Below are 114,110 nucleotides of genomic sequence, written 5' to 3' on the forward strand. Positions count from 1 at the left end.
GGCGTTGTACGGCTTCGCCGCCCTGCTGCTGCTGGCGTTTTTGCGCGTGCCGCTGGCGTTTGCCATGGGCATCGTCGGCTTCGCCGGCTTCTACTATCTGACCGGCAACTGGAACGCCGCCGAGTCGATGGCCGCGCGGCGGGTGATCGACACCGCCATGGACTACGGCCTGTCGGTGATCCCGCTGTTCATCCTGATGGGCAACCTGGTCTCCCATGCCGGCCTGTCGGACGCGCTGTTCCGCGCCTCCAACGGCTTCCTCGGCCACCGCAAGGGCGGCCAGGCCATGGCCACCATCGTCGCCTGCGGCGGCTTCAGCGCCATCTGCGGCTCGAGCCTCGCCACCTGCGCCACCATGGGCCGGGTAGCGATGCCGCAGATGCGCAAGTACGGCTACAAGGACACCCTCGCCTCGGCGTCGATCGCCGCCGGCGGCACGCTGGGGATCCTGATCCCGCCCAGCGTGATGCTGGTGATCTACGGCATCCTCACCGAGACCAGCATCCGCGAGCTGTTCGCCGCCGGCTTCATCCCCGGTATCCTCGGTATCGTGCTCTACCTTGGGTCGGTGAAGTGGGTGCTGTGGCGCGACCCCGACGCCGGCCCCGCCGGTGAGCGCGTGGCCTGGCCCGAACGCATGAGGGCACTCAAGAGCGTCGGCAGCACCCTGGCGCTGTTCGTGCTGGTGATCGGCGGCATCTACCTCGGCGTGTTCACCCCCACCGAAGCGGCCGGCATCGGCGCCATGGGCGCCTTCCTCATCGCCCTGTGGCGTCGCGCACTGACGCCCCAGGTGCTGATGAACGTACTGATGGACACCGTGCGCACCACCGCCATGCTGTTCGCCGTGGTACTCACCGCGCTGATCTTCGCCAACTTCATCAACCGCGCGGGGCTGCCGAGCGACCTGCTGGCGTTCGTCAACGGGCTCGACATGGCGCCGTTCCTGGTGATCCTGGTGATCCTGGCCATCTACGTGCTGCTCGGCTGCGTGTTCGAGAGCATGTCGATGCTGCTCTTGACGGTGCCGGTGTTCTTCCCGGTGGCGGCGGGGCTCGGCTTCGACCTGGTGTGGTTCGGCATCCTGGTGGTGATCGTGATCGAGATCAGCCTGATCACGCCGCCGGTGGGGATGAACGTGTTCGTGCTGCGGGCGGTGCTGCCGGACGTGAGTACGGGGACGATCTTCCGCGGGGTGACGCCGTTCTGGGTGGCGGGGATGGCACGCGCGTTGCTGGTGCTGGTGTTCCCGGGTATCGTGCTGTTCCTGCCGCAACTGCTCTATTGAACGCTGCCCAGCGTAGGGTGAGGAGTCTCGAGAGATGAACACGGAAGAGCGCCAGGCCGGCCTCGCCAGGGAGGGTGACGAGGGCCTGGCCGAACCTTCGACCAAGCCGGAGCTGGATCTCAACCAGTTCCTGCCCTACCGGCTCAACAGCCTCGCCGATCGCATCAGCCAGGCGTTGGCCGAGCTCTACGAGGAGCGCTACCAGCTCAACATCGCGCAGTGGCGAGTGCTGGCGTGGCTCAGCCACTGCGACGAGCTGACGGCGAAAAAAGTCTGCAGCTACACCAACATGGACAAGGCCCGCGTGTCACGGGCGATCCAGGCGCTGGAGGAGCGGGGGCTGATCCGCCGCACCCCCGCCCCCGAGGACCAGCGCCAGCAGGATCTCCATCTCACCGCCGCCGGCCAGGCTCTGCTGGTCAAGTTGATTCCCGAGGCCCAGGCCTGGGAGGCGGAGCTGGTGGCAACCCTCACTGCCGGGGAGTATCGCGACCTGCTCAACGTGATGCGCAAGCTCGAACGCCAACTGGAGCGGATCGGGGAGCGCGGCTAGCTGCCCGGGCCAGGGCTCAGGCAAACTGGCGCGGCGCTTTCGAGCGACATCACCGGTCGCACGTGAAACCGGCCGGCCATGTTGCAGCGCGTGCGGCCCCGGCCGGCGAAGTCGACGAAGCAGTCCTGCTGGGAGTGGCCGCCGGCGCTGACCTGGGTCCAGTACCAGCCTGCCGGCGTATCGGGGAAGGCTTCGCCCTCGATGGCCGTGTTCCCGTCGCCCGCCTGCACCAGGCCGCGCAGCTCGAAGAAGCGCGGCAGACGCCACGGGCACTCGGCCGTGGCCATGGCACCCAGGCGGGCCTCGGCCTCGGCCAGCGTGAGGCGCGCCGCCTCGCCGCGGCAGCGCCCCTCGTGGAATACCTGGCCCAGGCTGCAGCGCTCCCACACCAGCCCTCTGGCCGTGTCCTCGACGAGAGAGGCGATGGGAAAGCGGAAGCGGTCATCGGCGTGGCCGAGGGGGAGCGACGCCAGGAACAGCGCCAGCCCGACGGCGCCCGTGCGCGTCACGCCTCCGCGACCTGATCCTGGGCGGTGGGCACGCGCCCGCCGAGGCGGGCGGTGATCTCGGCGGCGGTCTCGCGCACCAGCGCACCCAGCTCCGGCAGCCGCGCTTCGGGAATCCGTGCCACCGGTCCCGAGACGGAGATCGCCGCCAGCGGGATGCCGTGCTCGTCGTGCAGGCAGGCAGCCACGCAGTGCAGGCCGATGGCATGCTCCTCGCGGTCGCACGCATAGCCCTGCCGGCGCACCTGCGCCAGGTTGGCGCGCAGCGACTCGGCCGTGTACAGGGTGTTGGTGGTGACCCGATCGAGCCCCCGCTCGGCCAGCACCCGTTCGAACTCATCGTCCGGCAGCCAGGCCATCAGCGCCTTGCCCACGCCCGAGGCGTGCAGCGGCGCGCGCGAGCCGAGCCGGGTGATCATGCGCATCATCTGCGGCGACTCGCTCTGGGCCAAAAACACGGCAGTGGCGCCGTCGCGGATACCCAGGTTGGCGGTTTCGCCGGTCTGGGCCGTCAGGCGGCGCAGGAAGGGCCGGCTGGTGGCGACGAAGTCGCGCGCCTCGAGGAAGCTGTTGCCGATGCGGAAGGTCTTGACGTCGATCCTCCACACCCCGAGTTCGGTGTCCTGGGCGATGAAGCCCTGGCCCTGCAGGGCCTGCAGCAGGCGGTGGGTGGTGGAGGGGGCCAGGTCGACCATCTCGGCCAGTTCCGACAGCGCCAGGCCGCCCGGCGTGGCCGCCAGCCGCTCGAGCAGATTGAGCCCGCGCACCAGCGACTGGCTGTGGCCGCTGGCGCTCTTGCCGGGGCCGGGCGGGCGCCCCGCCGTTCTGCGTTTGACTTCACTCACCTGCGTATCCTTCCCCAATGATCTGGCTGGCCTGCCCTGCAGGCCAGCTACAGGATACCCCCTCGGCGCTAGCTTGTCTCGATTGCGGAAATGCCTTCCATACTACTTGTGCAGACGGGATGGCTAGCGATGGCGCCACTGGGGCTCCCGCTTGGCGATGAAGGCATCGATACCCTCGGCGGTATCCTCGGCCAGCATGTTGCAGGCCATGGTCTCGCCGGCCAGGGCGTAGGCTTCGTTCAACGGCATTTGCAGCTGGCGCTGGAACAGCGCCTTGCCGGTGCGCAGGGCCACGCGGCTCTTGGCGCAGAGGCTGGCGGTAAGTTCGCCGAGCACCTCGTCCAGCGCCTCGTCGTCGGCGACGCGGTTGATCAGCCCCCAGTCGAGCGCCTGCTCGGCATCGATGAACTCGCCGGTGAAGAGCATCTCCATGGCGCGCTTGCGGCCGATGTTGCGCGACAGCGCCACCGCCGGCGTGGAGCAGAACAGCCCCACGCCGATGCCCGATACCGCGAAGCGGGCCGACCTGGCCGCCACCGCCAGGTCGCAGCTGGCCACCAGCTGGCAGCCGGCGGCGGTGGCCAGCCCCTGGACCCGGGCGATGACCGGTACCGGCAGATGGACGATGCGCTGCATGACCTCGCCGCAGCGGGCGAACAGCTCTTGATAATAGGCCTTGTCGGGGTTGGCGCGCATCTCCTTGAGATCGTGTCCGGCACAGAAGGCGCGCCCCTCGGCGGCGACGACCACGCAGTGCACCGAGTCGTCGTGGGCCAGGCGGGAGAGTTCGCCGCCCAGCGCCTTGAGAACTTCTTCCGACAGCGCATTGAACTGGCGCGGCCGGTTCAGGGTAAGGGTCGCGACGCCGCGCTGGTCGCGACGAATCACCGGTCGCTCGTCGACAGTCGTATTCATTGTCGTATCCTGTAGAAACGTGCCCGTCACCAGCCTAGCCTGTCGTGCACGCTTTTCGTCAGTCCTGCGACCAAAGAGGGTGTGGCTTACCGCCAGGTGGGCACCCGCGAGAGCGAAGCATGAACGATTCCAACCACAATCATGACGAGTTGCACAAGGGCACGCCGCAAACGGGCAACCGGCTGCTGGCCGACGTCAGCCTGCCCGCGGCCGTGATCCACGAGCCGGCGCTGGCCCACAACCTGGCCTGGATGCAGCGCTTCTGCGATGCCCACGGCGCGCGTCTGGCTCCCCACGGCAAGACCACCATGTGTCCCGAGCTGTTCCAGCGCCAGCTCGCCGCCGGCGCCTGGGGCATCACCCTGGCCACGGCTGTCCAGTGCCGGGCGGCCTTCCGCCACGGCGTCAATCGCCTGCTGATGGCCAACCAGCTCGTCGGCGAGGCCAACATGGCGATCGTCGCCGGGCTGCTGGAGGCCGGGGCCGACTTCTACTGTGTGGTCGACGGCATCGCCAATGTCGATCAGCTGGCCCGCTACTTCAACGCCCGAGGGCTGCGGCTCAAGGTATTGATCGAGCTGGGCGTGCCGGGCGGACGCTGCGGCTGCCGCGACACCGACGAGGTGATGGCCCTGGCCGAGCGCATCGACAGCGAGCAGTCGCTGGTGCTTTCGGGCCTCGAGGGCTACGAGGGGGTAGTGCATGGCAGCGACCCCGAGCGCGCCGTGCGCGCCTATGCCTGGCAGCTGGTCGAGGCGGCCCAGGGTCTGGTGCGCGATGCCCTGTTCGAAACCTCGCAGCCGCTGATCACCGCGTCCGGCTCGGCCTGGTACGACATGATCGCGGGGGTGTTCCACGAGGCGCACCTGGGCAAACAGTTCGTGCCGGTGCTGCGCCCCGGCTGCTATGTGGTGCACGACCACGGCATCTATCGCCAGGCCCAGCGCGAGGTCCTCGCGCGTCGTCCGGAGCTTGAGCGGGGGCTCAAACCGGCGCTCGAAGTCTATGCCCAGGTGGTCTCGCTGCCCGAGCCAGGACTCGCCGTCATCGGCATGGGCAAGCGCGACATCGGTCACGACCAGCTGCCCGAGCCGCTGCGGCGCTATCGGGAAGGTGACGAACGACAGCGCCCGCTGCCGGTGGAGGGCTGGCAATTGACCAAGCTGATGGACCAGCACGCCTTCATCACCCTCCCCCCGGACGAGGGCGAGGCCGGCGCTGCCAACGGACGGACACGGGTAGGCGACATCGTCGCCTTCGGCGTTTCCCACCCCTGCCTGACCTTCGACAAGTGGCGACGGATCTGTCGCGTCGATGAGCGGCTCGAGGTGATCGAGGTGATGCAGACCTGCTTCTAGCTGCCTCGGGGACGTTGCAGCTCCCGCTCCACTTTCAGACGCGCCAGCTGGTCGCCGAACAGGTAGGCGCCGAGCGCTACCAGGATCAGGACCGCCCCCGTCAGCATCGAGGACGATGGCTGTTCCTGATTGAAGATCATGCCCAGGCCCAGGGCCAGCACCGGCGTGATCAGCGTGACCAATGCCACGGTAGCCGCCGAGAGACGTGAAAGAATCAGGAAGTAACAAAGGAAGCCGAGCAGCGAACCGAATAGCGCCAGGTAGATGACCGACCACAGGCCACGTGAGCTCAGCGGTACCGTCAAGGGCTCGCCGCTGGCCAGCCACAGCACGAGGAAGCACGGCAGGCTCAGGGCCAGGGCGCCCAGGGTCTGCTCCAGCGGGCCGAGACCGGCGGCCACGCGCTGCACGGCGATGCCGCTGGCGCTGAACAGGGTCACGGCGAGCAGCATCATCAGCAGGGCCGGCAGCTGGTCGCTACCCAGTACCAGGCTGTCGGCGAATACCACGGCCAGCCCCAGCACGCCGAGCGTGCAACCGAACCAGTGCCAGCGGCGCAGCTTCACGGCGCCGGGCAGCAGTTGCAGGATCAGCCCCGAGACCAGCGGTGCCATGCCGAACATCACCGACATCATGCCGGAGGGTAGCGTCATCGAGGCGTGATAGCTCAATGCCATGGCGCCAAACACCCCGGGAACCGCCGCTGCGTAGCTCTTCATGGCTTGCTTGTCCCTACGCAGGCCACGGCGCATTGCCATCAGCACCACGAGCCCCGCCAGGAAGGCGAATGCCATGCGCAACAGCACGCTGCCCACGGGGGCTCCCGCTTCGGCGCTCCACTTGATGGCCAGTGGCGTGGTGGCCCATACCAGCACTACGATCACGTAGGCGGCGGCAGTTGGCATGCGGTCTTCCTTGGCATAGGGAATGCGCGAGTGCGCTTCGAAGCATAATCATTAGCACAGCAATGGCTTCTGCGTCGAACCGACAGGGGAGAAGCGAGGCTCTGCTGTGCCTGAACGAGCCATCATACGGGACGGTCGTGAACCGGGGCGTCATATCTGGCATCTTGCTTAGGGGGCGCGCGGCCGTGCGTCTCCCCTTTTCTGCACGCAAGTTCTGAACGCAAGCGTTCTGCCGGGCGCGGGGGAGAGCATCCCTGCCGCTCTGCCATATCAGGCATGATCGACCGCGAGGTATCGATGAAAGACGCACAGTGTCTGGGTATCCTGCTACCCGAGGATGGTCCGCCCGATTACGAATGGTACGGTTTGGACCAGCGGAGCAAACCTGACGCCGATGAGTTGCCAACCATCGCCGTTGGCAAGGTCCTCAGCGATGGCCACCATGAACACACCGCCCTGATGGCGCTCGGCGCTACCGATCGCCTCGCTGCGGTGGGTGAGTCGCTGGTCAGGGACGCCGGGGCCCGGGCGGTCGTCTGGGCCTGCACCAGCGGCAGCTTCATCGGCGGGCTGGAGTGGTCTATTGGCCAGTCCCGCGAGCTTTCGCACTGGCTCGGTGTGCCCGTCACCAGTACCGCCATGGCGTTTCGCGCTGCCCTGGCCGCGCTCGATCAGCGCCGGGTCGACCTGCTGAGCCCCTACCCACCGGAGGTCACGGAACAGCTGGTGCAGTTCCTGCACGACAGCGATGTGAAGGTGGACAACCTGCAGGCGCTGAACTGTCCCTACGCGGCCGACTCCCACCGGCTCGACATCGTCACGACGGTACGCGACTTCGCCAACGAACACGGGGCGTCGCGCAACCCCCTGCTGGTGCCCGATACGGCAATCAATACCCTCGAGCTGGTCGAGGCGATGCAGCGTGAGGCTGGCCGAATGGTGCTGACGGCGAACCAGGTGAGCCTGTGGGCGGGCCTGCGGTTGCTGGAACGTCGCGGTGGTCCGGCCCGCTATCTACAGGCGCTCACCGAGACCAACTTGCCGCACGCCTGACATCCCCATCGACGGCACCGAGGCGTGGCGCTGTCTGTAGGCCATAACCTGGGTTAGGAAGTCATGAGAAGCGGTTCTGATATGTTCCAAACAGGGCGCGAAGATCTGTCATTGGAGGATGAATGAGCGACGAACTGAGCGAGTTCGAGCGGAGCATCAAGCGCGAGATCGATGCCTTCATGAAGCCCGGCCACGAGCCGTCGCCGGCGCGCGACCTGCTGGGCGATAAGAAGGGCGAGCAACAAAGTCGCGGCAAGAAGAAGAGTGCCGGCACGGAAGCGGCCGGGAAGTCTGCCCAGTCCTACAAGACCGGACACCTGGTTCGGCTCGCGGTGAGAACGCGCAAACTGGAAGTCGACACCGTGTTCGAGCATCGCTCCACCAGCATTTCCAAGCTGGAAGCCCAGCTCGAGGCCGAGAAGGCCGCCCGCAAAGCCGGCTACCCGATCGTCGGCTATGTGATCGATATCCAGAGCCTCTAGCAACCCGGAGCGGGTGCCGGCACGCGCGAACGCGGCCGGGTGCGGCGAAGCAAGAAGCCGCCGCGCCGGGAGCGCGACGGCTTGAGGTGTAACCGGCCCTTACTCCTCGAAGTTGGTCTCGGAGTAGAGTACCCGCACGCGCAGGGTGTGCTCGACCTGGCGCAGCGCCTCGAGCGCCTGTGGCCCGTAGGCCTTGTCGACGTCGATGACCACGTAACCGACCTTCTCGTTGGTCTGCAGGTACTGGCCGGAGATGTTGATGTCGTTCTCGGAGAGCACCCGGTTGATTTCAGAGAGCACGCCCGGCACGTTGTCGTGGATGTGCAGCACGCGGTGCTTGTCCGGGTGAGCGGGCAGTGCCACCTCGGGGAAGTTGACCGAGGTGACGGTGGTGCCGTTGTCCGAGTAGGTGATCATCTTCTCGGAGACCTCGATGCCGATGTTCTCCTGGGCCTCGAGGGTGGAGCCGCCGATGTGCGGGGTGAGGATCACGTTGGGCAGGCCGCGCAGCGGGCTGACGAACTCCTCGTCGTTGCCCTTGGGCTCCACCGGGAAGACGTCGATGGCGGCGCCGTAGAGGCGGCCGGCCTGAAGCGCCTCGGCCAGGTCCTCGATCACCACCACGCTGCCGCGGGAGGCGTTGATCAGGATGCCGCTGGGCTTCATCAGCGCCAGCTGGTCCTTGGCGATCATCCACTTGGTGGAGGGCAGCTCGGGCACGTGCAGGCTGACCACGTCGGCACGCGCCAGGAGTTCCTCGAGGCTCGCCACCTGGCTGGCGTTGCCCATGCCGAGCTTGGTCACCACGTCATAGAAGATGACGTTGAAGCCGAGCGACTCGGCCAGCACCGAGAGCTGGGCGCCGATGTTGCCGTAACCGACGATGCCCAAGGTCTTGCCACGCGCCTCGTGGGAGGCCTTGGCGCTCTTCAGCCAGCCGCCCTGGTGGGCGCGGGCGTTCTTCTCGGGGATGCCGCGAAGCAGCATGATGGCCTCGGCCAGCACCAGTTCGGCCACCGAGCGGGTGTTGGAGTAGGGCGCGTTGAATACCGGGATGCCGCGCGAGAGCGCCGCCTTGAGATCGACCTGGTTGGTGCCGATGCAGAAGCAGCCCACGGCGTTGAGCTTCTCGGCGGCGGCGAACACGCGCTCGTTGAGCTGGGTGCGCGAGCGGATGCCGAGGAAGTGGACGTCGCGGATCTTGTCGATCAGCGTGGCTTCGTCGAGCGAGGTGGGCAGATGCTCGATGTTGGTGTAACCGGCATTCAGGAAATTGTCCACCGCGCTCTGGTGGACGCCCTCGAGCAGCAGGATCTTGATCTTGCTCTTGTCCAGGGACGTTTTGGCCATGGTCGAATCAACCCCTTCTTGGTGCGCCGCGTGCTGGAAACAGGGCGCTCATGGTAACACAACCGCTACGCGCGAAGATGAAAATGCTGCGTCGCGAAGATGAGCACGCTGCACGTTGCGGGGGGCGGTCAGGCCTTCCTGGGCAGTGCGTACAAGGCAGGGCGTGTATACTGTGCCTCCTGTGATCAGCGGCGACGAGCTAGAGGTGTCATGGCCGAGCGTGACAAGCAAGCGTCAAGCGAGATGGCGGCAGGCGAGGAGGCCGAGGCCGATTTCGCCACTACCGTGGAGCGACTGGAACAGCTGGTGGAGCGGCTGGAGTCCGGCGAGCTGTCGCTGGAGGGCTCGCTCGCCGCGTTCGAGCAGGGCGTGCGCCTGACCCGTGACGCCCAGCGCCGGCTGGACGAAGCCGAGCTGCGGGTGCGCACCCTGATCGAGCGCCCCGACGGCAGCATCGATTTTGCCCCCTTCGACGCCCCGGCGGGGGAGGACGAGAGTGAACGCTGACTCGTTCGCGGCCCACCTGGCCGCCGACCGGGCACGTGTCGACGCCTGCCTGGCGCAGCTGTTCGACGCCCGCCAGGCCGCGGCGCCGCGGCTGGAGGCGGCGATGCGCCACGGGCTGCTGGTGGGCGGCAAGCGCCTGCGGCCGCTGCTGGTCTACCTGGCCGGGCGCGCGCTGGGGGCGAGCGACGAGGCGCTCGATGCCCCGGCCGCCGCCATCGAGCTGGTCCATGCCTACTCGCTGGTTCACGACGACCTGCCGGCCATGGACGACGACGACCTGCGCCGCGGCCAGCCCACGGTGCACCGCGCCTTCGACGAGGCCACGGCGATACTCGCCGGCGATGCGCTGCAGACGCTGGCCTTCGAAGTGCTCGCTCGTGCCGCCCACCCGCGCCTGCCGGCCCTGATGCTGGCGCTGGCCAGCGCCGCCGGGCGCGACGGCATGGTCGGTGGCCAGGCGCTGGACCTGGCCGCCGTTGGCGGCCACCCTGACGTGGAGGCGCTGGCCACCATGCACGCCCACAAGACCGGTGCGCTGATTCGCGCCGCCGTGCGTATGGGGGCGCTGACCGCCGTGGCCGAACACGACCCCCGCGTCGGGGCGCTGGATCGCTACGCCACGGCACTCGGCTTGGCCTTCCAGATTCACGACGACGTTCTCGACGTCACCGGCGATACCCGGACCCTAGGCAAGACCTCGGGGGCCGACGCCGCGCGCGACAAGCCGACCTATCCGGCACTGCTGGGCCTCGAGGGGGCCCGGCGCAAGGCCAGCGAGCTCACCGACGAGGCCCTGCTGGCCCTGGCGCCACTGGGCGAAGCGGGTGAGCCGCTCGCGCAGCTGGCCCGCTACATGATCGAGCGCGACCACTAGCCACACGGCATGACAGCCAGGACGACCGAACCGTACATGAAGCTCTACGATGTAATTCCAGTCGAGCGCCCGCTGACCCCGCTGCTCGATTCGCTGGACACGCCGGCGGCACTGCGGGCCATGACGAATGCCCAACTGCTGCAGGTGGCCGACGAGCTGCGCGCCTACTTGCTCTACAGCGTGGGCCGCAGCGGCGGCCACTTCGGTGCCGGCCTGGGCGTGGTGGAACTCAGCGTGGCGCTGCACCACGCGCTGGAGACGCCTCACGACCGGCTGGTGTGGGATGTCGGTCATCAGGCCTATCCGCACAAGATCCTCACCGGGCGGCGCGAGGCGATGCCCAGCATTCGCCAATACGGCGGCCTGGCCGCCTTCCCGCGGCGCGCCGAGTCGCCCTACGACACCTTCGGCGTGGGCCACTCCAGCACCTCGATCTCGGCGGCGTTGGGCATGGCCCTGGCCAGCGCCACCCGGGGCGACCGGCGCCGGGTATGCGCGGTGATCGGCGACGGCGCGCTGACCGCCGGCATGGCCTTCGAGGCATTGGCCCATGCCGGCCACCTGGACGCCAACCTGCTGGTGGTGCTCAACGACAACGAGATGTCGATCTCCGAGAACGTCGGCGGTATCGCCAGCTACCTGGCGGGCATCCTGTCGAGCAAGCCCTATCTTACCTTCCGCGAAGAGGGCAAGCGGGTGCTCTCTCGCCTACCGGGCGCGCTGGAGCTGGCGCGGCGCACCGAGGAGCACATGAAGGGCATGGTCAGCCCGGCCACGCTGTTCGAGGAGATGGGCTTCAACTACATCGGCCCGCTCGACGGCCATGACCTGCCCACCCTGATCCAGACCCTGCGCAACATCCGCGACCTCGACGGCCCGCAGTTCCTCCACGTAAAGACCCGCAAGGGGCGTGGCTTCCTGCCCGCCGAGGCCGACCCCATCGGCTACCACGCCATCACCAAGCTGGAAAAGAGTGAGCCGGAGAAGAACGGCAATGCGCCGACGAGCCGGCCCGTCGCACCGGCCAAGAAGAAGTCCCCCAAGTACTGCAACGTTTTCGGCGAGTGGCTGTGCGACATGGCCGCCGTCGACGAGCGCCTGATCGGTATCACCCCGGCGATGCGCGAAGGCTCCGACCTGATCCGCTTCTCCAAGGAGTACCCGGAGCGCTACTACGACGTCGCCATCGCCGAGCAGCATGCGGTGACGCTGGCGGCCGGCATGGCCTGCGAGGCGATGAAGCCGGTGGTGGCGATCTACTCCACCTTCCTGCAGCGCGGCTACGATCAGCTGATCCACGACGTGGCGGTGCAGGGGCTCGATGTCACCTTCGCCATCGACCGCGCCGGCCTGGTGGGCGAGGATGGCCCCACCCACCACGGCAGCCTGGACCTCTCCTACCTGCGCTGCGTGCCGGGCATGGTGATCCTGGCGCCGGCCGACGAGGCGGAGTGCCGCGCCATGCTCAGCGCCGCCTACCACTATCCTGGCCCCGCCGCGGTGCGCTACCCCCGCGGCACGGGCCCGGGGGTGGCGATACCCGCGCACCTCGAGCCGCTGGAGATCGGCAAGGCCGAGCGGCGCCGCGAGAGCGGCGTCGAGACGGGCAAGCGTATTGCCCTGCTTGCGTTCGGCAGCCTCAACGGCCCGGCCGCAGAGGTGGCCGAGGCTCTCGACGCCACGCACCTCAACATGCGCTCGGTCAAGCCGCTGGACCGCGAGGCGATCCTGGCCGCCGCCGCCGATCATGAGCTGCTGGTCACCCTCGAGGAGAACGTAGTGGCCGGCGGCGCCGGCAGCGGCGTGAACGAGCTGCTCGCTGCCGAGGGCGTACCGGCCGCCCTGCTCAACCTGGGCCTGCCCGACGCCTTCGTCGAGCACGGCAAGCCCGCCGAGCTGCTGGCCGAGTGCGGCCTGGACGCCGCCGGTATCGAGGCGGCGATACGCGCTCGCCTCGGCTGACCCCCTCTCGCCGCCAAGTCGCCGCAATCGGCCGGGTATCGCCCGGCCGAGTTCTTTCCACTCTGCGGTGCAATTTCTTCATCTCGCCAACCCCATCGGCATGAGGTTGGCCGAGGTAATTGGCGCATCGGCTTGCCCTATATTTCTTATATTGTTGTAGCTAATTTCCTATAGGGTTTGTAAGACATTGCCGCTTCGGCATGTCGTCCTGTGCCTGCGCGGGTCTAGCGACCCGCACCGCTTCGCTGATGGCAGCGGAATCGTGTAAGCCAGTACGTCCTCGCGTTAAGGCTCTGTAACCCTCGGCGCCGCCAAAGCGCCATTTGGCAAGCGCCGGCTGCCTGATTACCCTCACGCCTCACGAGCAAGGGGATAACGCTTCTCACCTACCGTCGACCGCATCCGCCCGGGGCCACCGGGCCGATGCGAGTGGGTCGTGGGGCGTTGCCGACCAAGCGAAGCGATTCCAAACAGAGCGGCTCACCAGGGAGCTTCAACATGGCGAAGGAAGGAACCGTTGCGCCGAAAGAGCGCATCAACATCAAGTACGTGCCGGCCACCGGCGATCAGCAGGCGGAAACCGAACTGCCGCTCAAGCTGTTGGTGGTGGGTGACTTCAAGGGAGGCGCCGAGGCCACGCCGATCGAGGCGCGGGAAAAGGTCTCGGTGGACAAGAACAACTTCCAGTCGGTGATGCGCGAAGCCGGCCTGGGGCTGACGGCGAGCGTGCCCAATCGCCTCGAGGAGGGCGAGGACGCCGGCGACCTGGCGGTCAACCTCCAGTTCAAGTCGCTCGAGGACTTCACTCCCGACAGCGTGGCACGCCAGGTGCCGGAGCTGCGCAAGCTGGTCGAGCTGCGCGAGGCGCTGGTCGCCCTCAAGGGACCGCTGGGCAACGTACCCAACTTCCGCGACCGCCTGCAAAAGCTGATGGAGAGCGAGGAGGCGAGGGCGCAGCTGCTCGCCGAGCTCGAATTGCTGGATTCGCGGGACGACACCCGCGACTGACGCACCCATCACAACGCATCCATGGCGACGCCGAGCCATAGGGCGGCGCGCCGGGCAGGCAAAGGATTCGAGGCACCAACAATGAGCGACATGGCACAAGCGCAGGGGCAGGCCGCCGAGGCCCAGGCCGAAGGTTCCCTTCTCGATCAGGTGATGGCACAGACCCGCATGGCGCCGACCGAGGAAGGCTACGATATCGCCAAGCAGGGCGTGGCCGCCTTCATCGCCGAGCTGCTGCAGAGCAAGGACGATGCGCCGCAGGTCAACAAGGCGGTGGTCGACCGCATGATCGTCGAGCTCGACCGCAAGATCGGCAGCCAGGTCGACGCGATTCTCCACGACCGCGGCTTCCAGCAGATCGAATCGGCCTGGCGCGGCCTCAAGCTGCTGGTCGATCGCACCGACTTCCGTCAGAACATCAAGCTCGACCTGCTGCACGCCACGAAGGAGGAGCTGCTGGAGGATTTCGAGTTCGCCCCCGAGCTCAGCCAGAGCGGGCTCTACCAGCACGTCTACGCGGCCGAGTACGGCCAGTTCGGCGGCGAGCCGGTAGGCGCGATCATCGGCAACTACGACTTCACGCCCTCGACGCCCGACATCAAGCTGCTGCAGTTCACCGCCGCGGTGGGCGCCATGGCCCACGCGCCGTTCCTCTCCTCGGTGGCGCCGAGTTTCTTCGGCATCGACAGCTTCCAGGAGCTGCCCAACATCAAGGACTTCAAGGCGATCTTCGAGGGACCGAAGTACGCCCGCTGGCGCAGCCTGCGCGAGTCCGAGGACGCCCGCTACCTGGGCCTGACGGCGCCGCGCTTCCTGCTGCGCATGCCCTACGACCCGGTGGAGAACCCGGTCAAGACCTTCCACTACCGCGAAACGGTCAGCGAGGACCACGAGCACTACCTGTGGGGCAACACCGCCTACCTGCTTGCCGAGCGCCTCACCGACAGCTTCGCCAAGTACCGCTGGTGCCCCAACATCATCGGGCCGCAGAGCGGCGGCGCGGTGGAGAACCTGCCGGTGCATACCTACGAGGCGCTGGGCCAGCTGCAGGCCAAGATCCCCACCGAAGTGCTGGTCACCGACCGCCGCGAGTTCGAGATGTCCGAAGAGGGCTTCATCTCGCTGACCATGCGCAAGGGTAGCGACAACGCCGCCTTCTTCTCCGCCAACTCGGTGCAGAAGCCCAAGGTCTTCCCCAACACGCCCGAGGGCAAGGCCGCCGAGACCAACTACAAGCTCGGCACCCAGCTGCCCTACATGTTCATCGTCAACCGCCTGGCGCACTACATCAAGGTGCTGCAGCGCGAGCAGATCGGCTCCTGGAAGGAGCGCCAGGACCTCGAGCGCGAGCTCAACGTGTGGATCCGCCAGTACGTCGCCGACCAGGAGAACCCGCCGGCCGAGGTGCGCAGCCGCCGTCCGCTGCGGGCCGCCTCGATCCAGGTCTCCGACGTCGAGGGCGACCCGGGCTGGTACCAGGTGTCCTTGGCCGTGCGTCCGCACTTCAAGTACATGGGCGCCAACTTCGAGCTGTCGCTGGTGGGGCGCCTGGACAAGGAGTAAGGGGAGGACGCGGCCATGACGCTTCACCGTGGCGGCGTGCTCGGCGGCCGGCTGTTCGAGCGCCTGGCGGCGCCCGGGCGGCCGGAGGAGGTCGTCGCCGAGGCCAGCCTTGCCGAGATCGTCGAGTCCATCAAGCGCCACCTGGTCGACCTGCTCAACAGCCACCCGGGGCACAGCGAGTGCGCCCCGGAGCTGGGGCTACTCGACTTCAACGACGCGACCATCGGCGTGCTCGACCTGGAGCGCAACATCCAGCGCGCCATTCGCCAGTGCATCGAACGCTTCGAGCCGCGGGTGCGGCAGGTGGAAGTGGAGTCGCTGCCGCGTGGCAGCGACCCGCTGCAGCTGCGTTTCCAGGTACATGCCACGGTGGAGCTGGGCCGCGACCAGGGCCCGGCCACCATCGATCTGCTGCTCAACGACAAACGCTATCAATGCCTGAACTGAGCGCCTGAGCGCAGCGACGCAACCACACAAGAACACCAGCACCAGGGAATGAGGCGCGCATGCTCAATCGATACTACCGGGACGAGCTCGACTACCTGAAGCTGCAGGGGCGGGAATTCGCCGAGGCCAACCCCGGCCTCAGCCGCTTTCTCTCCGAGCGCAGCACCGACCCGGACGTCGAGCGCCTGCTGGAGGGCTTCGCCTTCCTCACCGGGCGCATGCGCGAGAAGGTCGAGGACGAGTTTCCCGAGCTGACCCACTCGTTGATCGCCATGCTGTGGCCCAACTACCTGCGTCCGGTGCCGAGCATGACGATCATGCAGTTCACGCCCAAGCAGGGGGCACTGAGCGGTCGCCAGGACGTGGCCACCGGCACCACGCTGGCGGCACGGCCGATCGACGGCACCGCCTGTCGATTCCGCACCTGCCACGACGTGACCCTCTACCCGTTGCTGCATGGTGGCGTCGAGGCGCGCCACTCCCGCGAGTCCTCGATCGTCGAGCTCACCCTCGACGTGGACGGCGACCAGCCGCTCGACGCGTTGGGCATCGACCACCTGCGCCTGCATCTCGGCGCCGGCTATACCGCGCGCACTCTCTACCTGTGGCTGGGTCACTACCTGTCGCGCCTGGAACTGGAGATCGACGGTACCGTGGTGCCGCTGCCGCGCGACATGCTGGTGCCGGTGGGCTTCGAATCCGGCCATGCGCTGCTGCCCTATCCGCGCAACGTGCACCAGGGCTATCGCATCCTGCAGGAGTACCTTTGCTTCCCCGAGGCCTTCCATTTCGTCGACCTGGTCGGGCTGGGCCGTCTGCTGCCCGCGCGGCAGGTGCCGCGGATCGTGCTGCGCTTCGCCTTCGCTCGCACGCTGCCGGCCGACGCCAAGGTGCGCGACGAGCACCTGGCGCTCTACTGCGCGCCGGCGATCAACCTATTCAGTCATGACGCCGACCCCATCGATCTCAACGGCGAGCGCAGCGAATACCGCATTCGCCCCAGCAGCCGGGCGCCGGAGCACTTCGAAGTGTTCAGCGTCGATGCGGTGCAGGGCTGGCTCGAGAGCGACAGCGGCAAGCTGCGCGGCGAGCCGCGCCAGTACGTCCCGTTCGAGAGCTTCCAGCACCAGATCGAGCGCGATCGCGGCCGCGAGGCGCGCTACTTCCGGGTACGGGTGCGCGACAGCCTGCGCGGTGACGGCTTCGACCACGACATCGCCTTCGTGCGTGGCGACGAGCAGGCCTGCCTGGGCATGCGCGAAACCATCTCGCTGCGCCTGACCTGCAGCAACCGCACCCTGCCCGAACGCCTGGCGGTAGGGGACATCTGCGCCTCCACCGACACTAGCCCGGTATTCGCCGACTATCGCAACATCACTCGGCCCACGCCGGCGCTGCGCCCGACCCTGGACGGCAGCCTGCTGTGGACGCTGATCTCCAACCTGTCGCTCAACTACCTGTCGTTGCTCGAGCGTGATGCGCTGTGCTCGGTGCTGCGCGCCTACGACTTCCGCGCGCTGGTCGATCGCCAGGCCGAGCGCATGTCGCAGAAGCGCCTGGCCGGGGTGGTCGACATCGAGACCCGCTCCATCGACCGGCTCAAGCGCGGGCTGCCGGTGCGCGGGCTGCGCTCGGTGATGACCCTGGAGCAGGAGGCCTTCGGTGACGAAGGCGGCCTGTACCTGTTCGGCAGCGTGCTGGCGCGCTTCTTTTCGCTCTACGCCAGCATCAACTCGTTCCACGAGCTGCATGTGGTCAATCGTCACAACCAGGAACGTTACGCATGGACCTTGCAGTCGGGCCAACAACCCCTGATCTAGCCCCGGCGGCCCTGATCGAGGGGGCCCGGCGCTACGACTTCTACCAGCTCGTCGAGCTGCTGCACCGGCATCACGACGACGATCTCGAGCGTGCCGCCAACGGGCACCCGGGCCGCGAGCGGGTGCGCTACAGCGCCTCGGCGTCGCTGGGCTTTCCGGGCAGCGATGTGGTGGCGCTCGAACCTCGGGCCAGCGGCGAGTACGCGCTGGAAGTCAGCTTCTTCGGCCTGCAGGGGGCCCAGTCGCCGTTGCCCGGCTACTACCTGGAGTCGCTGGCCCACGAGGCGGCCCATCACGAAGGTGTCGCCCGCGACTTCCTCGACTTCTTCAACCACCGCCTGCTGACCCTGGTACATCGCAGCTGGCGCAAATACCGCCACTACGTGCGCTATCAGGACGGTGCCAGCGACGGCTTCTCCGCCGCGGTATTCGCCCTGGTGGGACTGGCCGACGAGGAGCTGCGCGGCGAGACGCCGATCAACTGGGGCAAGATGCTCGCCTATGCCGGCCTGCTGGCGGGGCGCTCGCGCTCCCCGGAAGTGGTCGAGAGCGTGGTCGGCCACTGCTTCGATCTCGACGAGGTGGGCGTCGAACAGTGGGTGCACCGCTGGGTCGAGATCCCCGAGGACCAGCGCAGCCGCACCGGTCGCAGCGCCATGACCCTGGGCCAGGACATGGTGGCCGGCGAGCGGGTCGCCGACGTCGGCGGCAAGTTCGCCCTGTGCCTCAAGGGGCTCAGCCTTGCCCGCTTCCGCGACTTCCTGCCCGACGGCCGTGAGCACGCCCCGCTCAAGACGCTGGTCAGCTTCGTGCTGCGCGAGCCGCTGGCCTACGACCTGGAGCTGGAGCTGCTGGAGAGCGCGGTGCAGCCGATGCGGCTCGGCGACCACGGCTGCTGCCAGCTCGGCTGGACCACTTTCGTCAATCCCGAATCCGGTGCCGCCTCGCGGCGGCGCCGGGTACGCATCCAGATGACAGGGTAAACGCGATGTCCTACCTCACCCGGCCTCGAGTCACCGCCAGTGCCGTCACCCTGGTCGTGCTCAACAGCGAGCGGCTCGAGGGGCGCTCCACCAGCAGCCACGTCTTTCCGGCCAGCGGCGGCACCCTGGGCAGCGCCGGCAGCGACGACTGGCTGCTGCAGGATCATGCCGGGCGCATTCGCCCGGCGCATGCCGAGATCCGCCTGCTCGACGGGCAGTTCTGCCTGATCGATCGCAGCGGCCAGACCCTCATCAACCACGCCACGCTGCCGCTGGGCCGCGACCGCCGGGTCGCCCTGCGCGACGGCGACGAGCTGGGGGTCGGCGAGTATCGCGTGCGCGTGCACCTGGGTGACCGCCAGGCCGGGCTGCCCGGCGCCCAGCCGCTCAGCGCCCTGATCGATGAAGAGCAGGAAGCGCTGGCAGGGCAGGGGGTGGTGCCCTATCGCGTCACGCCGGCGGTGGCTCCGCCGCCGCGCCGCGACGACCCCCTCGAGGCGCTGGGCGAGGCCACGCCGGGCGCCAGCCAGCGCGATCCGCTCACGGCACTGGCTCACGAGAGTGAGGCGGAAAGCGACGATGGAACGCTGCTCGACACCCTGGAGGCGCCGGGCCGGGGCGGTGCCATGCCCCATGAAACGCAGGTACGGCGCGTGGCGCCGATGAATCGACGACACGAGGACGACACAGAGATGAACCGGGAAATGGATGAAGGGCTGTTGAACGATCTGGAACGCTCGGTCGGCGAGCAGCTCGAGGAGCGCTGGCAGGATGCCGTGCCGGCGAGCGCCGGCACGGCCGGCCCCGACCCGCTGCTGCGCGCCCTGGGCGCCGAGCTGCGCTTCGCCGACAGCGAGGAGCAGCTCAATTTTCTCGCCGAGGCCGGTCACACCCTGCGCGCTGCGATCGAGGGGCTGCAGGCGCTGCATCGGGCCCAGGACGACAGCCGCTACCCGCTGCGCGACCGCCGCCTGCAGCCGATCGAGGACAACCCGCTGCGCCTGGGTCAGCCCTACCGCAGCACGGTGGAGACGCTGTTCTCCGCGCGCCGCAGCCCGGTGCACCTGTCGGCGCCGGCCGCGGTGGCCGAATGCCTGAGCCACCAGGGCCAGCATCAGGCGGCGGTGGAGGAGGCCATCGGCGAGGCGCTGCAGGCAATTCTCGACGCCTTTGCCCCCGATGCGCTGCTCAAGCGCTTCCACGCCTACCGCGGTGCCGGCAACCGCCTCGATGACGAGGGCAACTGGGCCTGGGAGATGTACCGCCACTACTACGAGGAGCTCAACTCCGGCCGCCAGCAGGGCTTCGCCAAGCTGTTCTGGGAGGTGTTCGAGCAGGCCTACGACCAGTCGGTGCGTCGCCAGCAGCGCGAAGCCAAGTGAACGCAACAGTACGGGACGCAGGAAACATGAGCACAAGATATTCGAGCGCAAGTTATGTGACCAGCCAGGTCTTGCAATGGGCTGTAGTGGCGCTGCTGGCGCTGGTTCTCAGCGGCTGCGCCTCGACCCGCGAGGCCGCCGGCAAGACCTGGCAGGTGATGCGCGATCCCTCGATCCCGGTGGGCTATCCGGAGGATCGCCCGAGCCGGGTCGATCTCGCCATGCTCGCTGCGTACGACGTCAATCCCAACCTCGAGGGCGACGGCACGCCGCTGCGCTTCCAGGTGCTGCAGCTCAAGGACGACTCGATGCTGATGGCGGCCGACCATCACCAGCTGCGTGACGACCTCGAAGGCGCCCTGGGCACCAACTACCTGACCCACGATGACTTCACCCTGCTGCCGGGGCAGTGGAAGTTCTACGAGCCGTTCGAGGTCGACGAGCAGGCCCGCTACATCGGCGTGATCGCTTTCTACAGCGACCCCGAGCAGGCGCAGTGGAAGAAGGTGGTGAAGGTATCCGCACGCGGCGAGGACTACCACCTGCTGGTGCACCTGCGTGCCGACGAAGCCGAGCTGAGGAAGGAAGACTGATGGCCAGTCGCAATCGAGTGGTATGGAGCGAAGGGCTGTTCATCAAGCCGCAGCACTTCCAGCAGCAGCAGCGCAGCCTCGAGGGCCTGCTCGAGGCGCGGTTGCGCGGCGTCAGCCATGCGCTGTATGGCTTTCAGGTCCTGGAACTCAATGCCGAATACCTGAGCTTCGGACGCATCGCCGTCAGCCGCGCCAGCGGCGTGATGCCCGACGGCACGGCCTTCCAGTTGCCCGACGACGACATCGAGCCGCAGCCGCTGGAGATCGACGACGCCGGTATCGCCAACCAGCTCGTCTACCTGTGCCTGCCGCTGGCCACCGATGCGGTGGGCGAGGTGCGCTGGCCCGACGACGACCTGCCGACTCGCTATCGCCTGGCCCAGCGCAGCGTGCGCGACCTGCACTCCCGCGACGGCGATACCGCCATGCTCGACGTCGCCCGGGTCGCTCCCCGGCTGCTGCTCGAGCGCGACGACCGCAGCGCCTATACCTGCCTGGCGGTGGCGCGGATCCACGAGCGGCGTCCCGATGGCAGCCTGGTGCTCGACGAGCAGTTCATCCCCACCCTGCTCAACGTCCAGGCGGCGCCGGTATTGCAGCGCTTCGTCGGCGAGATGGCGGGGCTGATGCGCGAGCGTGCCCGTAACATCGCTCATCGCCTCGCCTCGCCCCACCAGGCCGGGGTGGCCGACGTCTCCGACTTCATGCTGCTGCAACTGCTCAACCGTGCCCAGCCGCGCTTTCAGCACCTGGCGCGCCTGGGCCACCTGCACCCGGAGCGGCTGTTCGCCACCATGCTCGAAACCGCCAGTGAGCTGGTGACCTTCACCGACGAGTCGCGGCTGCCGCCGGAATATCCGGCCTACTACCACGATCATCCCGAGCGCGCCTTCCGCCAGCTGATGCAGAGCCTGCGCCAGGCGCTCTCCACGGTGCTCGAGCCGCGCGCGCTGGCGATCCAGTTGCAGTCACGGCGCTACGGCCTGCTGGTGGCCCCGCTCGCCGACCCGGCCCTGCTCGACAGCGCCGACTTCATCCTGGCGGTGCGCGCCGACATGCCCCACGAGCGGCTGCGCAAGCTGTTCCTGCAGCAGACCAAGGTGGCCAGCGTCGAGCGAATCCGCGACCTCATCAGCCTGCAGCTGCCCGGCGTACCGCTCGAGCCGCTGCCGGTGGCCCCGCGCGAGTTGCCCTACCACGCCGGCTACAGCTACTTCCGGCTCGACCGGCAGAGCCAGGCCTGGAGCATGCTCGACGGCGCCAGCGGCTTCGCCTTCCACGTGGCGGGGGAGTTCCCCGGGCTTGAAATGCAGTTCTGGGCGATCAGGAGCTAAGCCATGCAAGAACTTGCCACGCACTACGAATCGAACCCCGGCGCGGTGGCGCGCTTCACTCCCAGCCGGCACGAAGACCGCATCGACGAACGCGGGCTGGAGCAGCTGATCCACAGCCACGCCGAGCATCTCGATGCCGACGAGGACTACTGGTTCCGCCTGCGCGGGTACAACCTCAATCCGCTGGTGGACGCTGCCAGCTCGCTGCTGGGCATGGTGGTGCGGGTGCGTCAGCTCGATGGCATGAGCGATCTCGATCGGCTCTATCGCCAGGTGGTCGACGAGATCTCGGCGATCGAGGTCGAGCTCACCGAGCAGGGTTACGACCGGCCCACGCTGCTGGCCTTCCGCTACGTACTCTGCTCGTTCATCGACGAGGCGGTGATGGGCACGCCCTGGGGGCAGCAGAGCAGTTGGGCCGAGCACTCGCTGCTCACGCGCTTCCACAACGAGACCTGGGGTGGCGAGAAGGTCTTCTCGATCCTCTCGCGCCTGCAACAGGAGCCCCAGCGTTACCGCGACATGCTGGCGTTCATCTATCTCTGCCTGTGTCTCGGCTTCGAGGGACGCTACCGGGTCATGGATGACGGGCGAGAGGAGTACGAGCACATCGTGCGCACCCTCGGCGACCAGTTGGCGGCACTCGGCGACACCCCCGAGGACAGCCTGACCCGACCGCTCGACAACGTCATGCCGGGTCGTCGCCACCGCGGCCGCGGCCTGCCGGTGTGGGGCGTGTTCGCGCTGTTCGCCGTCGCCATGGCCGCTACCTACCTCGGCTTCGCCTGGACGCTAGACGAGCAGGCGGCTCAGGTCGGCACCCTTCTCGATCAGATTTACCGTTAGGAGTCCCCATGCTCAGGGTAGAGCTTCCCGCGCTCATCGGCCGCCTCAACGCCGTCTCCCGTCAAGGCCTGGAACAGGCCGCCGTGCTGTGCGCCGAGCAGCAGGCACCCGAGGTCACCGCCGGTCACCTGCTGCTGGCGCTGATCGATCAGCCGCTGTGCGACCTGCGCTGCCTGCTCGACGGGCAGGGCATCGATGTCCATGAGCTGCGTGCGAGACTGGCCGAGGAGACACGGCCGCCGCGCGACCTGGCAGTGACCACGCCGAGCTTCTCGCCGCTGCTGGTCGAGCTGCTGCAGGACGCCTGGCTGCTGGCCACGACCGAATTCGCCTACGACAGCCTGCGCAGCGGCCTGATCTTCACTGCCCTGCTGCACAACGTCGGACGCTACCTGGGGCCGAGGAGCGCCGCGCTGCTGGCCGAGATCAACCGCGAGGGGCTGCGTCGCGGCTTCGAGCGGCTGGCCGCCGACTCCGCCGAGGCTCCCCGCGCCGAGCCGAACGAGGGCGGGCGCCGCCAGGACCAGGCCACCCAGGGCGACAGCGCCCTGGCGCGCTTCGCCACCTCGCTCACCGAGCAGGCCCGGCGCGGCGAGCTCGACCCGGTGCTGTGCCGCGACCCCGAGATCGATCAGATGCTCGACATCCTCGGGCGGCGGCGCAAGAACAACCCCATCGTCATCGGCGATGCCGGGGTGGGCAAGAGCGCCGTGGTGGAAGGGCTTGCCGCACGCATCGTCGAGGGCCGCGTGCCGGCGGCGCTGGCCGACGTCGAACTGATGAGCCTCGACCTCGGCGCACTGCAGGCCGGCGCCGCAGTGAAGGGCGAGTTCGAGAAGCGCCTCAAGGCGGTGATCGAGGAGGTCAAGGCCGCGCCCCGGCCGATCCTGCTGTTCATCGACGAGGCCCACACCCTGATCGGTGCCGGCAACCAGGAGGGCGGCGGCGATGCCGCCAACCTGCTCAAGCCGGCCCTGGCGCGCGGCGAGCTGCGCACCATCGCTGCCACCACCTGGCGCGAGTACAAGAAGTACTTCGAGAAGGACCCGGCGCTGTCGCGGCGCTTCCAGCCGGTGGCCCTGGCCGAGCCCAGCATCGATCAGGCGCTGGTGATCCTGCGCGGCCTGCGCGACACCTACGAGACCGCCCACGGCGTGCTGGTCGGCGACAGCGGCCTGCGCGCCGCCGCCGAACTCTCGGCGCGCTACCTGGCCGGCCGCAAGCTGCCCGACAAGGCGATCGACGTGCTCGACACCGCCTGCGCGCGGCTCTCCCAGGCGCTGGACACCCCGCCGCGCCGGCTCAGCCATCTCCAGAGCGAACACCTGGCCGCGCGCCGCGAGCGCGACCAGCTCGACCGCGAGCGCCTGCTGGGGCGCAGCCCCGATGCGACCCGCGAGGCCGAGCTCGACGTCCGTCTGGCGCGGCTGGAAGCAGAGGTCGAACGGCTCGAGGCGGCCTGGGCCGACCAGCGCGAGTGCGTCGATGCCATCATCGCCCTGCATCGCCAGCTGCTGGCCGCGGGCCAGGTTGAGGCCAACCCCGAGCAGCCGGTAGTCGAGACTGCAATCGACGATGAAACCGGCGGGGAGAACGACGCTGACAGCACAATCGACGGCGAAGCGGCGGCTGACGCGGTTGAGTCGGATGACTCTGCCGCTGATGTCGATCTGCATGCCCAACTGGCCGCCCACGAGGCGCGCCTGGCCGAGTTGCAGCAGGAGTACGCCCTGGTCAATGCCAGCGTCGAGGAGGCGCAGATCGCCCAGGTCATCGGCGACTGGACCGGCGTGCCGGTGGAGCGCATGACCAGCGACGAGCTGACCCGGCTCACCGAGCTGCCCGAGCATCTCGGCCGGCTGGTGCAGGGCCAGGACACGGCCATCGAGCGGGTGCACCGCCATCTGCTCACCGCCCGCGCCGACCTGCGGCGCCCCGGCCGCCCGCTGGGCGCCTTCCTGCTGGTCGGCCCCAGCGGCGTGGGCAAGACCGAGACCGTGGTGCAGATCGCGGAACGGCTCTACGGCGGGCGCCAGTTCCTCACCACCATCAACATGTCGGAGTACCAGGAGAAGCACACCGTGTCGCGGCTGATCGGTTCGCCGCCGGGCTACGTGGGCTTCGGCGAAGGGGGCCTGTTGACCGAGGCGATTCGCCAGCGCCCCTACTCGGTGGTGCTGCTCGACGAGGTCGAGAAGGCCCACCCGGACGTGCTCAACCTGTTCTACCAGGCCTTCGACAAGGGCGAGTTGGCCGACGGTGAGGGGCGCCTGATCGACTGCAAGAACGTGGTGTTCTTCCTCACCTCGAACCTGGGCTATGAGGCCATCGTGGCCCACGTCGACGACCCCGCGGCGCTGGACGACGCGCTCTACCCGGTGCTGGCCGGCTTCTTCAAGCCGGCGTTGCTGGCGCGCATGGAGGTAGTGCCCTACTTCCCGCTGGGCGCCGACACCCTGCGCGACATCGTGGTAGCCAAGCTCGACACCTTGGCCGAGCGCATCCGCACGCGCCACCGCCAGGCCGAGGTGGTGCTCGACGAGGCCCTGCGCGATGCCATCTGTGTGCGCGCCACGCGCAGCGAGAACGGCGCGCGCATGCTCGAGTCGGTGATCGACGGCGAGCTGCTGCCGCCGGTGTCGAGGGCGCTGCTCGACCGCCTGGCGCGGCGCGAGCCGGTCACCCGGGTGGCGCTGGGCGTCGATGCGGCGGGCGCCTTCACCGCGGAGGTGGTATAGGCGATGACGGCGAAGGCGATCGACATGCGCTGGTGCGAGGGCGTGCCGATGGGGCCTGGCCTCGACGGCATGGCGCGCGCGCTGGCGCTGGTCGAGAGCGCCACGCCCGCCGAGCTGCGCGCTTGCGCGGGCGGCATTCTCCTGGCCGGGCACGGCCTGGCCTGGGTCGGCTGCCTCTACCTCGACGGTAGCGGTCGCTGGCTGGGCAGCGACGGCGACGATGTTCGCTTCGACTGCGACGACTTCCGTCACCCCTACGCCCACGCCATTCGCCAGGGCAAGCCGCTGCGCCTCGGCCTCGCGGAGGCTCGCTCGCGGCTCGACCATCCGGGCTTCCAGCGCCAGGTGGCCGAGCTGTCCGGGAGCCTGCGGCTGGTGGTGCGGCCGTTGCGCGCCCTCGACGGCGGGCGCGAATGGCTCGGTGCGCTGGCCATGGCCGGCGAGGCGGAGGCCTTCTCCCGGCTCGAAGCCGACCCCGAGTTCACCGCCTTCGTGGCGCTGCTGTGCCGGCTGTGGGCGGGGTTGGCCCGGCACCAGGGCGAACGCCAGCGCGAGGCTGACCTGCGTCAGTCGCTGGCCCAGCTCAGCGATGGCGCCCGGCGTCAGACGCTGGCCGAGCGGCTGGCGGACGACCTGCTGGGGGGCTCCGTGGCGATGCAGGCGCTGCGCAGCCAGGTGGTGCGTGCGGCGGAGACCAGCCTGGCGGTACTGCTGCAGGGCGAGACCGGCACCGGCAAGGACCGCGTGGCACGCGCCATTCATCGCCTATCGGCGCGCAGCACGGGGCCCTTCATGGCGATCAACTGCGCGGCGATTCCCGAGTCGCTGCTCGAATCGGAGCTGTTCGGCCACGCCAGGGGCGCCTTCTCCGGCGCCGACCGGGCGCGCGAGGGCCTGATCAGCCAGGCCGACGGCGGCACCCTGTTCCTCGACGAGATCGGTGACATGCCGTTGCCACTGCAGGCCAAGCTGCTGCGCGTCCTGGAGAACGGCCGCTATCGGCCGCTGGGGTCGAACGAAGAGCGCCGCGCCGACCTGCGCCTGGTGGCGGCGACCCACCAGCCGCTGCGCGAGCGGATTCGCGACCAGCGCTTTCGCGCCGACCTCTACTACCGGCTGGGGCAGTTCCCGCTGACCCTGCCACCGCTGCGCGAGCGCAGCGGGGACATCGCCGAACTGGCCGAGGCCTTCGTCGCCGACTTCTGCCTCCGCGAGGGCCGCGACGAGATGGGCATCACCCCGGCCGCACTGCGCCTGCTGCGCGAGCGCGACTATCCAGGCAACGTGCGCGAGCTGAAGAACCTGATCGACTACGCCTGCGCCATGACGCGCCCGGGCGAGGACGTCGCCCCCGCCGCCTTGCCTGGCCTCGGCGTCGCCGAGCCGAGCGACTCCGTCGTCGCCACACCGGCATCGCGCGGCGGACGCGCCGACGACGTTCAGGACCTCAGGCGTGCCCTGCGCGACTACGAGGCGGAGCTGATTCGCCAGCGCCTGCTGCTGTTCGACGGCAACCGCGCCCTGGCGGCCGAGAGCCTCGGCCTGCCCAAGCGCACCCTGGCACACAAGTGCCGACAGTTGGAACTGGATGCCAAATGAGTTCGATCCCGACCTTTCGCCGGGCGCCGTGGTTGGCGCTGGCCGCAAGCCTGACCCTGGGCGACGCCTGGGGAGCGACCACCGAGGAGGCGTTGGTGGCACAGGCCCGTGAGTGCGCCGTCGAGCCCTCGCGTCTTGAGCGGCTGGGCTGCTATGACGCCCTGTTCATGTCCCGCGACGAGCCGACGGCGAGCGAGGACCCGCGCCCTGCGCTGTGGCACACCATCAATGCCCAGGAGGCCGAGCGTGACGGCGACGACATGGGCCTGCTGGTGCGCGAGCGCAGCGACAGCGTGCTGATCAGCGTGCCGGCGCTGGGCAGCGTGCCGCCGCGCCCGCAGTTGGTCATTGCCTGCGAAAAGACCATCACTCGCTTCCAGCTCCACCTGCCCCAGGCGCTGGACGCGCCGCGGGTTCAGGTGCGCCTGCGTGCAGGGGGACGCGAACTGGAGCAGGTCTGGCAGGCCCGCGACGGTGGCTACGTGGTCAGCGGCGGTCGCGGGCTTCCGGCCATCGCCACGCTGCAGCAGCTGCTGGATGCCGACGAGCTGACATTCGACAGCGACCAGGCCGCACTCGACGGCCTGCGCTTCGAGATCGCCGGGCTGCGCCAAGCGGTTCAGCCGCTTCGCGACGCCTGTCGCTGGTGAGGTGAGCATGCGCATCGTCAACCAGACACAACTGACGGAAGTGCTGGCCGCGCTCCCCCCGGAGGGGGTCGGCAGGCCCCTCGACGACAGCGCCGACTACGCCTGGCTCGACGAGCAGATGATGAAGATCGGCTCGCTGCAGCACGGTGGAGTCGACTGGGAGGGCGCCGAGACCCGGGCCGTGCGTCTGCTGAGCACCACTGGCAAGGACCTCAAGGTGCTCGGCCACCTGCTGCACTGCCTGCAGCGAGGCGGCGACGGCGTGCGTTTTGCCCTCTCGCTGCGCCTGCTGGCAGGGAGCCTCGAGCAGTGGTGGGACCAGGCCTATCCCTATGGCGGCGCCCAGGGCGAGCGGCTGCGCCCGCGGCTGTTCCGCCAGTTCACCCAGCGCGCCCTGGGCTTGGCCGAGACGCTCGATTTCGACAATGCCGCCGATGAGCACCAAGCCTGCGAGGTCGCCCTGGAGGCGCTGCTGGAGGCGGCCAGGACTCGCGAACTGCCGGACGAGGCGCTGATCGATCTGCAGCGCCAGCTGCGCCAGGCCCGCCCCAGCCGGGACGCGGCACACGCCTCGCCCGCGACGTGCAGTGCGCCAGCGCAAGAGTGCCAGACGGACAGCGCGACTTCGCCGCCAGCCAAGCTGCCCGAGATGCGCCTGGAGGCCGGCAACGAGCGCGGCAATCGCCAGGCGCTGCTGAAAATGGCCGACTTCCTCGGCGAGCAGAACCCTGGCGACCCGCTCGGCTATCGCCTCCGGCGCCATGCCATCTGGCACGTCATCCAGGTGCTGCCGGCCACCCGCGACGGCGTGCGCTCCGAACTGGCGCCGCCTTCCGCCGATCGGGTGGCGGAGTATCGCGAGGCGCTGTCCCGCGGCGGTGACGCCGCGCTGTGGCAGCGCATCGAGAACAGCCTGGCGGTGAGTCCCTACTGGCTCGAGGGGCATCGTATTAGCGCCGGCGTCGCCGAGCGGCTCGGGCACCCACGCTGCGCCGCCGCCATTCGCGACGAGGCGAGCCGCTTCGTGGAGCGTCTGCCCGGCATCGAGGCGCTGACCTTCAACGACGGCAGCCCCTTCGTCGACGACGAAACCCGTCATTGGCTGCAGGCCGTGCGGGCCGGTGCCACGGCAGGGGGGCAGGCGGGCGGCGGCGACCCCTGGCAGGAAGGCCTGGACGAAGCCCGTGAACGCCTGGCCGCGGAAGGACTGGAAGCGGCCCTGGCGGGCCTCGACCGCGGCCTGGCCGAGGCGCGTTCGCCGCGCGAGGTCGCCTACTGGCGGCTGGCCAGCGCCGACCTGCTGGGTGATGCCGGGCTGGCGGCGCTGGCCGCCCAGCACTATCGCGCGGTGCGGGCGTCGCTGGCGGGCCTGGGCCTCGAGCAGTGGGAGCCGGCGCTGCTCGAGCGCCTCGAGCGCACGGTGGAGAAGGGCAAATGAATACGAACCGAATGCGACATCACCGACACCGCAGTGTGTCCGACAACGTTATCAACAGGGACGAGGGCCAAGCCTCATGTGGAAAAGTGTGAAGTCCGGTCTGAGTCGCTGGGTACCCGGCGTCTCACGGGCACAAAGCAACGCCAACCTGGCCAAGGCGCACGGCAACAAGGCCCAGGGCCTCGGCAAGCAGGCGAGCAAGCTCACCGCGGTGCTCTGGTGGCTGCTGCTGGCGGCGCTGGTGGCCGCCATCTGGTGGCTGGGCCCGATGTGGCAGGTGCGCGACAGCTATCCGCTGGCGCCCTGGCTCAACCGGCTGCTCGCCACCCTGGCGCTGGCCACCTTGGCCGCCCTGGTCTGGGGTATCCGCCTGGCTCGCCGGCTGCGCGAAGTGAACGACGAACGACGCCAGAACGAGCGGCGGCAGCTCGACCCGACGCTGGTCCAGGTGGAGCAGCAGGAGGCGAGGCTGAACGCCACCCTTCACGAACTGCTCGACAACCTCGGTGCCGGCCCCGGCGCGCGCTACAAGCTGCCCTGGTACCTGGTGATGGGCGTGGAGAACGCCGGCAAGACCAGCCTGATCAACCGTTCCGGCCAGAATTTCTCGCTGACCCACGTGATGAAGGCGTCGGGCCAGGGCAAGAAGGGCAACCAGTTCGGCTTCGACTGGTGGATCGGCGACAAGGCGGTACTGATCGACCCCGACGGCGAGCTGCTGACCCAGGGGGCGCTGGAGGGCGGGGAGCCCCAGGAAGTGCAGAGCCGGTTGTGGGATCACTTCGTCGGCTGGCTGGAGCGCAACCGTGCCCAGTGTCCGCTCGACGGCGTGGTGCTGGTGCTCGACCTGGCGCGGCTCAGCGATGCCCGGGTGGCGGTGCGCAAGGCCTATGCCTCGCTGCTGCGCGCTCGCCTGCGTGAGCTGATGGAACGCCACGGCGCCCGCCTGCCGGTCTACGTCACCTTCAGCAAGATGGACCTGCTGCACGGGTTCGATGACTTCTTCCGCCACTACTCCCGGGCCGCCCGGCGTGCACCGCTCGGCTTCACCTTCAGCGCCGAGAGCCTGGAGCACGTCGATCAGTGGGTCGACGAGTTTGCAGACGCCTACGACGCCATGCTCGAGCGGCTCAACCGCAGCCTGCCCACGCTGCTGGCCGAGTGTCGCGACCGCGAGGAGCGCGAGTCGGTATTCCGCTTCGTGCGTCAGCTCGCCGGCCTGCGCGACGTGCTGCATGGTTTCCTGCACGAGGCGCTCTCCAGCGACCGCTACTCCACCGCCGCCATGGTGCGCGGCACCTACTTCACCTCGGTCTACCAGCAGGGCGTGCCGGAGGATCCCTTCGTCGACGCCGCCGCGCGCCGCTACGGCATGGCCGACACCACCCAGCCGGCCCACCGTGCCGCACGCAGCGCGCTCTACTTCACCGAGGAACTGTTCGACAAGGTGATATACCCCGAGGCGGGGTTGGCGGGTGACAACGCCCGCGCCGCCCGGCGTCGGCGCCGTGTGCGGCGTGCCAGCGCCTTCGCCTGCCTGCTGGCCGGGCTGGGGCTGGTGGGCGGCTGGAGCCACTTCTATCAGAAGAACACCCAGGCCTTGGCGGCGGTCGAGGAGAAGGCCCAGGACTTCCTGGCCGCCCAGCCCGACGAGCTGCGCAGCGACGACCCCACCGGCTATGCGCTGCTGGAGCCCCTCGACCGCCTGCGTGCCGCCACCCTGGAGTTCGGCGACTACCGCGAGCATCTGCCGTGGCTGGCCGACATGGGACTCTACCAGGGCCATGCAGTGGGACGTGAGGTGGAGGACGCCTATCTGGCGATGCTGAGCTACCATTTTCTGCCCTCGCTGATGATCGGCATCATGGACGACATGAATCGTGCCGAGGCGGGCAGCAACGACAAGCTCGCCCTGCTGCGCGTGCTGCGCATGATGTCCGATGCCAGCGGCCGCCAGCCGGAGCGGGTCCAGGATTTTATGGCGCGGCGCTGGCAGCGCGCCTTCCCCCAGCGCGGCAGCGTCCAGGAGCGCCTGCTCGAACATCTCGCCTATGCCATGGCGCATACCGATCTCGAAGGGCGCGTGGCGGCCGGCGATCGTCATGCCGAACAGGCCATGGCGGCGCTGCGCGGCAGCCTGCAGGCCGCCCAGGAGGAACTCTCGCGCCAGCCGATGGACGAGCGCGTCTATGCCACCCTCAAGGCCAACAGCGGCAGCCGCAGCGGTGCGGCGCTCGACCTGCACCAGGGCGTCGGCCCGTCGTTCAATGCCGTGTTCATGGCCCGCGACGACGAGCTGGAGCGCCTGCGGCTGCCGACCCTGCTGACTCGCGACGGCTTCGAGGGCTATTTCCTCAAGGAGATCGAGCAGGCCACCGAGCTGGCATTGATCGACCTCTGGGTGCTGGGCCAGCGCGACGACATCGTCTTCAGTGCCGCCGACGAGCGCCAGCTGCGCGATGCCCTGCACGAACGCTACGTCAGCGACTATCACGTGATCTGGCGCCAGGCACTCGACGACCTTTACCTGGTGCCGCTGCCCGACATCGACCAGGCCGTAGTGGTGGCCGACACCCTGCTCGGCGCCAGCCGGCCGTTGGACCGTCTGCTCGGTGAAGTGGCCCATCACACGCAGCTCTATCCCGAGCTGCCGGTGGACGACGAAGTCGCACGCCAGGCGCTGGAGCGCTCGCCGCGCTATCGCCTTGCCGGTGAGATCGAGCGTAACTTCCGCGACCTCAACGGCCTGCTCGAGGCCCGCGGCGACAACCCGGCCGACATCGCCGAGATCAAGGTCGCCATCGGCGAGCTGCGCGACTACCTGCGCGAGGTGCAGGGCGCCAGCGACCCGGGCCGTGCGGCCTTCGTCAGTGCCCGCGACCGCCTGGCGCTGCGCGGCGGCGACCCCATCCACAACCTCAAGCGCATTGCCGAGAACACCCCGGCCCCGGTGGACCGCATGCTCGAGAGCCTGGCCGACCAGAGCTGGCAGCTACTGATGGCCAGTGCCATTCGCCATCTCGAGCATCAGTGGCTCGACGAGGTGGTGGCGCCCTACCAGGAGCGCCTGGCAGGCCGCTACCCGCTGGTACCCAGCGCCTCGCGTGAGGTGGCCCTGAACGACTTCGAGGCCTTCTTCGCCGCCGGCGGCATTCTCGACCGCTTCTACCAGGACAACCTGCGCCCCTTCATCGAGGAAGCCCCCGAGTACCTGGTCGACGCCGAGGGCAGCCCGCTGCTGCGTGACAGCGTCTTTACCGCCATCCAGCGCGCCGAGCAGATCCGCCAGGCCTACTTCGGCCGCGACGGCGTGCTCGACGTGGAGTTCGCCCTGGAGCCGGTGAGCCTCAGCCCCGACAAGCGCCGCAGCGTGATCAATATCGATGGCCAGATCATCGATTACGCCCACAGTGCCAGCTCACGGGTCTCGATGATCTGGCCCAACGCCCTGCGCGGCGGCAACGAGAGCCGCATCACTCTGGTGCCGAGCCAGGTCAACCGCTCGCCGCGCAGCCTCAGCCGTGATGGCGCCTGGGCCTGGTTCCGCCTGCTCGACGAGGCCGAGATCACCAGTGCCAGCGAGCGCGACCTGGAGCTGCGCTTCCAGGTCGACGGCGGCTCGGCGCGCTATCGCCTGTACGCCACCGGCTCGCGCAACCCGTTCACCCGCCCGCTGGTGGCCGGCTTCCAACTGCCCACTGCGCTGTATGCCGAAGGAGGTTTCGATGTTGGCAGCCTTTAAGCGCCTGTTCGCTAGCGAACGCCAGAAGGCGGCACCTGCCAGCGCGGTAGAGGAGACGAAGGGGCTGGAAGCGGCCGCGATGGAGGACATCGAAGGCTTTCTCGAGGCCGCCCGGCGTGCCGATACCCAGGGGCACTCGCCCTGGGTACTGCGCGATGAGGCCCGCCTGACCACGCTGCGCCGGGCACTGGAGTTCACCGTGCAGCGCGGCCAGTGGCTGCAGCGTGACGGCGGCAACATCGCCCGCTGGCAGGGCCGGCTGCTCAAGCTGCGCCACGGCGAAGGCCCCTCCCTCGGCATGCTGCTGGCTTGCCGGCCGGATGACGAATCGGCCTGGCAGCTGCGTTTCTTCTTCGTCGAGAAGGAGTGGCAGGGCAGCGGCCACGGCGCCCGCCTGCTGCGGGCGGCGCGCCACAGCCTGAGCGGCGTGCCGCTGAACGTACGGCTGCCCCTGGCCTGCCAGGCCGCCGTACGCAGCCTGGAGGAAGCTGGCTTCCAGCGCATGCATGTAAACGCCTTCGAGGTGGCCAGCTTCGAGGCGCCCGCCGAGTGGGACTAGCCCGCAGCCAGCACGCATAGACAGGAGAACGATCGATGGGACGCAAATTCGTACTCGTGGGTGACATCGGCACCGACCATGACGGCTTTCCGCCGACGCCGGTCACCGCGGGCAGCCCGACCGTGCTGATCGACGGCAAGCCGGCGGCGCGCCTGGGCGACCCCCTGGCGCCGCACGACAAGCCCAAGCACCCCACCCACCCGCGTGCCATCGCCGAAGGCTCGGGCAGCATCCTGATAGACGGCAAGCCCGCCGCCCTCACCGGCCACGCCGTGGACTGTGGCGGCGTGGTGATCGGCTCCGCCAGCGGGGAGGGCAGCTGACGTGGCCAATCAAACCGGACTCCAATTCACCCTCGAGCTCGCCGGGGCTGACTCGGCCGACCTGGCGGTGGTCGACTTCTCCCTGGAAGAGGCGCTTTCCGCGCCCTTCACCCTCAAGCTGCGCTTCGCCAGCCGTAACGGCAGCCTGTCGGCCACGGCGATACTCGATCGCCCGGTGACCCTGACGATCTGGCAGGACGGCGAGACGCTGCGCCGGGTCAACGCCATCGTCAGCGAGTTTGGCCGCGGCGACCGCGGCCACCGCCGCACCATGTACTCGCTGGTCGCCCGCCCGGCGCTGTGGCGCCTCGGCCTGCGCCACAACTCGCGCATCTTCCAGCAGGCCTCGCCGCTCACGGTCATCAATACCCTGTGCGACGAGCGCAGCCTCACCGATATCGCCTTCGCCGCCACCCGGGAACCGCAGGAAAGGGAGTACCTCACCCAGTACCGGGAAACGGATCTCGCCTTCCTGCAACGCCTGGCCGCCGAGGAGGGGCTGTTCTACTTCCATGAGTGCTTCGAAACCGACGGCGACACCCCCAGCGCCGCCCACCGCCTGGTGTTCGCCGACGCCCCCCAGGCGCTGGCCCACCTGGGCGAGCGCAGCTACCACGGCCGTGCCGGCGGTACGCCGCCCCAGCGCCACGTACGCAAGCTCCAGCAGCTCGCCCGGGTCGCCCCGGCCTCAGTCACGCTCAAGGACTACTCATTCAAGAACCCCGCCTATGCGCAGCTGCACGAGCATGTGGGCGATGAGCTCGAGGCCCATGGTCAGCGAGACGACTACGAACACTACGACTACCCCGGCCGCTACAAGGCCGACGCCTCCGGCGCGGCCTTCACCCGCATTCGCCTCGAGCACTTGCGCAACGACGCCCTGACCTGCCGTGCCGAAAGCGACCTGCCCGAGCTCGCCCCGGGTACGCGCTTCACCCTCAAGGGCCACGACCTCAGTGAACTCAACCGCGACTGGCAGGTGGTGGAGGTCACCCACCATGGCAGCCAGCCCCAGGCGCTGGAGGAGGACGGCTTCACCCAGGGTGATGCGGCAGGGTTGGGGCAAATGACCAAGTTCGACAACACCCTGGTGCTGACCCCCGCCGACCGCGCCTGGCGCCCCAAGCCCAACCCCAAGCCCCGGGTCGACGGCCCGCAGATCGCCTTCGTCGTCGGCCCCGAGGGCGAGGAGATCTATTGCGACGAGCACGGCCGGGTCAAGGTGCAGTTCCCCTGGGATCGCTACGCCGAACCCAATGAAACCGCCAGCACTTGGGTGCGCGTCTCCCAGGGCTGGGCCGGCGGCGGCTATGGCAGTATCGCCATTCCGCGGATCGGCCACGAGGTGGTGATTTCGTTCCTGGAGGGCGACCCCGATCAGCCGCTGATCACCGGGCGCACCTACCACGCCGTCAACACGCCGCCTTACGCGCTGCCCGAGCACAAGACCCGCACCGTCCTCCGCACCCAGAGTCACCAGGGCGAAGGGTTCAACGAACTTCGCTTCGAAGACCAGGCCGGCGAAGAGCAGATCTGGCTCCACGCTCAGAAGGACCTGGAGCTGCTCACCAACAACGACCGCACCGAAGAGATCGGCAACGACAGCTTCCTCACCGTGCATCACGACCGTATCGGTGAGGTCGATGCCAACGATCACCTGACGGTGCACGGCAGCCGCCACACCCAGATCGACGGCGACGACCACCTGATCGTCGACGCCAGTCGCCACGAGAAGGTCGGCCGCGCGCAGCTCGTCGAAGCCGGCCAGGAGATCCACCACAAGGCGGGCATGAAAGTGGTGATCGAAGCCGGCGCCGAGATCACCCTCAAGGCCGGCGGCAGCTTCGTCAAGCTCGACCCCAGCGGCGTGACCATCGTCGGCAGTCAGGTCAAGATCAACTCCGGCGGCAGCCCCGGCTCCGGTTCAGGCCAGGCGGCCCAGGCACCGGCGCTACCGCGGGAGGCGGAGGCAGCGCCCGAGTTCACCCCGGTTCAGGCGCCTCAGCATGCGGCATTGCTACAACAGAAAGCGCTGTGTCCCGTATGCGAAAAGGATGGTAGCGCGTGACGGATATGGTGAGCTGGTTGTTTTCCCAAGGGCTGACGGGTGGCCCGTGGCGTTGGCCCGTCGAGCAGCACGTATACCTGCTGCTCGACGGCGTGCGTATCCAGGAGCTACCGCGTCGGCTTTATGAATGGTCCGAAGGGCTGTTGGAGGCCGATCTGCTCTACGCGGGAACCCCTTGGGCGGCGGTCAGTAACGTTTCTCCTTGGCTGGTACGGCTATCTGGTCCTGATGACCCGGTATTGCAGCGTTTCCTCAAGGAAGGGCTCGAGCCGGAATGGGGTTATCTCATCATCAGCCAAGCCAGCCTGCTGGAAGTGGCCGATCATCTGCGCCGCCTGGTGCAGGTCGTACACCCCAGTGGAATTCCGATGCTACTGCGCCTGGCCGATCCAGCCGTCATGTCAGCTCTGCTAACCGCTGAAAGCTCACCGGCACATGTCCCTTGGGGGGCTATCGATCAGATGGTCGTGCCCAATGCCGTGACGGAAGAGTGGGGCTATGGGTCGCCCGCTCAAGTGCAAGCTGACCCTATTGCACTAGACAGCGAAGGCTACCGGCTGTCAGAAGTGCAGCTTGCCCGGCTCCAGGCCTGCGATCTGCGTCGAGATACACGCCAACTGCTGAGCTTCGTCGAGCGTCATTGCAACGACTGGTTGCCGGACACGCCGAAGTCGCAGCGATATGCCTGCCTTGAGCGGGTTATCGGCGAAGCCCGCGACATGGGCTTCAACACGCCTCGCGAATGGGCGCTGCTGTGCACCCTGATGGCACGGCTAGGAACCCTGACCTGGCATGACCATACCGACACCCCTCTTTATCACGAGCTGAGCGATAGACGCCTGGGCGGAATCGAGCGTCTCGAGGCTGCTTTGAGCGCGGCCACAACCTCACAATCCCATGTTACGACATAGGAAGCATGTCACATGTCTGCCTTCGAGCGACCCAATGATGACCGCGACAACGGCGCACTGGCCGCCTATGAGCTTCCCTGCCGAGTTAGCGACGAAGGCGCGACCTGCCCGCTGATCAGCGGCAAGGTGCAGCTGCTGCCGCTGCGTTATGGCTTGGTCGAGGAGCTGGTACCCGGATGTTCCACGCCCTACACCCTGAGTGCGAGGCCGCTGGGCATTCGCCTGCTGCGTAACGGCTATCTCTATGTACTTGATGGCGAGACCAACGAACTCGCCGAGTACGAGTTTCGTGAACAAGGCGATGAGATTACCGGTGGCAAGCTCGAATACGAGACGGATCGGACACTCTACGTCTGCTTCTCCGAAGTAAAGTGGACCGATGCCAAGCGTGCCCAGGTACTGGAGAGCGAGGAAGATCGCGATGCCTTCATGCAGGCAGTCGACCTTTCCGGCGCCAACCCCGTTTCCGGTGGCGGGGAGCACCTGCTCACCACTGCCCAGGCGGAAGAGTGGGTGGCGGAATTCGCCGAAGAGGTCGAGCTGGAGCAGCCCGAAGGCGGCCATGAGCAGGAAGGCGAGGCCTACCACTGGGAAAACGACCATTACTACCACAAGTCTCGCCTTGGCAAGCTACTCAAGCAGCATGAGGTCGAGGACCGTGACGAGTGCCTGTGCCTGATTGTGCGCGACGATATCGGAGTCATGCGCGATCTGGCGATGTATCAGGACAACGTGGTGGGGTGGCATGAAGCCTGGTCAACGGAGGAAGGGGGAAAAGCAAAACGGGATTACGTGCTGGGCAGCTACATCGACTCATTGATTACGGTAAACGAAGACAGACTGCTGCTCCGTGCTCAAGGAGGTGATCAAGAAGTGGTCGCTCTATTGGATGATACCAACGAAGATCAGAGGCAGACCATCTATGACCATCTAATTGCTCGGAGAGATCATCGGGGTGCGATCCCCATGGGAACAGAAGCGCATTGGCGACATGAGCGTTTTTCAGACAATGAGTATGTTCAAACATTTCTAGCCATGCACGATGCCTTGGGTGAAGGGCTCTATACAAAACACAGAGATTTGATCAATCGTCTCAACCTTGAGACCTTCCATACCTTGAATGGGCGTAACCTCGGCCAGCGTGGCATTAACCAACTGATCGATCGCGGCCGGATGGAGCAACGCTTGGAGGCCGAGGGTGCGAAGCTATCCCGCTGGAGTGCAGCCCTCGATGCCTTGAGTCATGATCGTGCTGACATGCTATGCCAAGGCCTCTTCCACAGGGCCGCCTGGTATTTCGATCCTCAGGACGAAGTGCAGCTAGAGCTGGCATTCATGGCCCAATATTCCTGTACTCGGGATATCTGCCGCAACGACGAAACCATCGACAGGATCGGTGACTGGTTGGAGCAACATCCGGAATACGATCGGCCGCTCTTCCACACCCTCTCACTACAAGATCAAGGCGCACTGGCTATCGAACTAAGCGGCCTGGTCTCGGCGAGCTACGGTGTGGGAACGCGCTCCATCGAACTGCTAGAGAATCTCGAAGAGTGGGCGAATCGCCTGCACCAGCTAGAACAGGGCAAACTGCCCGATATCGCTGAACTGCCGGAACATATACGCTCTACTGCCATGCTGTCCCAGGAAAACCTGACGCCCGCAGTTAGCCGTGGTATCGCGCGCTCTATGGAAACGCTTGCACAGGCCTTGGATGGAGCCGGCTCTTTGCCTCCGCTTGAGGAAATTTTTCGTGATCTACCCAAGGCTCTGGGTCAACGCTTGATGAGTGCCGCCCGGGAAGGGCGCATTACCTTCCAACTTGCCAATGAAGGCGAAGTGGCAAACTTCCGCCGTTTGCTGCAGCAAGTATTGGCATTGAGGATCAACTTAGGGCGCTTGAATAGCCAGACCTCTCAGATGCGTGATCGTAGGCAGCATGGCACAGAGAACTACCACCACCTGGAGCAGGAAAAAAGGCAGGTTCAACAGCGTCTCACTCCCTTGGAAGAGCAGTTGGCCCGGGCCATCAGCCCGGTGGAAGAGTTGCCAGCCGATGCTGAGCGTCTCGCTTCTCCAGGTGAAGCTTCTAGTGCGGGTAAAGCGCGCGCCGGACTTATCGTGGCGGCCGCTGGCGGCGGGGTTACCAGTACGCAGCTACAGCAGACGGGAAGCATGATTCGCAATATGAGACAGGGCTACCGCTCGGCATCGCCAGTGGCGAAGGGTGGCGATGCCTTGTCTCTGCTGGTTTTCCTGGCCCAAGCGGTCAATCTTTGGGCGACGATCAAGGAGTCGAAGCGCTCCGGGACTTCCGATCTATTGATGGAGAGTGAGGAGTCGAAACTCTCGCAGGCTTTTTTTGGCACGGCAGCGGCAGGCTTGTTGGCTGCTCAGGCAATCGGCCATACCGCTCTCTCCAGCCATGCCCAGGCAATGACTCAAGCCCTAGGTGAAAATGCTTCGGGCACCAAGGCCGTCTATTCGCAGATGGGGCGCCTGCATCTCGTGATTGGTTTTGCTGGCTACCTTGCCGGTTTTGTTGCAGCGCTCTATAGCCTTGGCAACGACTTCAGCAACTGGCAGTCGGCGCTTCGCAGTGACAACCGTGTCGCCCAATATGGCGCCCTTACCGCTGCAGGCGGCAGTGCCGGATTGGCAGGCAACTTCGGTTATGGGTTTTATAGATCCGCCGATACAGGCATCGCTGTATTACGTCGGCGCATTACCCTCGAGGTGGCAGGCAAGTACCTGGGCCAAGTGCTGGCCCGGGTCAATCTGCTGGGTCTTTTCTTCTTCCTGCTCCAGTTGGGCGGCACCTGGGTCTACAACCGCTACAACCTCGATCGGCACGACCGCTGGCTGGAAACCACGCCTTGGGGCGCTGCCAGCCGGGATGCCTCTCTGGAGGCCTATTCCGACGAGCTGCTCTCCATTAACCAGGCGGTGCATGCCACCCTGGCTAGACGCGACGACCAGTATAACGTGGGTATCATACTGCCCAGCCTCGCCAAGGAGGCGTTTCAGACTCCCTTGGGCGGGCGGCCCACGGTACGGATTTCCTTCCAGGCCTGGCAGATACACCCCGAGCCCCGGCATCGCCGTGCTGGGCCGGGGCCGGCGCAGCCAGGTGAGCTATGGAGTCCAATGACCGGGGACTTTGGGCCTTCCCTGCGCTTGCTTACCACAGCTAGCACAACGGGAGTCGCCATTCGGGGTGTTATGCCTCCACGACGCTTTACGCCGGAACACTATGCGGTGGCCGTTCGCCTGGAGCGCTTGAATGATAATGGGGAGTACCAGACCAATGCCCATGACATTCAGCTGATCTATCTGAATCCCTCGCTGGGCACGGGGCCGGGTTCTCACTACCAGCCAACCGATAGCATGACGGCACCCATCGAGCCCAATGGCTGGTACGCTATCGATCCGCGCACCATGGTAATGAATCCGTAAACGGGAGCCTACATGGCCAAGAAAAAAGGCCTTATGAGGCCTGACCCAACCAAACCACAGCAAGCTGGCAATATTGAACGCTTGCCAGGTGGCAGCATCACCTTTCTGGCGCCTCTACCCCTCCCAACGGGAGAGCCGGCGCTTAACGAAGGGGCTGTCAGTGAACTCAATGACACATGGCTGGACTATGGAGCCGGCTGGTTCGGGGTATTTGGCAACCAGCTGTTGTTAAGTGGCATGTCCATAATGACTCTCATGATCATTGTCCTTTTTCCAATGGTGCTTTACCCATTTGTGCCAGAGCGGGTGTTTCATGCCTTTGTCGATAATGCTGTAAGAGATGCAATACTTGTAGTGTTGCTAATACTGTTTTTGGGCATCTTTTTAACGATAAAACACTTCCATATCAGGAAAAATTCTATTCCGGCACGCTTTCATCGCCAACGACGTGAGGTATGCTTCGTTCCGGAAAAGAAGAACGGTGATGGACATGAAGCGCCGGTTTTTGTGCCCTGGGAATCACTTCGAGCGTGGGTGTTTGAGACGCGAGGCGTCACTCAGTATGGTGTGCAGCAGCAGTACGGCATGGGTATCGGCTATGTGCTGCCCGGCACCGACCAGTGGGTGAAAACGGAGTTCATGACGCCGGCCCTGCCTTTGGCCCTTGCCGAATGGGAGGCGCTCCGCGGCTATATGGAATACGAGATCAACTCGCTCGACGAGATCCAGACCCCCCTTGCCATCCGGGAAGAAGGCGATCCCCCCTGGGAGGGAGCGCATACCATTCGCAACGCCCATCGCCGGCTTCACCGGCGCCGCCGTAACGGAGAGGTAGGCTGGTTCTATACTTTGGGTTGGTACCTCTATCACCTGCTCACTTTCTGGACCCTGCCGGGCTACCTGGCTGAGTTGGAAACGTGGCTACTCAGACGCTCCGGTACCAAGTCACTGCCACCGGAGATGGTGGAATGGTCCAAGCCACTCCCCAAGGAGCAGTGGGCCAAGCCCAGCGAGGAGCTGGTGCGTTTGTCGGAAGAGGTTCGGCGGATTCGCCAACGCGACCCGCAGCGGTCCATCGAAAAAGTGTTCGCCGAGGCTTATCGTCGCCAGGGAGTCGAAGCCTGACGATGACCAAGCAACGCAAGGTTTTTCTGGGCCCCCCTCAACCTCAGCGCGCAGTCTAACAGCGCAGCGAGAAGTTCATCGAGAAGGGCGACATCGAGGACCACCATCGTCGCGCTCGGCTCACATGCCCTGCCGTTAGTGGCCAACGTGGCCTGACGGTCAATTATCTTGGCTAAGACAGCAACGAAAAGCCCGGCCTTGCGGCCGGGCTGGATCTTCGCTTCCTTACACATCCTCCTCGGGCATCCTTCCACCCCGAGCATCCTTGGATATCGAGTCTTCCTGACTCGGTCGTCCCTGGCTGAGCCTCCGTGCCCAGTACGGTTTCATTCTCCAACACGACGTGGCTTGCCGCATTAACCTGTAGCAAGTCACGTGCATCCCCTGGCGTGCGCTTCATTTCCACTTGATGTTGCAGCCCATGGAGGGCATCTGCTTGGCATCCGGTGCCTGACCGGCCAGTACCGCATCCGCCGCGGCACGCAGGTCCTTGCCGGTTATCGGCGTTTCCTTGCTGGGGCGGCTGTCGTCGAACTGGCCGCGGTAGGCCAGCCGATGGTCCCGGTCGTAGAGGAAGAAGTCCGGGGTGCAGGCGGCCTGGAAGGCGCGGGCCACGTCCTGGGTTTCGTCCACCAGGTAGGGGAAGTCGTAGCCGCGTGCCTGGGCTTCCTCGACCATGCGCTCGGGGCGGTCGGCCGGGTGCGCCTCAAAATCGTTGCTGTTGATGGCCACTATTGCGAGGCCCCGGGCTCGGTACTCGCGAGCGAATTCGGCGAAGGCATCGGCGATGTGTTTCACGAAGGGACAGTGATTGCAGATGAAGGCCACCAGCAGGGGCGTGTCGCGGAACTGCTCGCTGTCGACTTGTGCTCCGTGGGGGTCGGGCAAGCGAAATGCGGGCAGTGTGCTGCCCAGTTCCGTCATGTTCGAAGGCGTCAGTGACATGGGTGCGAAGCCTCCTGTTGGTTTGAGGACTTACTGGTTGAGGGTTTTGTCCAGCAACAGCAATGCAGACTGCCACGAAGCGGCATCGGCGGCCGCGTTATAACCCAGTGGCAAGTCGAACTCCTTGGCCAGCGCGTCGGCGCCGGGGTTCGTGAAGCCGTGGAGGGCCTGGGGGTAATTGATCACGTCGATATCGGCTCCTTGTGCTTCGAGCGCTCGCGCCATGGCCGACAGGTCGTTACGTTCGACGAGCGAGTCTGCGCCGCCATTGTGGATCTGCACGGCACCGTTGAACTCGCCGCGTGCAGAGGCGGCCTGGGTGGGGCCGCCGTGAAAGCTGATGACGGCCTCGAGCGGCATGCCGGACAACGCCATGTTCATGACCACGCTGCCTCCAAAGCAATAACCGAGGGCCGCCATGCCGGTATCCGCCACGGCAGGATGCTGGCGCAGCTGAGACATCGCCGCTTCGAACCGGGCGCGTGCGGCTGGCCAATCCTGCATGACCTGCGAGGAGAACTCGCCCGCCTGATCGGGGTGCGTGGCGACCTGCCCGCCGCCATACATGTCGACGGCCAATGCGACGAAACCCAACGCGGCGAGCTGATCGGCACGAGCACGGGCATAACCGTCGAGCCCCCACCACTCGTGCACCACCAGGACGGCCGGCCGCGGCTTGGTGTCGTTGACGTTGCGGGCCAGGTACCCCTGATAGGTCTGACCCCCGGTCGTATATTCGAACGTCTCGCCTTCGACGCGAGGCCCCCAGGAGGTGATGAGTTCCGATTCCGACTCAGGCTCCGACTCGGTTTCGGCCCCTGTCGGCAGGCTGCTTTCCTGAGCCATGGCCGGGCCTGTCATCGACCCTGCGATCAGGCACAAGAGCATGAGTAATGGGCGCATGCGAAGCTCTCCTTGCTCGTTTTTCTTGGTGACGTCGCGGAGACGGAAGGCGTTTGTCTTCCACCCTTTACTAACATAGCCGCCCATGGAGGTCCGCGTATACCGCCCACGCCTGATGCCTTCGGTCGGGGCCGGTATGCCTGGGAGCAGACAGCATGACGCCGCGGACCTTATCGGCTCGCGGCGTGCGCCCAAACGAAAGCCCGGCCTTGCGGCCGGGCTGGATCTTCGCTTCCTTACTTCCGCCTCGAGCTCCCTTCCGCTCGAGCTTCCCTGGATCGAGTCGTCCTGACCCGGTCGTCCCTGGCTGAGCCTCCGTGCTCAGTACACCCCTACTGTGCCAACTCGAGGAGCCCGGCGACGTTAACCTGGGACAAGTGGTGTGTAAGAAATTGTCGATCAGGTTTGTAGGAAATAACTTACAAAAGATCGCTAAAGGCCACGGAGGCATTGGCCGGCCGTCGACGAAGGCGGGTTTTGGGTAGTGGCCCCTATCCGCTTAGCCCCCGAACGGCAGCACCGCGGCGTATACCGCGAAGTAGTGGCAGGTACTGCCGCCGAGCACGAACAGGTGCCAAATGGCGTGGTTGAAGGGAATCGCGCTGATGGCGAAGAAGATTACGCCCAGGGTATAGGTAATGCCGCCGGCCGTGAGGAGGGCGATGCCGGCGGTGGGCAGGCTGGCGCTCAGCTCGTCGCCGGCGAAGAGAATCAGCCAGCCCATGATCAGGTAGATCGCCACCCGCAGCACGCCGAAGCGGTGTGGCCAGGCGAGTTTGCAGGCGATGCCGGACAGCGCCAGGCCCCAGACGACGGCGAGCAGCGTCCAGCCGGTGGGGCTACGCATGTTGACCAAGAGAAAGGGTGTGTAGGTGCCGGCGATCAGCAGGTAGATGGCGCAGTGGTCCAGGTGTTGGAATACGCGCTTGAGCCGTGGATGGCGCACGCCGTGGTAGAGCGTCGAAGCGGTGTAGAGCAGCACCAGGGTCACGCCGTAGAGGCTGATGCCGACGATCTTCCATGGATCGACGTGGGCCGCCATGCAGGCCAGCACCAGCAGCACGATCACGCCGGCCAGGCTCAGCGCCGCGCCGATGCCGTGGCTGATGCTGTTGAGCAGCTCCTCGACGAGGTGGTGGCGATGACCGCCTGAGCTTCCGGTGGGTGGCATGGGCGTCTCCGTCTGGGCGCCCCGATGCCGTTCCGCTCAGGGCTTGCGTTCGATATCCACGTCGCCGGCCTGGGTGAAGTCGCCCAGCGCCATCATGTGGCCCAGCTTGCCGGCCTTGGTGGAGAGATACTGCTCGTTATGAGGATTGAGACCCGTAGTCAGCGGTACGCGTTCCGCAATGGTGACGCCGGCCTGGGTCAGGGCGTCGACCTTGCGCGGGTTGTTGGTCATCAACCGCAGGCTAGTAATGCCCAGGTGCTCGAGCATCGGCACGCAGAGGTCGTAGCGGCGCAGGTCGGCGCCGAAGCCGAGCTGCTCGTTGGCCTCCACGGTGTCGGCGCCCTGGTCCTGCAGGTGATAGGCGCGGATCTTGTTGAGCAGGCCGATGCCGCGGCCCTCCTGGCGCAGGTAGAGCAGCACCCCGCGCCCCTCGTCGGCGATGCGCTTGAGCGCTTCTTGCAACTGGTAGCCGCAGTCGCAGCGCATGGAGAACAGGGCGTCGCCGGTCAGACACTCCGAGTGCACCCGGCCGAGTACCGGCTCGCCGTCGGCCACGTCGCCCAGCGTCAGGGCGATGTGGTCCTTGCCGGTGGCCTCGTCCTCGAAGCCGTGCATGGTGAAGGTGGCCCAGGGCGTGGGCAGCCGGGAGGCGGCGATGAATCGAATGGTCACGGGGTACCTCGGTCAAGACCACGGCGATGCCGGAAGTGAATCCCGCATTCTAGCAGGAACGGCGGCCCGGCTCACGACTGTGCGGCGCTGGCGAACCTGGCCCGGGTCAAGCCGAGCGAAAAATGATGCGCTACAATAGGCCGACATTTCCTGTGGATGACTGACTGCATGGATCTCAAGAACGATCGCTTTCTGCGCGCCCTGATGCGTCAGCCGGTGGACCGCACGCCGGTATGGATGATGCGTCAGGCCGGCCGCTACCTGCCGGAGTACCGCGCCACCCGCGCCGAAGCCGGTGACTTCATGGACCTGTGCCGCAACCACGACCTGGCCTGCGAGGTGACGCTGCAGCCGCTGGAGCGCTATCCGCTGGATGCCGCCATCCTGTTCTCGGACATCCTCACCATCCCTGACGCGATGGGGCTGGGGCTCTACTTCGAGACCGGCGAGGGGCCCAAGTTTCGCAAGCCGGTGCGCTCCGCCGAGGATGTGGCGGCGCTCACGCTGCCCGATGCCGAGCGCGACCTGGACTACGTGATGCGTGCGGTGGCGACCATTCGTCGCGAGCTGAACGGCCGCGTGCCGCTGATCGGCTTTTCCGGCAGCCCCTGGACGCTCGCCACCTACATGGTGGAAGGCAGTTCGAGCAAGGACTTCCGTCACGTGAAGACCATGCTCTACGACACGCCCAGCGTGATGCACGACCTGCTCGATACGCTGGCCAGCGCGGTGACCGATTACCTCAACGCCCAGATTCGCGCCGGCGCCCAGGCGGTGCAGATCTTCGACACCTGGGGCGGCGTGCTCTCCACGCCGGCCTATCTGGAGTTCTCGCTGCGCTACATGGAGCAGATCGTCGCCGGGCTGATCCGCGAGCACGAGGGTAAGCGCGTGCCGGTCATCCTGTTCACCAAGAACGGCGGCCAGTGGCTCGAGGACATCGCCCTGGCGGGGCCGGATGCGGTGGGCATCGACTGGACCACCGAGCTGTCCGACGCCCGCGCCCGGGTGGGCCACAAGGTCGCGCTGCAGGGTAACCTCGACCCCAACGTGCTGTTCGCGCGTCCGGCGGCCATTCGTGCCGAGGTGGGGCGCATCCTCGACAGCTACGGCCACGGGCCGGGGCACGTGTTCAACCTGGGTCACGGCATCAGCCAGTTCACCGACCCGGACCGCGTCACCGCCTTCATGGAGGCGCTGCACGAGCTGAGCCCGCGCTACCATCGCGCCATCCAGCACCACAATGCCTGAGGTTCGCTGGCTGCGGTGGCTGGCCTGGGGTGAGGAGAGAAAGCGGCACCGCCTGTGGGCGGTGCTGGCCGTGCTGGCCGCCGTGGTCATCGCCTTCGGTAGCCTGACCCCCGGTGACGAGATGCCCCGGACGCTGCCGTGGGACAAGTTCAACCACTTCGTTGGCTATGCCGGCCTGGCGGTTCTGTCTGGCCTGGCCGGGCTGCCACTGGTGCGGGCCTTCATCGCCGTGACGCTCTACGGTATCTGCATCGAGTACCTGCAGGTCCCGGTGCCGGGGCGCAGCGGCGGCGACTGGGCCGACATCCTCGCCAACAGCCTGGGCGCGGCAGCGGCCGTGCTGTTGCTGGCAGCCATCAGGCGCTATTGGCAGCGACCGTAAGTCACCGACCCCCCGAACGACGACGCCCGCCATCGGCCGATGGCGGGCGTCGTCGTCTCTGGAAGCGGCTCGCTTACGGCACTTCGGCGCGCTCGATGATCGCGGGCTCGCGCGGCACGTCCTGGAACGGGCCACGGCTGCCGGTGGGCACTCGCTTGATGGCATCGACCACGTCCATGCCCTCCACCACGCGGCCGAACACCGCATAGCCCCAGGCCTGCCCGGAGTGGGTGCCCTGATGGTCGAGGAAGCGGTTGTCGTTGACGTTGATGAAGAACTGCGAGGTGGCCGAGTGCGGATCGCCGGTACGCGCCATGGCCAGGGTGCCGCGCTCGTTGCGCAGGCCGTTGTCGGCCTCGTTGCTGATCGGCGCGCGGGTCGGCTTCTGCTGGAAGTCCTGGTCGAAGCCGCCGCCCTGGATCATGAAGCCGTCGATCACGCGATGGAACAGGGTGCCATCGTAGTGACCCTCCTGGGCGTAGGTCAGAAAGTTCTCGACGCTCTCGGGGGCTTGATCATGAAAGAGTTCGATGGCGATGGGGCCGTGGTTGGTGTGCAGCACCACGTCGGCAGCGTTGGCATGGGCGGCGGCCAGCGGGAGGCTGGCGGCGGCGAGCAGGGAGAGGAGAGTTCGCTTCAGCACGGGAGCTCCTGTTGTTCGTGGTGGGTGGTGCAGCGAGTAAACGGTGCGCCTAGCTTACGTCCGGATGCGCCCGCTGTCAGGCCTTCGCCACGCGATCCGGGGCGCGACATCCGGCCACGCCGGATTGTTTGACGTGGATCACAACCCGCTCCGGAAAAGAAGTATCGGGTATGGTCTTTTTGCAGCGTTGGCCGGACCATGCCTGCATGCCGGCCGAGGCAATGCCCACCACCTTGATCTTCAGTCCTGCTTGCCTCGGCCATAACGTTCCTCGGTGACCGGCTGCGCCCAGGCGCGGTGCCGGAAGACGGGAGGTGTCGGCCCATGGTGGCGGAACTCGGAAACTTTGCCCTCGTCCTGGCGCTGTGCCTGGCCCTGGCGCAGAGCATATTGCCGCTGGTGGGGGCTCGGCTCGACGATGCCCGCCTGATGCGCAGCGCCCGCTTCCTCGCCAGCGGCCAGTTCGTCTTTCTCTCGCTCTCGTTTGCCGTGCTGGCCTGGGCCTTCGTCGCCGGCGATTTCACCGTGCGCTACGTGGCCGGCCACTCGAGCCTGGACCAGCCGCTGCTCTACCGGTTCACGGCGGTGTGGGGCGGGCACGAGGGCTCCCTGCTGCTGTGGGTTCTGCTGCTGGGGGCATGGGGCGTCGCCGTGGCCGGCTTCAGCGACTCGCTGCCGCGCGAGATGCTGGCCCGGGTGCTGGCCGTGCTGGGCATGGTCGGGGTGGGCTTCATTGCCTTCACGCTGTTCACCTCGAACCCGTTCGAGCGCATCGTGCCGGGGCTCCAGGACGGCCGCGGCATGAATCCGCTGCTGCAGGACCCCGGCATGATCCTGCATCCGCCGCTGCTCTACATGGGCTACGTGGGCACCGCGGTGGTCTTCGCCTTCGCCATGGCCGCGCTGCTCGGCGGCCGGCTCGATGCCGCCTGGGCGCGCTGGTCGCGCCCCTGGACCACGCTGGCCTGGGTCTTCCTCACCCTGGGCATCGCGGTGGGTGCCTGGTGGGCCTACTACGAGCTGGGCTGGGGCGGCTGGTGGTTCTGGGATCCGGTGGAGAACGCCTCCTTACTGCCATGGCTCACCGCCACCGCGCTGATGCACTCCCTGGCGGTGGCCGAGAAGCGCGGCGGCTTCAAGGTCTGGACCCTGCTGCTGGCCATCGTCACCTTCGCCCTCACCGTGCTCGGCGCCTTCATCGTGCGCTCGGGGGTGATCACCTCGGTGCACGCCTTCGCCACCGACCCGGAGCGCGGCGTGTTTCTGCTCGGGCTGCTCAGCGTCACCCTGCTCGGCTCGTTGATCGTCTACACCTGGCGGGCGCCCCGGGTCGGGCTTGGTGGCGCTTTCGCCGGGTACTCGCGCGAATCGCTGCTGCTGGCCAACAACGTGCTGCTGACGGTGGCCTGTGCGGCGGTGTTCATCGGCACCCTCTACCCGCTGGCGCTGGATGCCTTCGGCCTGGGCAAGATCTCGGTGGGTCCGCCCTACTTCGATGCGGTGTTCGCTCCGCTGATGCTGCCGCTGCTGCTGCTGGTCGGCCTCGGCCCGGCGGTGGCCTGGAAGCAGGCGAATCCGGGGGAGACCTTCCGCCAGCTGCGCTGGGCGCTCTTGATCAGTGTGGTGGCCGGCGGGCTGTGGCCGCTTGCGCTTGGCGCGTGGCGCCCGATGACGGCGCTGGCGCTGATGCTCGCCACCTGGATCGTGATCACCGCGCTGCAGGACATCAGAAAGCGCCTGGGCTCGGCACGTCAGCCGCTGCCCGTACGGCTGCGCAAGGTCATGCGGCCGAGCTTCCTCGGCATGCACCTGGCCCACATGGGGCTGGCGCTGGTGGTGGTGGCGATCGCCATGGTCAACACCTACGAGGTCGAGCGCGACGTGCGCCTGGCGCCGGGGCAGAGCGCCTCGGCGGCGGGCTTCGATTTCACCCTGCAGCGCATGGAACGCATGCGTGGCCCCAACTGGGAGGCCGATCAGGCGGTGGTACAGGTGGCCCGCGACGGCCACGCGGTGGCGCGGCTCACGCCGCAGCGGCGCTACTACGACACCCACGCGGGGATGCCGATGAATCAGGCCTCGCTCGATCGCGCGCCGACCCGCGACGTCTACGTCTCGCTGGGCGAGCGACTCGACGGCGACGCCTGGAGCTTCCGGCTCTACTACAAGCCCTACATGGCCTGGATGTGGTTCGGCGCCATTCTGCTGGCGCTGGGCGGTCTGCTGGCGGCGTGCGACAAGCGCTACCGCCTGGCGGGGCACCGTGTCACTCGAACGCCGCACGAGCCGGTGGCCGCTCGGCCCCGGGAGGTGGCGAGCCGATGACATTGCGTATGCTGATTGCGCTGGCGGCTACGGCCGCCCTGCTGGGGCTGCTGTTCATGGGCCTGGGCATCAACGCCCGCGACCTGCCGTCGCCGCTGGTGGGCAAGCCGGCGCCGCCGTTCGTGCTGGAGTCGCTTGAGGATGCCAGTGTCACCCTGACCGAGCAGGACTTCATCGGCGAGGTGGCGCTGGTCAACGTCTGGGCCACCTGGTGCAGCACCTGCCGCGCGGAGAAACCGCTGCTGATGGAGCTGGCCCGTGGCGGGATTCCCATCCACGCCTTCAACTATCGCGACGAGCGCGAGACGGCACTGCGCTACCTCAGCGTCAGCGACAACCCCTACCGCACCATCGCCTATGACCCCGTGGGCGACGCCGGCATCGACTGGGGCGTCTACGCCACGCCGGAAACCTACGTGCTCGATGCCGAGGGGGTGATCCGCTACAAGCGCATCGGCCCGCTCACGCGGCAGCTGCTGCTCGACGAAGTGCTGCCGCTGATCGAAAGATTGAGAGCTGAGGCCCAGCGTGCCAGCGAAGCCAGGAGGGGGGCGCCAACATGATTCCACGCCTGTTCTGTCTGCTGCTTGCCTGGCTGTTGCCCGCCGGGCTCGCCATGGCGCTGGCCATCGGCCAGCCGCTGGAGTTTGCCAGCGAGGCCCAGCAGCGCCAGTACGACACCCTGGTACGTGAGCTGCGCTGCACGGTGTGCCAGAGCGAGACCATCCACGAATCCAACGCCGAACTCGCCGCCGACATGCGCCGGCGGGTCCACGCCATGACCCTGGCCGGGCACGATGCCGACGCCATCGTCGCGTTCATGGTCCAGCGCTACGGCGACTACGTGCGCTATCGCCCGCCGCTGCAGGTCAACACCTGGTTGCTGTGGGCCAGCCCCTTCCTGCTCATGCTCGGCGGCGTCCTGGTGTGGTGGCGCATCGTCGTCGGCAGGCGAAGCATGGCCGAGCGCCCCGGTTTTACCGCCCAGGAGCGCGCCATGCTCGACCGGCTGCGCCAGGCCGATGAGTTGAGGAGGTCTTGATGAACGGACTGTTCCTATTGCTGGCCATGAGCCTGTGCGGCGTGGCGCTGGGCTTCGTGCTGGTCCCCCTGCTGCGCGCTCCCCGTGGTGAGCGCAGCGAGTCTCGGTGGGCGATCAACCTGGCCGTGCACCGCGACCGGGTGAGCGAGCTGGGGCAGGACCTGACGACGGGCACGCTGACCCAGGCCCGGCACGACGCTGCCCTGGCCGACCTCGAGCGTGAGCTGCTCGACAGCGGCGCCATCACTGTCGATGAGCGCCCGCGCGGCGAGAACCACGGCCTCCGGCGCGCGCCGCTGGTGGCCGCCTGCACCAGCGTGGCGCTGCTCCCGTTCATGGCGACCGGGCTCTATCTGACGGTGGGGCATGCTGACGAGGTCTTCGCGACTCAGTCACCTGGAGCGACGATCGCCGAAGCCGAGCCGCTTTCTGAAGCCGACCGGCGCCGCGAATTCGAGCATCTGGCCCGACAGCTGCAGGGGCGCCTGGCGCAGGATCCGGCCGACCTGAAGAGTTGGATCCTGCTGGGCCGGACCCTGGAATTCCTGGGCAACCTGGAGGCTGCCGAGCGTGCCTTCCGCGAGGCCGAGGCGATCCGCGCTGACCTCGACCAGCTGGACCAAGCCGCCGGTAGCCCTTCCGCAGAGGCGTCGGCAAGGAGGGAGACATGAACAAGACGTTGAGCCGCGAGGCCCTGCAGGCCGTGCGCCAGGTGCCGCTGTTCGCCGGCCTCGAGGACGAGACCCTGGCGCTGCTTACCGACGGCGCCGTGGAGCGCAGCTATCGACGCGGTGCACTGCTGTTCCGCAAGGGAGAGCCGGCGGATCGCTTCTACGTGGTGCTCGACGGCTGGGTCAAGCTGTTTCGCGAGAGCCCAGACGGCAACGAATGCATGGTGGGGCTGTTCACCCGCGGCGAATCCTTCGCCGAGGCGGCGATGTTCGACCGCCTGGGGTTTCCGGTCAATGCGGCGGTGGCCGAGGAGGCCCGGCTGCTGGCGTTCACCGCCGACCACTTCCTCCCCACCCTGGAGCGCAACCACGGCCTGGCGCTCAACATGCTCGCCAACCTTTCCGGCATGTTGCGCTATCTGGTGCGCCAGCTCGACCAGCTCACGCTGCAGCCCACCTACCAGCGCCTGGCGGCCTTCATCGTTTCGCTGTGCCCCGCCGAGGAGGGGCCGGCCAGCGTACGGCTGCCCTGCGACAAGCTGCTGATCGCCGGCCGGCTGGGCATGAAGCCGGAGAGCTTCTCGCGGGCCATGGCGAGGCTGCGTGAGGTCGGCGTGAGCTGCGAACGCAACTGCGTTCACGTCGAGAACGTTGCCGAGCTGCGGCGCTTCGCCAATACCACCGAGGAGGCGCCGCTCTCGCCGTTGCCGGGCGCGGCGCAGAACACCTCGCGCGCGGCCATGCTGCGTCCCTGCCGCTGAGCCGCACTGGTCGCGGCCGCTTTCCCCTCTCGCGACACGGCCCGCGCGGCGGGTCGCCGCTCGCCGTGACTTCTTTCCCCTCACCCTGACATAAGTCAACTCCTGGATGCATCAATTGACAGTGGTCAAGTGAGGCGAAAGGCAAAGTTGCTACTAATGGCGACAGGTGGGGGGTGGCTTGAGGCCATGGTCGCTGAGCACGCAGAAGAACAGGTCATGCCGGGCACCCGCCAGCCACACCCGAAGGGGAAACCAAGCGAGGCACGATATGCAGATGAGAGCTTTGAGCAAGGGGATCTTCGCCCTCAGCTTCCCGCTGACCGCCATGGTGGGCATGGCCCAAGCCGCGGCCCCGGAGTTGACTGCCGAGGAGCAGGAACGCGCCAACACCATCTACTTCCAGCGCTGCGCCGGCTGCCACGGCACCACGCGCAACGGCGCCACCGGTCCGAACCTGCTGCCCGGAACCACCCAGGAACTGGGCCAGCGTCGCCTGGAGAGCATCATCACGCTGGGTACCGAAGGCGGCATGAACAACTTCGACGGCATCCTCTCCGCGGATGACATCACGCTGATCTCCAAGTACATCCAGCACGACCCGGTCGATCCGCCGGAGATGTCGCTGGCGGACATGAAGGAGCGCTGGCAGGTCTTCGTCGCGCCCGAGGATCTGCCCACCGAGCCCCAGCACGATCTGAACTGGGAAAACTTCATGGTCACCATCCTGCGTGACCGTGGCGCCATGGGCATCATCGACGCCGACACCAAGGAGCTGGTCACCGAAGTCGAGACCGGCTACGCGGTGCACGTGGCCAAGGAGAGCTCCGACGGCCGCTTCTGGTACGTCCAGGGCCGTGACGGCCGCCTCTCCAAGATCGACCTGTGGATGGACCCGCCGCAGGTCACCGCCGAGGTCTTCATCGGCTACGACGCGCGCGACGTGGCGGTCTCACACTACGGCGAGTGGAAGGACAAGTACGTCATCGGCGGCTCCTACTGGCCGCCGCACTTCGTGATCGCCGACGCCGAGACCATGGAGCCGCTCAAGGTGGTCTCCACGCGCAGCTACGACACCCAAGGCAACTTCCGCAACGAGGCCCGCGTCGCGGCGCTCTACAACACCCCGCACGCACCGACCTTCCTGGTCAACGTCAAGGAGTCCGGGCAGGTCTGGCAGGTCGACTACAGCGACATCGACAACCTGCGCATCGACCAGATGGAGACCGCCGAATTCCTGCACGACGGCTTCTTCGACCCCACCGGCCGCTACTTCCAGATCGCCGCCAACATGAGCGACAAGATGGTGTTCATCGACACCGAGACGCGCAAGTTGGTCAGCATGCTGGAGACCGGCACCAAGCCCCACCCGGGCCCGGGCGCCAACTGGGTCGACCCCGAATGCGGCCCGGTGGCCGGCACTACCCACCTGGGCGAAGGCCTGTTGACCTTCTGGGGCAACGACCCCGAAGGGCATCCCGACCAGGCCTGGCAGATCTGCGACCAGATCGAGACCGACGGCCCGGGGCTCTTCGTGCGCACCCATCCCGATTCCGACAACGTCTGGATCGATCAGGCCATGCACCCCGAGCCCGACGTCAACCAGTGGGTCATGGTCATGAACAAGGAGACCCGCGAGCTGACGCCGATCCACGTCGCCGACCGTCCGCTGGAGCATGACGCCGTGGCGGTGCACATGGAGTACGACCAGACCGGCACCGAGGTGTGGGTCTCGATCTGGGCGCGTGGTGACGGCCACCAGAACGACGGTGCGATCGTCGTCTTCGATGACAAGACGCTGGAAGTGAAGGCGGTCGTCGAAGGCCTCAATACGCCGACCGGCAAGTTCAACGTCTACAACCGCAAGCACCACGTCGGCTGATCGTCATCGCCGACACCGCCGGGGCCCCAACGGGCGCCCCGGCCCCTTCACCAGCCGCTCCCTCCTTGCGGAACGGCTGGTGAAGGGGCCGACACAACAGCGACGACCAGGCAGCGGCCGTCGAGGGTAGGCACCCGCGTCACGACACTTTGGGAGAAAGACCATGGGGGAGCGACCACGCAACTGGCGCAGAATCACTATCCTGGGGGCATCGCTGGGTGCCGCCGCATTCTTCTTCGTCGCCGGCATCATCTTCTGGGGGGGCTTCAATACCGTGATGGAAGCCACCAACAGCTACGCCTTCTGCAGTACCTCCTGCCATGAGATGAGTTGGGTCCACGAGGAGTACCAGGATCGCCCGCACTACCAGAATGCCACCGGCGTGGGAGCGGCCTGTTCGGATTGCCACGTGCCTGACGCCTGGGGACCCAAGATGGTGCGCAAGATCCAGGCCAGCCGCGAGGTATGGCACTGGATGCTGGGCTCGATCGATACCGAGGAGGAGTTCGAGGCCAAGCGCATCCATCTGGCCGAGAACGTGTGGCGCTCGATGCTGCGCACCGATTCGCGCGAGTGTCGCAACTGCCACGACTGGTCGGCGATGGACCTGGAGCAGCAGGCGGCCCGCGCCTCGCGCGAGCACGCCCGGGCCTTCGAGCAGGGCATGACCTGCATCGAGTGTCACCAGGGCATCGCGCATGAGCTGCCCGAAGCGTGGGACGAGTCGCCGGTTTGGGCGGGCCGCTTCGAGTTCGTCGACGCCGCGGAGGGCGCCGAGGGGGCCTCTTCCGCGCCGCTGGAGAGCGAGGACCTGGGCGAGGCGGCCGCGGTCGAGGCCAACGTCGCCGCCTCGCTGGACTGGGAGGCGGTGCCGGCCATCGACCTGACGCTGTTCCTGCCCGGCCAGGCCTCCATCGAATGGATCCAGGACGGCAGTGAGCACGGCGGCGGGCGCGCCTTCAGCTTCGGCGATCGCTGTCTCTGGTGCCACCAGGGCGAAGAGGCCGACATCGGCGCGCTGGCCGTGGCCGGCGAGAAGATCGAGACCTTCGACCTGGGCGACAAGCGTGGCCACGTGCCGATGAGCGTCAAGGCCGCCTTCGACGACGACTATCTCTACATGCAGTTCCGCTGGGAGGCGGGGGAACATGCGCCGCTGCCCTTCGTCGAAGGCGGCGTGATGGACCCGGACAACCCCTTCAAGCTGACCGTGAGCCTCTCCGACGACCGCGTCGAGATGGCCGAGCGGGCGGGCTGCTGGGCGAGCTGCCACCACGATTCCGCCTACATGCCGGATGCCCCCGAAGCCGAGGCGCTGGCGGCGAGCGAGCTTTCCGAACGGCTCGATCTGATGAGCGGCAACGGCGTGACCAAGTACCTCTCCGAGAGCCGCACCGGGATCGAGATAAAGGGGCGTCGCGGCGCCGCCCGCGGCGGCTGGGACAAGCTCAAGGAGGAAGAAGAAATCCAGGAGCTGCTCGATGGCGGCGCCTACCTCGACCTGGCGCGCTACAACAGCGGCGACGGCTCCGTCGAATCGGGCTACGTCCTCGACGAGCGCCACTTCAGCGACAGCCAGGCCATCGCCTTCAGCGCCGAGGAACAGGACGGCGTGTGGACCGCCTACCTGACCCGCGCACTCAAGACCGGCACGCAGGGCGACAAGCCGCTCGACCTGGCGCGCCTCTACAGCCTCAACGTGGCGCTGCACGACGACCATGCCGACTCGCGCTTCCATCACGTCTCCTTCCAGTATGGCCTGGCCTTCGGCGCCGAGAACCCGGAAGAGGCCTTCGGCGAGGACATGGTGGAGATCAATGCCACGCGCGTCGGGCAGTGACGCGTCGCCCGGGAAAGGAGAGACGGATGGCAACGGCTACCGGTTCGGCCCTCGGAACCGCCCTGGCCACCCTGCTGCTCAGCGGGGCGGCCGGGGCCGACAACGGCGTCGTCGAAGTGGAGATGCGCGACTACGGCTTCCACCCCGCCGAACTCGAGGTCGAGGTCGGCACCACGGTGCGCTGGGCCAACGTCGAGAAGCGCACCAGCCACGACGTCTACTTCCATGAAGAGGACCTCGGTTCGGAGCGTCTGTTTCCCGAAGAAAATTGGGAGCGAACCTTTGACGAGCCGGGTACCTACCCGTACCACTGCCGACCTCACGAGAGTCGCGACATGGAAGGGGTGGTCGTGGTGGTACCGGCCGAATGATTCGACTATTGCACCATTTACTACAAACGCCGGCACGGTCGGCGTTTGTAGCCGTTCATGCAAGAGGAGCGACTATGCGACGACACCTGCAAGCGTCGGCCTGGCTCGGCGGCAGCCTGGCCACCCTGGCCTTCAGCGCCGCCCTGGCGGCGGAGGGGCCGGCCGGCTATCGCAGCGCCGACTTCGGCATGGCCTTCGACGAGGTGATGACCGAGCTGGAGCGCGATGCTGCCGTGGCCAACCTCAGCGTCAGCGAAACGGAGGACGGCGACCGCCTTATCGACGGCGAGCTGCAGGACGAGGCTGCTCCGCAGACCGACCTGCGTTACGTCTTCCCGGCGGGCAGCGACGCCCTGGCCCTGGTGGTGGCCTTCCATCCCGAGGTGGAAGATTACGTCACGGTGAAGGCGCAACTCGAGGCCCGCTATGGCCAGCCATGGGAGGCCGAGATGACCGAGTGGTGGTTCGAACAGCTCAAGGGGGGCATGCCGCAGGAACCTAGCAGTCTCACCGTCTGGGGCGGCGATGGCAGCGAGGATACCGAGCGCGGCCGTTTCGTGCGCCTGTGGTCGTTCGAGGATTACCTCACGGTGGAATATCTCGACACGCAGCTGTTCCCTAGATGAGCCCCAGGAAGGGCACCAGCGTCAGGGCCAGCATGGCCAGCACCGCCAGTGCCACCAGCAGCATCTGAACGGGATGCTGCCACAGGCGCCGCCACAGGGTCGGCGCGTCTCCCTGCGCGACGCGGTCGGCATGCTCCTGCTGTACACGCGCTTGCCGCTCGACCTGATAGCGCTCGAGGACCTCGCGCGCCGCCTCCAGCTGCGCGGGGTCGCGCAGCCAGATGGCATCGACCCCCAGGCGCCAGAAGCCGGCCTGGGTCTCGTAGGTGTCGAAGCCGTGCTCGTCGAGCAGCCGGCGCACCTCCCAGGCTTCCTCGTCGGTGACGTTGGCCAGCCGGAACAGCAGTGTCGCCATCAGCCGGCCGCCTCGCACTGCCGTTCGGCGCGGGCGATGGCCGCGTCCGCCCCCGCCAGATCGAAGCTCATGAACCAGTAGTCCTCGTCGCCGCGGTCGAAGCGCAGGCGCAGCGTCTCGCCGCCGCGCATCTCGTCGAGCAGCAGGTCCTGGGTGTCGAGATAGAAGTTGACGTAGAAGCCGCGGTCGCCGCGCTGGGTGATGAACTCCGCCATGCCGCTGTGGATCGTCTCGTGGTCGACCCGCAGGTCGCCGGGTACCAGGTTGGCCACGCGGCTCTCGGGCTGGTGCTCCTCGAGCTCGACGCGCACCTCGAGCCACGGCAGGTCGCACACGCCGGGGGTGTAGTTGACGCTCAGGATCGAGTCGCTGTAGCTGGTCTGCTCGAGGGCGCGAAAGTGGCGTTCATCGCCCAGCGACAGCGTCACGGAGTGCCAATTTTCGTGCTGTTCGGCATCGCTGACGTTGTAGTTGGTGGCGAATGCCGGCCCGGCCAGGGCCAGGCCGGCCAGCGCGGCAGCGAGCGGGGCGGTAAAACGCATGCGGGGTCCTCGCAGATCGATGCGCCCGAGCCTAGCACGCCGTGCAACGGCTGTCCCGCTGGACTCAGTGCCCGCCGCCGTGCCCGGCCATGGCGCCCATGGCATCGCCGCCGCCCAGTTCACCGCGGCTCAGGCGGGCCAGCAGGTCGAGGTCGATATCGTCGAAGGCGTAGAGTTCGCCGCCGTGGGTCTCGGCGAAAGCCTCGGCGTGATGGCGCTCCCTGAACGAGGCCAGGGTATGGCCCATCGAGCCGCGCTGGTCATGACCCGCCACGTACCACGCCTCGCTGGCCAGAATGAAGGCGGCGTCGTCGGGCTTGGGCCAGGGCGCGGCAGCGACGTCGTGCACGTAGGCATGGGAGAGGCGGGTCTCGTTCTCCGGCTGGCGCAGGAAGGCGAACAGCTCCGCGGTGGAGCAGAACTTCAGCGCCGAACCCTGCTTGTCCAGGAACGCCTGACCCTTGGGGCCGGGGTGCTCGTCGATCAGCATCCCGCACACATGGCAGCTGTCGCCGGACTCGATGGGCTCGGCAGCGGCCAGGGCGACGGGCTCCGACTCGCCGCAGCCGGCGAGCAGCAGCGGCAGCAGGAGCAGGGGCAGCAGCAGGAAACGGGGCATGGCAGGGGACTCCAAAAAAATAAGCGGGCTCAGGCCGAGCGGTGACGGAAGCGCATCAGCGCCAAGCCCAGGGGCACCAGCACCCAGGCCATCAGCAGCGGCAGCAGCACGGCGGGGCGGAAGGCGCCGCCCTCGGCGATGGAGGTCAGGCCGGTGTAGCTGCGCGCCGCCTCGAAGCCAGCCAGGTTGATCAGGCGGAACAGCTCCGTGGGGTTGAGCAGCAGCAGCCAGGGCAGCCAGTCGCCACCCTGCTTGACGCTGACCAGCAGCGCCAGCAGGCCCAGGTCGAACACCAGCACGAACAGGAACCACACCACCAACGCCAGGCCGGCGGCGCGGGCCTTCTCGCTCACCCACACGCTGATCAGGTAGGCGAAGGCGATGAACACCCAGCCCAGCAGCACGCTGCTGGCAATCAGCAGGCCCATGCCGGCGGCGAGTTCGCCAAGTGCGACGCCCTCCGCGCCCACGGCGATCACCGCGCCGGCGATGCCGAAGCCGAGCGCCGTGGCGCTGCCCAGGATCAGGCCGTGGCCGAGGAACTTGCCCAGCAGCAGCGCGGTGCGACTCACCGGGTAGGTGAGCAGCAGCAGCAGGGTACCCGCCTCCTGCTCGCCGACCACGGCGTCGTAGGCCAGCAGCAGGGCGATCAGCGGGATCAGGAACACTGCCAGGGTGGCGAGGCTCACCAGCGTGGTGGCCAGCGAGGTGAAGCCCAGCCCGCCGCTGGCCGCGGCGCCGAACCAGGCGATGCCCACGGCGAGCAGGGCCAGCACCAGGGTAATGGCCAGCACCCAGCGGTTGCGCAGGCCGTCGCGGAACTCCTTGCCGGCCAGTGTCAGGATGGCGTTCATCGAACCTCTCCTTGGACGGGGGCGAGCCCGGCGGAGAAATGGGTGTAGAGGTGTTCCAAGGTAGGCGGCAGCAGCTCGATGTCCTCGACCCCGGGGTGCGTGGAAAGGTGGCGCAGCACGGCGAGCTTGGCATCGGCGGGCACCGAGAGCGACACCTCGTGGCCGTTGAGCGGCCGCGCCTGGATGCGCGTGTCGTTCCAGGGCCGCTGCCAGTCGGCGCCCTCGAGCCGGCCGCGGGCGCGAATGGTCATCGGCAGGGCGGCCTCGGCGCGCAGGGTCTCGAGGCTGCCCAGCGCCAGGCGGCGGCCACCGCCGAGGATCAGCGCGCGATCGATGTAGGGCTCCACCCCCGGCAGCACATGGGAGGAGAGCAGCACCGTGCAGCCGCGCTCGCGCAGACTGCGTACCGTCTCGTAGAAGTCGCGGGTGGCGGCGGGGTCGAGCCCGGTGGTGGGTTCGTCGAGCAGCAGCAGGCGCGGCTCGCCGAGCAGCGCCTGGGCCAGGCCGAGGCGCTGGCGCATGCCCTTGGAGTAGGTCTTCACGCGGCGCTTGGCTGCCGCGCCCAGGCCGACCTGCTCGAGCAGGTCGGCGACCTGGCGGCGGTCGACGCGCTTGAGCCGGGCGAAGAAATCGAGCACCTCGCGACCGCTGAGCTGTTCATAGAAGCTGACGTTCTCGGGCAGGTAGCCCAGGCGGCGGCGCAGCGTCTCGGCATGGGCACCGTCGGGGGCGCCGCCGAGTACGGAGAGCTCGCCGGCGCTGGGCGAGAGCAGCCCCAGGATCAGCTTCATGGTGGTGGTCTTGCCGGCGCCGTTGTGGCCGAGCAGGGCGAGCACCTCGCCCTCGCTGACCCTGAGGTCGAGGGCGTCGAGGCGCACCACGTCGCCGTCGCGCCGCGTCACGCCGTGGAATTCGATCACCGCGTTCATGAGTCGGTGTCTCCGAAGTCGGGTTCTGTCATCAGGGGGGCGCTGTCCTTCACGCCCTGAGGGCGGAAGACGGGGAACTGACGCTGCACCCAGCGCAGGGTCAGCACCGCGGGGCTGTGCATCAGCAGCCGCGCCGCGGGAAAACGCCACAGCAGGCGGTCCATGGCGTCGTTGGGCTCGTAGGGCGTGTCGCCCAGCCCGTCGCCGGCGAGATCCCAGCCCAGGTAGTCGCTCCAGTAGTTGCCGCGGCCCTCCTCCGACCACTCCTGGGTGCGCGTGGCGACGTACATCACCTGCTGGCGATTGTCGACGAAGGCGTTGCTCACCACCGTGTTGTCCTCGGAGCCGGCGGTCAGGTGGATGCCGATGTCGCTGCCGGCCAGGCGGTTGCCCTCGAAGCGGTTGAACTGGGCGTTGTAGACGAACAGCGCCTTGCCTTCGCTGCCGCTGACCAGCGCCTGTCCGCCCGCGTCCGCTGCCGCACGTACACCCTCGACACGGTTGCCGCGAAGGGTCGAGTAGGTGATGTTGTTCATCAGGATGCCGTAGTTGAGGTCGCCCTCGGAGCGGTTGTCGACGACCGTCAGGTGGCGCGACTGCATCAGCGCATAGCCGGTGCGGGTGTTGCGGGTCAGGTTCTGTTCCAGGCGGTTGTCGTGGGCATACATGTAATGCACGCCGTAGCGCAGGTCCTCCATCACGTTGCGTCGCAGCAGGCTCTGGCTGCTGCTGTCGATGTAGATACCGTCGCGCACCTCGCGGATGTCGTTGCCCTCAACCCTTGCGCCTTGCACGTTGTAGAGGTGGATGCCGTTGCCGCGGTCCTGCGAGCGCAGCGAGGTGTTGCCGCGAATGACGTTGTCTCGCACCTCCACCTCGTTGGCAGAGTCGAGGCGAATGCCGAAGCCGGGGCCGGTGAGGCGCGAGTGGCGAATGACGCTGCCGGTGGCGCTGCGCTCCACCAGGATGCCACTGTCCATGGCGGTGAGGTCGCGGCCCCAGTTCTCGATGGTGAGGCCGTCGATCACGCTGCCGGGGGCGGTAATGATGACGCCATGGCCGTTGCCGCCGGCGTCGATCACGGCGCCGGGCTCGGCTTCGACGGTCAGGGTGCGGTCGATCGTGAGCGGGCCGGGGTAGCGGCCCGCCGGCAATAGCAGGCGGTCGCCGTCGCTGGCGCGTTCGACCAGCGGCTGCAGCGATTCGCCCGGGCTGGCCTGCCAGTCGGCAGCCAGCAGCACACCCGGCAGGCTCAGCCAGGCGGCAAGAATCGGGATCAGGACGCCGAGGATCGGTCGTCGGGTCATGCATTTCTCCAAACTTATAGGGTGCCGGGACCAGGCCGTATTTGCCTTCAACCTGGTCCCGGTGCCCTCAAGGCAGCCAGAGCGTCATCTGGCCATTGCCTGTCACGCCTTCTCGACCAGCATGCGGCCGGTCATTTCCATGTGCATGGCGTGGCAGAACCAGTTGCAGTAGTACCAGTGCACCCCGGGCTTGTCGGCGACGAAGGTGACGCTGGCGGTCTGCTGCGGGCCGATCTCCATCTGCGCGCCGTGGTTGACCATGCAGAAGCCGTGGGTCAGGTCTTCCACCTGGTCGAGGTTGGTGATGACCACGGTGACCTCGTCGCCCTGCTTGACCTTGAATTCGGTCAGGCCGAACGTCGGCGCCACGGAGGTCATGTAGACGCGTACCTTGTTGCCGTCGCGCACGACCTTGTTCTCACGCTCGACGTTGACGCCATCGGCCTCGGCCATGGCGATGGTATCGGCGAAGAAGGGATCGTCGCGCCGCCATACGCGCACCGGGTTGATCTGGTCGGCGCGCACCAGGATGCAGTCGTGCGGCTCGGCGTAGGTCGGGCCGTCGTGCACCAGCTTCATCTCGTCGCCGCTGATGTCGATCAGCTGGTCGTTCTCGGGGCGCAGCGGGCCCACCGGCAGGAAGCGGTCCTTGGAGAACTTGCACAGCACCACCAGCCACTTGCCGTCGGCATCGCGCGACTCGGTGAGGCTGGCGTGGTTGTGGCCGGGCTGGTAGTGCACATCCAGCTTCTGGCGGATGTAGTTCACCTCTTCGCCGTTGTAGTGGCGAATGGCGTCCTCGATGTGCCACTTCGCCACCTGGCTGTCGATGAACAGCGTGGTGTAGGCATAGCCGCGACCGTCGAAGGTGGTGTGAAGCGGCCCCAGGCCCAGCTCGGGCTCGCCGACCACGGTGTCGCGCGGCTCGATGGCGTCATTGAACAGCTCGGGCAGCCTGTCGATCGCAATGATGGTCACGGTCGGCGACAGCTTGCCGTTGGCCATGAAGTACTTGCCGTCCGGCGAGGTGTTCAGGCCGTGCGGGTTCTTGGGCACCGGGATGTAGCGGGTCAGCGCCGAGCCCTTGCGACCGTCGAGCACCGGCACCGGCGAATCGCCCAGGGTCTCGTACTGGCCGGCGGCGACGGCGGCCTCGATCGCCTCGACGTCGAACACCACCACCCAGTCACGCTCGGCGCTCATGGTCTCGGAGAGGGTCATGCCCTTCTCGGAGTTGTAGCAGGTCGCGGCAACGAAGCGGCCGGTATAGTCGGCGTCGGTGTTGTCGAGGTTGCCGTCGACGATCACCTGCCAGGCCACGTCCATGCTCTCCGCGTCCACCGCGTTGAACATGGTCCAGTAGTTCTCCGGGTTCTCCATGTCCCGGCCGTCGTTGACCTGCGGGATCGGCATCTCGGCGTTGCAGAACACGTACTTGGTGTGCGGCACCTTCTGCAGGCGCAGGCCGTGGATCGCCTGGACGTTGGGAATGGTGGTGATCTTGTCCGTCTTCATGATGTCGAGACGGATACGCGCCACGCGGGTGTTGGCCTTGTCGTTGATGAACAGGTACTTGCCGTCGTAGCGGCCGTCGGTCATCGAGACATGGGGGTGGTGGCTGTCGCCGTTGAGGAAGCGCGCGGAGTCGCCGAGGATGCGCCGGGACTCGTTGCTGATACCCCAGCCGGTGGCGCTGTCGGCGTTGAATACCGGGATGCGCATCAGCTCGCGCATGGAGGGCACGCCCAGCACGCGGACTTCGCCGGAATGGCCGCCGCTCCAGAAGCCGTAGTATTCGTCGAGTTCCCCCGGTGCCACGCTGCCTGCTGCAGCGCCAGCGGCCTGGGCCTGACGGCTGCTCATCAGCGCACCGGCGCCGAAGCCGCTGGCCAGGCCGGCCCCGGCGACGCCGGTCACCGCGCTGTTGCGCAGGAAGTGCCGGCGACCGAGGTTCTCGATCTGCTTCTTGTCACTCATGGTTCAGTCCTCTTGGTGGGTCGGAATACGCTGCAGCCGGTCGACGGCCTTGGCGGGTTCGTGGAGCTCGACCTGGCCCTTGTCGCCCGACACGCGCGCCGCCTTCTCGTAGCGCTTGCGGCGCTTGATCATCGGCGGGCAGCGGCGGTCGTCGTGGTAGGTGATCTGGCAGTCGAGACAGTAGTGGCACTCGTTGGCGTTGATGTGGCCGTCGGGATGGATGGCGGCCACCTCGCATTCGTTGGCGCAGATCTGGCAGGGCGTGCCGCAGCTGCCGCGGTGGCGCTTGAGCCAGTCGAACAGGCGCAGGCGGGCGGGGATGGCGAGCCCCGCGCCCAGCGGGCAGACGTAGCGGCAGTAGGCCTTGTGCGTGAAGGCCGAGATCGCCACCAGGCCCAGGGCATAGAGCAGGAAGCCCCATTCGCGCTGGAAGCGCAGGGTGATGGCGGTCTTGAACGGCTCCACCTCGGCGTAGCGCTCGGCCTGCCCCAGCGAATGCAGCGAGACGGCGAACAGCGCCAGCAGGATGATGTACTTGATCGCCCACAGCCGCTCGTGCAGGCCGAAGGGAATCTCGAACTGGGGCACCTTGAGCTTGCGTGCGGCCTTGTTGACCAGGTCCTGCAGCGCGCCGAACGGACACAGCCAGCCGCAGAACACGCCGCGGCCCCACAGCAGCAGGCTCACCGCGACGAACGACCAGAGGATGAACATCATCGGGTCGATCAGGAACGACTCCCAGCTGAAGCCGGTGATCAGCGAGTTGGTGAAGGTGAGCACGTTGACCACCGAGAGCTGCGCCAGCGAGTACCAGCCGATGAACACCAGGGTGTAGACCAGGAAGCCCAGGCGCAGCGGGCGCATGATGCGCGGGTAGCGCACCAGCACGTCCTGGAACAGCATGATGCCGGTGAGCACCATGAGGCCGGCGCCGAGCACGGCGATCTGGAACGCCTTGTCGCGCCACACCTGGACCCAGATCGGCTCCTCCTCGGGCGGCACGGGCCGCTCGATGTAGGCCTCGGGCACGCTGTAGTCGGCGCTGAAGCGGCTGAACTCGGTGTCCAGCGGGCCCGAGGCGCGGCGCACCAGCAGCTCCAGCTGCCACGGCCGGCCCGGGTCGAAGGCGGCACTCTCGCGCACGATGAAGATGTCGCGCTCGGCGAAATCGGGCGCGCCCTCGATCGCCAGATTGCCCAGACGGATGTGGTCGCGGTCGTGGAAGCTGACGGTGGCGTTGCCCTGGCTGAGTTCCAGGCGATCGAAGATGCCGCCGCGCACGTAGCCCGAGCCCTTGAACGAATAGTCGCCGCGGCCCATCACCGCGATGGCGTGCTCGCCCTCGTCGAGTTCGGCCATCAGCCGCTCGTAGACGTTATCGCCGAGCAGGTTGCGCCCGGCGGTGGGCGGGTTGAGGTAGGTGTAGAACAGCTCGATGAAGGTGCGCTCCGCCGGCTGGGGCGTATGCAGGTAGTGCTCGGCGGGCGTGCCGACGAAGGTCTCGTCCACCTCGCCGTGGCTCAGGTGAAGACGGCGGATGGTGCCGTCGCCGGTGAGCGTTTCCCAGTCGGCGGGAGCGTAGACGTCCTCGAGCACCCGGGCCGCCGGCATGGCGGAAGGGTCGGCGATCAGCCCCTGCTCGGCGGCCACTTTGCGCGCGGCGCGCAGGATGGTGTCGCTGACCACGATGACGGTGACGGTGGCCCCGGAGATAGCATCGAGGTTATCGCCGACCTTGAGCCGATCGTTGACGTGGGCGCCCACATGCGCGTCGGCGAAGCCCTCCAGCTTGGTCTCGGGGATGCCCACCAGCATGATGGGCTCCTCGTGGCCGAGGATGTCGGCCAGGACGATGCGCCCCTCCAGGTCGATGCCCACCAGCAGGTTGACCGGCTTGCCCGAATAGGCGGGGATGGGGGCGATATCGACGCTCTCGAAGACGTAGCCCAGCGGCGTTCCCGTCTCGTCCTCCACCGTCAGGGCGGGCAGCGTGCCCTCGGCCTGGTTCAGGCGGGCCACCTCGGGGAAGCCGGGGCGAACCTGCTCCAACTCGATGGCCAGGGTCGGCAGGGAGAACAGCAGCATCAACAGACCGATCAGCCAGATGGGAGCCAGGGGAGACGGGGTGCTGCGCCGGGTGGGCATGGGCATTCCTTGAGACGGCTGCCTTGCGGTGAAGATCGCTCGCGTGGCGCTCTTCAACAGGCATGTAGAATATTTCTTTTGCGACTTGAAAATGCCCGGAGCGAATCTGACCAGGCGGTTATGGCGCTATCATGCCAGTTGATTCACTCGCTCGAATTGACATGGATCATGTCCCCCATAAGGCGGCTCGGCTCTGAGGGAGTAACCCCAAAGGGGTAGTAGGCGAGACGCTGCATGGCGACACGCAAAGGGGAAGCAGGCGCTGCGAGGGACAAGGCGAAGGCGGGGCGCATGACCGCTGATGCGGCATGGCGCCCCGCCTCACTGGCGGACTTGGCCGCCGGGGTGCTGGATCGTGGGGTTACATCACCGGCTCGACCAGGAAGTCAACCGCGGCCTGTACCTCCTCGTCGCTCAGGCCCATCTGGCCGCCCTTGGGCGGCATGGCGCCGAAGCCCTCGATGGCATGGGTGTAGAGAGTATCGATGCCCTGTTCCACGCGGGCAGACCAGGCGTCGGCGTCGCCGCGAATCGGGGCGCCGGCGGCACCGGTCATGTGGCAGGCCATGCAGGCCTGATTGTAAACGGCTTCGCCGTCGGCCTCCGCCTGGGCGGTGGCGGCAAACGCCAGGGCGGCGGTGCCGGCGAACAGGGCGGCAGTCAACTTCTTCATGGTTTCTCCTGTTTCTTTTGGTTCACGGTGAAGCCAGTGCGGAGCGAGAGCTCGCTGACATCTGGTTACGTTAGAGCGCCATGACGAATCTTGGCACACTCAGTTGGAACTGGTGGCGATCTGCATCAAGCGGGCGAGTTGTGGCTGCCGCTTGCCGAGCATGTCGGCCAAGGTATATTGGTCGAGGACGCCCATGAAGGCGTCCATCGCCTCATTGAGAATCGGCTTGAGCCGGCAGGCCGGCGTGATGACGCAGTCGTTGCTGTCGCGGAAGCACTCTACCAGGCCGAGTTCGTGCTCGGTGGCCCGCACCAGTGCGCCGAGGGTGATCTCTTCCGGGGCGCGGTTGAGCAGGAGGCCGCCGTTCTTGCCGCGGATGGTGGTGATATAGCCGCGATGGCTGAGATCCTGCACCACCTTCATCAGGTGATTGCGCGAGACGCCGAAGCTCTCCGCGATTTCATGGATCGTGGAGCGCTCCTCGCCCTTGACGGCGAGATAGATGAGCACGCGCAGCGCATAGTCGGTGTAGCGGGTCAGGTGCATGGCAAGTCCGAAAGTGGCTTGATAAGCATCAATTAAAGTATGCTAGAACCTTCTTATCATAGCAGTGCTCACCTGATGGCGTTCGCTTCCTCGGGGTGTGGCATCGGGTCGCGTCAGTACGAAGGTGACAACGCAACAGAAGATCGCTGCCGTTGTGATCAGGACATGGTTGGGCGCGCTACCCAGCCATAGTAACAGCCAGCTCAGGGCCAGCAGAACCGCCGTCAACCACTTGGCACGCCTGGGAACGGCCAGCTGGTGCCGCCAGGCCTGCAGAATCGGCCCCATCCGTGGATGCTGCCACAACCAGTGCGCCAGGCGCGGTGACGCCTTGGGCGCCGCCCAGGCGGCCAGTAGCAGGAACGGCGTGGTCGGCAGTAGCGGCACCACCAGACCGGCGGCTCCCAGGCCGATACTGACATAGGCCAGTGTGCGCCAGCCAAGGCCTACCAAAGTGTTTCTCATGGCATCCTCGCGATAGGACAGCGAAGCGGTTTTCAGCAACGCCTCTAAGTAGTATTTTATATACATGTTTAATGTTCTTGCCAAGTCCGGCATCGATGCGGCCGACGCCGTTGCCCTCCGGCTCCCCGCCTGGCGCTGGCTGTTCCCGCTGGCGGCGCTGCATGCCGCCCTGATGGCGCCGCTCTCCCTGCTGGCGCTGTTCCATGGCTGGGCGCCGGTGCAGCTGGCGTCGCCGGCGGCCCACGCTCGCGAAATGTTGTTCGGCTTCGCCCTGGCGGTCATCGCCGGCTACCTGCTGGGACCCCTGCCGCGGCGCCAGCTGGGCATGCTGGTGGCCTTGTGGCTGGTGGGGCGGCTGGGCGTGCTGGACTGGCCGGGGGCGGTCGTAGCCTCGCTGGCCGATGGTGTGTTCGCCCTGTGGCTGGCCGCCCGCCTGGTGCCGCGCTTCATCGCCGCCAAGAAGTGGCGCAACCGGCTGCTCTCGCCGCTATTGGGCATGCTCTGTCTGCTGGCGGTGGTGACCCTGACCTGGCGCTACCTCGACGACATGCCGACCACCGCACCCCTGATGCACCAGAGCGTGCTGTGGCTGGTGCTGCTGATGACCTTCATGGGTGGCCGTGTCATCGCGCCGGCGGTCAACGGCTACCTGATCCAGACTTGCCGTCAGGCCGGCGCCGGCGTGCAGCCGCGCATCGAGGGGGCGCTGATCGTGCTGCTGGGGCTGGCGGCCTTTCTGGCGCCGTGGGAGCCATTGCATCCGCTGGCAGCCCTGCTGGTGCTGGCGTCGGGCGTGCTGGTGCTGTGGCGCATCCGTGGCTGGCAGCCGGTCCGATGTCGTGCCAGGCCCGACCTGCTGGTGCTGATGCTGGGCTACGCCTGGATCGCCATCGGGCTGGTCCTGCTGGCCCGCAACTGGTGGGCGCCACAGCACGCCAGCACGGCGCTGCACGCTTTCACCGTCGGGGCGCTGGGTACGCTTGCCAGCGGCATCATGCTGCGCCACGTGATTCTGCGGGCGAAACGCCGCCCTGAGCAGGAATGGGCGCTGCTGCCCCTGGCCGGGCTGTTCGCCGTGGCGGCAGTGCTGCGGCTATGGGCGATCGAGGCCGGCAGCGCCTGGCTGGCGCTGCTGTGGGCCTCGGCCCTGAGCTGGGGCCTGGGCTGGCTGCTGGTGGCCTGGCGGCTGCGCCGCTGGCTGAGGCTGGTGGACGCGATGCCGGCCGCGACGCGAAACCGACAAACTTGACCCGAGACAAGAGAGGGGCGAGCTGTCGAGACGGTGCCAGCGGCCGGTGTCATACTCACAGGCATTGGCATGGCACGCTCCATGCCGTGGTTTCAAGAGGCTGTTCCGATCATGCAAGACGATCTGCTGTTCAACCGCCCGCTGGTGGAGAAGTACGACCGCCCGGGTCCCCGCTATACGTCCTATCCGACCGCACCCCAGTTCCACGCGGCCTTCGCCGAGGACGACTACCGTGCCGCCGCAGAGCGCAGCAACCGCGTCGCCGCGCCCAAGCCGCTGTCGGTCTACGTGCACATCCCGTTCTGCAAGAGCCTGTGCTACTACTGCGCCTGCAACAAGATCATCACCCACAACACCGAGCGGGCGGCCGAATACCTCGAGTGGCTGAAGCAGGAAATCCGCGTGCAGGGGGCGCTGTTCGACGAGACCCGGCGCATGACCCAACTGCACCTGGGCGGCGGCACCCCCACCTACCTCAGCAACGCCCAGCTCGGCGAGCTGATGGCGGCCCTCGATGAGGCCTTCCACTTCGCCGAGCCTGCGGCGCGGGAGTTTTCACTGGAAGTCGATCCACGCACGGTCACGCCAAGCCAGATCCACGAGCTGCACGGCCTCGGCTTCAACCGGCTGAGCTTCGGCGTCCAGGATTTCGACCCCGACGTGCAGAAGGCGGTCAACCGCGTGCAGAGCGAGGAGCAAGTCATCGAGCTGGTGGCCGCCGCCCGTGAGGCCGGCTTCCAGTCGGTCAGCGTCGACCTGATCTACGGCCTGCCGCTGCAGACGGTAGCCAGCTTCGACGCCACCCTGACGAAGATCATCGCCCTGCGCCCGGATCGTATCGCCGCCTACAGCTATGCCCACCTGCCGGAGCTGTTCAAGGCCCAGCGCCTGATCCGCCCCGAGGACATGCCGCCGCCGGAGCGTAAGCTGGAGCTGCTGGAATTGACCATCCGCCGCCTGACCGCGGCCGGCTACGTCTACATCGGCATGGATCACTTTGCCCTGCCCGAGGACGAGCTGACTCTGGCCAGGGAGAACGGCACGCTGCAGCGCAACTTCCAGGGCTACTCCACCCACGCCGACTGCGACATGATCGGCCTGGGCATCACCTCCATCGGCAAGGTCGGCGACAGCTACAGCCAGAACGTCAAGGAGACCGCCCAGTACCAGGCGCGCCTGGAGAGCGGGCGGCTGCCGGTGATGCGCGGCTATCGCCTCAACGACGACGACCGCCTGCGCCGCGACGTGATCAACGCGCTGATGTGCCACGGCCACATCGATTTCGCCGCCATCGAGGCGCGCCACGACATCGCCTTCCGCGACTACTTCGCCGATGCCCTCGGCGAACTCGAGGAGATGCAGGGGGACGGCCTGCTGACGATCCGCGACGACGCCATCGAGGTGCTGCCCGCCGGGCGCCTGATGATGCGCAACATGGCGATGGCCTTCGACGCCTACCTCAGGCCCAACGAGGGCCGCTTCTCACGGACGGTGTAAGCCACCGCAAAGGACCAGCGGCGTCTGGTGACGCCGCTCGGTTGCCGCTTGGGGGCGGCCTTGTACGCCTCTCAGGCAGGGAGCGAGAGGGGCAACGCCAAGGTTTCGCTTGTGGGGCGATACTTGCGCATGATGTAGCGCAGGCGCTGCATCACGTCGAGGTTGGCCGACTCCATTTTCGCCAGTGCCTGCATGGCCGCATGCGTCTCGCCGGCGTGGAACCGCCTGACGGCTTCGATCGCCTGCCGATGCACTTCGCGATGCGGCAGCTCCAAGGCGCGGAAATCCTCGTCATCGCGGAAGCGAGCGCTGCCAGTACCGGCGTAGTACCAGCGCCCCAGCGCACATTGGGTCTCGTCGGGCAATTCGTCCGCCGTGGCTGAAGAGAGCCCCATCAGGATGCGATAGACCGCCAGCTTTACCTCGAGCTCCTCCAGGTTGGCCAGTTCCACTTCGCTCAGCATGGCGGAAAAAGCCAGGGCCTGGCTGCTCTCCTCACTCAGCGACAGCAGATGCTCGGTTCGTTGCATCACCTGGCTGGCCTCGCTGCTCAGCCGCTCGGCTTCGCTGGCATTATGGTGCATGGTCGAGTCCACGCTGCCCGTCTGGGCGAGGATGTTGCCGGTCAATCCGCCGATCTGCTCGGTGGCACCGCCGGTGCGTGTGGCGAGCTCGCGGACCTCGGTGGCCACGACGGCGAACCCGCGCCCGGCATCGCCGGCACGAGCGGCTTCGATGCTGGCATTGAAGGCCAGCAGCGTGGTCTGCAGCGATATCTCCTCGATGAGATGCACGAAGTCGCCGATTCTGTCGGCATCACCGCGCAGCGTGCTGACTTGTTCGGCGGCGCGGCCGATACGCTGATTGAGGCCGCGCAGCTCCTCAACCATGCCGGTTAGGGCTTGCTGGCTGTGCCGCGATTCCTGTGCGGTATGGTCGCTCACGCGCTGGTTGCTGACGAGTAGTCCGGAAAGCTCCGAGAAGGACTCGCGCAGGGCGACCAGCGAATGGCCGAAGCCGGTGAGGTTGGTGAAGAGCTGATGGTGGATTTGGCGCTCCGCCTCGAGATTCTCGACGCGAGCCTGCAAGCGTTCTCGCTCCTGGAGGAGTGCTGCAGTGTCGCCAGCCCCGGGCTGGGCTCGTTGCCAGAGTCGCATGGCGTCTCCTGTCGTCAGGTAGGACTCATCGAATGGGGAGAGACGCCCGCCTGACGGCGGGCGAGGGGCGAGCATGAGAGCTTCAAACGCGTTCGAACAGCAGGTTGTTCTCCAGATGGATGTGCTCCATCAGGTCTTCGCGGAACTCGCGCAGGCCGGTATAGAGGGCACGCCAGGTGGTACAGGCGCCCTTGGGCGGGGTGATGTCGTCGGTGAGCCGCATCACCTGCTCGAGGTTCTCGCCGTGGTCGTCGTGCTCGTGGCGCATTACCGCGATCGGTCCCTGGGCCTGGGCGCCGAGGCCGCGGCGCAGCATGGGGAAGAGGATCTGCTCCTCCTTCTGCATGTGGCTCTCCATTTCCTGATAGATCACCAGCAGCAGGTCGGCGAGGCCGTTGGGGCAGTTGTCGCGGTCGCCGTGGACCTGCTCCACCCGCCGCGCCATGCGGATCAGCTCGGGGAGCTGTTCGCGGTGCACGTCGTGATAGCGGGTAAGAATGTGATCGATCAGCTCGTCGTTGCTGGCCTCACGCCAGTCGCGCTGTTCGCTGCTGACGGCCGGCAGCGCCTCGAGCTCGGCAATCAGCTTGTCGAGGCGCAGGCCGGCGCGCTCGGCCGCCTGCTGCAGGCTGATGCGCCCGCCGCAGCAGAAGTCGATGTTGTGGGTATGGAAGACACGGGTGGCGCCGGGCAGCGACAGGGCGATGCGGCCGACGGTCTGTTCGAGCAAATTCATGGTGGTACTCCTCGAAGGGTGAAGGACACCCTGCCTAGAGCAATCGGCGTGCCAGTTCTGATTTTTCAACAACTTGTGGATTTAATGGTAAAAAATACCCTGTTCAGGTAAGGTGTTTTTCACCTCGTTTGGGTAGATTCCACCATGCTTGATCACTCGCTTCTCGCCGACCTCGCCGCTGACCTGCCCAGTGCCGTGCGCCTGCAGCGCCTGGTGCGCACCCTGCGCGAGGGCTTCTGCTGCGGCGCGGTGTGCCTGCTGCGACTGCAGGACGACGTGCTGGCCCCGGTGGCCCTGGACGGCCTGGTGCGCGAGGCGCTCGGCCGGCGCTTCGAGGTGGCACGCCATCCGCGCCTGGCGGCGATTCTCGCCAGCCGCCGTTCGACCCTGTTTCCGCCGGATTCGGCCCTGCCCGACCCCTACGACGGCCTGGTCGAGCAGCAGCCCGGCGAGCCCCTCCACGTGCATGACTGCATGGGCATCAGCCTGCACGTGGAGGGCGAGACCTGGGGCGTGCTGACGCTGGATGCGCTGTCGGCCGGTACCTTCGACGAGGCGGCCTGCCTCCTGCTCGAGCGCTATGCCCTGCTGGCCGAGGCCGCGGTACGGGTCTCGCGCCTGGAGCAGGAGGTGCGGGCGCTGCGCATGGCGCACCAAGGCGCGCACGCGCATGCCGAACCGCGAGAGGGAGGCGAGATCCTGGGCCACAGTGCGGTGCTGCAGCGCCTGCTGCGGGAGCTCGACGTGGTGGCGGACGCCGACCTGCCGGTGCTGCTCAGCGGTGAGACCGGCGTGGGCAAGGAGCTGTTCGCCCGGCGCCTGCACCAGCGCTCGCCGCGCCGTGAGCAGCCGCTGATACAGGTCAACTGCGCGGCGCTGCCCGAGACGCTGGCCGAGAGCGAGCTGTTCGGCCACGTGAAGGGGGCCTTTTCCGGCGCCACCGCCGACCGGGCGGGGCGCTTCGAGGCCGCGGACGGCGGTACGCTGTTCCTCGACGAGGTGGGCGAGCTGCCGCTGGCGATCCAGGCCAAGCTGCTGCGTGCGCTGCAGAACGGCGAGATCCAGCGGCTGGGCGAGGATACCCCGCGCCGGGTCGACGTGCGCATCATTGCTGCCACCAACCGTCATCTGGCCGACGGCGTGCGCGACGGCCACTTTCGCGCCGATCTCTATCACCGCCTGTCGGTCTACCCGGTGGCGATCCCGCCGCTGCGCGAGCGCGACAGCGACGTGCTGGTGCTGGCCGGTCACTTCCTCGAGATCAACCGGGCCCGGCTCGGGGTGCGTAGCCTGCGCCTGGCGGCAGCGGCGGAGGCGGCGCTGCTCGATTACCCCTGGCCGGGCAACGTGCGTGAACTGGAGCACGTGATCAGCCGCGCGGCGATCAAGGCGCTGGGCCAGGGCGCACGACGCGACGACATCGTCACCCTCGTGCCAGAGTGGCTCGACCTGCCCGTCGGCCAGCCGGCCGGGGCCCCGGAGCCCTGCGTGCCGGAGGCGGCCGAGGCGGGGCCGACGCTCAGGGCGCAGGTCGCCGAGGTGCAGCGCCACGCCATCCGTCGCGCCGTGGCGGCCTGCGACGGTAGCTGGGCGAAGGCCGCCCGCTCCCTCGAGGTCGATCCCAGCAACCTGCACAAGCTGGCCAGGCGGTTGGGAATGAAGTAGCCTTCGGCTTTTCAAGACTGTCTGTCTGGTTATATACTGAACTATCTAGTATTCCATTTTTGAATATATCTTTGTTCCGGACGCTCATATGCAGCTTCAGTTCGAACGGGTCACCAAGTCCTTCGGCGACCTGAGGGTGATCGACACTTTCGACACCACCATTCGCGACGGCGAGATCGTTGCCCTGGTCGGCCCGTCCGGCTGCGGCAAGTCGACCCTGCTGCACATGGTGGCGGGCCTGCAGTCGGCCACCGAAGGCGAAGTGCGAGCCGACGGCAAGCGGGTCGAGCGTCCGGCGCCCGAACGCACCCTGGTGTTCCAGGAGCATGCGCTGTACCCGTGGATGACGCTCAGGCAGAACGTTGCCCTGGCGCTGGAGTTCCAGGGACGACCGGCGGTCGAGGCACGCCGGCAGGCCACCCAGTGGCTGGCCCGAGTCAAGCTCGACGGCTTCGAGGAGTACTATCCGCACCAGGTCTCGGGCGGCATGCGTCAGCGCTGCGCGCTGGCCCGGGCCTTCATCGCCCGACCCAAGGTGCTGCTGCTCGACGAACCCTTCGGCGCACTGGACGCCCTGACCCGGATGACGCTGCAGAGCGTGCTCAAGGAGCTGATCGAGGAGGAGCGCCCCACCGTGGTGCTGGTGACCCACGACGTCGACGAAGCGCTCTACCTCGCCGACCGCGTGCTGGTGTTCAGCCATCGCCCGGCGCGGGTGCTCGAGGCGTTCAACCTCGGCCACATCCCCAAGACCCACGACCTGTCCGCCTTCGCCGATATCCGCCGGGAGGTGCTCTCCCTGCTCGGCATCGATACCCAGGCCGAGGCAACCGAACGTCAAACCGAGAAAGGAGACGTGCAATGACACGCTGGCTCATCGCTCCCCTGCTGTCCCTGCTGCTCGCCGCCCCGCTGTCCGCTGCCGAATCGCTGCGGGTCGGCTACGTGCGCGTGATGGATGACGCCCAGGTGATGCTTGCCCAGGAGGCCGGACTCTACGAGAAGTACGGGCTCGATGCCGAGCTGATCGAATTCAGCTCCGGTACCGATCTGATCAAGGGTATCGTCGGCGGCCAGCTCGACATCGGCGTGCTGGGCTTCTCCAACGCCTTCACCTGGGCCGGCCGCGGCGCCGACCTGCGCATCGTCGGCGGTGCCCAGCGCGGCTACCACGCGCTGCTGGCCCGCGAGGATGCCGGCATCGACGAGGTCGCCGACCTGGCCGGCAAGAGCCTCGCATCCCAGAAGCAGGGCAGTACCGCGGACATCGTACTCAAGGGCGTGACCCTGGCCGATGCCGGCCTGTCGCCCGATGATCTCAACATCATGGGCGTGGCCCCCTCGGTGGCGGTGCAGTCGCTGGCCGGCGGCCGCGTGGATGCCGCCTTCCTGTTCGAGCCCTATGCGCGCATCGCCCAGCTGCAGGCGCCGGTCAAGGAGATCTACGAGATCGGCGAAGTGTGGCCCTTCCCGTGCATGGTGGTGATCACCTCTGCCGAAACGCTGGAGAGCCGCCGCGACGTGCTGTGGGCGGCGATGGACGCCCAACGCGAGGCGATCGACATGCTCGAGAACTCGCCCGAGGAGGCCGCGCCCTACATCACTCACTACTTCGTCAACGACGACGTGATCGAGGCGCGTGACGGCAGCACCGTTTCCAGCGAGGAGGTGATCGCCCAGGCCATTGCCACCAACGACTTCAGCGCCGAACTCACCGACGATGACATCGCGCGCATGAAGGAGCTAGCCGAGATCATGCAGGACCAGGGCATCCTCGACGGCGAAGCCGCGTTCGACGTGGATGCGCTGCTCGATCTCTCCTGGCAGGAAGAGCGCGAACTGTGAGCATGGGCAATACCGCGACCGGCGTGGCCAGCAAGCGCGCCTACCTGCTGGCCATCGCCCTGATCCTGTTCTTCTGGCAGGTGGCCGCCTGGTTCCTGCCGAGCTTCCTGATGCCCGACGTGCACGTGGCGATGGTGCGCCTGTGGCGCGAGCTGGGCAGCGCCGAGTTCTACCATGGGCTCGGCAACAGCATGGGGCGGCTGGGCGCGGGCTATGGCGCGGCGCTGCTGGCCGGGATCGTGCTGGGGCTGGTTGGCGGTACGCTGAATGCGGTGCGCAGCACCCTCAAGGCGGCCATCATCATCCTGCAGTCGATCCCCTCGATCGCCTGGGTGCCGCTGTTCCTGATCCTGATGGGCTTCGGTAACATGCCGATCATCATCGTGGTGGCCGTGGGGGCCTTTTTCCCCACCGCGCTCAGCGTGATGAATGCCACCGAGAGCGTCGAGCGGGTGCATATCGATGCCGCCCGCGTGATGGGCGCATCGCGCATGCAGCTGCTCAAGCGCGTCTACTTCCCGGCGGTGACCCCCGAATTGATCACCGGCGCCCAGCTCGCCTTCGGCAACGCCTGGCGGGCCCTGATCTCGGCCGAGATGATCGTCGGCTTCAGCGCCGGGCTCGGCAAGTCGCTGGCCTACTCGGGCGAGATCGCCGACATGACCGGCGTGATGACCAATATTCTGGTGATCGCCGTGCTCGCGGCGGTCATCGACCAGGTCATTCTCGAGCGCATCAAGTACCGCCTGCTGCGCTACCAGTACCTCTGACGAAACACCGGCAAGCGTCGGTTGACGGCAACGAACCGGGGTGCCATGCGCGGCGCCCCGGTCCTTTTTTGCCGCCGGTCCTGCGAGCCTCGACTCCCTGCGTTGCCGCTTCACTGCTCTCCCGCCGTCTCCGCGTGCCAGCTTCCCGGCGCTGCCGCTTGGGGATCAGACAGTTACCCGAAGTATCATGGCTAGGGTTAAAATAACGTCTAGATGTGGTGCTTGCTCCGCCGGGCCTGACTATATATGGTAGCCAAGGCCCCGGCTGGGGCACTGGCACGAGCTTGACGCATATCAGTGCAGGCCGGCGGCGTCGGGCTTAGGATGATCGGTTTCATGGCCACCTGGCCGCACCGAATCCATGGGTTCGCTCCACCGGAGAGTCGCTATGCTTCCTCTTACTCTGTCGCGCTTGCCACGCCCCCCGGCCCCGACTCGACTGATTCGTGCCATCGATCCCCGCGTGCCGCTGGCGGTGAAGCGTCAACTGATCGAGCCGCTGCTCAACCGCACCTTCGCCGAACCGTTGGCAGAGGGCGAGTTCGATGTGCTCGAAGGGCGGCGCATCTCGCTGCACATCGAGGACCTGGCCGTGGCGCTGACGCTCACCCTCGAGGCGGAGCGCTTCCGTCTCAGCCCGGAGGCGGGCGAAGCCACCATTCGCGGCGGCTGGCGCGAGTTCCTGTGCCTGGCGACCCGGCGCGAGGATCCCGATGCGCTGTTCTTTCAGCGCCGGCTGGTGATCGAGGGCGATACCGAGCTCGGCCTGATGGTCAAGAACCTGCTCGATGGTCGCGAGGAGGGTCTGGCTCAGGGCCGGCTCGGGGAATGGCTGGCGCGCTTCGAGCGCATGGCGCGCCGGGAACGTTGAACGATTTGAACTTTTGACCCTTACTGGAGATCCCCTGCATGAGTACTTCCACCAAGGCCGTCAAGACATCCCACGAGGTGCCTATGCAAGCGCCCTCACGCGATATCTGGGACTCCAAGTATCGCCTCAAGGATCGTCATGGACGCCCCGTCGACAAGGACGTGGCAGCGACCTGGGACCGCGTCGCGCGCGCCCTGGCCGCGGTGGAAGGCGACAAGGCCGAGGAGTGGCTGCCCAAGTTCCGCTGGGCGCTGGAGAACGGCGCCATTCCCGCCGGGCGCATCATGTCCAATGCCGGCGCCGAGGACTACAAGCCGGCGGTGAGCCTGATCAACTGCACCGTCTCGCGCACCATTCGCGACTCCATGCACGACATCCTCTCCTCGGTGGTGGATGCCGGCATGACCCTCAAGGCGGGCTGCGGCATCGGCTACGAGTTCTCCACCCTGCGCCACAAGGGCGCCTTCGTGTTCGGTGCCGGCGCCGGCACCAACGGCCCGCTGGCGTTCATGGATATCTACGACAAGATGTGCTTCACGGTGGCTTCGGCGGGCGGTCGCCGCGGCGCGCAGATGGGCACCTTCGACGTCGGCCACCCCGACGTGCGCAGCTTCATCGAGGCCAAGCGCGAGGCGGGGCGCCTGCGTCAGTTCAACCTCAGCCTGCTGATCACCGACGAGTTCATGGAAGCGGTGAAGAACGACGCCGACTGGCCGCTGGCCTTCCCGCTGCACGCCGGCGAGAAGGATGACGTCAAGCCCGAGGACCTGATCTACCGCGACTGGCCGGTGATCGAGGACGACTACACCGTCGACGCCGAGGGCCGCGTGGCCTGTCGCGTCGTCGAGGTAATCAAGGCACGTGAGCTGTGGGACACCATCATGCGTTCCACCTACGACTTTGCCGAGCCGGGCTTCATCCTGATCGATCAGGTCAACCGCATGAACAACAACTGGTTCTGCGAGGAGATCCGCGCCACCAACCCCTGCGGCGAGCAGCCCCTGCCGCCGGAGGGCGCCTGCCTGCTCGGCTCGGTCAATCTGACCCGCTTCGTCATCGACCCCTTCGGCAAGAAGCCGCGCTTCGACTGGGAGCGCTACCGCCAGGTGGTGGCGATCTTCACCCGCATGCTCGACAACGTGGTCGAGATCAGCGGCCTGCCGCTCGAGGGCCAGCGCCGCGAGATCGAGGCCAAGCGGCGTCACGGCATGGGTTTCCTCGGTCTCGGTTCGACCCTGACCATGCTCAAGATCCCCTACGGCTCGCCGGAGTCGCTGGCCTTCACCGAGGAAGTGAGCCGCAACCTGGCCCTCGAGGGCTGGAAGCAGGCGCTGGAGCTCTCCCGCGAGAAGGGCATGGCGCCGATACTCGCCGAGGACTTCGAGATCACGCCGAAGATGATGCGCGAGCGCCCGGAGCTGGCGAAGGACGGCTACGAGATCGGCGACAAGGTGCCGGGGCGCATCCTGCACGCCCGCTACAGCCGCTACATGCAGAAGGTCGCCGAGGTGGAGCCGGAGCTGGTCGCGGCGCTCGCCGAACACGGCGCGCGCTTCACCCACCACAGCTCCATCGCGCCGACCGGCACCATCTCACTGTCGCTGGGCAACAACGCCTCCAACGGCATCGAGCCGTCGTTCTCGCACCGCTACTTCCGCAACGTGATCCAGTCGGGCAAGAAGACCAAGGAGCAGGTTGAGGTGGTGTCGTTCGAACTGGCGGCCTACCGCCACTTCATCGCCAGCGACGCGGTGGAGAGCGATCTGCCGGATTATTTCATCACCGCCGACGCGGTCAGCCCCAAGCAGCACGTGGCGGTACAGGCGGCGGCCCAGGTGTGGGTCGACTCGGCCATCTCCAAGACGGTCAACGTGCCCACCGAGTTCCCCTTCGAGCAGTTCAAGGACCTCTACCTGGACGCCTACGAGAGCAAGCTCAAGGGCTGCACCACCTTCCGCTTCAACCCCGAGGCGTTCCAGGGCGTGCTGGTGCGCGAGGACGATCTCAAGAACACCACCTACGTGTTCGAGCTGGAGAACGGCGAGACGCTGGAACTCAAGGGCGACGAGAAGGTGGTCTACGACGGCGAGGAGCACAACGCGGCCAACCTCTATGACGCACTGAAAGAGGGTACCTATGGAAAGTGGTAGCCGCTCGATCCGTTTCCGCGTCGTGAAGACAAGTATTGAAGGAGCCTGCTGATGGCCGTCGAAATCAAGTCCAAGATCGTTTCCTACAGCGTCAAGAAGGCGGTGGAAGCGCCGCCGCTGGCCGACGAGAACCCGCTCACGGTACGCATCCCCTCGCGCCCCGAGGGCACCCTCGAGGCCGTCTCAGAGAAGATCTCCTACGTCGGCGCCGAGGGCCGCAAGAAGGTCTACCTGTTGGTCTCCTTCATGCCGGTGGAGGGCGTGCTCGACGGCAAGCGCGTGGTGATCGAGCGCCCGGTGGAGTTCTTCTTCCCCTCCGGCCAGCTCTCCAGCGAACACCAGTGGATCACCGCCACCATGCGCAGCCTGTCGCTGGCCGCCCGCGGCGGCTACGTCACCCAGGCGGTGGCCGACCTGCGCAAGGTGGCCTGGGACAAGGGCCTGGTGCGCTGCGGCATGAACCGCTGGGGCAAGCCGATGTTCCACGACTCCGAGGTGGCGGCCATCGCCTGGTCGATTCAGCAGATCCTCTACCGCCGCGGCTTCCTCGACCAGGACGGCAACCAGGTGCCGGCGGAGGAGCTGGTGAGTCGCTACGCCCATCGCCTGGCGCACGGCCACCCCTGGCAGCCACCGACGCCGGAAGAGGAAGCCAAGGCCGAGCAACAGGCCAAGGCGGCAGTCGCCGACGAGAAGGGCGACGGCCCCACCGTGGTGGGGCACTGCCCGGAGTGTCGCGGCGAGCTGATCATGATGGATGGCTGCCCGACATGCTATGCGGGCTGTGGCTGGTCCAAATGCGGGTAGGTTAGGCGGAAAACTGGCTGCGCTCGGCCATACAACACCACCCACCGAAGCCGGACTTGGTCCGGCTTCGTCGTGTCCGGGGTCAGGCGGCGACGATCCTGGGGCCGCCGTTGGCCTGCGGCAGTGCCATGTCGCCGTCGGTGATCACCACGTCGAAGTCGTCGAGGCGGGCGAAGTAGGCGGGGCGCACCTGGCCGATCTTGCTCTCGTCGACCACCAGCAGGCGTTGCTCGGCGCAGGCGATGGCGGCCTGCTTGGGGGTCACCTCGTGGAAATGGAAGCAGCTCACGCCGCGTTCGGCGTGCACCCCGGCGGCGGAGAGAAAAGCGCGGTTGATGCCCAGGCGCTTGATCGCCGCGTTCATGTCGTCGCTGCCGAAGGACTGCGAGCTGGCATGATAGAGGCCACCGAGAAGCACCAGGCGGACCTCGGGCATCCGGCTGACCGCGTTGGCCACGTTGAGGGCATAGGTCACCACGGTGAGCCGCTCATGGGCGGCAAGCTGGCTCACCAGGGGGAGCAGGGTGGTGCCGCAGTCGATGAACAGGGTATCGCCGTCGGCGATGAAGCCGGCGGCGCGCTCGCAGAGTCGTCGCTTGGCCGGGGCGTGGGCGTCCTTCTGCACGTCGACGTCGTAGACCGGGCCATGGTGCGGGTGGCTGGCCATCACCAGGCGTCCGCCGAGCAGGCTCATGGCGCCGTCGCTCGCGGCCAGGTCGCGGCGGATGGTCATTTCTGAGACGCCGCAGAGGCGGGCGGCCTCGCGAAGATGGAGGGTACCGCTGACGGCGAGCGCCTGTTGCAGTCGGGCCAGGCGCATGGCGCTGCGGTCGTTCATTCGCTGCTCCCACCTTAGTCACTGATTCGAAGATTGCTTTGGCCGACCTATGCTGAGCCAAGCGATGGCGTTTTTCCACTCCGGCAAGCCGGGCGCTATGCTTGTGCTGCAAGGCTTCCCATGCCCGTTCATGTCGAGTGTACTACGTCCATGATTCGCTCCATCCTGGTCGTTTGCCGAGGCAACATCTGTCGCAGCCCCGTGGCCGCAGCGATGCTCCAGCAGCGCTTGCCCCATTGTCGTGTGAGTTCGGCTGGGCTGACCGCACTGGTCGGCCAGGGCGTCGAGCCCAGTGCGCGTGCGCTGGCCGAGGCCGCCGGGCTCGACGTCTCCCGGCACCTGGCCCGGCAGCTCGATGCCCGCTACCTCACGCAAGCCGACCTGATCCTGGTCATGAGCGACGAGCAACGGCGCCTGATCGGCGATCGCTGGCCCCAGGCAGTCGGCAAGGTCATGCGCCTGGGTCACTGGCTGGAACACGGTCGAGGCTGCGACATCCCCGATCCTTATCGACGTTCTCCGGATGCGTTCCAGTGGACGCACCAGCTGCTCGATGCGGCCAGCAGTGAATGGGCGCAACGGCTGTAAGCTGCTGGAGCCGTGTCCACGGCTGATATCCAACCTTCTGTTGTACTTCCGTAGTTGGAGCTTTCGCTCCGGCGAAGGGCAACTCCGCCTCATTTTCCTACCTGATTTTTTCCATACGTCCTGACCGATTTTTGCTGCCTTTCGTGAGCGCCTGTTTTCCGCCGATTTTCAGCACGAGGCTGAGCCAAAAACCATCTGGTGACGCCGAAACACCAATGTAACCTGAATGTATCCTCGGCTTCATCATATCGTCACAGTCGATGTATCCGTAATGTTACAAAATGTAATTGCGGGTCGAGACGATGAACCGGATAAGAAAAATGAAACGGCTCACGGATGACTTGACAGAGAATCCGGGGCGGTAGCGTGCTTTTGGGATCCCGTGGGGGATGAAATAATGACAACGTTAGCAGAAGACAACAAAGCGACTTGGGCATTCGGGAAGACAAAAGGTTGGCCCCGGCTGGCAGGGACGGCGCGACTCACCGTTTCCCTTGTCCTGCTGCTCGTATTGCTCGTGTCGGCCGGGTGCGCCTTTGCTCCGGGGGGGCATATCGATGAGAGCCGGCTCGACGAGTCACTCGACTCTCGTGTCGACATCGAACCGATCACGCCTGAGCTGGTGATGGGCATGCGAATGGTCGAGCCTGCCTCGCGCCCGCTGCCCCCGGAGCTTGAGCGCGAACTCCAGCAGTACGAATATCGCCTCGGCCCGGGCGACGTGGTCAGCGTCATCGTCTACGACCACCCGGAACTCACCATTCCCGGGGGGAGTGAGCGTTCGGCGGCGGAAACCGGCAACCGGGTGCGGCCTGACGGCACCATGTTCTATCCCTACGTGGGACGGGTCCAGGTGGCCGGCATGACGCTGGAGGAGCTGCGCGGCCTGCTCACCCAGAGACTCTCACAGGTGATTACCGACCCCCAGGTGGAAGTAGGCGTCGCCGCCTTCCGCTCGCAGAAGGTCTATGTCAGCGGTGCGGTGGAGCGGCCGGGCGCCCAGCCGCTCACCATCGTGCCGCTGACCGTACTCGATGCCCTCAGCGAGGCCGGCGGGGCACGTAACAACGCCGACTGGCACAACGTCATCCTTACCCGGGATGGTCGCGAGGAGCGTCTCTCGCTCTTCGCCATGCTGCAACAGGGCGACCTGACCCAGAACCGGCTGCTGCGCGACGGCGATCTGCTGCACGTGCCCTCTTCCGAGAACCAGAACGTGGTCGTGCTCGGCCAGGTACTGAGGCCCGGCGCCATACCCCTGGGCAACGAGCGCCTGTCGCTGACCGACGCCCTGGCCCGTGCCGGCGGCGTCAACGAGAGCCGTGCACAGCCCTCCGGCATCTTCGTGGTGCGCGGCAACCCGCCGGAGAGCGAGAAGCTGGCCACGGTGTATCAGCTCGATATCAGCGATGCGACTCGCCTGATGCTGGGCACGCGATTCCCGCTCAATCCCCAGGATGTGGTCTATGTCACTTCCGCTCCACTGGCGCGCTGGAACAACGTGATCTCGCTGCTGCTGCCTTCGGTTACGCTGCCGGGTGATGCCGCCAGGTCCGTCGACAGGGTGGGTGATATTTGAAAGGCATGGCTCATTTACGCCTGAAGAGGTCTTGGATATGACCATATTTCCCAACCCACCTTCTTCCGCCCAGGCGCCTGCAGAGAGCAACGATATCAGCCTGAGGAAGCTGCTCGACATGCTCGTCGAGAAGAAATTCCTCATTGTTGGCATCACCGTTCTCTTCATGCTGGTGGGTTATTTCTACTCCAGTTCCCAACCGCGTATCTACCAATCCGATGCGCTGGTCCAGATCGAGAACCGGGGAGCCATGCTGGGCCTGCTGGAGACCTTGGCCGTAGGCGATCAGGTGAGCAACCCGACCACGGCCGAGCTGGAAATACTCAAGTCGCGCATGGTCATGGGGGCCACCGTGGACCGCCTCGACCTGGCGATCGACATCGCACCGCGGCGGCTGCCCTGGGTAGGGGATTTCCTGGTCCATCACGGCCTCCAGCACGCCTGGTTCGAGCGCCTGGTGCCGAATTTCGTGCTCGGCTGGCTACCCGGCCCGGCCGGTGTCGAAGGCTCCCCCTTCGTATGGGCGGGAGAGACGCTGCGGGTCGCGCGCTTCGAGGTGCCGTTGGAGCGAGAGGGCATGGGGCACACGCTGCGGGTGACCGGCGAAGGGGACTATGAGCTGTTACTGGCGGGGGAACTTGTGCTGGTCGGTCGAGTCGGGGAGACCGTCAGCAGCGAAACGGGGTACCGCCTCTTCGTCAGCCAGCTCGATGCGCACGTCGGCGCCGAGTTCGGGCTCAGACGCGTGTCGCGGCTCAAGGCGATAGGCCAGCTCCAGGGGCGTTTCACCATCCTGCCCCAGGGCAAGGACTCGGGGGTCTATCAGCTGTTGCTGGACGGCACCGATCCCGAGCTGACCCAGCAGACCCTGGATACCCTCACCGGGGTGTTCCTGACCCAGAACGTGCAGCGGCAGTCGGAGGAGGCCGAGCAGCAGTTGGCCTTTCTCGACGAGCAGATCCCTCAGGTCAACGAACAGCTGACCGAGGCCGAAAATCTGCTCAACGAGTATCGTGCCCAGCGCGACTCGGTGGACCTCACCTTCGAGACGCAGAACCTGCTCAACCGCCTGGTAGCGGTGGAGAACCAGCTCACCGAGCTGGCCCTGGCCGAGGCGGACCTGGCCCAGCGCTTCCGCCCGACCCATCCCAACTACCAATCGCTGCTGCGCCAGCGTGCGCAGCTGCAGGCCGAACAGGAGCGCATCAACGGCCTGGTGGGCGACCTGCCCGAAACCCAGCAGGAGGTGCTGCGGCTGACCCGCGACACCCAGGTCAACCAGCAGGTCTACGTCCAGCTGCTCAACCAGCGCCAGGAGATGCGTCTGCTCAAGGCCGGCACCGTGGGCAACGTGCGTATCCTCGATGACGCCGTGATGCGGAGCGGCACGATTGCGCCGCGGATCGCCTTGATCACGCTGGTCAGTGGCATGATCGGGGCGCTGTTGGCGGCGCTGGGGGTCATCCTGCGCTTGCTGCTCAGCCGGGCGATCAAGAGCCCCGACCAGCTCGAGGAGATCGGCCTGCCGGTCTATGCCACCCTGCCCGACTCGGCGGAGCAGACCAGACTGACGCGGCGCGTCCGCCCTGCCGGCCTCAAGGCGACCCAGGAGGTCTTCCGCGGCCTGCTGGCCCTGGAGCAGCCCGAGGAGGTCGCCGTCGAGGCCCTGCGCAGCCTGCGCACCAGCCTCTACTTCGCCATGCTGGAAGCGGGCAACAATCGGCTGATGATCGCCGGGGCCGGGCCCGGGGTCGGCAAGAGCTTCATTGCCGCCAACCTGGCTGCGGTCTGTGCCCAGGCCGGGCAGCGGGTGCTGCTGATCGACGCCGACATGCGGCGCGGCTGCCTCCACCATGCATTCCGTGACAAGGGCGTGCCGGGACTGTCGGAGCTGCTCGCCCAGCGTATCGAACTCGACGAGGCGATCCGTGAAAGCGAGATTGAGGGGCTGCACTACGTGTCGCGTGGCACGCGCCCGCCCAACCCCTCGGAGCTGCTGATGCAGCGCAGCTTCCATGGCTTCCTGCAATCGGTCAGTGCGCGCTACGACCTGGTGATCATCGACACCCCGCCGGTGCTGGCGGTCACCGACGCCGCCGTGGTCGGCAAGCTGGCCGCCACCAGCCTGATGGTGGTGCGCTTCGGCGTCAATCCGCCGGCCGAGATCAAGGCCGCCAAGCGGCGTCTGGAAAGCGCCGGGGTGCGGCTCAAGGGCGCCATCCTCAATGGCCTGGAGCGTTCGACGAGCAGCCATTACGGACATTACGGCAATTATCTCTACGCCTACCGGTGACAAGGTATGTTGCGACAGCTTCGCGAACTCTACTCGCTGTTGGCGCCACGTCAGCGGCGCCGCCTACTGCGACTGCAGGGGTTGATCGTCCTGATGGCCTTTGCCGAGGTGGCCGGTGTCATCTCCATCGGGCCGTTCATGGCCCTGGTCGGCGACATGAGCCGCTTGCAGGGCGAGGGGTGGCTGGGCCAGGCCTACCGCTGGAGCGGTGCCGACAGTCCGCAGCACTTCCTCTCCCTGATGGGCCTGGGGGTCCTGCTCGTACTGCTGGTGGCCGCGCTGTTCTCGATGTACACCACCTGGCGGCTGTCGCTCTACGGGGCCCAGGTGGGCGCCGAACTCTCCAGCCGCCTCTATCGCTACTACCTGCATCAGCCCTGGCTGTTTCATGCCAGCGGCAGCAGCAGCCGGCTGATCAACCGTGTCGCCCAGGAGACCCAGCGGGTCACCACCAAGATCCTGCAACCCTGCATGCAGCTCAATGCCAAGCTGGTACTGGTGACCTGCATGTCGCTGACGATCCTGGTCTACAACCCGGTCGTGGCGCTCGGCGGCATCGCCATCTTCCTCGCTGCCTACTTGCTGTTGTACAAGACGGTGCGTCGTTTCCTGATCAACAACGGCCGCCGCGTGTCGCGCTCCCAGGCCAAGCGCTTCAAGCTGATGACCGAAGGGTTCGGGGGCATCAAGGATCTTCTGCTGCTGCGCCGTCAGGCGACCTTCACCACCCAGTTCGAGCGTGCCAGCCAGAAGGTGGCCCGTGGCATGGGCGTGACCCAGGGGCTCTCCGATGCGCCACGCTACGCGATCGAGCTGGTGGCCTTCGGCTCGGTGATCCTGCTGGTGCTCTATCTGCTGAACGTGCATCAGGGCAACCTGGGCACGATCCTGCCGGCACTGTCGATCTACGCCCTGGCGGGCTTCAAGATGCTGCCGGCCTACCAGAAGATCTACGCTTCCGTCTCCAACATCCGCAGCCACCTGGCCGCCTTCGAGGCGGTCCGCGACGACCTGGTCGCGAGCCGCGGCTATGCCTCCGAAATGGCGCCGGAGGGCGCTTTCCATCCGCTGCCCCTGCGCGACGGCATACGCCTCGATCGCGTGCATTTCCACTACCCGGGCAAGCGCGAGGCGGCGCTCAGCGGCCTGAGCCTGAGCATCCCCGCGGGCAGCCGAGTGGGCTTGGTCGGCGAATCCGGTTCGGGAAAATCGACCGTGGTGGACCTGCTGCTTGGGCTGATTCAGCCGCAGAAGGGAAGGGTACTGGTGGATGACGTCGTGCTGACGGAGGAGAGCCTGGCGCGCTGGCAGGCCGGTGTCGGCTTCGTGCCCCAGCACATCTTCCTGGCCGATGCCTCGATCCTCGAGAACGTCGCCTTCGGTGTGCCGCGCAGCGAGATCGATGTCGCCCTGGTGGAGAAGGCGGTGAGCATGGCACAGCTCGACGTCATGGTCGCCTCGATGCCCGATGGTCTCGAGACGCGGGTCGGCGAGCGCGGCGTCCAGCTCTCCGGCGGCCAGCGGCAGCGCATCGGCATCGCCCGGGCGTTCTACCGTCAAGCGCAGGTGCTGGTGCTCGACGAGGCGACCAGTGCGCTGGACGGCATCACCGAACAGCGCGTCATGAGCGATATCGAGGCGAGCGCCGGCCACTGCACCCTGATCATGGTCGCCCACCGCCTGTCCACGGTGCGCGACTGCGACGTCATCTACATGATCGACAAGGGGTGCGTCGTGGACAGCGGCACCTACGCCGAACTGGCCGAGCGCAACCATGCCTTCCGCATGATGGCCAATCTCTAGCGAGAGGAGCGCCAAGTCATGAACCAGATCGCCGCCGCGCTGCTCTTCTTCGGCTTGAGCCTGTCGAGCCTCTATGTCTTCTCCAGCGGGCTGCCCCAGCCGGCGGATTTCGTGCTGCTCTGTTTCGCCGGCCTGATGGCGCTGTTGGCCCTGGGCGATGAGCGGCATCCGGTCCCGCCCTTCGCCTTCTGCTGGGCCCTGCTGCTGCTGTGGGTACTGCTGGTCAGCCTTGGCTGGGCGTGGGTGATGCAAAGCAGCGCCTTCTTCCTCTACCCGCTCTTCTTCCTGTTCAATTTCCTGGTGGGCATGGCGCTGTTGCGTTTCCTGCGGGTGTTCGGCGAGGCCGGCCGGGGGCTGGTGCGCAACGCGCTCTCCATCGCCCTGCTGATCGCCGCCATGGAAGTGGTGTACCAGCTCGGCACGGGGGTCGGCCGGACCACCGGCAGCTTCAACAACCCCAACCAGCTGGCCTTCTTCTCGCTCTGCGCCATGCTGATGCTGATGTTGCTCGACGACTTCCGCCCCCCGCTGCGGCCGCTGATGCTGGCCGGCCTGGCGGCGGCGGTGGTCAACCTGCTGGCGGCTTCGTCGCTGGGCGCGATGGGCGGGGCGGTGCTGGTCGGGCTCGGCTGGGCCTTTGCCAATGCCGGGCAGTTGCGCCACTTCGCACGACTGAGCCTGCTCGTGCCCCTGATCCTGATGGCCGTGCTGGTGGCGAACCTGCACTCGGAGGGGCAGGTACAGCGTAACCTGCAGGCACGACTGGATCGGGCTTCGACGAAGGTCGAGAACATGGTCGAGGAGCGCCGCTTCGATCGCCTCACCCACTTCCCCGAATATGCCATCCTCGGCGCGGCGGAGGGCGAGCGTCAGCGCTTCGCGCCCTATCACGGCAACGAGATCCACTCCTCCTTCGTCGGCATGCTGTTCGCCTACGGCATCCCGGGGCTCGGCCTGCTGCTTGCCATCATCTTCATGGCGCTGCGCCGTGCACCGTTCTACGTCTGGATGGGGATGGCGGGGCCGCTGGTCTACTCGCTCAGCCACAACGGCCTGCGCACGACCCTGTTCTGGCTGGTGCTGGCGGTCTGCTGGCACTGCTATCGGCACGGCCGCGAAGGGCGGTCTTCCCTTGCCACGGTGGCGGCTCCCATGGCGCCAGTGAAGGAGCGTTGACGCATGGCTTGGTGTCTGGACCGGAAGAGATGGGGAGGTGTGGCCGGCGCGCTGCTCGGGCTCGCCATGGGACAGCCGGCGCTGGCGGCCGAGGTGCCGGTGGTGCGCGCCCAGGGCGAAACCGTGGCGGTCGCGAGCCGCGGAGACGCCGCCGACGACCCGGCGATCTGGCGCCACCCCACGGCGCCCGAGCGCAGCCGCATCCTCGGCACCGACAAGCAGCGCGGCCTGGAAGTCTATGACCTGCAGGGAGCACGCGTGCAATCCCTGCCGGTGGGCAAGCTCAACAACATCGATCTGCGCCAGGACGTGCCTCTCGACGGGCGGCGCATGGACGTCGCCGTGGCGACCCATCGCGATGACGGCCGTCTGGCGGTGTTCGAGATCGATGCGGAGGGGGGCGTGAGCCTGATGGGCCTGGTGCCCACCGGCCTGGAGGAGAATTACGGCCTCTGCCTATATCGCCACGGCGACGAGCTGCACGTCTTCACCAACGCCAAGGAGGGGCACTACCTCCAGCATCGCCTGCAGATCGCCCGGGGCGAACCGCACCTCGAACTGCTGCGCTACTTTCGGCTGGGATCCCAGCCCGAGGGCTGCGTCGCCGACGACGCCCGCTCGCTGCTGTTCGTCGGTGAGGAGAGGGTCGGCGTCTGGGTCATGCAGGCATCGCCGGAAGCCGCCACCTGCCGCGAGCTGGTGATCGAGGCGAGCTCCCCCCTGAAACCCGATATCGAGGGGCTCGCCCTGTACGGCGACCAGTACCTGATCGTCTCCAGCCAGGGCAATGACAGCTTCGCCGTGCTCGAGGCCTCTCCTCCCTACGCGCTGCTGGGGGTCTTCCGCATCGAAGGGGACCCTGAGAGCGGCACCGGCAGCGTCGTCGAGACCGATGGGATCGAGGTCAGTTCGCAAGGCTTCGGCGAACGATTCGCAACGGGACTGATGGTGGTGCACAGCGGCTCGAACGCCGCGCAGAACCAGAACTACAAGTACCTCGACTGGGCGCAGGTGGCGGCCGCCCTCGACCTTCCCGGCCGGGAGTGACCGGGGCCTGCGATTCAAGGGAGGAACCCATGCAGATCCCCTTGCAGCCATTGCTGATGTTGCCTCGCAGCGTCAAGCGACGCGTGCTGGTACTGGTCGATGCCACCCTGGTCGTGGCCAGCCTGATGCTGGCCTGCGCCCTGCACTGGGAGAGCCTGGCGCCGTTGGTCGACCCCGGGCTGTGGCAGACGAGCATCGTCGTCGCCCTGGTCAGCCTGGTGCTGTTCCACTGGCTGGGGCTCTACCGGGTGGTGATCCGCTACATGAGCCATACCACCGTGGCGACCGTGGGCATGGCGGTACTGCTCTCCTCCCTGGTGGCGAAGGCGGCCAGCCAGTGGCTGGGGGTGGTGCTGGCGCTGCCCGTGGTGCTGATCTACGGCCTGTTGCTGCTGCTGGGGCTGGGCGGCGTGAGGTTCCTGCTGCGCGAGCTCTACCTGTTGAGCCAGCGGCTCAAGCGCCGCCCGGTGGTGATCTATGGGGCCGGCGCGGCGGGGTGCGAGCTGGTGGCCGCGCTGCGGCATGGCAGCGAGTACGAGCCGGTGGCCTTCGTTGACGACTGGCGCGGTCTCGATGGTGCTCTGGTCGAGGGGCTGCGCGTGTACCAGCCGGTGAGGCTGGCGGCGCTGGTGGAGGAGTATCGGGCGGCGATGGTGCTGCTGGCCATTCCCAGTGCCCCGCGCTGCCGGCGACGCGAGATCCTGCAGCGTCTCTCCGCGCTCTCGGTGCCGGTCAAGACCATTCCCGGCAGTGCCGATGTGATCGCCGGACGGGCCCGCATCAGCGAGCTGCGCGACGTGGCGCTGGAGGACCTGCTGGGGCGTGAGCCGGTGCCGCCGTTCCCCGATCTGCTCGCGGCCAACATCGAGGGCAAGACGGTGATGGTGACCGGGGCCGGCGGGTCGATCGGCAGCGAGCTGTGCCGCCAGATCATCGCCCAACGGCCGGTCGCCGTTCTGCTGGTCGACAGCTGCGAGTACGCGCTCTATGCCATCGAGCACGAGCTGTCGCAGCACCCTGCCGTCGGTGACGAGGGCATCCGGGTCCGGCCGTTCCTGGTCTCGGTCCAGCAGCCCGATGCCCTGCGTGCCATCTTCACCGCCTTTCCGGTGGATACCGTCTACCATGCGGCCGCCTACAAGCACGTGCCGCTGGTGGAGTGCAACCTGGTCGAGGGGCTGCGCAACAACGTCTTCGGCACCCTGACCCTGGCCCGGGCGGCGCTCGCGGCGGGCGTCGAATCCTTCGTGCTGATCTCCACCGACAAGGCGGTCCGGCCGACCAACGTGATGGGCGCCTCCAAGCGATTGACGGAGCTGATCTGCCAGGCCTTTGCCCAGCAGCAGAGTCGGACCTGCTTCAGCATGGTGCGCTTCGGTAACGTGCTGGGCTCCAGCGGTTCGGTCGTTCCCCTGTTTCGCCAGCAGATCGAACGGGGCGGCCCGGTGGCGGTGACGCATCCGGACATCACCCGCTACTTCATGACCATTCCCGAGGCCGCCCAACTGGTGATCCAGGCCGGCGCCATGGCCACCGGCGGCGAAGTGTTCGTGCTCGACATGGGCGAGCCGGTGCGTATCCGCGACTTGGCGATCAACATGATTCGCCTATCGGGGCTCGAGGTGAAGGACGAGGCTCACCCCGACGGCGACATCGAAATCGTCTATACCGGGCTGCGCCCCGGCGAGAAGCTTTTCGAGGAGCTGCTGATCGGCGGCGAAGTGAAGGAAACGCGCCATCACCGGATCATGACGTCGCGTGAGATGTTCTGGGAATGGCCGAGGCTCGAAGCCTACCTGCAGGAGCTGCAGCAGGCCCTCACCGCCATCGACTACCCCCGGCTGCGGCAACTGTTGCTGGTGGCGCCACTGGACTACTGCCCCGAGGGTGGCGCGACACCACGCTGGGAGGAGGTGATGCGTGCGGTATCGTGACAGTGAGACCGGGTGGGCCGGCCCCGCCGGCCTTGTCGATCGGGTATCGGAAGTCCGCGAGCCGGTGCCGGGGCTGGCGGCGTTCGTGGTGCACGAGAGCGGCCTGGGTGACCTGGCGGCCTACCGTGACATCCTTGCGCAGCTCGGCTTCGACGTGCTGCACGAGTCGGCACTCGACGCACGGTGCCGCAGCGCGATGGCCGAGCACCTGCAGCGCGCCCACCCGGACGGCGCCGACCCGCCTCGGCGCCTGCTGGCGGTACACGATGTCTATCCCGACCGACGGCCTCGCCACCGCGGCGATGCGGTCGGGTCGAACGACAATGCGCGCGTCCTTCGCGCCCAGTGGAAGATGCGCCTTCACACCAATCGCGCTGGCACAGTCTCGGTGAGCGTCTCGGCCGACGCCGATCAGGCCGTCGCCTGGCTGAGCCTGCTGGCGCCGGTGCGGGTCGAGTCGGTGCTCGAGCTGGCTCGCCGGCGCAACGACGCCTTTTGCACCCCCTATCCGGTGCTGGCCGACCTGAGCAAGCACGCCTGCCGGGCCAAGGTCGAGCTGATCGATTTTCACGGTAGGCGTGCCATCTGCAAGACCTTCCGCCCGGGCAGGGAGCGATTCCTGTCACGCGAGGTCAAGGCGCGGGAGCTCGGCGCCTCCTTACCCGAGGTGTCGCGTCTGCTGGAGGTCGGGCCGCGCCACCTGGTCGTCGAGTGGTATGCCGACAGCCTGCCCCGGATTCTCGCGCCCCGGCCGCCCTTCTTTCGTCATGGGCTGCTGCCTCTTTGGGTCATCGAACGGCTGCGGGCGGTGATCCTGCATTATCGCCGGCTTGGCTACGAGTGCATCGACCTCAGCCCGCGCAACCTGCTCTACGACCCCTACCAGGGGCTGAGGATCATCGACTTCGAGTTCCTCCAGCCGGGACCGGAAGTGGCCGATACGCTCAAGGGCAATTACGCCTGGTATCCGGTACCGCGAGACTTTCCCGGCGACGTGCCGCCCCGTGCCCGGCGCCGGCCCTACTGGGATCGTTGGTTCTTCTATACCGGACTGCCGCGGCGCATGTGCCTGTATGAACTGCCGCGCCCGCTGCTCGCGCTGACGCGTTCGCTGGCGCTGGTACCGCTGACGCTGGCGGGGCTGCAGCGGGTCGGCTGGCACGCCGTGCGTCGACTCGGGCGGGGGGTGTGAGAGGGCGCCAGGGCAGCCACGGAACCTCAACGGGCATGACAACAACAAGAACGACAAGCTGCCGCGTGCAGACGCTGGGAATGATCGGGTATGACACTGATATCGGTAGTGGTGCCTGTGTTCAACGAGGCGCAGAGCCTGAGGTCGTCGCTGCCGTCCTTGTTTCGCCAGGTGTTCAAGGAGGTCGAGGTGATCGCCCTGGACGAGGGCTCCAGCGACGGCTCTCTGGAGCTGCTGCGTGGCCACGAACGGGCCGGCCGGCTGCGGCTGTTGCGCTATCGCGGGCAGCGTCGCGGCCGGCTGGCGGCGTGCAACGATGCCGCCCGACGCGCGAGCGGTGCCTGGCTGATGTTCTTCGACCCGCGCGACCTGCTGCTCTTCGACCACCTGTCGCGCATGGCCGCCGCGTTCAGCCGGCACCCCGACGTCGAGCTCTTCGCCAGTGCCTACCAGCGAATGGGGCCGTCGGGCCCGGTGCGGATGGCCCTGCCCAGCCGCGGAGTGCTCAGCCGCCGCAGCGCCCTGGCGGCCTATGCCCGCGCCGACTTCATCCAGCCGCATGCCAGCTGCATCCGGCGTGAGCGCTTCCTCGAGATGGGGGGGTTCGGCGAGCACCTGCGCCAGGGTGGCGAGACCCGCTTCTGGCTCGGGGCGCTGTGCGAGCTGGAGGCGGTCCACTACGACGACACCATCACCAGCCTGTGGAACACCGCGGAGGACGACATCGAGCCCGAGGCGGAGAGCGTGCCCTTGCACCCGGTCGTGGAGCTGCTGGATACCCACGCCGGACGCCTGTCGGCACGCGAGCGACGACGGCTGGAGGCCGCGGTGAACCGCAAGTTGCTCGACTGGGCGATGTGGAAGAAGCGTCGGGGGCAGGCGGTGCGCACCGAGCTGGCCTCGCTGCGGCTGTCGGGCTTGCCGATGCGTCTGTGGCCGCGGGCGTTGCGGCTGATGCTGCCCCCGGCCTGGTTCCGCCGCTGACGATCGAAACCACCCCGCTCCAATCGAGGAGAGGCTTGCCATGCCGTTCTTTAGCGTGATCGTGCCGGTCTACGACAAGGCCGCCTCGCTGGAGGCGGCGCTGGAGTCGGTCTACGGCCAGACCTGCCAGGACTTCGAGCTCGTCGCGGTGGACGACGGCTCGCAGGACGGCTCGGTGGAGATCCTCGCGCGCCACGCCGCGCAGGGCAGGCTCACCCTGCTGCAGCGGGGCAGCCCAGGCCCCGGCGGCTACGCCGCGAGAAACCATGGCGCGTCAATGGCGCGGGCGCCGTGGCTCACCTTTCTCGACGCCGACGATCTCTATCGGCCCGATCATCTGCGGCGACTGCACGATGCCATCGTCGCCCACCCCGGCATCGAGTTGTTCGTCAATGCCTACCAGAAGATGGAGGACGGGCGGCCCCTGCCGAGGATCGAGCGACTGCCCGGCGGCCGCCTGGTGCGCCGCGAAGCGCTGCGTGCCTTCGCCCGCAGCGACTTCATCCACATGAACGGCGCCTGCATCCGCCGCGAGCGTTTTCTGCAGCTGGGCGGCTTTCCGGTCGACCGGTACCGGCGCGGCGGTGACGTCTACTTCTGGCTCAAGGTGCTGTGCGAACTCGACGCGATCCACTACTGCAACAGCGTCACCAGCCTGTGGCAGCTCGAGAACAGCGGCGTGACCCGTGACAAGCGCAATCTGGTGCACCTTCACCCCGGGGTCGATCTGCTGGCGGAGTACGCGGGTCGACTGACCGGCGAGGAGGCGCGCCAGCTGCACGCCGCGATCAATCGCAAGGTGCTCTCCTGGGCGGTGGAGAAGAAACGCCTGGGGCAGCCGATACGCCAGGAACTGGCGGCGCTCTCGCATCTGGGGATGCAGGGCAGGCACTGGCTCCACGCCGCCACGTTGTTGATTCCTCAGCCCTACTACGACCGGCTGAGGCGCTGGGTGAAGTGACGCCATGACAAGCTCGGACGAGCGGGAGGGAAGACGATGGGCGGGACGGTCATTACCTACGGCACCTTCGACATGTTCCATATCGGCCACCTGAACCTGCTGCGACGCCTGGCCGGCATGGGGAGCCGGCTGATCGTTGCGGTCTCCACCGACGAGTTCAACGCCGGCAAGGGCAAGCGCACCCTGATCCCTTTCGAGCAGCGCGCCGAGATCGTGCGCTCCATTCGTTACGTGGACGAGGTCATTCCCGAAACCAACTGGGATCAGAAGATCGATGACGTCCAGCGCTACGGGGTGTCGACCTTCGCCATCGGCGAGGACTGGCGCGGGCACTTCGACTTCCTCGCCCGCTACTGCGAGGTGGTCTACCTGCCGCGTACGGAGGGTGTTTCGACCACCGACCTGAAGCGTTCGCTCAATCGCTTCTGCAGCGTATCCCGTGAGGATCTGCTGCACGCCTTCGACGTGCTTGAGGCGCTGCGCAAGGACTTCGGCTGACCTCTCTTCGCATCGGCCCTGCGGGCCGGGAGTCTCCAATGCTCAATTACCTGACGCGCCTGGCGCGGCAGCTCGCCTGGCTGCCGCTGTGCGCCCTGGGCGCCTGCTTCCCGCGCAACGACCGACTCTGGGTGTTCGGTGCCTGGCATGGCCAGCAGTATGCCGACAATGCCCGCGCCCTCTACCGCCACGTCCATGCCCACGAGCCCGACCTTCGCGCCGTCTGGCTGACCCACAGCCGCGACGTACTGCGCCGGGTGCAGGAGGAGGGGGGCGAAGCCGCCATGGCCTACTCGCTGCGGGGGATCCTGGTCTCGCTGCGTGCACGGCTGTTTCTGGTCACTCACTCCGCCGAGGACGTCAACGCCCATGCCTCCATCGGGGGCACCCTGATCAACCTCACCCACGGCACGCCGCTCAAGCGCTTCGGGCGTGATGCCCATGCCCGCTCGCAGCGCATCGGCGGCGTGACGCGGCTGTTCGACCGCTACCTGCGCCGGCTGCTGCCCGGCAAGCGCGGTCCGGATCAGGTGCTGGTGGCATCGAGCGTGGGGCGCGAGCGCATGATGTCGGCCTACGGGCTGCCTCGCGAGCGGGTGGTGGCGCTGGGCTACCCGCGCTGGGATGCCTTCCGCACGGATGCCGCGGGGCTGCTGCGCGGCGCCGGCATCGAGACCCGCACCTTCGCCGGCGTGCTGCTCTATGCCCCGACGCTGCGCATGCAGGGGAGGGGCGGGCTCGACGTGGCCCAGGGCAAGCGGCTCGAGGCCCTGCTGCCCTGGCTGGAGCGCGAGCGCCTGCTGCTGCTGGTGCGCGGTCACGCCTCGCTGAAGATGAGCGGCATCGCGGCGCTCGAGCGCCGTTCGGCCCACGTGCGCGAGGTGCCGGTCTCGCGCTTTGCCGACGTCAATGCCCTGCTGCCGGCCGTCGACCTGCTGCTGACCGACTACTCCAGCCTGATGTTCGACTACGCCTGCCTGCGCCGGCCGATCGTGCTGATGGCGCCGGACCTCGCGAGCTACCTGAACGAGGACGTCGGCGTCTACGGCGACTACTTCGCCGATGCGCCGGGGCCGGTGATCGAAGGCTGGCAGCAACTGCCGGCGGCCTGGCGGGCGATCCAGGCGGGCGAGCACGACGCCGCCCTGGCGCGCTTCGTCGCGCGCCACGCGGCGCTCCACGACGGGCGCGTCTGCGAGCGCATCACGGCACACCTGCGCGCCTGTAGCCAACAGCCGGTGCCGCGCCACGCCTGAGCACGGACGCCCTTCCTCAACCTGACGAACAATAACGGGTCCTCCATGAGCCAGATCCAGATATCTCCGGAACGTCTGTCGCGGGACTACTACCGATTCCAGCGCTACAACTCCAAGCAGCGCATGCTGGCCTACTGGCATCAGCTCAAGCTGATCGAGGAGTGTCGCCCCGCCACGCTGCTGGAGGTCGGTGTCGGCTCCGGCATCGTCACCGCGTACCTGCGCCACCAAGGGGTGAGCGTGACGACGCTGGACATCAACCCTGCCCTGCGCCCCGACCATGTCGGCTCCATCCTGCGTCCCCCGCCGGCGCTGGCGGAGCGCCGCTTCGACATGGTGCTGTGCTCGCGGGTGCTGCATCACCTGCCGTTCGATGAGTTCCCCCAGGCGCTGTCGATGCTCTCCCGGCTGACCGGGAAACATTGCCTGCTGACCCTGCCGGTGAACGACTTCCGCCTCTACTGCCTGCTGCGCCTTACCTCCACCTCGCCGTACACGCTTTCGCTGCCGTTGCCGCTGGCCCTCAAGCGGGCCTGGCAGCGTAGACGCGGGCGCACCTCGGGCAGCGGGCTGTGGCAGATCGATGCCTCGCCGGCGACCTCGCGCCGGCGGGTGATCGCCGAGATCGGGCGTTACTTCGACTGCCTGCGGCACTACCCGGTCCCGGAGGACCGCTCGCACATGGTCTACCTGCTCCGCCCCAGGCCTGCCGCTGTCGCGGCGGAGCGCCCCGTGGGGGAGGACGTCCGGTGCGTATGACCGAAACGGCCGGGGGCGCGGCGCAGGCGCTGCCGGTCGTCAGGCGCCGCGTGCTGGTGATCGGCGGTACGGCTCGCTCGCTGAGCAATTTCCGGGGGCCGCTGCTGAAGCTGCTCGGCGAGCGTGGCCACCGCATCGTCGCCGCGGCGCACCCGGATGCCTCCGCCGAGGGGGTGCGGCGCGAGCTGGCGGCGCTGTCGATTCCCTTCGAGCCGCTCGTGATCGGGCGGGGCGGCCTCGACCCGCTGGAGGATTGGCGCACCGCACGGGCGATTCGCGCCCTTATAGCGCGCCATGCGCCCGAGGTGCTCATCGCCTACACCGCCAAGCCGGTGATCTACGCCGGGCTGGCGGTACGCGACCAGCCGGGGGTGCGCTTCCATCCGATGATCACCGGGCTCGGCTACGCCTTCTCCGAGGCACGTGGCGCGAAGCGCAGCCTGTTGCATGCCCTGCTGACCCGGCTCTACCGGCGCGCGCTGGCCAACGCCCACACCACCATCTTCCAGAACCCCGATGACCAGGCGCTGTTCCGTGAGTGCGGCCTGCTCTCGCCGACGGCGCGCTCGGCGGTCGTCGACGGCTCGGGGGTCGATGTCGACCTCTTTCCCCCCCGTCCGCTGCCCCGGGAGCCGGTGTTCCTGATGCTGGCGCGGCTGATGGTGGAGAAGGGCGTGCGTGTCTACGTCGAGGCCGTCCGCCTCGTCCACGAGCGCTACCCCCAGGCGCGATTCCAGCTCGCCGGCGCGCTGGACCCCAACCCGTCCAGCGTGCGGCCCGAGGAACTCGCCGCCTGGCAGGCGGCCGGCGACATCGAGTACCTGGGCAAGCTGGAATCGGTTCAGGCAGCGCTGGCCGGCTGCCGCTGTTACGTCCTGCCCTCCTGGTATCGCGAGGGCATCCCGCGTTCGGTGCTCGAAGCGATGGCCACCGGGCGCCCCATCATCACCACCGATTCGCCCGGCTGCCGCGAGACGGTCGAGCCGGGCATCAACGGGTGGCGGGTCGAGCCGCGCAGCGCTCGCGCCCTGGCCGACGCCATGCTGGCCCTGATCGAGGCCGACGACACGGCCGTGGCGGCCATGGCTCGCGCCAGTCTGGAGCAGGTCGAGAGGCGCTATGACGTGCGCCGGGTCAACCGCCAGCTGCTCGAGATCACTCAGCTCTAGTCGAGGAGGTTCGCATGGGCAACGAGACCAGAGTAATGCTCACTCATGGCTGGTGTCGCAGCAGTTATTCGGCGCTGCGTGGTCTGGCGCGCCGGGGCGTGCCGGTGGTGGTCGCCGATACGGCGAGGGTGGGCATGTGCCAGGCATCACGCCTGACGCGGGGCCGCGGACGCTATCGCTCGCCCTATGCCGACCCGGATGGCTTCGTCGACGATATCGCTGCCCTGTGCGAACGTCATCGCATCGGTCTGCTGCTGCCCGGGCACGAGGAGGGCGAGCTGCTGGCGCAGGCACGTGAGGCGGGCCGGCTGCCGGCCGGCGTGTCGCTGCCGCTGGCCAACGTCGACAGCCTGGTACGGGTCAACGACAAGGATCGAATCAGCCGGCTGGCGCGGGACCTGGATGTGCCGGTAGCGCCGATCGTCGACTACCGGACGCCGGCCGAAGCCGGCGTGCGGACCGACAGCACACGCGAGTACGTGGCGCGGGCGCGGCGTGGCAACAGCTCCAAGGGGGTGCGCTTTGCCCGCGGCGGTGCGGCCCTGACCGCCGCGCTGGAACGCATGGTCGACGACTTCGCCCTGGATCCCGCACGGCTTCCCATCGTTCAGGAGTGTGTCGCCGGCGATGGCTGGGGCGTCTCCTGTCTCTACTGGTACGGCGAGCGCATCGCCTCGTTCACCCATCACCGCCTGCAGGAGAAGATCGCCACGGGCGGCACCAGCACCCTGCGCGTCAGCGCCGCACATCCTTCGCTGGAGGCCGATGCCCATCGCCTGCTCGATGCGCTGGGCTGGCATGGCCTGGCCATGCTGGAGTTCAAGTTCGACCCCACCAGCGGACGTCACGTCTTCATCGAGATCAATCCGCGCCTGTGGGGCTCCATCGACCTGGCGTTGAGCGCCGGGGTCAACTTTCCCTGGCTGCTCTACCTGGCCGAGACTCGCGGTCCGGCCGTGGCCCGCGCCCACTTCCGGCCGGGGCGCAGCGGGGTGGTCTCGCGCTGGCTGCTGGGCGACCTGTTGCGCCGGCTGGACCTGCTGCGGCGCGGGCGGCTGCGCGACGGCCTGGGTGTGGACGGGACCCGCGCTCACGCCTACGACGACTTCAAGCTCGACGACCCCTTGGTGCTGTTCGGCGAGGCGCTCTACTACCTCGCCAAGGGGGTCACCATGCACAGCCTCAATCCCGTCGAAGCGGGCATGGTGCGCTGAGATGCGCCCGTACCAGCAGCACCTCGAGGCGCCGCTGCCGCGCGAACTTGGCCTGACGCCGGCGCAGCGTTTCCTCAAGCGTGCCTTCGACCTCGTCCTTGCGGCGGCGCTGCTGCTGCTGCTGCTGCCGCTGATCCTGGTGGCCGCCTGGGCCGCGGCGCGGGATACCCAGGCCTCGGGCTTCTTCGTGCAGGAGCGTGTCGGCCGCGACGGGCGTCCCTTCCGCGTGATCAAGCTGCGTACCATGCGCCCCCAGGCGGGCACCAGCGTGACCACGCTCGACGATCCGCGCATCACGCGGCTTGGGCGTATTCTGCGACGCAGCAAGCTCGACGAGCTGCCCCAACTGTTCAACGTACTCGCCGGGCACATGAGCTTCGTCGGGCCTCGCCCCGACGTGCCGGGCTTCGCCGACCTCCTCGACGAGCAGGACCGGGTGATCCTCGCCGTGCGTCCGGGTATCACGGGTCCCGCTACCCTCAAGTACCGCGACGAGGAGCGCCTGCTGGCCGGCGTGGCGGACCCCGAGCGCTACAACCGCGAGGTGATCTTTCCCGACAAGGTGCGGCTCAACCGGGACTACGTCCTGCACTGGTCCTTCGGCCGCGACCTGGGCTACCTCTGGCGCACGCTCTTTCCCTCAGGCAATGCAGCACGATCCGAGGAGCAACCGGAATGACTCAACCCAAGGCATGGCCCTTCCACGAGGAGGATGAACGCGAGGCGGTGGAGCGTGTCCTGCGCTCGGGCCGCGTCAACTACTGGAACGGTGAGGAGGGGCGAAGCTTCGAGGAGGAGTTCGCCGCCTTCCATGGCGTGCCGCATGCCATCGCCCTGGCCAACGGTACCGTGGCGCTGGAGCTGGCGCTGCATGCGCTGGGCGTTGGGCCTGGCGACGAAGTGGTGGTGACGCCACGCAGCTTCATGGCTTCGGTCTCCTGCGTGGTGGCCCGCGGTGCGCGGCCGGTGTTCGCCGACGTCGATCCCGACTCCGGCAATCTCTGCGTGGAGAGCGTGGCAGCGGTACTCACCCCGCGGACTCGAGCCATCGTGGCGGTGCACCTGGCCGGCTGGCCCTGTGACCTGGATGGCCTGCGTCGACTGGCCGATACCTGTGGCCTGTGGCTGATCGAGGATGGCGCCCAGGCCCACGGTGCCACCTGGCGCGGGCGTCCGGTCGGCAGCGTCGGTGACGCGGCCGCGTTCTCGTTCTGTACCGACAAGATCATTTCGACGGGCGGCGAGGGCGGCATGCTGCTGCTCAAGGACGAAGCGGCCTGGCGGCGCGCCTGGAGCTACAAGGACCATGGCAAGTCGTGGTCCGCGGTGCAGGGCGTGCACCCGCCGGGGTTCCGCTGGTTGCACGACGACTTCGGCACCAACTGGCGCATGACCGAGATGCAGGCGGCGATCGGCCGTTGCCAGCTGCGCAAGCTGCCGCGATGGCTCGAACGGCGCCGCGAGAACGCGGCCTACCTGAGCCAGCGGCTCGGCGGTCTGCCGGGCCTGCGCGTGCCGCAGCCACCGCCCGAGGCCGGCCATGCCTGGTACAAGTTCTACGCCTTCGTCGAGCCCGATCGGCTATGTGCCGGCTGGGATCGCGACGCCGTGGTGGCGGCCATCCAGGCCGCTGGCGTGACCTGCCTGCACGGCGGCTGCAGCGAGATCTACCGCGAGCGCGCCTTCGACGGCACCGGCTGGCGTCCGCCGTCGCGGCTGCCGATAGCGCAGCGTCTCGGCGAGACCAGCCTGATGCTGCTGGTCGATCCCACCCAGACACCGGAGCGGCTGGCCACGGTCGCCTCGGCGGTCGAACACACCCTGGAGGAGGCAAGCCATGTCGACCATGGTCGCCACGACGCTCCAGCGCTGCCGGCGGTTGTACCGGCGGATCTGGCGGCGGGTCGGTCCCAGGCAGTATCCCGTCCCTGACCTGAGCCGGGAGGCGGTGGGCCCCCTGGAGGCCTTTTACGCCCATCGTGGCACCCCCTGTCTCATCCAGTGCCGGCTGGCCGACTGCCGTTGGTTCGGACCCACCGGCATCGCCTACGGCCGCGACTCGCTGCACCCTTATGTGCAGAGCCTGCGCCAATACCTGGACGGTGAGTGCCGAAGCTATCGCGGGAGCTGCCTGGAAGCCTATTGGCAGAACTGGCAACCGGCGACGCTGGCCGCCTCGCTGGGCGTGCCGCTGGAAAGTGCCCACCCCTGGCTCCGGTTGGCGCCGCCCCTGAGCGATTTCATGCCATGGAGTGACGTGCGCCAGCTGCACCTGCTGCGCACCCTGGCCGAATTGGCGTCGCAGGATAACGGCGAGGAGCCGTCGCTGGTATCCGAGACCACGGTGCGTCAGGTGGGGCCCAAGCCGGACTGGTTCGGCGAGCGGCGCCTGAACCAACTGGTCGCACTGCACCGGGCCATCCTGCAGGAGGGGTATCGCCAGCGCGCCTCCCAGCGGCTGGAGTATTTCCACCAGCACATCGTGATCGATACGCTCGCGCGCGGTGACGAAGTACGCTTCGTGGTGGCCAATGGCCAGCATCGCGCCTCGGTGCTCTCGGTGCTCGGCTACGCTAGCGTGCCGGCCCTGGTGCACGTATCGCATCGCCGGGGGCCATCCCTGGTGCGCCGCGAGGACTGCCTCAGTTGGCCAGCGGTGCGGCAGGGCATCCTCACCGCGGACCAGGCCCTGGAAATCTTCGACCGAGTCTTCGAGGGGCGCCCGCCGCCCGGTTTCCCGCGCCTGGCGCGCGCGGGCGAAGCGACCCCGGCGCCGCGCGAGCTCGAGATGACGCCATGTGCGCAGGTGATGCCGGAGGGCTCGCCAACCGATCGTCACTGACGCGCCCCCGCATTACGACGAGGCCGCCACGCACTGCGTGGCGGCCTCGTTGCGTCTGGCGCCGCGGATGTTGGAAGTGTCACACTGAATGTTATAGATTTAACATTCGCATGATCTTCGCGTGTCTTGCGTAGCATTTGCGCGGTCTTCGCGTGGGCTTCGCGTGGGCTTCGCGTTAGCCCCGTACGCTTCCTACTATAACCAGGTGCGCCCCTGTCGCGGCCACCCAGCACGAACGGAAGGACCTCCCATGACTGCCATCATGAGCCTGGTCGGCATGGCGACGCTGATCGCCATCGCTCTTATCTTCTCCACCAATCGCCGCCACATCCGGCTGCGAACCGTGGGCGGCGCCTTCGCCATCCAGGCCGGCATCGGTGCCTTCGTGCTCTACGTGCCGTTCGGCCAGGCGGTGCTGCAGACCATTTCCGCCGGGGTCAGCCAGGTGGTGCTCTACGCCAACGACGGCATCGACTTCCTGTTCGGCGGCCTGGCCGACGTCGACAGCATCGGCTTCGTCTTCGCCATCAAGGTGCTGCCGGTGATCATCTTCTTCTCCTCGCTGATCGCCGTGCTCTACTACCTCGGCATCATGCAGTGGGTGATCCGCCTCCTCGGCGGCGCGCTGCAGAAGGCGCTGGGCACCTCGCGCACCGAATCGCTCTCGGCCACCGCCAACATCTTCGTCGGCCAGACCGAGGCGCCGCTGGTGGTGCGCCCCTTCATCGCCCGCATGACCCCCTCCCAGCTGTTCGCGGTGATGTGCGGCGGGCTGGCCTCGGTGGCGGGCTCGGTGCTGGCCGGCTACGCGGCGCTGGGCATCCCCATGGAATACCTGGTGGCGGCCTCGTTCATGGCCGCCCCCGGCGGGCTGCTGTTCGCCAAGCTGATCATGCCCGAGACCGAAAAGCCGGTAGACGACGTCGAGGAGGCCAACGAGGTCATCGAGGAGGAGGACAAGCCGGTCAACGTCCTCGATGCGGCGGCGGCCGGGGCCACCTCGGGGCTGCGCCTGGCGGCCAACGTCGGCGCCATGCTGCTCGCCTTCATCGGCCTGATCGCGCTGATCAACGGCATGCTCGGCGGGGTGGGTGGCTGGATCGGCGTCGAGCAGCTGAGCCTGGAGTTGATTCTGGGCTGGCTGTTCGCCCCGCTCGCCTTCGTGCTCGGCGTGCCCTGGGAGGAGGCGACCCTGGCCGGCTCCTTCATCGGCCAGAAGCTGGTGGTCAACGAGTTCGTCGCCTTCATCAACCTGTCGCCCTACGTCGAAGGCACGTCGATGGTGGTCAATACCGGCCAGGCCATGAGCGGCCATACCGTGGCCATCCTCTCCTTCGCCCTGTGCGGCTTCGCCAACCTCTCGTCGATCGCCATCCTGCTCGGCGGCCTGGGCAGCATCGCCCCCAGCCGGCGCCACGACATCGCCCGCTTCGGGATCAAGGCGGTGCTGGCCGGCACGCTCTCCAACCTGATGTCGGCGGCCATTGCCGGTTTCTTCCTCTCCATAGGCGGGGTGATCTGATGGCTACCGCAAATCCATTCCGTATCGACAGGTAACGTCATGACCGAACTGCAGCAGGCCGCGCGCCAGGCGCTGGCGCTGATGGACCTCACCAGCCTCAACGAGGACGACAGCGACGCCGTCATCCGCGAACTCTGCGCTCGCGCCAACACGCCGGCGGGACACCCAGCGGCGGTGTGCGTCTATCCCGCCTTCGTGCCAACCGCCCGCGAGGCACTGGCCGAGCAGGGCCTGGCCGGCAAGGTGAAGGTGGCCACGGTGACCAACTTCCCTCACGGCGAGGCGGACATCGAACGCGCCGCGGCCGAGACCCGGGCGGCCGTCGCGTCCGGCGCCGACGAGGTCGACGTGGTCTTCCCCTATCGTGCGCTGATGGCGGGCGACGCCGAGGTCGGCCGTGCGCTGGTCGCCGCCTGCAAGCGCGAGTGCGGCGACGCCGTGCTCAAGGTGATCCTGGAAACCGGCGAGCTGAAGGTGGCCGGGCTGATCGACCGCGCCGGCATGCTGGCCATCGACGGCGGCGCCGACTTCCTCAAGACCTCCACCGGCAAGGTGGCCGTCAACGCCACCCTGGACGCCGCCAAGATCCTGCTCACCGCGATCAAGGCGAGCGGCCGCGACGTCGGCTTCAAGGCCGCCGGCGGCGTGCGCACCGTTGAGGACGCCGCCGCCTACCTGCAGCTTGCCGAGCAGGTGATGGGGGCGGATTGGATCACCCCGGCGCACTTCCGCTTCGGTGCCTCGGGGCTGCTCGGCAGCCTGCTCGAAACCCTTGGCGTTGCTGAGGGCGAGGGGCCCACGGAGGGTTACTGATGCCTGCACGTGCCCTACCTCAAGAGCTGATTCGCGCCAAGCGCGACGGCGAGGTGCTCTCGCCCGAGGCGATCGGTGAGCTGGTGGGCGGTATCGTCGACGGCAGCCTCTCCGACGCCCAAGTGGGCGCGCTGGCCATGGCGATCTACCTCAACGGCATGAATGCCGCCGAGACGGTGGCGCTGACCGAGGCCGTACGCGACTCCGGCGAGGTGCTGGCGTGGCGCGGCCTGGGTGAGGGGCTCGACCTGCCGGGGCCGGTGCTCGACAAGCACTCCACCGGCGGGGTGGGCGATCTCGTCTCGCTGGTGCTGGGGCCGTGGGTCGCCGCCTGCGGCGGCTTCGTGCCGATGGTCTCCGGCCGCGGCCTGGGCCACACCGGCGGCACCCTGGACAAGCTCGAGGCGATTCCCGGCTACGACATCGCGCCCTCGCGGGAGCGCTTCCGCACCTTGGTGCGCGAGGCGGGCGTGGCCATCGTCGGCCAGACCGCCGAGCTGGCCCCGGCCGACCGGCGGCTCTACGCCATCCGCGACGTCACCGCCACGGTGGAGTCGCTGCCGCTGATCGTCAGCTCGATCCTCGGCAAGAAGCTCGCCTGCGGCCTCGACGCCCTGGTGATGGACGTCAAGACCGGCAGCGGCGCCTTTATGCCCACTCATGAGGCGTCGTTCGAGCTGGCCAGCACCATCGCCGAGGTGGCGAGCCGCGCCGGCACGCCGACCACCGCGCTGCTCACCGACATGAGTCAGCCGCTGGCGTCCTGCGCCGGCAACGCCGTCGAGGTGCGCGAGGCGATCGCGCTTCTGACCGGGGAAAAGCGGGGCGGGCGACTGCTCGAGGTGACCCGCGAGCTCGCCGCCGAGCTGCTGCTGGCCGGCAGACTGGCCCACGACCGGAAGGCAGCCCTGGCGCTACTCGACGAACGGCTCGCTTCGGGGGCTGCCGCCGAGCGTTTCGCGCGCATGGTGGCGGGCCTGGGTGGCCCCGTCGACCTGCTCGAACGCCACGAACGCTACCTGCCCCGGGCGCCCATCGTGCGCCCCGTGCCTGCCGAGCGCAGCGGTCGCGTGACGCGCATGGACACTCGCGCCGTGGGGCTTGCCGTGGTCGAGTTGGGCGGCGGGCGGCGTGCGCCGCAGGACGCCATCGATCCCGCGGTCGGGCTGACCGGCATCGCCGCCATCGGCGAGGCGGTCGACGGAGAACGCCCGCTGGCCTGGGTGCATGCGGCAAGCGAGGCGGCCGCCGAGCGCGCCGCCAGCCAGCTGCGCGCGGCCATCGAAGTGAACGACATCGCGACCGGCGACGTCACACGGCCTACACTCATTCAAGACGTGATCCGTCGGGAGGCGCCATGACTCGCGCCATCGTGCTGGTACTCGACTCCTTCGGCATCGGCGCGGCACCCGATGCGGTGGACTTCGGCGACGCCGGGGCCGATACCCTGGGCCATATCGCTGCCGCCTGTGCCCGCGGTGAGTGTGACGGTGCGGCTCGAGAGGGGCCGCTTGCGTTGCCCCACCTGGGCCGGCTGGGGCTGTTCCACGCCCACCGCGAAAGCACCGGCAACTGGGCCGAGGGCGTTGACGTGCCAGCCGAGGTGATCGGCGCCTACGGTCACGCCCGCGAGGTCTCCTCCGGCAAGGATACCCCCTCGGGACACTGGGAAATCGCCGGGGTGCCGGTGCGTTTCGACTGGGGCTACTTCTTCGACCGGGAAGACAGTTTCCCACCGGAGCTGCTCCAGGCGCTCGAGCGCGAAGCCGGGCTGCCCGGCGTGCTGGGCAACTGCCACGCCTCGGGCACCGAGATCATCGCCCGCCTCGGCGAGGAGCACATGGCCAGCGGCAAGCCCATCGTCTACACCTCGGGCGACTCGGTGTTCCAGATCGCCGCCCACGAGGAGTCGTTCGGCCTCGAGCGGCTCTACGCCCTGTGCGAGACCGCCCGGCGCCTGCTCGAGCCCTACAACATCGGACGGGTGATCGCGCGGCCGTTTGTTGGTCGCAATGCCGACGACTTCACCCGCACCGCCAACCGTCGCGACTACAGCGTCGAACCGCCGGCGCCCACGGTGCTGCAGAAGCTCGAGAGCGACGGCGGCGAGGTGATCGCCATCGGCAAGATCGCCGACATCTACGCCCATTGCGGCGTCACGCGCACGCTCAAGGCCAGCGGCCACGATGCGCTGATGGACGCCACCCTGGCCGCCCTGGAGGAGGCCGGCGAGCGCTCGCTCGTCATGACCAACTTCGTCGACTTCGACACGCTCTACGGCCACCGCCGTGACGTGGCCGGCTATGCCGCCGCGCTGGAGGCCTTCGACGCGCGGCTGCCCGAGCTGCTGGCCAGGCTGCGCGACGGCGACCTGCTGGTGATCACTGCCGACCACGGCTGCGACCCCACCTGGCACGGCAGCGACCATACCCGCGAGCGGGTGCCGGTACTGGCGCTGGGCGCGGGGCTCGCCCCCGGCTCGCTGGGCGCGCGGGAGACCTTCGCCGACATCGGCCAGAGCCTGGCGTCGCACCTGGGCCTTTCGTCCATGGACGACGGCACGAATTTTCTTCCCAAGCCAATCGCTGCATAGGAGCCTCGACATGGCGACTCCCCATATCCAGGGCGAACGCGGCATCTTCGCCGACACCGTGCTGATGCCCGGCGACCCGCTGCGTGCCAAGCACATCGCCGAGACCTTCCTCGAGGACGCCCGCGAGGTCACCAGCGTGCGTAACATGCTCGGCTTCACCGGGCGCTACCGCGGCCGCGAGATCTCGGTGATGGGCCACGGCATGGGCATCCCCTCGGTCTCCATCTACGCCAAGGAGCTGATCACCGACTATGGCGTAAAGCGGCTGATCCGGGTCGGCTCCTGCGGCGCGGTGCGCGACGACGTGGCGGTGCGCGACGTGGTGATCGGTCTCGGCGCGAGCACCGATTCGGCGGTCAACCGCACCCGCTTCATGGGCCACGACTTCGCCGCCATCGCCGACTTCGAACTGACCCGCCATGCGGTGGATGCCGCCGCGGCCCAGGGCGTGCCGGTGAAGGTGGGCAACCTGTTCTCGGCGGACCTGTTCTACAACCCCCAGGCGGAGCTGTTCACGCTGATGAAGCGCTACGGCATCGTCGGCGTGGAGATGGAGGCGGCGGGGCTCTACGGCGTGGCGGCGGAGTTCGGCGGCCGGGCGATGACCCTCTGCACGGTCTCCGACCACATCCTCAAGGGCGAGTCGCTGCCCAGCGAGGCCCGCGAGCGCAGCTTCAACGAGATGGTCGAGGTGGCCCTCGACGCGGTGCTGCGCGACGATGCGGCGGGGGCGGCATGAGCGACATCGATCCGAGCGTCGTCGGCGCGCTGATCGCGGCGCGCGGCAACGCCTACGCGCCCTATTCCCGGCATCCGGTGGGCGCCATGGTGGAGAGCGGGAGCGGCGCGCGCTACGTCGGCGCCAACGTCGAGGTAGCCCACTACAAGGGCTTGTGCGCCGAGGCCTCGGCCATCGCTGCCATGGTCAGCGCCGGCGAGCGTCGGCTGCGCCACGTCTACGTGATCGGCCCCGGCGAGCACCTGTGTTCGCCCTGCGGCGACTGCCGCCAGCGCATCCGCGAGTTCGCCGACGCCACGACACGCATCCACGTGGTCGATGCTCAAGGTACGCTGCTCAAGCGCTACACCATGGAGGAACTGCTGCCCGATGCCTTCGGGCCGGAGAATCTGAAACTCACTCCCTGAGTTCGATACGCTCGAAGTGCGGCGCCAAACGCCTGACCAGCCCGGCCAGCATCGCCCGCGGCGGGGCGTTCTCCACCGGCTGGCAGTAGGCCGGGTCGAGGCACTGGCGGGTGCGAGCCACCTGGATGGCGTAGCGGCGCACGCCGCAGTCGGCCAGGGTCAGTGCCAGGCGCTCCACCTCGGCCAGCGAGAAGTCGCGCCAGTGCACGGTGGTGCGGCACTCGAAGTCGACATCACCATTGAGCAGCGCCATCAGGCACCGGCTGTTGCGCTGCCAGATGCCGGGACGCCCGCAGATGCGGTCGAAGTCGCTCCCGCGTCCCTTCACGTCGAGCCCCACCCAGTCGAGCCACGGCAGCAGCCGCGAGAGCCGCGCCGGGTAGGGGCCGGCGGTGTGCAAGCCCACCTTGAAGCCCATTGCCTTCACTTCGCGTACCGCCGCCGGCAGGGCGTTGTGCAGCGTCGGCTCGCCGCCGCTGAACACCACCGCCTCGAGCAGCCCCCGGCGGCTCTCCAGGAACTCCCGTACCGCCTGCCATTCGCTCTCGTCGCCGCGGCGCGGCGGCATCATGTGGTCGTTGTGGCAGTAGCCGCAGCGCAGCGGGCAGCCCTGCAGGAACACCACGCAGGCCAGGTGATCCGGATAGTCCAGGGTGGTCATCTGGGTCAGGCCGGCAATGGGCAGGCGGATGCCGTCGAGAGGCGCGAGGGCGGGCGGGTCAAGGTCGGTGGCGATCATGAGGGGCTCCTCGGCTTGGGGCGTGAATGCCGGGCACAGGGCCCGGCAGGTCAGGCAGTCAGGGCGTCAAGTCGGCGGCCCGCTCGGTGAAGTGGCGGCGCTCGCGATGCTCGGCGCGCTTGCCGACGTTGAACTGGCTGACCGGGCGGTGGTAGCCCATCACGCGGGTCCAGACCTCGCAGCGCTGGCGCTGTTCGGTGGGCAGGGTGTCGATGTTCGTCATGGTTTGGCTCCTTCCAGTGGGTGAAAAAACGCTCAGGCCGGTACGGCCGCAGCGCGTCTTGCCAGCAGTGCCTCGTCGCACTTCGGGCAGAACTCATGTTCGCCGGCCAGGTAGCCGTGCACCGGGCAGATCGAGAAGGTCGGCGTCACGGTGATGTAGGGCAGGCGGAAGCGCGACAGCGCGGTGTGCACCAGCTTGCGGCAGGCGGTGGCGCTGGAGAGCCGCTCGCGCATGTAGAGGTGCAGCACGGTACCGCCGGTGTAGCGGGTCTGCAGCGGATCCTGATGGATCAGCGCCTCGAAGGGATCGTCGGTATGCCCCACCGGCAGCTGGCTCGAGTTGGTGTAGTAGGGCGCCTGCGGCGTGCCGGCCTGCAGGATGCCCGGGAAGCGCTCGGCGTCGGCGCGGGCGAAGCGATAGGTGGTGCCCTCCGCCGGAGTCGCCTCCAGGTTGTAGAGGTGGCCGGTCTCGGCCTGGAAGTCCTGCATCCTGGCGCGTACGTGGTCGAGCACCTCCAGGGCGAGCTGGCGCCCTTCGGGGGTGGTGATGTCGTAGCGGTCGTCGCAGAAGTTGCGCACCATCTCGTTGAGCCCGTTCACGCCCAGGGTGGAGAAGTGGTTGCGCAGGGTACCCAGGTAGCGCTGGGTGAAGGGGTAGAGCCCTTCGTCCATCCACTGCTGGATGCGTTCGCGCTTGAGCTCCAGGCTGTCGCGGCCCAGCGCCAGCAGGCGGTCGAGCTCGGTGAACAGGCCCGTGCGGTCGCCGGCGAAGCGGTAGCCCAGCCGTGCGCAGTTGAGCGTCACCACGCCCAGCGAGCCGGTCTGCTCGGCGCTGCCGAACAGGCCGTTGCCGCGCTTGAGCAGCTCGGAGAGGTCGAGCTGCAGGCGGCAGCACATGGAGCGCACCATGTGCGGCTCCAGGTCGGAGTTGAGGAAGTTCTGGAAGTAGGGCAGGCCGTACTTGGCGGTCAGTGCGAACAGCCGCTCGGCGTTGTCGCTCTCCCAGTCGAAATCCGGGGTGATGTTGTAGGTGGGGATGGGGAAGGTGAACACCCGGCCCTGGCGGTCGCCCGCCTCCATCACCTCCAGGTAGGCGCGGTTGAGCAGGTCCATCTCCGCCTGCAGCTCGCCGTAGGTGAAGGGCTGCTCCTCACCGCCGACGATCGGCACCTGATCGCGCAGGTCCGCCGGGCACACCCAGTCGAAGGTGAGGTTGGTGAAGGGCGTCTGGCTGCCCCAGCGCGACGGCACGTTGAGGTTGTAGATGAACTCCTGGATCGCCTGCTTCACCGCGGCATAGTCGAGGCCGTCCCTGCGCACGTAGGGGGCGAGATAGGTATCGAAGGAGCTGAAGGCCTGGGCGCCGGCCCACTCGTTCTGCAGCGTGCCGAGGAAGTTGACCATCTGCCCCAGGGCGCTGGAGAGGTGGCGCGGCGGGCCGCTCTCGGCGCGCCCGGGCACGCCGTTGAAGCCCTCGATCAGCAGCTGGCGCAGCGACCAGCCGGCGCAGTAGCCGCACAGCATGTCGAGATCGTGGATGTGCAGGTCGCCCTCGCGGTGAGCGGCGCCGACCTCGGCCGGGTAGACCTCATCGAGCCAGTAGTTGGCGATCAGCTTGCCCGAGACGTTGAGGATCAGCCCGCCCAAGGAGTAGCCCTGGTTGGCGTTGGCGTGCACGCGCCAGTCGGCGCGGTCGAGGTATTCGTCGACGGTCGAGGCGACGTCGATGCGGCGCGGGCCGGCTTGGCGTATGGGGGCGTTCACCGTTATCTCCCTATATGTGCTGCCGTTAGATGTGTTGATGCACAACATATGGTATGTGAAGGCTAGTGCCTTCGGCGGCGGGAGAACATGACCCAGGTCAGAAAAAGACCAATTGTAAGCTCGGGGAACGACGAACCCCGCCGGCTGGCGGGGCTCGAAAACGGTTGCAAAGATGCTGATCACGGGCGGCGTCGAAGATGGCGATCCATGGGCTTCCGGTAGCGTCGGTTAGCTGCTGCTAGCCGCCAGTAGCTTCCTTAGTGGCCATGCCCACTATTGCCGGCAATGACGTTGTGCACGTCCTCCAGATAGTGAACGTAGTGCACATAATGGTCGACGAACACCCGGCCCCGCTCGGGATCGTTGTCCGCTTGCTGCTTGGCGGCCAGCGTGGCCTCGAAGGCAGAGCGGGCATTGTGTTCGAACTTCTCTACGATGCGCGCCAGAAAGGCATTGATCTCGCCCTCTTCTAGCGCCTTATCGGCGAGCTGCACGACCGGGTCGATTTTTCCGGCCGGCTTGATGCCGGTGAAGGGAGCGCCTTCCGAAGCGCGATGGCTTTCCACCAGCTCCGCGAAGAACTGCTGGTCGGCCAACTCTTGGGCGCTGCCGCCGTTCTGGCGAACCTCGCGCGCTTTCTCGAACGTCGACGAGATTCGAGCCTCGTCCGCGGCTGGAACCCACTTCAGGACCGGGGTGACATCTCCTGATTCCAGGGCGATTCGTGCCTCAGAAATCACCGGGCCATCAAGGGCATCGCAATGGGCCATCGCGGGGGCAGCAAGAGCCAGGGTCAAGGCGGAGGAAGCGGCAAGGGCGAGCAGCGTCTTGCGTAGGGGTAGGCGAAGGTAGGTCATGATGGTCTCCTTGGTTCAAGGTTGCAGCCGTTTTCGTGTTTCGGCTGTCCTTCATGCTATGGAGACTGGGGATTCGAATCGTTCGCCAAGGCGATCTCGAACGCTGTCGGAAAACTGAAAGAGTTTTGTTAAATCAAATTATTGCGGGTTCTGTTCTGGGGCGGCAAGAAGTCGAACTTCCTTCTGTGCCGGGCGTTCCGGTCACTCGCCGTCAGCAGCCAATTGTCGTGCACGATACTCGCGGGGCGTCATGCCGGTCGCTCTCTTGAATGCCGTATTGAAGACCGACTTCGAGTTGAAGCCGGAGTCGTACATCACTTGCAGTATGGTCTGGTGGGTGTCGGCAGTCAGACGCCTGCGCGCCTCGGCGACACGGTAATCGCTGACGAATTCGAAGAAGTTCTTCCCCCGCCCCTGGTTGATGGCGCGCGACAGCTCCCGGGTGGGCACATTGAGCTGTCGAGCGAGCTGTTGAACGGTCAGATTGGCGTCGAGGTGGGGAGCGGTGCGCCGCATATGATCCTCGAGCCGCATCAGCAGGACGGCATTGGCTGGCTGGTCCGTTGTTGTATCCTTGCTGCTGGTTAGCAAACGGGACTCCTCAGCACTGAGGCCCGAGAACACGATGGGCTGTCGCAGAGCGTGAAGGAGCAAGTAGTTGATGAACAGGAAGCCCGTCACCCCGCCCACTGTCGATACCCACCATACGCTGGCGCTGCTCTTGAACACGTGCGCCGACAGGCAGTAGACCAGACTGACACTCCACACGACCGTATAGCCCAGCAACAGCACACGTAGCCAGGCCAGCTGCTTGTTCTCGATGTTGGAGAATATTTGCCTCAAATCCGTGCCAAAAACCGTGATCTCGCGAATGGTGGCGATCAGATAGCCGAGAAAGACCAGGTGGATCGCAGCTGCCAGGAGCGGTGAGGTCAATACCCCCGGATGATCGCGCTCCATCAGGATCAGGCGCTTCAGTTCGTCCGGTTGAAGATAGTACTCGACCAGGAAGATGGCGCCGACTATCCAGAATAGAAGGGTATGGATCCAGTGCCCTGGAGTCAGGCGAAAGTCCTGATACATCAGGGATTTGGCATAAAGAAACAACAGGCCGGCCTGCAGTAGGCCGACCAGCGTGCCCAGGTAGGCCAGGTTGAGGAAACGCTGCGCCAGCCCCGTGCTGTACAAGAAGACTTCGGCCAGGCCTGCAGCAAAGGCAAGCACTGTCGCCAACAGCAGGCGGTTGCTGAGTAGATGGATGTTGTCTGGCATTAGCAGGAAACCGGCGAGCACCAGCGATTGCAGGATGCTAGTCAATAGCAGGATGTCCGCCACGCTCAAGTACATCGTGTCACTCCGGCCAGCCTACTCGCGCAGCTCGATGCGTTCGAAGTTTGGCGCCAGGCGCTTGACCAGCCCGGCGAGCATGGCCCGGGGCGGGGCGCCTGCGACCGGCTGGCAGTAGGTCGGGTCGAGGCAGTCGCGGGTGCGGGCCACCTGAATGGCGTAGCGGCGCACGCCACAGTCAGCCAGGGTCAGCGCCAGACGCTCCACGTCGGCCAGATCAAAGTCGCGCCAATGGACGGTGGTACGGCACTCGAAGTCGATCCCGCTTTCGAGCAGCGCCATCAGGCTCTGGCTGTTGCGCTGCCAGATGCCCGGCCGCCCGCAGATTCGATCGAAGTCGCGCCCGCGACCCTTCACATCGAGCCCCACCCAGTCGAGGTGCGGCAGCAGGCGTGTAAGTCGTGCGGGGTAGGGGCCGGCGGTGTGCAAGCCCACCTTGAAGCCCATTGCTTTCACCTCGCGAATGGCGATTGGCAGAGCGTTGTGCAGCGTTGGCTCCCCGCCGCTGAAGACTACCGCCTCGAGCAGCCCCCGGCGGTGCTCCAGGAACTCCCGTACCGCCTGCCACTCGCTCTCGTCACCGCGTCGCGGCGTCATCCGCTGGCTATTGTCGCAGTAGCCGCAGCGCAGCGGGCAGCCCTGCAGGAACACTACGCAGGCCAAGTGGTCGGGGTAGTCCAGTGTCGTTAACTGGTTCATGCCCGCCACCGGCAGGCGAATGCCGTCGAGAGGTGTCGATACCCCGTCTATGGCAATCAGCGGCATGGCGTTCTCCCTTGCACGTGGTTGATCAGCCGGCGGGCAGACGGGTGTTGTCCATGCCCGGGCGGCCGTGCCAGTAGCCGTCGCACACCTCGGCCTCGACCAGGCTGAGTGGATCGGCGGCGGGCAGCTCGCCGCGGCGGGCGGCGTCGAAGGCGGCGACCACCTCGGCCATGCCCTCGGCGCGGGGGCTCAGGCGCGCCACGCTCACGCCCATCGCGGTCATGTCTTTGATCTCGTGGCGTAGGTCCTGGCAGGCGCCGGAGAGGGTCTGGATGCCGTTCAGGGTGAACACTTCCTTGGATTCCTGGGAGCGCAGCGCCAGGCCCTCGGGGTACTTCTGGCACACGAACATGCAGCGGTCCTTGGGCTTCTGGTGGCGCCGTGC

Annotated in this window: 103 protein-coding genes (2 of these 103 running past the window's edge); 72 read left to right on the plus strand and 31 right to left on the minus strand. The window is 67.3% G+C overall.

Going from position 1 to position 114,110, the window contains the following annotated elements:
* Together I4484_RS00525 and I4484_RS00530 are read left to right on the plus strand one after the other, a co-directional pair.
* Positions 1-1,288 carry the 3' portion of a TRAP transporter large permease gene (locus I4484_RS00525; RefSeq protein WP_197449096.1) on the plus strand. It extends 8 nt beyond the left edge of the window, so 1,288 of the gene's 1,296 nt are visible here — the last part of the coding sequence; its start codon lies off the left edge, out of view; the stop codon is at positions 1,286-1,288.
* Between the two features lie 34 nt (positions 1,289-1,322).
* Positions 1,323-1,841: a MarR family winged helix-turn-helix transcriptional regulator gene (locus tag I4484_RS00530; protein ID WP_234283668.1), complete on the plus strand. Its 519-nt coding sequence runs from the start codon at positions 1,323-1,325 to the stop codon at positions 1,839-1,841.
* On the opposite strand, the gene I4484_RS00535 is transcribed toward I4484_RS00530, so the two are convergent.
* The 3 genes from I4484_RS00535 to I4484_RS00545 all read right to left on the minus strand — a co-directional run bounded on the left by I4484_RS00535 (position 1,838) and on the right by I4484_RS00545 (position 4,107).
* The gene (locus I4484_RS00535) at positions 1,838-2,350 is read right to left on the minus strand and encodes a DUF1566 domain-containing protein (protein WP_197449132.1); all 513 of its coding nucleotides are present in this window, start codon (positions 2,348-2,350) and stop codon (positions 1,838-1,840) included. The genes I4484_RS00530 and I4484_RS00535 overlap by 4 nt on opposite strands.
* A complete protein-coding gene (locus tag I4484_RS00540; RefSeq protein WP_197449133.1) occupies positions 2,347-3,192 on the minus strand; it encodes an IclR family transcriptional regulator C-terminal domain-containing protein in 846 nt (281 codons plus the stop codon). The genes I4484_RS00535 and I4484_RS00540 overlap by 4 nt, the downstream gene beginning before the upstream one ends.
* A 123-nt stretch (positions 3,193-3,315) precedes the next feature.
* A complete protein-coding gene (locus tag I4484_RS00545; protein ID WP_197449134.1) occupies positions 3,316-4,107 on the minus strand; it encodes an enoyl-CoA hydratase in 792 nt (263 codons plus the stop codon).
* Positions 4,108-4,226: 119 nt separating this feature from the next.
* Here I4484_RS00545 and I4484_RS00550 point away from each other — a divergent pair, with 119 nt between their 5' ends.
* Positions 4,227-5,465, plus strand: a complete 1,239-nt coding sequence (locus tag I4484_RS00550) for an amino acid deaminase (protein ID WP_197449135.1) — start codon at positions 4,227-4,229, stop codon at positions 5,463-5,465.
* Here I4484_RS00550 and I4484_RS00555 read toward each other — a convergent pair.
* Positions 5,462-6,370 (minus strand): DMT family transporter, encoded by a 909-nt coding sequence (locus I4484_RS00555; RefSeq protein WP_197449136.1) that lies wholly within the window; start codon positions 6,368-6,370, stop codon positions 5,462-5,464. The genes I4484_RS00550 and I4484_RS00555 overlap by 4 nt on opposite strands.
* 297 nt (positions 6,371-6,667) lie before the next feature.
* Here I4484_RS00555 and I4484_RS00560 point away from each other — a divergent pair, with 297 nt between their 5' ends.
* Both I4484_RS00560 and I4484_RS00565 read left to right on the plus strand, forming a co-directional pair.
* Complete coding sequence (locus I4484_RS00560; RefSeq protein ID WP_197449137.1) at positions 6,668-7,423, plus strand: hypothetical protein; 756 nt, start codon at positions 6,668-6,670, stop codon at positions 7,421-7,423.
* A gap of 122 nt (positions 7,424-7,545) precedes the next feature.
* Entirely contained in the window at positions 7,546-7,905 is a 360-nt protein-coding gene (locus I4484_RS00565) for a hypothetical protein (RefSeq protein ID WP_197449138.1), read from the plus strand.
* A 99-nt stretch (positions 7,906-8,004) separates the two neighbouring features.
* Here the strand turns inward: I4484_RS00565 and serA are convergent, their stop codons facing one another.
* The gene (gene serA / locus I4484_RS00570; RefSeq protein ID WP_197449139.1) at positions 8,005-9,255 is read right to left on the minus strand and encodes a phosphoglycerate dehydrogenase; all 1,251 of its coding nucleotides are present in this window, start codon (positions 9,253-9,255) and stop codon (positions 8,005-8,007) included.
* 210 nt (positions 9,256-9,465) lie between these two features.
* Here serA and I4484_RS00575 point away from each other — a divergent pair, with 210 nt between their 5' ends.
* From I4484_RS00575 to I4484_RS20800, 23 genes are all read left to right on the plus strand, one after another.
* Positions 9,466-9,762 carry an exodeoxyribonuclease VII small subunit gene (locus I4484_RS00575; RefSeq protein WP_197449140.1) on the plus strand — a complete coding sequence of 99 codons (297 nt, stop codon included), beginning with the start codon at positions 9,466-9,468 and terminating at the stop codon, positions 9,760-9,762.
* On the plus strand, positions 9,752-10,636 hold the full coding sequence (gene ispA / locus I4484_RS00580) for a (2E,6E)-farnesyl diphosphate synthase (RefSeq protein WP_197449141.1): 885 nt from the start codon (positions 9,752-9,754) through the stop codon (positions 10,634-10,636). Before I4484_RS00575 ends, ispA begins: the two co-directional genes overlap by 11 nt.
* A 36-nt stretch (positions 10,637-10,672) precedes the next feature.
* Complete coding sequence (gene dxs / locus I4484_RS00585) at positions 10,673-12,598, plus strand: 1-deoxy-D-xylulose-5-phosphate synthase (protein ID WP_197449142.1); 1,926 nt, start codon at positions 10,673-10,675, stop codon at positions 12,596-12,598.
* Between the two features lie 498 nt (positions 12,599-13,096).
* Positions 13,097-13,606, plus strand: a complete 510-nt coding sequence (tssB, locus tag I4484_RS00590; protein WP_197449143.1) for a type VI secretion system contractile sheath small subunit — start codon at positions 13,097-13,099, stop codon at positions 13,604-13,606.
* 81 nt (positions 13,607-13,687) lie between these two features.
* Positions 13,688-15,169 (plus strand): type VI secretion system contractile sheath large subunit, encoded by a 1,482-nt coding sequence (tssC, locus tag I4484_RS00595; RefSeq protein ID WP_197449144.1) that lies wholly within the window; start codon positions 13,688-13,690, stop codon positions 15,167-15,169.
* Positions 15,170-15,184: 15 nt separating this feature from the next.
* On the plus strand, positions 15,185-15,616 hold the full coding sequence (tssE, locus tag I4484_RS00600) for a type VI secretion system baseplate subunit TssE (protein WP_197449145.1): 432 nt from the start codon (positions 15,185-15,187) through the stop codon (positions 15,614-15,616).
* 59 nt (positions 15,617-15,675) lie between these two features.
* Positions 15,676-17,436 carry a type VI secretion system baseplate subunit TssF gene (gene tssF, locus I4484_RS00605; RefSeq protein ID WP_197449146.1) on the plus strand — a complete coding sequence of 587 codons (1,761 nt, stop codon included), beginning with the start codon at positions 15,676-15,678 and terminating at the stop codon, positions 17,434-17,436.
* A complete protein-coding gene (tssG, locus tag I4484_RS00610) occupies positions 17,400-18,419 on the plus strand; it encodes a type VI secretion system baseplate subunit TssG (protein ID WP_197449147.1) in 1,020 nt (339 codons plus the stop codon). Before tssF ends, tssG begins: the two co-directional genes overlap by 37 nt.
* Before the next feature lie 5 nt (positions 18,420-18,424).
* A complete protein-coding gene (gene tagH, locus I4484_RS00615) occupies positions 18,425-19,801 on the plus strand; it encodes a type VI secretion system-associated FHA domain protein TagH (RefSeq protein ID WP_197449148.1) in 1,377 nt (458 codons plus the stop codon).
* A gap of 26 nt (positions 19,802-19,827) precedes the next feature.
* A complete protein-coding gene (tssJ, locus tag I4484_RS00620) occupies positions 19,828-20,394 on the plus strand; it encodes a type VI secretion system lipoprotein TssJ (RefSeq protein ID WP_197449149.1) in 567 nt (188 codons plus the stop codon).
* Entirely contained in the window at positions 20,394-21,728 is a 1,335-nt protein-coding gene (gene tssK, locus I4484_RS00625; protein WP_197449150.1) for a type VI secretion system baseplate subunit TssK, read from the plus strand. Before tssJ ends, tssK begins: the two co-directional genes overlap by 1 nt.
* A gap of 3 nt (positions 21,729-21,731) precedes the next feature.
* The gene (gene icmH, locus I4484_RS00630; RefSeq protein ID WP_234283667.1) at positions 21,732-22,574 is read left to right on the plus strand and encodes a type IVB secretion system protein IcmH/DotU; all 843 of its coding nucleotides are present in this window, start codon (positions 21,732-21,734) and stop codon (positions 22,572-22,574) included.
* 8 nt (positions 22,575-22,582) lie between these two features.
* Positions 22,583-25,312: a type VI secretion system ATPase TssH gene (tssH, locus tag I4484_RS00635; RefSeq protein ID WP_197449151.1), complete on the plus strand. Its 2,730-nt coding sequence runs from the start codon at positions 22,583-22,585 to the stop codon at positions 25,310-25,312.
* Positions 25,313-25,315: 3 nt separating this feature from the next.
* A complete protein-coding gene (locus I4484_RS00640) occupies positions 25,316-26,911 on the plus strand; it encodes a sigma 54-interacting transcriptional regulator (protein WP_197449152.1) in 1,596 nt (531 codons plus the stop codon).
* A complete protein-coding gene (gene vasI, locus I4484_RS00645; RefSeq protein ID WP_197449153.1) occupies positions 26,908-27,561 on the plus strand; it encodes a type VI secretion system-associated protein VasI in 654 nt (217 codons plus the stop codon). The genes I4484_RS00640 and vasI overlap by 4 nt, the downstream gene beginning before the upstream one ends.
* Before the next feature lie 7 nt (positions 27,562-27,568).
* Positions 27,569-28,999, plus strand: a complete 1,431-nt coding sequence (gene tssA, locus I4484_RS00650) for a type VI secretion system protein TssA (RefSeq protein WP_197449154.1) — start codon at positions 27,569-27,571, stop codon at positions 28,997-28,999.
* 76 nt (positions 29,000-29,075) lie between these two features.
* The gene (gene tssM, locus I4484_RS00655; RefSeq protein WP_197449155.1) at positions 29,076-32,741 is read left to right on the plus strand and encodes a type VI secretion system membrane subunit TssM; all 3,666 of its coding nucleotides are present in this window, start codon (positions 29,076-29,078) and stop codon (positions 32,739-32,741) included.
* A complete protein-coding gene (locus I4484_RS00660) occupies positions 32,725-33,300 on the plus strand; it encodes a GNAT family N-acetyltransferase (RefSeq protein WP_197449156.1) in 576 nt (191 codons plus the stop codon). Before tssM ends, I4484_RS00660 begins: the two co-directional genes overlap by 17 nt.
* Positions 33,301-33,335: 35 nt before the next feature.
* Positions 33,336-33,623, plus strand: coding sequence for a type VI secretion system PAAR protein (locus tag I4484_RS00665; protein ID WP_197449157.1), 288 nt, complete (start codon positions 33,336-33,338; stop codon positions 33,621-33,623).
* A 1-nt stretch (position 33,624) separates the two neighbouring features.
* Positions 33,625-35,691 carry a type VI secretion system Vgr family protein gene (locus I4484_RS00670; protein WP_197449158.1) on the plus strand — a complete coding sequence of 689 codons (2,067 nt, stop codon included), beginning with the start codon at positions 33,625-33,627 and terminating at the stop codon, positions 35,689-35,691.
* A gap of 5 nt (positions 35,692-35,696) precedes the next feature.
* The gene (locus tag I4484_RS00675) at positions 35,697-36,602 is read left to right on the plus strand and encodes a DUF4123 domain-containing protein (RefSeq protein ID WP_234283692.1); all 906 of its coding nucleotides are present in this window, start codon (positions 35,697-35,699) and stop codon (positions 36,600-36,602) included.
* 12 nt (positions 36,603-36,614) lie between these two features.
* A complete protein-coding gene (locus tag I4484_RS00680; RefSeq protein WP_197449160.1) occupies positions 36,615-40,058 on the plus strand; it encodes a toxin VasX in 3,444 nt (1,147 codons plus the stop codon).
* 12 nt (positions 40,059-40,070) lie between these two features.
* Complete coding sequence (locus tag I4484_RS20800; RefSeq protein WP_234283666.1) at positions 40,071-41,183, plus strand: DUF6708 domain-containing protein; 1,113 nt, start codon at positions 40,071-40,073, stop codon at positions 41,181-41,183.
* 396 nt (positions 41,184-41,579) lie between these two features.
* Here I4484_RS20800 and I4484_RS00690 read toward each other — a convergent pair whose 3' ends face one another.
* The 4 genes from I4484_RS00690 to ribA form a co-directional block, all read right to left on the minus strand.
* On the minus strand, positions 41,580-42,128 hold the full coding sequence (locus I4484_RS00690) for a thioredoxin family protein (RefSeq protein ID WP_197449161.1): 549 nt from the start codon (positions 42,126-42,128) through the stop codon (positions 41,580-41,582).
* A 30-nt stretch (positions 42,129-42,158) separates the two neighbouring features.
* Positions 42,159-43,031, minus strand: a complete 873-nt coding sequence (locus I4484_RS00695) for a dienelactone hydrolase family protein (RefSeq protein WP_197449162.1) — start codon at positions 43,029-43,031, stop codon at positions 42,159-42,161.
* Positions 43,032-43,530: 499 nt separating this feature from the next.
* Positions 43,531-44,202, minus strand: coding sequence for a hemolysin III family protein (locus I4484_RS00700; protein WP_197449163.1), 672 nt, complete (start codon positions 44,200-44,202; stop codon positions 43,531-43,533).
* A 36-nt stretch (positions 44,203-44,238) separates the two neighbouring features.
* Positions 44,239-44,874, minus strand: a complete 636-nt coding sequence (gene ribA, locus I4484_RS00705) for a GTP cyclohydrolase II (protein ID WP_197449164.1) — start codon at positions 44,872-44,874, stop codon at positions 44,239-44,241.
* Positions 44,875-45,042: 168 nt separating this feature from the next.
* Between ribA and hemE the strand changes: the two genes are divergently transcribed.
* Both hemE and I4484_RS00715 read left to right on the plus strand, forming a co-directional pair.
* Positions 45,043-46,125 (plus strand): uroporphyrinogen decarboxylase, encoded by a 1,083-nt coding sequence (gene hemE, locus I4484_RS00710; RefSeq protein WP_197449165.1) that lies wholly within the window; start codon positions 45,043-45,045, stop codon positions 46,123-46,125.
* Positions 46,118-46,507: a VanZ family protein gene (locus I4484_RS00715; RefSeq protein WP_197449166.1), complete on the plus strand. Its 390-nt coding sequence runs from the start codon at positions 46,118-46,120 to the stop codon at positions 46,505-46,507. Before hemE ends, I4484_RS00715 begins: the two co-directional genes overlap by 8 nt.
* A 73-nt stretch (positions 46,508-46,580) precedes the next feature.
* Here the strand turns inward: I4484_RS00715 and I4484_RS00720 are convergent, their stop codons facing one another.
* Positions 46,581-47,102, minus strand: coding sequence for a peptidylprolyl isomerase (locus I4484_RS00720; RefSeq protein ID WP_197450876.1), 522 nt, complete (start codon positions 47,100-47,102; stop codon positions 46,581-46,583).
* 372 nt (positions 47,103-47,474) lie between these two features.
* Between I4484_RS00720 and I4484_RS00725 the strand changes: the two genes are divergently transcribed.
* The 9 genes from I4484_RS00725 (at position 47,475) to I4484_RS00765 (ending at position 56,665) form a co-directional block, all read left to right on the plus strand.
* Entirely contained in the window at positions 47,475-49,475 is a 2,001-nt protein-coding gene (locus I4484_RS00725) for a heme lyase CcmF/NrfE family subunit (RefSeq protein ID WP_197449167.1), read from the plus strand.
* Entirely contained in the window at positions 49,472-50,038 is a 567-nt protein-coding gene (locus I4484_RS00730) for a DsbE family thiol:disulfide interchange protein (RefSeq protein ID WP_197449168.1), read from the plus strand. Before I4484_RS00725 ends, I4484_RS00730 begins: the two co-directional genes overlap by 4 nt.
* A complete protein-coding gene (locus I4484_RS00735; protein WP_197449169.1) occupies positions 50,035-50,517 on the plus strand; it encodes a cytochrome c-type biogenesis protein in 483 nt (160 codons plus the stop codon). Before I4484_RS00730 ends, I4484_RS00735 begins: the two co-directional genes overlap by 4 nt.
* Positions 50,517-51,188, plus strand: coding sequence for a c-type cytochrome biogenesis protein CcmI (gene ccmI, locus I4484_RS00740; RefSeq protein WP_197449170.1), 672 nt, complete (start codon positions 50,517-50,519; stop codon positions 51,186-51,188). The genes I4484_RS00735 and ccmI overlap by 1 nt, the downstream gene beginning before the upstream one ends.
* Positions 51,185-51,949 carry a Crp/Fnr family transcriptional regulator gene (locus I4484_RS00745; RefSeq protein WP_197449171.1) on the plus strand — a complete coding sequence of 255 codons (765 nt, stop codon included), beginning with the start codon at positions 51,185-51,187 and terminating at the stop codon, positions 51,947-51,949. The genes ccmI and I4484_RS00745 overlap by 4 nt, the downstream gene beginning before the upstream one ends.
* A gap of 274 nt (positions 51,950-52,223) precedes the next feature.
* Complete coding sequence (locus tag I4484_RS00750) at positions 52,224-53,828, plus strand: nitrite reductase (protein WP_234283665.1); 1,605 nt, start codon at positions 52,224-52,226, stop codon at positions 53,826-53,828.
* Between the two features lie 163 nt (positions 53,829-53,991).
* On the plus strand, positions 53,992-55,668 hold the full coding sequence (locus I4484_RS00755; RefSeq protein ID WP_234283664.1) for a NapC/NirT family cytochrome c: 1,677 nt from the start codon (positions 53,992-53,994) through the stop codon (positions 55,666-55,668).
* A gap of 26 nt (positions 55,669-55,694) precedes the next feature.
* Positions 55,695-56,039 (plus strand): plastocyanin/azurin family copper-binding protein, encoded by a 345-nt coding sequence (locus I4484_RS00760; RefSeq protein ID WP_197449173.1) that lies wholly within the window; start codon positions 55,695-55,697, stop codon positions 56,037-56,039.
* A 74-nt stretch (positions 56,040-56,113) separates the two neighbouring features.
* Entirely contained in the window at positions 56,114-56,665 is a 552-nt protein-coding gene (locus I4484_RS00765) for a hypothetical protein (protein WP_197449174.1), read from the plus strand.
* Here I4484_RS00765 and I4484_RS00770 read toward each other — a convergent pair.
* The 11 genes from I4484_RS00770 to I4484_RS00820 form a co-directional block, all read right to left on the minus strand.
* Positions 56,658-57,020, minus strand: a complete 363-nt coding sequence (locus I4484_RS00770) for a DUF6164 family protein (RefSeq protein ID WP_197449175.1) — start codon at positions 57,018-57,020, stop codon at positions 56,658-56,660. The two genes, I4484_RS00765 and I4484_RS00770, sit on opposite strands and share 8 nt — an antisense overlap.
* Positions 57,020-57,562 (minus strand): hypothetical protein, encoded by a 543-nt coding sequence (locus I4484_RS00775; protein ID WP_197449176.1) that lies wholly within the window; start codon positions 57,560-57,562, stop codon positions 57,020-57,022. Before I4484_RS00775 ends, I4484_RS00770 begins: the two co-directional genes overlap by 1 nt.
* Before the next feature lie 64 nt (positions 57,563-57,626).
* The gene (locus I4484_RS00780) at positions 57,627-58,181 is read right to left on the minus strand and encodes a nitrous oxide reductase accessory protein NosL (protein ID WP_197449177.1); all 555 of its coding nucleotides are present in this window, start codon (positions 58,179-58,181) and stop codon (positions 57,627-57,629) included.
* A gap of 29 nt (positions 58,182-58,210) precedes the next feature.
* Positions 58,211-59,035, minus strand: coding sequence for an ABC transporter permease (locus I4484_RS00785; RefSeq protein ID WP_197449178.1), 825 nt, complete (start codon positions 59,033-59,035; stop codon positions 58,211-58,213).
* Entirely contained in the window at positions 59,032-59,964 is a 933-nt protein-coding gene (locus I4484_RS00790) for an ABC transporter ATP-binding protein (RefSeq protein WP_197449179.1), read from the minus strand. The genes I4484_RS00785 and I4484_RS00790 overlap by 4 nt, the downstream gene beginning before the upstream one ends.
* A complete protein-coding gene (locus I4484_RS00795) occupies positions 59,961-61,271 on the minus strand; it encodes a nitrous oxide reductase family maturation protein NosD (protein ID WP_197449180.1) in 1,311 nt (436 codons plus the stop codon). Before I4484_RS00795 ends, I4484_RS00790 begins: the two co-directional genes overlap by 4 nt.
* 102 nt (positions 61,272-61,373) lie before the next feature.
* The gene (nosZ, locus tag I4484_RS00800) at positions 61,374-63,248 is read right to left on the minus strand and encodes a TAT-dependent nitrous-oxide reductase (protein ID WP_197449181.1); all 1,875 of its coding nucleotides are present in this window, start codon (positions 63,246-63,248) and stop codon (positions 61,374-61,376) included.
* Between the two features lie 3 nt (positions 63,249-63,251).
* Complete coding sequence (gene nosR, locus I4484_RS00805) at positions 63,252-65,393, minus strand: transcriptional regulator NosR (protein ID WP_234283663.1); 2,142 nt, start codon at positions 65,391-65,393, stop codon at positions 63,252-63,254.
* A gap of 361 nt (positions 65,394-65,754) precedes the next feature.
* On the minus strand, positions 65,755-66,066 hold the full coding sequence (locus I4484_RS00810; RefSeq protein WP_197449182.1) for a cytochrome c5 family protein: 312 nt from the start codon (positions 66,064-66,066) through the stop codon (positions 65,755-65,757).
* A gap of 99 nt (positions 66,067-66,165) precedes the next feature.
* Positions 66,166-66,612: an Rrf2 family transcriptional regulator gene (locus I4484_RS00815; protein ID WP_197449183.1), complete on the minus strand. Its 447-nt coding sequence runs from the start codon at positions 66,610-66,612 to the stop codon at positions 66,166-66,168.
* A 42-nt stretch (positions 66,613-66,654) separates the two neighbouring features.
* Complete coding sequence (locus tag I4484_RS00820) at positions 66,655-67,077, minus strand: YbaN family protein (RefSeq protein WP_197449184.1); 423 nt, start codon at positions 67,075-67,077, stop codon at positions 66,655-66,657.
* 64 nt (positions 67,078-67,141) lie between these two features.
* On the opposite strand from I4484_RS00820, the gene I4484_RS00825 reads away from it, so the two are divergent.
* Both I4484_RS00825 and hemN read left to right on the plus strand, forming a co-directional pair.
* Complete coding sequence (locus I4484_RS00825; protein ID WP_197449185.1) at positions 67,142-68,326, plus strand: NnrS family protein; 1,185 nt, start codon at positions 67,142-67,144, stop codon at positions 68,324-68,326.
* A gap of 111 nt (positions 68,327-68,437) precedes the next feature.
* A complete protein-coding gene (gene hemN, locus I4484_RS00830; protein WP_197449186.1) occupies positions 68,438-69,823 on the plus strand; it encodes an oxygen-independent coproporphyrinogen III oxidase in 1,386 nt (461 codons plus the stop codon).
* 71 nt (positions 69,824-69,894) lie between these two features.
* Here hemN and I4484_RS20945 read toward each other — a convergent pair whose 3' ends face one another.
* Together I4484_RS20945 and ytfE are read right to left on the minus strand one after the other, a co-directional pair.
* Positions 69,895-70,980 carry a methyl-accepting chemotaxis protein gene (locus I4484_RS20945; RefSeq protein ID WP_276571214.1) on the minus strand — a complete coding sequence of 362 codons (1,086 nt, stop codon included), beginning with the start codon at positions 70,978-70,980 and terminating at the stop codon, positions 69,895-69,897.
* 82 nt (positions 70,981-71,062) lie between these two features.
* Positions 71,063-71,716 (minus strand): iron-sulfur cluster repair protein YtfE, encoded by a 654-nt coding sequence (gene ytfE, locus I4484_RS00840; protein WP_197449188.1) that lies wholly within the window; start codon positions 71,714-71,716, stop codon positions 71,063-71,065.
* Between the two features lie 144 nt (positions 71,717-71,860).
* Here ytfE and norR point away from each other — a divergent pair, with 144 nt between their 5' ends.
* From norR to I4484_RS00875, 7 genes are all read left to right on the plus strand, one after another.
* Positions 71,861-73,381, plus strand: a complete 1,521-nt coding sequence (gene norR / locus I4484_RS00845; protein ID WP_197449189.1) for a nitric oxide reductase transcriptional regulator NorR — start codon at positions 71,861-71,863, stop codon at positions 73,379-73,381.
* A gap of 88 nt (positions 73,382-73,469) precedes the next feature.
* Entirely contained in the window at positions 73,470-74,246 is a 777-nt protein-coding gene (locus tag I4484_RS00850) for an ABC transporter ATP-binding protein (RefSeq protein WP_197449190.1), read from the plus strand.
* Complete coding sequence (locus I4484_RS00855) at positions 74,243-75,226, plus strand: ABC transporter substrate-binding protein (RefSeq protein ID WP_197449191.1); 984 nt, start codon at positions 74,243-74,245, stop codon at positions 75,224-75,226. Before I4484_RS00850 ends, I4484_RS00855 begins: the two co-directional genes overlap by 4 nt.
* 2 nt (positions 75,227-75,228) lie before the next feature.
* Positions 75,229-75,996, plus strand: a complete 768-nt coding sequence (locus I4484_RS00860) for an ABC transporter permease (protein ID WP_197449192.1) — start codon at positions 75,229-75,231, stop codon at positions 75,994-75,996.
* Between the two features lie 388 nt (positions 75,997-76,384).
* Positions 76,385-76,867: an SCP2 domain-containing protein gene (locus I4484_RS00865; protein WP_197449193.1), complete on the plus strand. Its 483-nt coding sequence runs from the start codon at positions 76,385-76,387 to the stop codon at positions 76,865-76,867.
* Positions 76,868-76,905: 38 nt separating this feature from the next.
* Positions 76,906-79,017: an adenosylcobalamin-dependent ribonucleoside-diphosphate reductase gene (locus tag I4484_RS00870; protein ID WP_197449194.1), complete on the plus strand. Its 2,112-nt coding sequence runs from the start codon at positions 76,906-76,908 to the stop codon at positions 79,015-79,017.
* Between the two features lie 51 nt (positions 79,018-79,068).
* Positions 79,069-79,824, plus strand: coding sequence for a ribonucleoside-diphosphate reductase (locus I4484_RS00875; RefSeq protein ID WP_197449195.1), 756 nt, complete (start codon positions 79,069-79,071; stop codon positions 79,822-79,824).
* A gap of 82 nt (positions 79,825-79,906) precedes the next feature.
* On the opposite strand, the gene I4484_RS00880 is transcribed toward I4484_RS00875, so the two are convergent.
* A complete protein-coding gene (locus I4484_RS00880; RefSeq protein ID WP_197449196.1) occupies positions 79,907-80,662 on the minus strand; it encodes a DeoR/GlpR family DNA-binding transcription regulator in 756 nt (251 codons plus the stop codon).
* A gap of 150 nt (positions 80,663-80,812) precedes the next feature.
* Here I4484_RS00880 and I4484_RS00885 point away from each other — a divergent pair, with 150 nt between their 5' ends.
* From I4484_RS00885 to cdd, 24 genes are all read left to right on the plus strand, one after another.
* A complete protein-coding gene (locus I4484_RS00885; protein ID WP_197449197.1) occupies positions 80,813-81,250 on the plus strand; it encodes a low molecular weight protein-tyrosine-phosphatase in 438 nt (145 codons plus the stop codon).
* Between the two features lie 502 nt (positions 81,251-81,752).
* Positions 81,753-82,829 (plus strand): polysaccharide export protein, encoded by a 1,077-nt coding sequence (locus I4484_RS00890; RefSeq protein ID WP_338035279.1) that lies wholly within the window; start codon positions 81,753-81,755, stop codon positions 82,827-82,829.
* 37 nt (positions 82,830-82,866) lie between these two features.
* The gene (locus I4484_RS00895) at positions 82,867-85,122 is read left to right on the plus strand and encodes a polysaccharide biosynthesis tyrosine autokinase (RefSeq protein ID WP_197449199.1); all 2,256 of its coding nucleotides are present in this window, start codon (positions 82,867-82,869) and stop codon (positions 85,120-85,122) included.
* A gap of 6 nt (positions 85,123-85,128) precedes the next feature.
* Positions 85,129-86,925, plus strand: a complete 1,797-nt coding sequence (locus I4484_RS00900) for an ABC transporter ATP-binding protein (RefSeq protein WP_197449200.1) — start codon at positions 85,129-85,131, stop codon at positions 86,923-86,925.
* Between the two features lie 18 nt (positions 86,926-86,943).
* Positions 86,944-88,101, plus strand: coding sequence for a hypothetical protein (locus tag I4484_RS00905; RefSeq protein WP_197449201.1), 1,158 nt, complete (start codon positions 86,944-86,946; stop codon positions 88,099-88,101).
* Between the two features lie 39 nt (positions 88,102-88,140).
* On the plus strand, positions 88,141-89,148 hold the full coding sequence (locus tag I4484_RS00910) for a phytase (RefSeq protein ID WP_197449202.1): 1,008 nt from the start codon (positions 88,141-88,143) through the stop codon (positions 89,146-89,148).
* A 29-nt stretch (positions 89,149-89,177) separates the two neighbouring features.
* Complete coding sequence (locus I4484_RS00915; protein WP_197449203.1) at positions 89,178-91,082, plus strand: nucleoside-diphosphate sugar epimerase/dehydratase; 1,905 nt, start codon at positions 89,178-89,180, stop codon at positions 91,080-91,082.
* On the plus strand, positions 91,069-92,274 hold the full coding sequence (locus I4484_RS00920; protein WP_197449204.1) for a hypothetical protein: 1,206 nt from the start codon (positions 91,069-91,071) through the stop codon (positions 92,272-92,274). The genes I4484_RS00915 and I4484_RS00920 overlap by 14 nt, the downstream gene beginning before the upstream one ends.
* Before the next feature lie 90 nt (positions 92,275-92,364).
* On the plus strand, positions 92,365-93,258 hold the full coding sequence (locus tag I4484_RS00925; protein WP_197449205.1) for a glycosyltransferase family A protein: 894 nt from the start codon (positions 92,365-92,367) through the stop codon (positions 93,256-93,258).
* 40 nt (positions 93,259-93,298) lie between these two features.
* Complete coding sequence (locus tag I4484_RS00930; protein WP_197449206.1) at positions 93,299-94,219, plus strand: glycosyltransferase family A protein; 921 nt, start codon at positions 93,299-93,301, stop codon at positions 94,217-94,219.
* Positions 94,220-94,255: 36 nt separating this feature from the next.
* Positions 94,256-94,717: an adenylyltransferase/cytidyltransferase family protein gene (locus I4484_RS00935; protein WP_197449207.1), complete on the plus strand. Its 462-nt coding sequence runs from the start codon at positions 94,256-94,258 to the stop codon at positions 94,715-94,717.
* 38 nt (positions 94,718-94,755) lie between these two features.
* On the plus strand, positions 94,756-95,973 hold the full coding sequence (locus I4484_RS00940) for a CDP-glycerol glycerophosphotransferase family protein (protein WP_197449208.1): 1,218 nt from the start codon (positions 94,756-94,758) through the stop codon (positions 95,971-95,973).
* 45 nt (positions 95,974-96,018) lie between these two features.
* Positions 96,019-96,732 (plus strand): class I SAM-dependent methyltransferase, encoded by a 714-nt coding sequence (locus I4484_RS00945; RefSeq protein WP_197449209.1) that lies wholly within the window; start codon positions 96,019-96,021, stop codon positions 96,730-96,732.
* Positions 96,729-97,901 carry a glycosyltransferase family 4 protein gene (locus I4484_RS00950; RefSeq protein ID WP_197449210.1) on the plus strand — a complete coding sequence of 391 codons (1,173 nt, stop codon included), beginning with the start codon at positions 96,729-96,731 and terminating at the stop codon, positions 97,899-97,901. Before I4484_RS00945 ends, I4484_RS00950 begins: the two co-directional genes overlap by 4 nt.
* Before the next feature lie 14 nt (positions 97,902-97,915).
* Positions 97,916-99,115: an ATP-grasp domain-containing protein gene (locus I4484_RS00955; RefSeq protein WP_197449211.1), complete on the plus strand. Its 1,200-nt coding sequence runs from the start codon at positions 97,916-97,918 to the stop codon at positions 99,113-99,115.
* 1 nt (position 99,116) lies between these two features.
* Entirely contained in the window at positions 99,117-99,794 is a 678-nt protein-coding gene (locus tag I4484_RS00960) for a sugar transferase (RefSeq protein ID WP_197449212.1), read from the plus strand.
* A complete protein-coding gene (locus I4484_RS00965) occupies positions 99,791-101,047 on the plus strand; it encodes a DegT/DnrJ/EryC1/StrS aminotransferase family protein (protein ID WP_197449213.1) in 1,257 nt (418 codons plus the stop codon). The genes I4484_RS00960 and I4484_RS00965 overlap by 4 nt, the downstream gene beginning before the upstream one ends.
* Positions 100,953-101,957: a hypothetical protein gene (locus tag I4484_RS00970; protein ID WP_197449214.1), complete on the plus strand. Its 1,005-nt coding sequence runs from the start codon at positions 100,953-100,955 to the stop codon at positions 101,955-101,957. Before I4484_RS00965 ends, I4484_RS00970 begins: the two co-directional genes overlap by 95 nt.
* Positions 101,958-102,207: 250 nt before the next feature.
* Positions 102,208-103,479, plus strand: a complete 1,272-nt coding sequence (locus tag I4484_RS00975) for a NupC/NupG family nucleoside CNT transporter (RefSeq protein WP_197449215.1) — start codon at positions 102,208-102,210, stop codon at positions 103,477-103,479.
* Positions 103,480-103,518: 39 nt separating this feature from the next.
* Positions 103,519-104,292, plus strand: a complete 774-nt coding sequence (gene deoC / locus I4484_RS00980; protein WP_197449216.1) for a deoxyribose-phosphate aldolase — start codon at positions 103,519-103,521, stop codon at positions 104,290-104,292.
* Complete coding sequence (gene deoA, locus I4484_RS00985; protein ID WP_197449217.1) at positions 104,292-105,653, plus strand: thymidine phosphorylase; 1,362 nt, start codon at positions 104,292-104,294, stop codon at positions 105,651-105,653. The genes deoC and deoA overlap by 1 nt, the downstream gene beginning before the upstream one ends.
* The gene (locus I4484_RS00990; protein ID WP_197449218.1) at positions 105,650-106,885 is read left to right on the plus strand and encodes a phosphopentomutase; all 1,236 of its coding nucleotides are present in this window, start codon (positions 105,650-105,652) and stop codon (positions 106,883-106,885) included. Before deoA ends, I4484_RS00990 begins: the two co-directional genes overlap by 4 nt.
* A 10-nt stretch (positions 106,886-106,895) precedes the next feature.
* Positions 106,896-107,624 carry a purine-nucleoside phosphorylase gene (gene deoD, locus I4484_RS00995; protein WP_197449219.1) on the plus strand — a complete coding sequence of 243 codons (729 nt, stop codon included), beginning with the start codon at positions 106,896-106,898 and terminating at the stop codon, positions 107,622-107,624.
* Positions 107,621-108,031 carry a cytidine deaminase gene (gene cdd / locus I4484_RS01000; RefSeq protein ID WP_197449220.1) on the plus strand — a complete coding sequence of 137 codons (411 nt, stop codon included), beginning with the start codon at positions 107,621-107,623 and terminating at the stop codon, positions 108,029-108,031. The genes deoD and cdd overlap by 4 nt, the downstream gene beginning before the upstream one ends.
* Here cdd and I4484_RS01005 read toward each other — a convergent pair.
* The 7 genes from I4484_RS01005 to I4484_RS01035 all read right to left on the minus strand — a co-directional run.
* Positions 108,021-108,770: an anaerobic ribonucleoside-triphosphate reductase activating protein gene (locus tag I4484_RS01005; protein WP_197449221.1), complete on the minus strand. Its 750-nt coding sequence runs from the start codon at positions 108,768-108,770 to the stop codon at positions 108,021-108,023. The two genes, cdd and I4484_RS01005, sit on opposite strands and share 11 nt — an antisense overlap.
* A gap of 58 nt (positions 108,771-108,828) precedes the next feature.
* Complete coding sequence (gene nrdD / locus I4484_RS01010; RefSeq protein WP_159548100.1) at positions 108,829-108,993, minus strand: anaerobic ribonucleoside-triphosphate reductase; 165 nt, start codon at positions 108,991-108,993, stop codon at positions 108,829-108,831.
* Positions 108,994-109,025: 32 nt separating this feature from the next.
* Positions 109,026-110,756 carry a ribonucleoside triphosphate reductase gene (locus I4484_RS01015; RefSeq protein ID WP_197449222.1) on the minus strand — a complete coding sequence of 577 codons (1,731 nt, stop codon included), beginning with the start codon at positions 110,754-110,756 and terminating at the stop codon, positions 109,026-109,028.
* Between the two features lie 257 nt (positions 110,757-111,013).
* Complete coding sequence (locus I4484_RS01020; protein WP_159548104.1) at positions 111,014-111,613, minus strand: DUF6448 family protein; 600 nt, start codon at positions 111,611-111,613, stop codon at positions 111,014-111,016.
* A gap of 201 nt (positions 111,614-111,814) precedes the next feature.
* Entirely contained in the window at positions 111,815-112,960 is a 1,146-nt protein-coding gene (locus tag I4484_RS01025) for a helix-turn-helix domain-containing protein (RefSeq protein ID WP_197449223.1), read from the minus strand.
* An 18-nt stretch (positions 112,961-112,978) separates the two neighbouring features.
* A complete protein-coding gene (locus I4484_RS01030; RefSeq protein WP_197449224.1) occupies positions 112,979-113,725 on the minus strand; it encodes an anaerobic ribonucleoside-triphosphate reductase activating protein in 747 nt (248 codons plus the stop codon).
* Positions 113,726-113,750: 25 nt separating this feature from the next.
* Positions 113,751-114,110, minus strand: partial view of a U32 family peptidase gene (locus I4484_RS01035; RefSeq protein ID WP_159548108.1) — the end only. 555 nt of this gene lie beyond the right edge of the window; 360 of the gene's 915 nt are visible here — the last part of the coding sequence; the start codon falls outside the window, past its right edge; its stop codon occupies positions 113,751-113,753.

This window comes from Halomonas sp. SS10-MC5 (genome assembly GCF_015992245.1).
GTDB lineage: Bacteria > Pseudomonadota > Gammaproteobacteria > Pseudomonadales > Halomonadaceae > Halomonas > Halomonas sulfidoxydans.

Excerpts from the sequence above, each read along its gene's own strand:
- I4484_RS00660 (WP_197449156.1), top strand. The coding sequence starts at position 32,725 with ATGTTGGCAGCCTTTAAGCGCCTGTTCGCTAGCGAACGCCAGAAGGCG.
- I4484_RS00560 (WP_197449137.1), top strand. The coding sequence starts at position 6,668 with ATGAAAGACGCACAGTGTCTGGGTATCCTGCTACCCGAGGATGGTCCG.
- I4484_RS00810 (WP_197449182.1), bottom strand. The coding sequence starts at position 66,066 with ATGAAGAAGTTGACTGCCGCCCTGTTCGCCGGCACCGCCGCCCTGGCG.
- I4484_RS00750 (WP_234283665.1), top strand. The coding sequence starts at position 52,224 with ATGAGAGCTTTGAGCAAGGGGATCTTCGCCCTCAGCTTCCCGCTGACC.
- I4484_RS00960 (WP_197449212.1), top strand. The coding sequence starts at position 99,117 with ATGCGCCCGTACCAGCAGCACCTCGAGGCGCCGCTGCCGCGCGAACTT.
- tssC (WP_197449144.1), top strand. The coding sequence starts at position 13,688 with ATGAGCGACATGGCACAAGCGCAGGGGCAGGCCGCCGAGGCCCAGGCC.
- tssM (WP_197449155.1), top strand. The coding sequence starts at position 29,076 with ATGTGGAAAAGTGTGAAGTCCGGTCTGAGTCGCTGGGTACCCGGCGTC.
- nosR (WP_234283663.1), bottom strand. The coding sequence starts at position 65,393 with ATGCCCACCCGGCGCAGCACCCCGTCTCCCCTGGCTCCCATCTGGCTG.
- tssB (WP_197449143.1), top strand. The coding sequence starts at position 13,097 with ATGGCGAAGGAAGGAACCGTTGCGCCGAAAGAGCGCATCAACATCAAG.
- I4484_RS00895 (WP_197449199.1), top strand. The coding sequence starts at position 82,867 with ATGACCATATTTCCCAACCCACCTTCTTCCGCCCAGGCGCCTGCAGAG.
- I4484_RS00970 (WP_197449214.1), top strand. The coding sequence starts at position 100,953 with ATGTCGACCATGGTCGCCACGACGCTCCAGCGCTGCCGGCGGTTGTAC.
- I4484_RS00945 (WP_197449209.1), top strand. The coding sequence starts at position 96,019 with ATGAGCCAGATCCAGATATCTCCGGAACGTCTGTCGCGGGACTACTAC.
- tssE (WP_197449145.1), top strand. The coding sequence starts at position 15,185 with ATGACGCTTCACCGTGGCGGCGTGCTCGGCGGCCGGCTGTTCGAGCGC.
- I4484_RS00640 (WP_197449152.1), top strand. The coding sequence starts at position 25,316 with ATGACGGCGAAGGCGATCGACATGCGCTGGTGCGAGGGCGTGCCGATG.
- I4484_RS00530 (WP_234283668.1), top strand. The coding sequence starts at position 1,323 with ATGAACACGGAAGAGCGCCAGGCCGGCCTCGCCAGGGAGGGTGACGAG.
- nrdD (WP_159548100.1), bottom strand. The coding sequence starts at position 108,993 with ATGACGAACATCGACACCCTGCCCACCGAACAGCGCCAGCGCTGCGAG.
- I4484_RS00955 (WP_197449211.1), top strand. The coding sequence starts at position 97,916 with ATGGGCAACGAGACCAGAGTAATGCTCACTCATGGCTGGTGTCGCAGC.
- I4484_RS00665 (WP_197449157.1), top strand. The coding sequence starts at position 33,336 with ATGGGACGCAAATTCGTACTCGTGGGTGACATCGGCACCGACCATGAC.
- I4484_RS00885 (WP_197449197.1), top strand. The coding sequence starts at position 80,813 with ATGATTCGCTCCATCCTGGTCGTTTGCCGAGGCAACATCTGTCGCAGC.
- I4484_RS00935 (WP_197449207.1), top strand. The coding sequence starts at position 94,256 with ATGGGCGGGACGGTCATTACCTACGGCACCTTCGACATGTTCCATATC.
- I4484_RS20800 (WP_234283666.1), top strand. The coding sequence starts at position 40,071 with ATGGCCAAGAAAAAAGGCCTTATGAGGCCTGACCCAACCAAACCACAG.
- I4484_RS00900 (WP_197449200.1), top strand. The coding sequence starts at position 85,129 with ATGTTGCGACAGCTTCGCGAACTCTACTCGCTGTTGGCGCCACGTCAG.
- I4484_RS00950 (WP_197449210.1), top strand. The coding sequence starts at position 96,729 with ATGACCGAAACGGCCGGGGGCGCGGCGCAGGCGCTGCCGGTCGTCAGG.
- I4484_RS00565 (WP_197449138.1), top strand. The coding sequence starts at position 7,546 with ATGAGCGACGAACTGAGCGAGTTCGAGCGGAGCATCAAGCGCGAGATC.
- I4484_RS00880 (WP_197449196.1), bottom strand. The coding sequence starts at position 80,662 with ATGAACGACCGCAGCGCCATGCGCCTGGCCCGACTGCAACAGGCGCTC.
- I4484_RS00790 (WP_197449179.1), bottom strand. The coding sequence starts at position 59,964 with ATGAACGCGGTGATCGAATTCCACGGCGTGACGCGGCGCGACGGCGAC.
- I4484_RS01030 (WP_197449224.1), bottom strand. The coding sequence starts at position 113,725 with ATGCCGCTGATTGCCATAGACGGGGTATCGACACCTCTCGACGGCATT.
- nosZ (WP_197449181.1), bottom strand. The coding sequence starts at position 63,248 with ATGAGTGACAAGAAGCAGATCGAGAACCTCGGTCGCCGGCACTTCCTG.
- deoA (WP_197449217.1), top strand. The coding sequence starts at position 104,292 with ATGCCTGCACGTGCCCTACCTCAAGAGCTGATTCGCGCCAAGCGCGAC.
- I4484_RS00855 (WP_197449191.1), top strand. The coding sequence starts at position 74,243 with ATGACACGCTGGCTCATCGCTCCCCTGCTGTCCCTGCTGCTCGCCGCC.
- I4484_RS00990 (WP_197449218.1), top strand. The coding sequence starts at position 105,650 with ATGACTCGCGCCATCGTGCTGGTACTCGACTCCTTCGGCATCGGCGCG.
- I4484_RS00555 (WP_197449136.1), bottom strand. The coding sequence starts at position 6,370 with ATGCCAACTGCCGCCGCCTACGTGATCGTAGTGCTGGTATGGGCCACC.
- norR (WP_197449189.1), top strand. The coding sequence starts at position 71,861 with ATGCTTGATCACTCGCTTCTCGCCGACCTCGCCGCTGACCTGCCCAGT.
- I4484_RS00850 (WP_197449190.1), top strand. The coding sequence starts at position 73,470 with ATGCAGCTTCAGTTCGAACGGGTCACCAAGTCCTTCGGCGACCTGAGG.
- icmH (WP_234283667.1), top strand. The coding sequence starts at position 21,732 with ATGCAAGAACTTGCCACGCACTACGAATCGAACCCCGGCGCGGTGGCG.
- vasI (WP_197449153.1), top strand. The coding sequence starts at position 26,908 with ATGAGTTCGATCCCGACCTTTCGCCGGGCGCCGTGGTTGGCGCTGGCC.
- tssH (WP_197449151.1), top strand. The coding sequence starts at position 22,583 with ATGCTCAGGGTAGAGCTTCCCGCGCTCATCGGCCGCCTCAACGCCGTC.
- I4484_RS00550 (WP_197449135.1), top strand. The coding sequence starts at position 4,227 with ATGAACGATTCCAACCACAATCATGACGAGTTGCACAAGGGCACGCCG.
- dxs (WP_197449142.1), top strand. The coding sequence starts at position 10,673 with ATGAAGCTCTACGATGTAATTCCAGTCGAGCGCCCGCTGACCCCGCTG.
- I4484_RS00730 (WP_197449168.1), top strand. The coding sequence starts at position 49,472 with ATGACATTGCGTATGCTGATTGCGCTGGCGGCTACGGCCGCCCTGCTG.
- I4484_RS00735 (WP_197449169.1), top strand. The coding sequence starts at position 50,035 with ATGATTCCACGCCTGTTCTGTCTGCTGCTTGCCTGGCTGTTGCCCGCC.
- I4484_RS00875 (WP_197449195.1), top strand. The coding sequence starts at position 79,069 with ATGGCCGTCGAAATCAAGTCCAAGATCGTTTCCTACAGCGTCAAGAAG.
- I4484_RS00860 (WP_197449192.1), top strand. The coding sequence starts at position 75,229 with ATGGGCAATACCGCGACCGGCGTGGCCAGCAAGCGCGCCTACCTGCTG.
- I4484_RS00825 (WP_197449185.1), top strand. The coding sequence starts at position 67,142 with ATGTTTAATGTTCTTGCCAAGTCCGGCATCGATGCGGCCGACGCCGTT.
- I4484_RS00780 (WP_197449177.1), bottom strand. The coding sequence starts at position 58,181 with ATGCCCCGTTTCCTGCTGCTGCCCCTGCTCCTGCTGCCGCTGCTGCTC.
- cdd (WP_197449220.1), top strand. The coding sequence starts at position 107,621 with ATGAGCGACATCGATCCGAGCGTCGTCGGCGCGCTGATCGCGGCGCGC.
- I4484_RS00760 (WP_197449173.1), top strand. The coding sequence starts at position 55,695 with ATGGCAACGGCTACCGGTTCGGCCCTCGGAACCGCCCTGGCCACCCTG.
- I4484_RS00940 (WP_197449208.1), top strand. The coding sequence starts at position 94,756 with ATGCTCAATTACCTGACGCGCCTGGCGCGGCAGCTCGCCTGGCTGCCG.
- ytfE (WP_197449188.1), bottom strand. The coding sequence starts at position 71,716 with ATGAATTTGCTCGAACAGACCGTCGGCCGCATCGCCCTGTCGCTGCCC.
- I4484_RS00965 (WP_197449213.1), top strand. The coding sequence starts at position 99,791 with ATGACTCAACCCAAGGCATGGCCCTTCCACGAGGAGGATGAACGCGAG.
- I4484_RS01020 (WP_159548104.1), bottom strand. The coding sequence starts at position 111,613 with ATGACCTACCTTCGCCTACCCCTACGCAAGACGCTGCTCGCCCTTGCC.
- I4484_RS00870 (WP_197449194.1), top strand. The coding sequence starts at position 76,906 with ATGAGTACTTCCACCAAGGCCGTCAAGACATCCCACGAGGTGCCTATG.
- I4484_RS20945 (WP_276571214.1), bottom strand. The coding sequence starts at position 70,980 with ATGCGACTCTGGCAACGAGCCCAGCCCGGGGCTGGCGACACTGCAGCA.
- I4484_RS00785 (WP_197449178.1), bottom strand. The coding sequence starts at position 59,035 with ATGAACGCCATCCTGACACTGGCCGGCAAGGAGTTCCGCGACGGCCTG.
- I4484_RS00820 (WP_197449184.1), bottom strand. The coding sequence starts at position 67,077 with ATGAGAAACACTTTGGTAGGCCTTGGCTGGCGCACACTGGCCTATGTC.
- I4484_RS00975 (WP_197449215.1), top strand. The coding sequence starts at position 102,208 with ATGACTGCCATCATGAGCCTGGTCGGCATGGCGACGCTGATCGCCATC.
- I4484_RS00575 (WP_197449140.1), top strand. The coding sequence starts at position 9,466 with ATGGCCGAGCGTGACAAGCAAGCGTCAAGCGAGATGGCGGCAGGCGAG.
- tssG (WP_197449147.1), top strand. The coding sequence starts at position 17,400 with ATGGACCTTGCAGTCGGGCCAACAACCCCTGATCTAGCCCCGGCGGCC.
- I4484_RS01005 (WP_197449221.1), bottom strand. The coding sequence starts at position 108,770 with ATGATCGCCACCGACCTTGACCCGCCCGCCCTCGCGCCTCTCGACGGC.
- tssF (WP_197449146.1), top strand. The coding sequence starts at position 15,676 with ATGCTCAATCGATACTACCGGGACGAGCTCGACTACCTGAAGCTGCAG.
- I4484_RS00725 (WP_197449167.1), top strand. The coding sequence starts at position 47,475 with ATGGTGGCGGAACTCGGAAACTTTGCCCTCGTCCTGGCGCTGTGCCTG.
- deoC (WP_197449216.1), top strand. The coding sequence starts at position 103,519 with ATGACCGAACTGCAGCAGGCCGCGCGCCAGGCGCTGGCGCTGATGGAC.
- tssJ (WP_197449149.1), top strand. The coding sequence starts at position 19,828 with ATGAGCACAAGATATTCGAGCGCAAGTTATGTGACCAGCCAGGTCTTG.
- I4484_RS00925 (WP_197449205.1), top strand. The coding sequence starts at position 92,365 with ATGACACTGATATCGGTAGTGGTGCCTGTGTTCAACGAGGCGCAGAGC.
- I4484_RS00675 (WP_234283692.1), top strand. The coding sequence starts at position 35,697 with ATGGTGAGCTGGTTGTTTTCCCAAGGGCTGACGGGTGGCCCGTGGCGT.
- ccmI (WP_197449170.1), top strand. The coding sequence starts at position 50,517 with ATGAACGGACTGTTCCTATTGCTGGCCATGAGCCTGTGCGGCGTGGCG.
- I4484_RS00545 (WP_197449134.1), bottom strand. The coding sequence starts at position 4,107 with ATGAATACGACTGTCGACGAGCGACCGGTGATTCGTCGCGACCAGCGC.
- tssK (WP_197449150.1), top strand. The coding sequence starts at position 20,394 with ATGGCCAGTCGCAATCGAGTGGTATGGAGCGAAGGGCTGTTCATCAAG.
- I4484_RS00755 (WP_234283664.1), top strand. The coding sequence starts at position 53,992 with ATGGGGGAGCGACCACGCAACTGGCGCAGAATCACTATCCTGGGGGCA.
- I4484_RS00715 (WP_197449166.1), top strand. The coding sequence starts at position 46,118 with ATGCCTGAGGTTCGCTGGCTGCGGTGGCTGGCCTGGGGTGAGGAGAGA.
- serA (WP_197449139.1), bottom strand. The coding sequence starts at position 9,255 with ATGGCCAAAACGTCCCTGGACAAGAGCAAGATCAAGATCCTGCTGCTC.
- I4484_RS00795 (WP_197449180.1), bottom strand. The coding sequence starts at position 61,271 with ATGACCCGACGACCGATCCTCGGCGTCCTGATCCCGATTCTTGCCGCC.
- hemN (WP_197449186.1), top strand. The coding sequence starts at position 68,438 with ATGCAAGACGATCTGCTGTTCAACCGCCCGCTGGTGGAGAAGTACGAC.
- I4484_RS00745 (WP_197449171.1), top strand. The coding sequence starts at position 51,185 with ATGAACAAGACGTTGAGCCGCGAGGCCCTGCAGGCCGTGCGCCAGGTG.
- I4484_RS00815 (WP_197449183.1), bottom strand. The coding sequence starts at position 66,612 with ATGCACCTGACCCGCTACACCGACTATGCGCTGCGCGTGCTCATCTAT.
- I4484_RS00775 (WP_197449176.1), bottom strand. The coding sequence starts at position 57,562 with ATGCGTTTTACCGCCCCGCTCGCTGCCGCGCTGGCCGGCCTGGCCCTG.
- deoD (WP_197449219.1), top strand. The coding sequence starts at position 106,896 with ATGGCGACTCCCCATATCCAGGGCGAACGCGGCATCTTCGCCGACACC.
- I4484_RS00680 (WP_197449160.1), top strand. The coding sequence starts at position 36,615 with ATGTCTGCCTTCGAGCGACCCAATGATGACCGCGACAACGGCGCACTG.
- I4484_RS00905 (WP_197449201.1), top strand. The coding sequence starts at position 86,944 with ATGAACCAGATCGCCGCCGCGCTGCTCTTCTTCGGCTTGAGCCTGTCG.
- I4484_RS00700 (WP_197449163.1), bottom strand. The coding sequence starts at position 44,202 with ATGCCACCCACCGGAAGCTCAGGCGGTCATCGCCACCACCTCGTCGAG.
- I4484_RS00770 (WP_197449175.1), bottom strand. The coding sequence starts at position 57,020 with ATGGCGACACTGCTGTTCCGGCTGGCCAACGTCACCGACGAGGAAGCC.
- I4484_RS00695 (WP_197449162.1), bottom strand. The coding sequence starts at position 43,031 with ATGCGCCCATTACTCATGCTCTTGTGCCTGATCGCAGGGTCGATGACA.
- I4484_RS00930 (WP_197449206.1), top strand. The coding sequence starts at position 93,299 with ATGCCGTTCTTTAGCGTGATCGTGCCGGTCTACGACAAGGCCGCCTCG.
- I4484_RS00865 (WP_197449193.1), top strand. The coding sequence starts at position 76,385 with ATGCTTCCTCTTACTCTGTCGCGCTTGCCACGCCCCCCGGCCCCGACT.
- hemE (WP_197449165.1), top strand. The coding sequence starts at position 45,043 with ATGGATCTCAAGAACGATCGCTTTCTGCGCGCCCTGATGCGTCAGCCG.
- tagH (WP_197449148.1), top strand. The coding sequence starts at position 18,425 with ATGTCCTACCTCACCCGGCCTCGAGTCACCGCCAGTGCCGTCACCCTG.
- tssA (WP_197449154.1), top strand. The coding sequence starts at position 27,569 with ATGCGCATCGTCAACCAGACACAACTGACGGAAGTGCTGGCCGCGCTC.
- I4484_RS00915 (WP_197449203.1), top strand. The coding sequence starts at position 89,178 with ATGCAGATCCCCTTGCAGCCATTGCTGATGTTGCCTCGCAGCGTCAAG.
- I4484_RS01025 (WP_197449223.1), bottom strand. The coding sequence starts at position 112,960 with ATGTACTTGAGCGTGGCGGACATCCTGCTATTGACTAGCATCCTGCAA.
- I4484_RS00690 (WP_197449161.1), bottom strand. The coding sequence starts at position 42,128 with ATGTCACTGACGCCTTCGAACATGACGGAACTGGGCAGCACACTGCCC.
- I4484_RS00765 (WP_197449174.1), top strand. The coding sequence starts at position 56,114 with ATGCGACGACACCTGCAAGCGTCGGCCTGGCTCGGCGGCAGCCTGGCC.